The 102,930-nt window shown below is 49.2% G+C and carries 127 protein-coding genes, 6 tRNA genes and 12 pseudogenes; 44 read left to right on the top strand and 101 right to left on the bottom strand.

What is annotated here, in order from left to right; translation table 11 throughout:
• From ACWWJF_RS00725 to ACWWJF_RS00550, 36 genes and pseudogenes are all read right to left on the bottom strand, one after another.
• A pseudogene (locus ACWWJF_RS00725) lies at positions 1-835 on the bottom strand (hypothetical protein); the annotation flags it as partial.
• A 10-nt stretch (positions 836-845) separates the two neighbouring features.
• Positions 846-1,418: a hypothetical protein gene (locus ACWWJF_RS00720; protein WP_455868360.1), complete on the bottom strand. Its 573-nt coding sequence runs from the start codon at positions 1,416-1,418 to the stop codon at positions 846-848.
• Positions 1,391-1,567, bottom strand: a complete 177-nt coding sequence (locus ACWWJF_RS00715) for a hypothetical protein (RefSeq protein WP_455868370.1) — start codon at positions 1,565-1,567, stop codon at positions 1,391-1,393. Before ACWWJF_RS00715 ends, ACWWJF_RS00720 begins: the two co-directional genes overlap by 28 nt.
• 229 nt (positions 1,568-1,796) lie before the next feature.
• Positions 1,797-4,445: a hypothetical protein gene (locus ACWWJF_RS00710; RefSeq protein WP_455868358.1), complete on the bottom strand. Its 2,649-nt coding sequence runs from the start codon at positions 4,443-4,445 to the stop codon at positions 1,797-1,799.
• Positions 4,446-4,501: 56 nt separating this feature from the next.
• A complete protein-coding gene (locus tag ACWWJF_RS00705) occupies positions 4,502-5,116 on the bottom strand; it encodes a hypothetical protein (RefSeq protein WP_455868357.1) in 615 nt (204 codons plus the stop codon).
• A gap of 1 nt (position 5,117) precedes the next feature.
• Positions 5,118-5,540, bottom strand: coding sequence for a hypothetical protein (locus ACWWJF_RS00700; protein WP_455868356.1), 423 nt, complete (start codon positions 5,538-5,540; stop codon positions 5,118-5,120).
• Between the two features lie 31 nt (positions 5,541-5,571).
• Complete coding sequence (locus ACWWJF_RS00695; RefSeq protein WP_455868355.1) at positions 5,572-5,829, bottom strand: hypothetical protein; 258 nt, start codon at positions 5,827-5,829, stop codon at positions 5,572-5,574.
• Positions 5,830-5,839: 10 nt separating this feature from the next.
• Positions 5,840-6,673 carry a phage capsid protein gene (locus ACWWJF_RS00690; protein WP_455868354.1) on the bottom strand — a complete coding sequence of 278 codons (834 nt, stop codon included), beginning with the start codon at positions 6,671-6,673 and terminating at the stop codon, positions 5,840-5,842.
• A 130-nt stretch (positions 6,674-6,803) separates the two neighbouring features.
• Positions 6,804-7,757 carry a hypothetical protein gene (locus ACWWJF_RS00685; protein ID WP_455868353.1) on the bottom strand — a complete coding sequence of 318 codons (954 nt, stop codon included), beginning with the start codon at positions 7,755-7,757 and terminating at the stop codon, positions 6,804-6,806.
• Positions 7,758-7,783: 26 nt separating this feature from the next.
• Positions 7,784-8,092: a hypothetical protein gene (locus ACWWJF_RS00680; protein WP_455868352.1), complete on the bottom strand. Its 309-nt coding sequence runs from the start codon at positions 8,090-8,092 to the stop codon at positions 7,784-7,786.
• Complete coding sequence (locus ACWWJF_RS00675; RefSeq protein ID WP_455868351.1) at positions 8,089-9,717, bottom strand: portal protein; 1,629 nt, start codon at positions 9,715-9,717, stop codon at positions 8,089-8,091. Before ACWWJF_RS00675 ends, ACWWJF_RS00680 begins: the two co-directional genes overlap by 4 nt.
• Positions 9,717-9,941, bottom strand: a complete 225-nt coding sequence (locus ACWWJF_RS00670) for a hypothetical protein (protein WP_195316236.1) — start codon at positions 9,939-9,941, stop codon at positions 9,717-9,719. The genes ACWWJF_RS00675 and ACWWJF_RS00670 overlap by 1 nt, the downstream gene beginning before the upstream one ends.
• A 2-nt stretch (positions 9,942-9,943) precedes the next feature.
• Entirely contained in the window at positions 9,944-11,548 is a 1,605-nt protein-coding gene (locus ACWWJF_RS00665) for a terminase (RefSeq protein ID WP_455868350.1), read from the bottom strand.
• Positions 11,541-12,194, bottom strand: coding sequence for a hypothetical protein (locus ACWWJF_RS00660; protein WP_455868349.1), 654 nt, complete (start codon positions 12,192-12,194; stop codon positions 11,541-11,543). Before ACWWJF_RS00660 ends, ACWWJF_RS00665 begins: the two co-directional genes overlap by 8 nt.
• A 177-nt stretch (positions 12,195-12,371) precedes the next feature.
• Positions 12,372-12,578 carry a hypothetical protein gene (locus tag ACWWJF_RS00655; RefSeq protein WP_455868348.1) on the bottom strand — a complete coding sequence of 69 codons (207 nt, stop codon included), beginning with the start codon at positions 12,576-12,578 and terminating at the stop codon, positions 12,372-12,374.
• Positions 12,579-12,592: 14 nt separating this feature from the next.
• Entirely contained in the window at positions 12,593-13,015 is a 423-nt protein-coding gene (locus ACWWJF_RS00650; RefSeq protein ID WP_455868347.1) for a hypothetical protein, read from the bottom strand.
• Positions 13,016-13,025: 10 nt separating this feature from the next.
• The gene (locus ACWWJF_RS00645) at positions 13,026-13,553 is read right to left on the bottom strand and encodes a phage antirepressor N-terminal domain-containing protein (protein ID WP_455868346.1); all 528 of its coding nucleotides are present in this window, start codon (positions 13,551-13,553) and stop codon (positions 13,026-13,028) included.
• A 192-nt stretch (positions 13,554-13,745) separates the two neighbouring features.
• A complete protein-coding gene (locus ACWWJF_RS00640) occupies positions 13,746-14,423 on the bottom strand; it encodes a Rha family transcriptional regulator (RefSeq protein WP_455868345.1) in 678 nt (225 codons plus the stop codon).
• 433 nt (positions 14,424-14,856) lie between these two features.
• Positions 14,857-15,861, bottom strand: coding sequence for an IS110 family RNA-guided transposase (locus tag ACWWJF_RS00635; protein WP_455868344.1), 1,005 nt, complete (start codon positions 15,859-15,861; stop codon positions 14,857-14,859).
• Positions 15,862-15,962: 101 nt separating this feature from the next.
• Positions 15,963-16,178, bottom strand: coding sequence for a KilA-N domain-containing protein (locus ACWWJF_RS00630; protein WP_455868343.1), 216 nt, complete (start codon positions 16,176-16,178; stop codon positions 15,963-15,965).
• 31 nt (positions 16,179-16,209) lie between these two features.
• Positions 16,210-16,416, bottom strand: a complete 207-nt coding sequence (locus ACWWJF_RS00625) for a hypothetical protein (protein ID WP_455868342.1) — start codon at positions 16,414-16,416, stop codon at positions 16,210-16,212.
• A gap of 213 nt (positions 16,417-16,629) precedes the next feature.
• Positions 16,630-16,821, bottom strand: coding sequence for an Rz1-like lysis system protein LysC (gene lysC, locus ACWWJF_RS00620; RefSeq protein ID WP_455868341.1), 192 nt, complete (start codon positions 16,819-16,821; stop codon positions 16,630-16,632).
• On the bottom strand, positions 16,793-17,167 hold the full coding sequence (locus tag ACWWJF_RS00615) for a hypothetical protein (protein WP_455868340.1): 375 nt from the start codon (positions 17,165-17,167) through the stop codon (positions 16,793-16,795). Before ACWWJF_RS00615 ends, lysC (ACWWJF_RS00620) begins: the two co-directional genes overlap by 29 nt.
• On the bottom strand, positions 17,146-17,670 hold the full coding sequence (locus ACWWJF_RS00610; protein ID WP_455868339.1) for a lysozyme: 525 nt from the start codon (positions 17,668-17,670) through the stop codon (positions 17,146-17,148). The genes ACWWJF_RS00615 and ACWWJF_RS00610 overlap by 22 nt, the downstream gene beginning before the upstream one ends.
• Positions 17,667-17,921, bottom strand: a complete 255-nt coding sequence (locus tag ACWWJF_RS00605) for a phage holin (RefSeq protein WP_455868338.1) — start codon at positions 17,919-17,921, stop codon at positions 17,667-17,669. The genes ACWWJF_RS00610 and ACWWJF_RS00605 overlap by 4 nt, the downstream gene beginning before the upstream one ends.
• Before the next feature lie 81 nt (positions 17,922-18,002).
• Positions 18,003-18,078, bottom strand: a tRNA-Phe gene (locus ACWWJF_RS00600).
• Between the two features lie 268 nt (positions 18,079-18,346).
• The gene (locus tag ACWWJF_RS00595; protein ID WP_455868373.1) at positions 18,347-18,838 is read right to left on the bottom strand and encodes an antiterminator Q family protein; all 492 of its coding nucleotides are present in this window, start codon (positions 18,836-18,838) and stop codon (positions 18,347-18,349) included.
• A 97-nt stretch (positions 18,839-18,935) separates the two neighbouring features.
• A complete protein-coding gene (locus ACWWJF_RS00590; RefSeq protein ID WP_455868337.1) occupies positions 18,936-19,154 on the bottom strand; it encodes a hypothetical protein in 219 nt (72 codons plus the stop codon).
• Positions 19,154-19,516, bottom strand: coding sequence for a RusA family crossover junction endodeoxyribonuclease (locus ACWWJF_RS00585; protein ID WP_455868336.1), 363 nt, complete (start codon positions 19,514-19,516; stop codon positions 19,154-19,156). The genes ACWWJF_RS00590 and ACWWJF_RS00585 overlap by 1 nt, the downstream gene beginning before the upstream one ends.
• Positions 19,513-19,803 carry a DUF1364 domain-containing protein gene (locus ACWWJF_RS00580; protein WP_455868335.1) on the bottom strand — a complete coding sequence of 97 codons (291 nt, stop codon included), beginning with the start codon at positions 19,801-19,803 and terminating at the stop codon, positions 19,513-19,515. The genes ACWWJF_RS00585 and ACWWJF_RS00580 overlap by 4 nt, the downstream gene beginning before the upstream one ends.
• Before the next feature lie 199 nt (positions 19,804-20,002).
• The gene (locus tag ACWWJF_RS00575; protein WP_455868334.1) at positions 20,003-20,440 is read right to left on the bottom strand and encodes a recombination protein NinB; all 438 of its coding nucleotides are present in this window, start codon (positions 20,438-20,440) and stop codon (positions 20,003-20,005) included.
• 109 nt (positions 20,441-20,549) lie between these two features.
• The gene (locus tag ACWWJF_RS00570) at positions 20,550-22,424 is read right to left on the bottom strand and encodes a toprim domain-containing protein (protein ID WP_455868333.1); all 1,875 of its coding nucleotides are present in this window, start codon (positions 22,422-22,424) and stop codon (positions 20,550-20,552) included.
• Positions 22,425-22,524: 100 nt separating this feature from the next.
• Positions 22,525-23,295: a helix-turn-helix domain-containing protein gene (locus ACWWJF_RS00565; RefSeq protein WP_455868332.1), complete on the bottom strand. Its 771-nt coding sequence runs from the start codon at positions 23,293-23,295 to the stop codon at positions 22,525-22,527.
• On the bottom strand, positions 23,292-23,456 hold the full coding sequence (locus ACWWJF_RS00560) for a hypothetical protein (protein ID WP_455868331.1): 165 nt from the start codon (positions 23,454-23,456) through the stop codon (positions 23,292-23,294). The genes ACWWJF_RS00565 and ACWWJF_RS00560 overlap by 4 nt, the downstream gene beginning before the upstream one ends.
• A gap of 34 nt (positions 23,457-23,490) precedes the next feature.
• The gene (locus tag ACWWJF_RS00555) at positions 23,491-23,769 is read right to left on the bottom strand and encodes a CII family transcriptional regulator (RefSeq protein ID WP_455868330.1); all 279 of its coding nucleotides are present in this window, start codon (positions 23,767-23,769) and stop codon (positions 23,491-23,493) included.
• 194 nt (positions 23,770-23,963) lie between these two features.
• A complete protein-coding gene (locus tag ACWWJF_RS00550) occupies positions 23,964-24,212 on the bottom strand; it encodes a transcriptional regulator (protein WP_455868329.1) in 249 nt (82 codons plus the stop codon).
• An 89-nt stretch (positions 24,213-24,301) separates the two neighbouring features.
• Between ACWWJF_RS00550 and ACWWJF_RS00545 the strand changes: the two genes are divergently transcribed.
• The 8 genes from ACWWJF_RS00545 (at position 24,302) to ACWWJF_RS00510 (ending at position 28,118) form a co-directional block, all read left to right on the top strand.
• Positions 24,302-24,970 (top strand): LexA family protein, encoded by a 669-nt coding sequence (locus ACWWJF_RS00545; protein ID WP_455868328.1) that lies wholly within the window; start codon positions 24,302-24,304, stop codon positions 24,968-24,970.
• Between the two features lie 333 nt (positions 24,971-25,303).
• Positions 25,304-25,804, top strand: coding sequence for a hypothetical protein (locus ACWWJF_RS00540; RefSeq protein WP_455868327.1), 501 nt, complete (start codon positions 25,304-25,306; stop codon positions 25,802-25,804).
• A 119-nt stretch (positions 25,805-25,923) separates the two neighbouring features.
• Positions 25,924-26,160 carry a hypothetical protein gene (locus tag ACWWJF_RS00535; protein WP_455868326.1) on the top strand — a complete coding sequence of 79 codons (237 nt, stop codon included), beginning with the start codon at positions 25,924-25,926 and terminating at the stop codon, positions 26,158-26,160.
• 142 nt (positions 26,161-26,302) lie between these two features.
• Positions 26,303-26,494: a hypothetical protein gene (locus ACWWJF_RS00530; RefSeq protein ID WP_455868325.1), complete on the top strand. Its 192-nt coding sequence runs from the start codon at positions 26,303-26,305 to the stop codon at positions 26,492-26,494.
• The gene (locus ACWWJF_RS00525) at positions 26,491-26,673 is read left to right on the top strand and encodes a hypothetical protein (RefSeq protein WP_455868324.1); all 183 of its coding nucleotides are present in this window, start codon (positions 26,491-26,493) and stop codon (positions 26,671-26,673) included. Before ACWWJF_RS00530 ends, ACWWJF_RS00525 begins: the two co-directional genes overlap by 4 nt.
• 8 nt (positions 26,674-26,681) lie before the next feature.
• Positions 26,682-27,308, top strand: coding sequence for an ERF family protein (locus ACWWJF_RS00520; RefSeq protein WP_455868323.1), 627 nt, complete (start codon positions 26,682-26,684; stop codon positions 27,306-27,308).
• Positions 27,309-27,722 carry a single-stranded DNA-binding protein gene (locus ACWWJF_RS00515; RefSeq protein ID WP_455868322.1) on the top strand — a complete coding sequence of 138 codons (414 nt, stop codon included), beginning with the start codon at positions 27,309-27,311 and terminating at the stop codon, positions 27,720-27,722. It begins immediately after the preceding gene.
• Positions 27,723-27,794: 72 nt separating this feature from the next.
• Entirely contained in the window at positions 27,795-28,118 is a 324-nt protein-coding gene (locus ACWWJF_RS00510) for a hypothetical protein (protein ID WP_455868321.1), read from the top strand.
• A gap of 73 nt (positions 28,119-28,191) precedes the next feature.
• Here the strand turns inward: ACWWJF_RS00510 and ACWWJF_RS00505 are convergent.
• Together ACWWJF_RS00505 and ACWWJF_RS00500 are read right to left on the bottom strand one after the other, a co-directional pair.
• Positions 28,192-28,267 (bottom strand) — tRNA-Lys (locus ACWWJF_RS00505).
• Positions 28,268-28,280: 13 nt separating this feature from the next.
• Positions 28,281-28,634: a hypothetical protein gene (locus ACWWJF_RS00500; protein WP_455868320.1), complete on the bottom strand. Its 354-nt coding sequence runs from the start codon at positions 28,632-28,634 to the stop codon at positions 28,281-28,283.
• A 228-nt stretch (positions 28,635-28,862) separates the two neighbouring features.
• Here ACWWJF_RS00500 and ACWWJF_RS00495 point away from each other — a divergent pair, with 228 nt between their 5' ends.
• On the top strand, positions 28,863-29,138 hold the full coding sequence (locus tag ACWWJF_RS00495; protein WP_455868319.1) for a helix-turn-helix transcriptional regulator: 276 nt from the start codon (positions 28,863-28,865) through the stop codon (positions 29,136-29,138).
• Between the two features lie 42 nt (positions 29,139-29,180).
• Here ACWWJF_RS00495 and ACWWJF_RS00490 read toward each other — a convergent pair whose 3' ends face one another.
• Positions 29,181-29,327, bottom strand: coding sequence for a hypothetical protein (locus ACWWJF_RS00490; protein WP_455868318.1), 147 nt, complete (start codon positions 29,325-29,327; stop codon positions 29,181-29,183).
• Positions 29,328-29,587: 260 nt separating this feature from the next.
• On the opposite strand from ACWWJF_RS00490, the gene ACWWJF_RS00485 reads away from it, so the two are divergent.
• The 8 genes from ACWWJF_RS00485 (at position 29,588) to ACWWJF_RS00450 (ending at position 35,770) form a co-directional block, all read left to right on the top strand.
• On the top strand, positions 29,588-30,187 hold the full coding sequence (locus ACWWJF_RS00485) for a Rha family transcriptional regulator (protein WP_455868317.1): 600 nt from the start codon (positions 29,588-29,590) through the stop codon (positions 30,185-30,187).
• Positions 30,188-30,255: 68 nt separating this feature from the next.
• Positions 30,256-31,041: an antA/AntB antirepressor family protein gene (locus ACWWJF_RS00480; protein WP_455868316.1), complete on the top strand. Its 786-nt coding sequence runs from the start codon at positions 30,256-30,258 to the stop codon at positions 31,039-31,041.
• Between the two features lie 9 nt (positions 31,042-31,050).
• Complete coding sequence (locus tag ACWWJF_RS00475; protein ID WP_455868315.1) at positions 31,051-31,260, top strand: ParE family toxin-like protein; 210 nt, start codon at positions 31,051-31,053, stop codon at positions 31,258-31,260.
• Between the two features lie 14 nt (positions 31,261-31,274).
• Positions 31,275-31,436: a protease FtsH-inhibitory lysogeny factor CIII gene (locus ACWWJF_RS00470; RefSeq protein WP_455868314.1), complete on the top strand. Its 162-nt coding sequence runs from the start codon at positions 31,275-31,277 to the stop codon at positions 31,434-31,436.
• 187 nt (positions 31,437-31,623) lie between these two features.
• On the top strand, positions 31,624-31,851 hold the full coding sequence (locus tag ACWWJF_RS00465) for a DUF4224 domain-containing protein (protein ID WP_455868313.1): 228 nt from the start codon (positions 31,624-31,626) through the stop codon (positions 31,849-31,851).
• Positions 31,851-32,885: a tyrosine-type recombinase/integrase gene (locus ACWWJF_RS00460; RefSeq protein WP_455868312.1), complete on the top strand. Its 1,035-nt coding sequence runs from the start codon at positions 31,851-31,853 to the stop codon at positions 32,883-32,885. Before ACWWJF_RS00465 ends, ACWWJF_RS00460 begins: the two co-directional genes overlap by 1 nt.
• A gap of 656 nt (positions 32,886-33,541) precedes the next feature.
• The gene (locus tag ACWWJF_RS00455) at positions 33,542-34,555 is read left to right on the top strand and encodes an acyltransferase family protein (RefSeq protein WP_455868369.1); all 1,014 of its coding nucleotides are present in this window, start codon (positions 33,542-33,544) and stop codon (positions 34,553-34,555) included.
• 108 nt (positions 34,556-34,663) lie between these two features.
• Positions 34,664-35,770, top strand: coding sequence for an O-antigen polymerase (locus tag ACWWJF_RS00450; protein ID WP_455868368.1), 1,107 nt, complete (start codon positions 34,664-34,666; stop codon positions 35,768-35,770).
• A 94-nt stretch (positions 35,771-35,864) separates the two neighbouring features.
• On the opposite strand, the gene ACWWJF_RS00445 is transcribed toward ACWWJF_RS00450, so the two are convergent.
• From ACWWJF_RS00445 to ACWWJF_RS00435, 3 genes are all read right to left on the bottom strand, one after another.
• Positions 35,865-37,892, bottom strand: a complete 2,028-nt coding sequence (locus ACWWJF_RS00445; RefSeq protein ID WP_455868367.1) for a right-handed parallel beta-helix repeat-containing protein — start codon at positions 37,890-37,892, stop codon at positions 35,865-35,867.
• A gap of 97 nt (positions 37,893-37,989) precedes the next feature.
• A complete protein-coding gene (locus ACWWJF_RS00440; RefSeq protein ID WP_455868366.1) occupies positions 37,990-38,982 on the bottom strand; it encodes a phage antirepressor N-terminal domain-containing protein in 993 nt (330 codons plus the stop codon).
• A gap of 68 nt (positions 38,983-39,050) precedes the next feature.
• Entirely contained in the window at positions 39,051-39,197 is a 147-nt protein-coding gene (locus tag ACWWJF_RS00435; protein ID WP_455868365.1) for an Arc family DNA-binding protein, read from the bottom strand.
• Positions 39,198-39,298: 101 nt separating this feature from the next.
• Here ACWWJF_RS00435 and ACWWJF_RS00430 point away from each other — a divergent pair, with 101 nt between their 5' ends.
• Entirely contained in the window at positions 39,299-39,547 is a 249-nt protein-coding gene (locus tag ACWWJF_RS00430; protein ID WP_455868364.1) for an Arc family DNA-binding protein, read from the top strand.
• A gap of 539 nt (positions 39,548-40,086) precedes the next feature.
• Here ACWWJF_RS00430 and ACWWJF_RS00425 read toward each other — a convergent pair.
• The 38 genes from ACWWJF_RS00425 to ACWWJF_RS00240 form a co-directional block, all read right to left on the bottom strand.
• Positions 40,087-42,636: a hypothetical protein gene (locus ACWWJF_RS00425; RefSeq protein ID WP_455868363.1), complete on the bottom strand. Its 2,550-nt coding sequence runs from the start codon at positions 42,634-42,636 to the stop codon at positions 40,087-40,089.
• The gene (locus tag ACWWJF_RS00420) at positions 42,636-44,333 is read right to left on the bottom strand and encodes a hypothetical protein (RefSeq protein WP_455868362.1); all 1,698 of its coding nucleotides are present in this window, start codon (positions 44,331-44,333) and stop codon (positions 42,636-42,638) included. Before ACWWJF_RS00420 ends, ACWWJF_RS00425 begins: the two co-directional genes overlap by 1 nt.
• Positions 44,334-44,413: 80 nt before the next feature.
• Positions 44,414-47,059 carry a transglycosylase SLT domain-containing protein gene (locus tag ACWWJF_RS00415; protein WP_455868361.1) on the bottom strand — a complete coding sequence of 882 codons (2,646 nt, stop codon included), beginning with the start codon at positions 47,057-47,059 and terminating at the stop codon, positions 44,414-44,416.
• A gap of 10 nt (positions 47,060-47,069) precedes the next feature.
• Positions 47,070-47,642, bottom strand: coding sequence for a hypothetical protein (locus tag ACWWJF_RS00410; protein WP_455868360.1), 573 nt, complete (start codon positions 47,640-47,642; stop codon positions 47,070-47,072).
• On the bottom strand, positions 47,615-47,986 hold the full coding sequence (locus ACWWJF_RS00405; protein ID WP_455868359.1) for a hypothetical protein: 372 nt from the start codon (positions 47,984-47,986) through the stop codon (positions 47,615-47,617). The genes ACWWJF_RS00410 and ACWWJF_RS00405 overlap by 28 nt, the downstream gene beginning before the upstream one ends.
• Positions 47,987-48,021: 35 nt before the next feature.
• Entirely contained in the window at positions 48,022-50,670 is a 2,649-nt protein-coding gene (locus tag ACWWJF_RS00400; protein WP_455868358.1) for a hypothetical protein, read from the bottom strand.
• Positions 50,671-50,726: 56 nt separating this feature from the next.
• Complete coding sequence (locus tag ACWWJF_RS00395) at positions 50,727-51,341, bottom strand: hypothetical protein (protein WP_455868357.1); 615 nt, start codon at positions 51,339-51,341, stop codon at positions 50,727-50,729.
• 1 nt (position 51,342) lies between these two features.
• Positions 51,343-51,765 (bottom strand): hypothetical protein, encoded by a 423-nt coding sequence (locus ACWWJF_RS00390; protein ID WP_455868356.1) that lies wholly within the window; start codon positions 51,763-51,765, stop codon positions 51,343-51,345.
• Positions 51,766-51,796: 31 nt separating this feature from the next.
• The gene (locus ACWWJF_RS00385; protein WP_455868355.1) at positions 51,797-52,054 is read right to left on the bottom strand and encodes a hypothetical protein; all 258 of its coding nucleotides are present in this window, start codon (positions 52,052-52,054) and stop codon (positions 51,797-51,799) included.
• A 10-nt stretch (positions 52,055-52,064) separates the two neighbouring features.
• Positions 52,065-52,898, bottom strand: coding sequence for a phage capsid protein (locus tag ACWWJF_RS00380; protein ID WP_455868354.1), 834 nt, complete (start codon positions 52,896-52,898; stop codon positions 52,065-52,067).
• Between the two features lie 130 nt (positions 52,899-53,028).
• Positions 53,029-53,982, bottom strand: coding sequence for a hypothetical protein (locus ACWWJF_RS00375; protein ID WP_455868353.1), 954 nt, complete (start codon positions 53,980-53,982; stop codon positions 53,029-53,031).
• A gap of 26 nt (positions 53,983-54,008) precedes the next feature.
• Positions 54,009-54,317 carry a hypothetical protein gene (locus tag ACWWJF_RS00370; protein ID WP_455868352.1) on the bottom strand — a complete coding sequence of 103 codons (309 nt, stop codon included), beginning with the start codon at positions 54,315-54,317 and terminating at the stop codon, positions 54,009-54,011.
• Positions 54,314-55,942 carry a portal protein gene (locus ACWWJF_RS00365; RefSeq protein ID WP_455868351.1) on the bottom strand — a complete coding sequence of 543 codons (1,629 nt, stop codon included), beginning with the start codon at positions 55,940-55,942 and terminating at the stop codon, positions 54,314-54,316. Before ACWWJF_RS00365 ends, ACWWJF_RS00370 begins: the two co-directional genes overlap by 4 nt.
• Positions 55,942-56,166: a hypothetical protein gene (locus ACWWJF_RS00360; RefSeq protein ID WP_195316236.1), complete on the bottom strand. Its 225-nt coding sequence runs from the start codon at positions 56,164-56,166 to the stop codon at positions 55,942-55,944. The genes ACWWJF_RS00365 and ACWWJF_RS00360 overlap by 1 nt, the downstream gene beginning before the upstream one ends.
• A 2-nt stretch (positions 56,167-56,168) precedes the next feature.
• A complete protein-coding gene (locus ACWWJF_RS00355; protein ID WP_455868350.1) occupies positions 56,169-57,773 on the bottom strand; it encodes a terminase in 1,605 nt (534 codons plus the stop codon).
• Complete coding sequence (locus ACWWJF_RS00350) at positions 57,766-58,419, bottom strand: hypothetical protein (RefSeq protein ID WP_455868349.1); 654 nt, start codon at positions 58,417-58,419, stop codon at positions 57,766-57,768. The genes ACWWJF_RS00355 and ACWWJF_RS00350 overlap by 8 nt, the downstream gene beginning before the upstream one ends.
• Before the next feature lie 177 nt (positions 58,420-58,596).
• Entirely contained in the window at positions 58,597-58,803 is a 207-nt protein-coding gene (locus ACWWJF_RS00345; RefSeq protein WP_455868348.1) for a hypothetical protein, read from the bottom strand.
• A 14-nt stretch (positions 58,804-58,817) separates the two neighbouring features.
• On the bottom strand, positions 58,818-59,240 hold the full coding sequence (locus ACWWJF_RS00340; protein WP_455868347.1) for a hypothetical protein: 423 nt from the start codon (positions 59,238-59,240) through the stop codon (positions 58,818-58,820).
• A 10-nt stretch (positions 59,241-59,250) separates the two neighbouring features.
• Positions 59,251-59,778 (bottom strand): phage antirepressor N-terminal domain-containing protein, encoded by a 528-nt coding sequence (locus ACWWJF_RS00335; RefSeq protein ID WP_455868346.1) that lies wholly within the window; start codon positions 59,776-59,778, stop codon positions 59,251-59,253.
• Positions 59,779-59,970: 192 nt separating this feature from the next.
• On the bottom strand, positions 59,971-60,648 hold the full coding sequence (locus ACWWJF_RS00330) for a Rha family transcriptional regulator (RefSeq protein ID WP_455868345.1): 678 nt from the start codon (positions 60,646-60,648) through the stop codon (positions 59,971-59,973).
• A gap of 433 nt (positions 60,649-61,081) precedes the next feature.
• Positions 61,082-62,086 carry an IS110 family RNA-guided transposase gene (locus ACWWJF_RS00325; RefSeq protein WP_455868344.1) on the bottom strand — a complete coding sequence of 335 codons (1,005 nt, stop codon included), beginning with the start codon at positions 62,084-62,086 and terminating at the stop codon, positions 61,082-61,084.
• A gap of 101 nt (positions 62,087-62,187) precedes the next feature.
• A complete protein-coding gene (locus ACWWJF_RS00320) occupies positions 62,188-62,403 on the bottom strand; it encodes a KilA-N domain-containing protein (protein ID WP_455868343.1) in 216 nt (71 codons plus the stop codon).
• A 31-nt stretch (positions 62,404-62,434) separates the two neighbouring features.
• Positions 62,435-62,641: a hypothetical protein gene (locus tag ACWWJF_RS00315; RefSeq protein ID WP_455868342.1), complete on the bottom strand. Its 207-nt coding sequence runs from the start codon at positions 62,639-62,641 to the stop codon at positions 62,435-62,437.
• A 213-nt stretch (positions 62,642-62,854) separates the two neighbouring features.
• Positions 62,855-63,046, bottom strand: a complete 192-nt coding sequence (lysC, locus tag ACWWJF_RS00310) for an Rz1-like lysis system protein LysC (RefSeq protein WP_455868341.1) — start codon at positions 63,044-63,046, stop codon at positions 62,855-62,857.
• Entirely contained in the window at positions 63,018-63,392 is a 375-nt protein-coding gene (locus ACWWJF_RS00305; protein WP_455868340.1) for a hypothetical protein, read from the bottom strand. The genes lysC (ACWWJF_RS00310) and ACWWJF_RS00305 overlap by 29 nt, the downstream gene beginning before the upstream one ends.
• On the bottom strand, positions 63,371-63,895 hold the full coding sequence (locus tag ACWWJF_RS00300; RefSeq protein WP_455868339.1) for a lysozyme: 525 nt from the start codon (positions 63,893-63,895) through the stop codon (positions 63,371-63,373). The genes ACWWJF_RS00305 and ACWWJF_RS00300 overlap by 22 nt, the downstream gene beginning before the upstream one ends.
• A complete protein-coding gene (locus ACWWJF_RS00295) occupies positions 63,892-64,146 on the bottom strand; it encodes a phage holin (protein ID WP_455868338.1) in 255 nt (84 codons plus the stop codon). The genes ACWWJF_RS00300 and ACWWJF_RS00295 overlap by 4 nt, the downstream gene beginning before the upstream one ends.
• 81 nt (positions 64,147-64,227) lie before the next feature.
• Positions 64,228-64,303 (bottom strand) — tRNA-Phe (locus tag ACWWJF_RS00290).
• 268 nt (positions 64,304-64,571) lie between these two features.
• The gene (locus ACWWJF_RS00285) at positions 64,572-65,063 is read right to left on the bottom strand and encodes an antiterminator Q family protein (protein ID WP_455868373.1); all 492 of its coding nucleotides are present in this window, start codon (positions 65,061-65,063) and stop codon (positions 64,572-64,574) included.
• Positions 65,064-65,160: 97 nt separating this feature from the next.
• Complete coding sequence (locus ACWWJF_RS00280; RefSeq protein WP_455868337.1) at positions 65,161-65,379, bottom strand: hypothetical protein; 219 nt, start codon at positions 65,377-65,379, stop codon at positions 65,161-65,163.
• Complete coding sequence (locus tag ACWWJF_RS00275; RefSeq protein ID WP_455868336.1) at positions 65,379-65,741, bottom strand: RusA family crossover junction endodeoxyribonuclease; 363 nt, start codon at positions 65,739-65,741, stop codon at positions 65,379-65,381. The genes ACWWJF_RS00280 and ACWWJF_RS00275 overlap by 1 nt, the downstream gene beginning before the upstream one ends.
• Positions 65,738-66,028, bottom strand: a complete 291-nt coding sequence (locus ACWWJF_RS00270) for a DUF1364 domain-containing protein (protein ID WP_455868335.1) — start codon at positions 66,026-66,028, stop codon at positions 65,738-65,740. The genes ACWWJF_RS00275 and ACWWJF_RS00270 overlap by 4 nt, the downstream gene beginning before the upstream one ends.
• A 199-nt stretch (positions 66,029-66,227) precedes the next feature.
• Complete coding sequence (locus tag ACWWJF_RS00265; RefSeq protein WP_455868334.1) at positions 66,228-66,665, bottom strand: recombination protein NinB; 438 nt, start codon at positions 66,663-66,665, stop codon at positions 66,228-66,230.
• A gap of 109 nt (positions 66,666-66,774) precedes the next feature.
• Positions 66,775-68,649, bottom strand: coding sequence for a toprim domain-containing protein (locus ACWWJF_RS00260; protein WP_455868333.1), 1,875 nt, complete (start codon positions 68,647-68,649; stop codon positions 66,775-66,777).
• A gap of 100 nt (positions 68,650-68,749) precedes the next feature.
• Complete coding sequence (locus ACWWJF_RS00255; RefSeq protein ID WP_455868332.1) at positions 68,750-69,520, bottom strand: helix-turn-helix domain-containing protein; 771 nt, start codon at positions 69,518-69,520, stop codon at positions 68,750-68,752.
• Entirely contained in the window at positions 69,517-69,681 is a 165-nt protein-coding gene (locus tag ACWWJF_RS00250; protein WP_455868331.1) for a hypothetical protein, read from the bottom strand. The genes ACWWJF_RS00255 and ACWWJF_RS00250 overlap by 4 nt, the downstream gene beginning before the upstream one ends.
• Before the next feature lie 34 nt (positions 69,682-69,715).
• The gene (locus ACWWJF_RS00245) at positions 69,716-69,994 is read right to left on the bottom strand and encodes a CII family transcriptional regulator (protein WP_455868330.1); all 279 of its coding nucleotides are present in this window, start codon (positions 69,992-69,994) and stop codon (positions 69,716-69,718) included.
• A 194-nt stretch (positions 69,995-70,188) separates the two neighbouring features.
• On the bottom strand, positions 70,189-70,437 hold the full coding sequence (locus ACWWJF_RS00240) for a transcriptional regulator (protein ID WP_455868329.1): 249 nt from the start codon (positions 70,435-70,437) through the stop codon (positions 70,189-70,191).
• An 89-nt stretch (positions 70,438-70,526) separates the two neighbouring features.
• On the opposite strand from ACWWJF_RS00240, the gene ACWWJF_RS00235 reads away from it, so the two are divergent.
• The 8 genes from ACWWJF_RS00235 (at position 70,527) to ACWWJF_RS00200 (ending at position 74,343) form a co-directional block, all read left to right on the top strand.
• Positions 70,527-71,195 carry a LexA family protein gene (locus ACWWJF_RS00235; protein WP_455868328.1) on the top strand — a complete coding sequence of 223 codons (669 nt, stop codon included), beginning with the start codon at positions 70,527-70,529 and terminating at the stop codon, positions 71,193-71,195.
• Between the two features lie 333 nt (positions 71,196-71,528).
• Positions 71,529-72,029 (top strand): hypothetical protein, encoded by a 501-nt coding sequence (locus tag ACWWJF_RS00230; protein WP_455868327.1) that lies wholly within the window; start codon positions 71,529-71,531, stop codon positions 72,027-72,029.
• 119 nt (positions 72,030-72,148) lie between these two features.
• Complete coding sequence (locus tag ACWWJF_RS00225; RefSeq protein WP_455868326.1) at positions 72,149-72,385, top strand: hypothetical protein; 237 nt, start codon at positions 72,149-72,151, stop codon at positions 72,383-72,385.
• 142 nt (positions 72,386-72,527) lie between these two features.
• Positions 72,528-72,719 carry a hypothetical protein gene (locus ACWWJF_RS00220; RefSeq protein WP_455868325.1) on the top strand — a complete coding sequence of 64 codons (192 nt, stop codon included), beginning with the start codon at positions 72,528-72,530 and terminating at the stop codon, positions 72,717-72,719.
• A complete protein-coding gene (locus ACWWJF_RS00215; RefSeq protein WP_455868324.1) occupies positions 72,716-72,898 on the top strand; it encodes a hypothetical protein in 183 nt (60 codons plus the stop codon). The genes ACWWJF_RS00220 and ACWWJF_RS00215 overlap by 4 nt, the downstream gene beginning before the upstream one ends.
• 8 nt (positions 72,899-72,906) lie before the next feature.
• A complete protein-coding gene (locus ACWWJF_RS00210; RefSeq protein WP_455868323.1) occupies positions 72,907-73,533 on the top strand; it encodes an ERF family protein in 627 nt (208 codons plus the stop codon).
• The gene (locus tag ACWWJF_RS00205; protein ID WP_455868322.1) at positions 73,534-73,947 is read left to right on the top strand and encodes a single-stranded DNA-binding protein; all 414 of its coding nucleotides are present in this window, start codon (positions 73,534-73,536) and stop codon (positions 73,945-73,947) included.
• A gap of 72 nt (positions 73,948-74,019) precedes the next feature.
• Positions 74,020-74,343 (top strand): hypothetical protein, encoded by a 324-nt coding sequence (locus ACWWJF_RS00200; protein ID WP_455868321.1) that lies wholly within the window; start codon positions 74,020-74,022, stop codon positions 74,341-74,343.
• A 73-nt stretch (positions 74,344-74,416) separates the two neighbouring features.
• On the opposite strand, the gene ACWWJF_RS00195 is transcribed toward ACWWJF_RS00200, so the two are convergent.
• Positions 74,417-74,492: transfer RNA gene (locus ACWWJF_RS00195), tRNA-Lys, on the bottom strand.
• Positions 74,493-74,505: 13 nt separating this feature from the next.
• A complete protein-coding gene (locus ACWWJF_RS00190) occupies positions 74,506-74,859 on the bottom strand; it encodes a hypothetical protein (RefSeq protein ID WP_455868320.1) in 354 nt (117 codons plus the stop codon).
• 228 nt (positions 74,860-75,087) lie between these two features.
• Between ACWWJF_RS00190 and ACWWJF_RS00185 the strand changes: the two genes are divergently transcribed.
• On the top strand, positions 75,088-75,363 hold the full coding sequence (locus ACWWJF_RS00185; protein ID WP_455868319.1) for a helix-turn-helix transcriptional regulator: 276 nt from the start codon (positions 75,088-75,090) through the stop codon (positions 75,361-75,363).
• Between the two features lie 42 nt (positions 75,364-75,405).
• On the opposite strand, the gene ACWWJF_RS00180 is transcribed toward ACWWJF_RS00185, so the two are convergent.
• On the bottom strand, positions 75,406-75,552 hold the full coding sequence (locus ACWWJF_RS00180; RefSeq protein ID WP_455868318.1) for a hypothetical protein: 147 nt from the start codon (positions 75,550-75,552) through the stop codon (positions 75,406-75,408).
• Positions 75,553-75,812: 260 nt separating this feature from the next.
• Between ACWWJF_RS00180 and ACWWJF_RS00175 the strand changes: the two genes are divergently transcribed.
• From ACWWJF_RS00175 to ACWWJF_RS00150, 6 genes are all read left to right on the top strand, one after another.
• The gene (locus tag ACWWJF_RS00175; protein WP_455868317.1) at positions 75,813-76,412 is read left to right on the top strand and encodes a Rha family transcriptional regulator; all 600 of its coding nucleotides are present in this window, start codon (positions 75,813-75,815) and stop codon (positions 76,410-76,412) included.
• A gap of 68 nt (positions 76,413-76,480) precedes the next feature.
• The gene (locus tag ACWWJF_RS00170; RefSeq protein ID WP_455868316.1) at positions 76,481-77,266 is read left to right on the top strand and encodes an antA/AntB antirepressor family protein; all 786 of its coding nucleotides are present in this window, start codon (positions 76,481-76,483) and stop codon (positions 77,264-77,266) included.
• A gap of 9 nt (positions 77,267-77,275) precedes the next feature.
• Positions 77,276-77,485 carry a ParE family toxin-like protein gene (locus tag ACWWJF_RS00165; protein WP_455868315.1) on the top strand — a complete coding sequence of 70 codons (210 nt, stop codon included), beginning with the start codon at positions 77,276-77,278 and terminating at the stop codon, positions 77,483-77,485.
• Positions 77,486-77,499: 14 nt separating this feature from the next.
• A complete protein-coding gene (locus ACWWJF_RS00160; protein WP_455868314.1) occupies positions 77,500-77,661 on the top strand; it encodes a protease FtsH-inhibitory lysogeny factor CIII in 162 nt (53 codons plus the stop codon).
• A 187-nt stretch (positions 77,662-77,848) separates the two neighbouring features.
• Entirely contained in the window at positions 77,849-78,076 is a 228-nt protein-coding gene (locus ACWWJF_RS00155; protein WP_455868313.1) for a DUF4224 domain-containing protein, read from the top strand.
• Entirely contained in the window at positions 78,076-79,110 is a 1,035-nt protein-coding gene (locus ACWWJF_RS00150) for a tyrosine-type recombinase/integrase (RefSeq protein ID WP_455868312.1), read from the top strand. Before ACWWJF_RS00155 ends, ACWWJF_RS00150 begins: the two co-directional genes overlap by 1 nt.
• A gap of 91 nt (positions 79,111-79,201) precedes the next feature.
• On the opposite strand, the gene ACWWJF_RS00145 is transcribed toward ACWWJF_RS00150, so the two are convergent.
• Both ACWWJF_RS00145 and ACWWJF_RS00140 read right to left on the bottom strand, forming a co-directional pair.
• Positions 79,202-79,288: transfer RNA gene (locus ACWWJF_RS00145), tRNA-Leu, on the bottom strand.
• A gap of 6 nt (positions 79,289-79,294) precedes the next feature.
• Positions 79,295-79,368 (bottom strand) — tRNA-Cys (locus ACWWJF_RS00140).
• A 109-nt stretch (positions 79,369-79,477) separates the two neighbouring features.
• Here ACWWJF_RS00140 and ACWWJF_RS00135 point away from each other — a divergent pair.
• The 3 genes from ACWWJF_RS00135 (at position 79,478) to ACWWJF_RS00125 (ending at position 81,329) form a co-directional block, all read left to right on the top strand.
• Positions 79,478-79,717 (top strand): hypothetical protein, encoded by a 240-nt coding sequence (locus tag ACWWJF_RS00135; RefSeq protein ID WP_455868311.1) that lies wholly within the window; start codon positions 79,478-79,480, stop codon positions 79,715-79,717.
• Between the two features lie 539 nt (positions 79,718-80,256).
• The gene (locus ACWWJF_RS00130; RefSeq protein ID WP_455868310.1) at positions 80,257-80,439 is read left to right on the top strand and encodes an Aca2/YdiL-like domain-containing protein; all 183 of its coding nucleotides are present in this window, start codon (positions 80,257-80,259) and stop codon (positions 80,437-80,439) included.
• A 45-nt stretch (positions 80,440-80,484) separates the two neighbouring features.
• A protein-coding gene (locus ACWWJF_RS00125; RefSeq protein WP_455868309.1) for an IS5 family transposase occupies positions 80,485-81,329 on the top strand; the annotation gives its coding sequence in 2 pieces (ribosomal slippage) (positions 80,485-80,830 and positions 80,830-81,329; 846 coding nt in all).
• A gap of 77 nt (positions 81,330-81,406) precedes the next feature.
• Here the strand turns inward: ACWWJF_RS00125 and rimK are convergent.
• Positions 81,407-82,285 (bottom strand): 30S ribosomal protein S6--L-glutamate ligase, encoded by an 879-nt coding sequence (gene rimK / locus ACWWJF_RS00120; protein ID WP_455868308.1) that lies wholly within the window; start codon positions 82,283-82,285, stop codon positions 81,407-81,409.
• An 18-nt stretch (positions 82,286-82,303) separates the two neighbouring features.
• The gene (gene nfsA, locus ACWWJF_RS00115) at positions 82,304-83,026 is read right to left on the bottom strand and encodes an oxygen-insensitive NADPH nitroreductase (protein ID WP_455868307.1); all 723 of its coding nucleotides are present in this window, start codon (positions 83,024-83,026) and stop codon (positions 82,304-82,306) included.
• A gap of 263 nt (positions 83,027-83,289) precedes the next feature.
• Here nfsA and ACWWJF_RS00110 point away from each other — a divergent pair, with 263 nt between their 5' ends.
• The gene (locus ACWWJF_RS00110) at positions 83,290-83,553 is read left to right on the top strand and encodes a GrxA family glutaredoxin (protein ID WP_455868306.1); all 264 of its coding nucleotides are present in this window, start codon (positions 83,290-83,292) and stop codon (positions 83,551-83,553) included.
• Positions 83,554-83,616: 63 nt separating this feature from the next.
• Here the strand turns inward: ACWWJF_RS00110 and ACWWJF_RS00105 are convergent.
• A pseudogene (locus ACWWJF_RS00105) lies at positions 83,617-83,986 on the bottom strand (inner membrane protein YbjM).
• Between the two features lie 360 nt (positions 83,987-84,346).
• Here ACWWJF_RS00105 and ACWWJF_RS00100 point away from each other — a divergent pair.
• Positions 84,347-86,035 (top strand): aspartate:alanine antiporter, encoded by a 1,689-nt coding sequence (locus tag ACWWJF_RS00100; protein WP_455868372.1) that lies wholly within the window; start codon positions 84,347-84,349, stop codon positions 86,033-86,035.
• A gap of 28 nt (positions 86,036-86,063) precedes the next feature.
• Here ACWWJF_RS00100 and ACWWJF_RS00095 read toward each other — a convergent pair.
• The 4 genes and pseudogenes from ACWWJF_RS00095 to ACWWJF_RS00080 form a co-directional block, all read right to left on the bottom strand.
• Positions 86,064-86,303 (bottom strand): annotated as a pseudogene (locus ACWWJF_RS00095) (transposase); the annotation flags it as partial.
• Between the two features lie 13 nt (positions 86,304-86,316).
• A protein-coding gene (locus ACWWJF_RS00090) for an IS3 family transposase (RefSeq protein WP_455868305.1) occupies positions 86,317-87,485 on the bottom strand; the annotation gives its coding sequence in 2 pieces (ribosomal slippage) (positions 86,317-87,230 and positions 87,230-87,485; 1,170 coding nt in all).
• 74 nt (positions 87,486-87,559) lie between these two features.
• A pseudogene (locus ACWWJF_RS00085) lies at positions 87,560-88,090 on the bottom strand (helix-turn-helix domain-containing protein); the annotation flags it as partial.
• Positions 88,087-89,237: pseudogene (locus ACWWJF_RS00080) on the bottom strand (IS256 family transposase). The pseudogenes ACWWJF_RS00080 and ACWWJF_RS00085, both read right to left, overlap by 4 nt.
• Positions 89,238-89,521: 284 nt before the next feature.
• On the opposite strand from ACWWJF_RS00080, the gene deoR reads away from it, so the two are divergent.
• On the top strand, positions 89,522-90,295 hold the full coding sequence (gene deoR / locus ACWWJF_RS00075) for a DNA-binding transcriptional repressor DeoR (protein WP_455868304.1): 774 nt from the start codon (positions 89,522-89,524) through the stop codon (positions 90,293-90,295).
• Here the strand turns inward: deoR and ACWWJF_RS00070 are convergent.
• The 7 genes and pseudogenes from ACWWJF_RS00070 to ACWWJF_RS00040 all read right to left on the bottom strand — a co-directional run.
• The gene (locus ACWWJF_RS00070; protein ID WP_455868371.1) at positions 90,292-91,461 is read right to left on the bottom strand and encodes a serine hydrolase; all 1,170 of its coding nucleotides are present in this window, start codon (positions 91,459-91,461) and stop codon (positions 90,292-90,294) included. The genes deoR and ACWWJF_RS00070 overlap by 4 nt on opposite strands.
• A gap of 306 nt (positions 91,462-91,767) precedes the next feature.
• Positions 91,768-92,427 (bottom strand): methionine ABC transporter permease, encoded by a 660-nt coding sequence (locus ACWWJF_RS00065; RefSeq protein WP_455868303.1) that lies wholly within the window; start codon positions 92,425-92,427, stop codon positions 91,768-91,770.
• Positions 92,420-93,436 (bottom strand): methionine ABC transporter ATP-binding protein, encoded by a 1,017-nt coding sequence (locus ACWWJF_RS00060; protein ID WP_455868302.1) that lies wholly within the window; start codon positions 93,434-93,436, stop codon positions 92,420-92,422. The genes ACWWJF_RS00065 and ACWWJF_RS00060 overlap by 8 nt, the downstream gene beginning before the upstream one ends.
• A gap of 84 nt (positions 93,437-93,520) precedes the next feature.
• Positions 93,521-94,372: pseudogene (locus tag ACWWJF_RS00055) on the bottom strand (MetQ/NlpA family ABC transporter substrate-binding protein).
• A gap of 573 nt (positions 94,373-94,945) precedes the next feature.
• Positions 94,946-95,334: pseudogene (locus ACWWJF_RS00050) on the bottom strand (transposase); the annotation flags it as partial.
• Positions 95,333-96,501, bottom strand: a protein-coding gene (locus ACWWJF_RS00045; protein ID WP_455868301.1) for an IS3 family transposase whose coding sequence is annotated in 2 segments (ribosomal slippage) — positions 95,333-96,246 and positions 96,246-96,501 — 1,170 coding nt in all. Because the reading frame shifts where the segments join, the coding sequence is not laid out codon by codon here. The gene ACWWJF_RS00045 and the pseudogene ACWWJF_RS00050, both read right to left, overlap by 2 nt.
• 77 nt (positions 96,502-96,578) lie before the next feature.
• Positions 96,579-97,202: pseudogene (locus ACWWJF_RS00040) on the bottom strand (IS110 family RNA-guided transposase); the annotation flags it as partial.
• A 71-nt stretch (positions 97,203-97,273) separates the two neighbouring features.
• Between ACWWJF_RS00040 and ACWWJF_RS00035 the strand changes: the two are divergent.
• A pseudogene (locus ACWWJF_RS00035) lies at positions 97,274-97,846 on the top strand (glutathione S-transferase N-terminal domain-containing protein); the annotation flags it as partial.
• A gap of 40 nt (positions 97,847-97,886) precedes the next feature.
• Here ACWWJF_RS00035 and ACWWJF_RS00030 read toward each other — a convergent pair.
• Positions 97,887-99,020, bottom strand: a complete 1,134-nt coding sequence (locus tag ACWWJF_RS00030) for a PQQ-dependent sugar dehydrogenase (RefSeq protein ID WP_455868300.1) — start codon at positions 99,018-99,020, stop codon at positions 97,887-97,889.
• Positions 99,021-99,251: 231 nt separating this feature from the next.
• Here ACWWJF_RS00030 and rimO (ACWWJF_RS00025) point away from each other — a divergent pair.
• From rimO (ACWWJF_RS00025) to rimO (ACWWJF_RS00015), 3 genes and pseudogenes are all read left to right on the top strand, one after another.
• Positions 99,252-99,812, top strand: a pseudogene (rimO, locus tag ACWWJF_RS00025) (30S ribosomal protein S12 methylthiotransferase RimO); the annotation flags it as partial.
• Between the two features lie 124 nt (positions 99,813-99,936).
• On the top strand, positions 99,937-101,268 hold the full coding sequence (locus tag ACWWJF_RS00020; RefSeq protein WP_455868299.1) for an IS4 family transposase: 1,332 nt from the start codon (positions 99,937-99,939) through the stop codon (positions 101,266-101,268).
• Positions 101,269-101,270: 2 nt separating this feature from the next.
• Positions 101,271-101,402 (top strand): annotated as a pseudogene (gene rimO, locus ACWWJF_RS00015) (30S ribosomal protein S12 methylthiotransferase RimO); the annotation flags it as partial.
• Positions 101,403-101,459: 57 nt separating this feature from the next.
• Here the strand turns inward: rimO (ACWWJF_RS00015) and ACWWJF_RS00010 are convergent.
• Positions 101,460-102,494, bottom strand: coding sequence for an IS481 family transposase (locus ACWWJF_RS00010; protein ID WP_455868298.1), 1,035 nt, complete (start codon positions 102,492-102,494; stop codon positions 101,460-101,462).
• A 101-nt stretch (positions 102,495-102,595) separates the two neighbouring features.
• Between ACWWJF_RS00010 and ACWWJF_RS00005 the strand changes: the two are divergent.
• Positions 102,596-102,930, top strand: a pseudogene (locus ACWWJF_RS00005) (radical SAM protein); the annotation flags it as partial.

Genomic DNA, 102,930 nt, shown 5'->3' with positions numbered 1-102,930 from the left:
TCATTGCAGCGTGTAGTACGTTAGGATCAATCGCACTATTTGCATTTGACGCCCAACCTGGAGCAAGCAAGTCAGTCATCATTCGGCCTTCTAGCCCTGACACTTCTTCTTTCGCTGCGGCATAAAGAATCTTTTTCTTGTCGTCTGGTGGAATGAATGAGGTCAGCCCGCCGCCGTTCTGAATGGCGCTAATACGCTGCTGCGGCGTCAGCATGGATAGAGAGCCTTTGGCTGTATCTGTCACCCAATTGCGACTAACCTGCTGACCCTGAGTGGCAGTGATGTAATTTTTTGCCGTAGCTCCGTTGATCAGATTGTTTGTTGATAGTGCAATCTGCTCTCTGACATTCTCGTCAGTAGTGTTCATGTAAGCGTTAGAGTTATCCTGCAACGACTGCGTGAGGCTTGCTACATTGCTGTCTTTCTCTTTCCCCCACGCCATACTACGAATTTGCTGCTGCCCTCTGGCATTCTGAACCCCAGCCCAATTGTTGAACTCTTCACGCAAGCGGGGGCTGCTGATTTGATTTCCGAGTTCGCCGGAAAGCTTGCCGATTTTTTCTTCGTAGCGTTGCTGCATTGTCCCGTAATCATTATCGTGCTCAAAGTCAGACTGCAACTGCAACTGCCCCTTGATTAATTCTGATTGCGCGCGGCCTAACGCCAGGCGATCTTCTTCTTGAGCGGCCTGTGCAAACGCGCCGCCTACACGACCAATTGCATCTGCCACCTGCTGATTGCCGCGAGCAATGGGAGAAATATCTACGCTGGAAACACCAGTTGCAGGGCGAGCAACTACGCGCCCAAGGTCATTAGCGGTTGGGATTCGAGCCATAATTTATCCATCACTTATAAATCGAGAAGAGAGATGCGCCGGTGCCGAGAATTGAAGCCAATCCGCTAGAGCGAGCAGATTTTTTGGCGATTTTCGCCTGAGTATCTAGGACGTTAGCCTGATTCTTTAACTGGATTGCCTGCTGTTCACCGTTCCACAGCGTGGTCATGTTATTCAATTGCCCCTGAGCGGCAATATCAGAGATGTTATTAACCACCCCAACATCACTTGCACCACCACCAGAAGCAGCAGCGTTGGCTAATGCGGTAGACTCGGCCTGCCTAGCCTTATCAATCTCCTGACCAGCCTGGACCTGAGCAGAGGCATTGACGTTGTTCGCCTGGCTTCTCAGCGTTGCCGCCTGCTGCCCGTATAAGGCTGCTTGCTGCTTTGCCTGACTGGAGGCGTTGGATGCTCCGAGTAGACCGCCAAGAAGAGTCGCGCCGCCAGCAGCATTTTGTAGCGTAGCGCCCTTAGATAACATAGAACCAATCCCCGAAAGAAAACCGCCGCCTGCTGCGGCAGTTCCTCCGCCGAGGATTGAGCTAATCCCTGCTATTCCTGCTGAGAACGGATCTGCCATATCATTACCTTTTCATTGTTTTCTATTGGTACAAAGCCGAGTCTTTTCAGGAAAGATGGCGCAGTCTTCAACTCGTCACTCACGCGCGCATAAACGGGGATTTGCTTGTACTTATTATCTCTTTTACAGCCTTCAGTGATCCCTTCCATAAAGAAAATGGAATAGAACTAGCTGATTCCCTCATGTCCATGAACGCGACATGGACTCCATTTCGCCGCATCATCCCCCCCAGAGCTACAGCCTCCCCATCGGTCTCAATGATTACCGCTCTCATGGTGAAAGGGATTGTTGCATACCACTGCCGGATATCTTCAGCGGTCGCGATTCTTAGATTGGTTTTCATGGTGTCACGCCAAAAAAATCCCCGGCGAACCGGGGCTATTTATCATGAGTGGCTATGCCAATTATGGCTGCAAGCACTGTTGCCGGCCGTGGGGCATTGGCAACCAGACAAATGCGAGAGTCGGTATTCCATTCTCCGCCAAACTCCATTGCATCCATGTCGTATGACTCCCATATGTAACCAGGCTGAACCGGCGCACCCTCTTCCTCTCCTGGCATATCATCCAGTCGTTCGAAGTCAGGGCCATACATCAAGCCCTGGGCGTGCGTGTTTCTGAGGATGAAACCGAGCTTGTCTACTCGCTTGCGTTGAGTGAGTGCCGTCCCCATCCCAGCGGCATAGGCCAACTTTGTGCTCTTGTACTTTGACTGATACCCAATTCCAGCAACAACGTTGCTGTATGACGCATTCAGAGTGATAACTCCAGATGCAACAGTGTGGGTACCTATGTCCTTGCCATCAGCCCAAACAACAACATCTTTACCTTCAAGATGTCCCAGTCCGGTTAGTGATGTAATTGGCGCTCCAGAGTGAAAAACATGCGAATCAGCCAGTTTACATAGTTGACCGCCGAAACATTCAGCCTCTTTAGCCCACCGTTCTAGGCAACGCTTACCACCTCTGTTGACGAGATAGTACACCATGTCCTCTACTTGCCCTTCCTCACCAGGCAGGGTCACGACATCTTCGATAACACCGTCTGTTTCCACCTCAACCCAACAGCGCATATCTTCAACCGGGTCTGAAATGTAGATAGCCACAGTCCCATCAGAGCGGACACAGTGGATCCGGTCATCTGGCAGTCGCTGAATATCGACTTTCCTGACGCCAGGTTGCAGAATTTCAGGAGCGAGAGAGGTTAAATCTGAACTCGTATAGTCATAGTAATCACTGGTATATGCCAGCTCATACAGTCGTGTTCCGCTTCGGTGGATGAATATGCCGCGTGAATCGATGACCACCGCACCAGCGATATTACTGCCCCTGGTCGATGGGTATTTAATGTGAAAATTGTCAGGGGTTAAGACCTCACCATATGAAGAAGACTGCACTGATGCTTCGCAACCATCGGTGCCAATCATCAACCTAAGTAAAGGTAGCATCCAGTTGATTGTTGCCACTGGACCTGAGCCGATGCTGCGGTTAATCCCGCTCGCATCCCCGTAAACCAAGTCCTCAGTGTTGTTACCATCATCGAACGAATCATAGGCATCAGAATAGCTGCCAAAAATCCTATCCGCTCCGGCCCACCACAGCCGCCCCTCATATATGGCGACGGCGCTAGGATAGCCTCTGTATGGAGACCATGCGCCTTCATACCAATCAGCGGTGGCATCAGTGTTACCCATGTCAGTGAGCACGATCGCATTTGCGACCGTTGCAGATGTTACTGATATAACCCTTGCTGTACCGGTGTGAGAACCACCAGAGTATTCTAGCGTTAGGCTTATTGAGCCAGAATTATCCACCCAATCACCTGAAGCAATGCCAATTCGGTAATAAATGGTATTGTTGTCAAGGCCGTCATCATAGGTTTCAGAAGTGGTTGTGGTGAATGACTTAACATCTGTCCACGCACCTGGATCACTAACGGATCGCTGTAAAGTGATCTTTCCCGGCGTCCACGGAGTGCCCGGTGAAACGTTTGTTATTTGAATCGTGAACTTTCTGGAGTCATCAATCCCAGTGACCTTGATGTAATCACTCCATTGACCTTCTCCGTTGCCAATGATGGAAACGGTTTGACCTGACGACTCAAGACGGAATAGCGCGCCTACATGATCATCACGGAACAATGGTGATGATGCGGTTAAAGTTATTTGCCCGCTTGTGGCGCTTGGCTTCAGCGTAGTGCCAGTAACGTTAAGTACGTTGTACGGACCGTCATTGGCCTGGTATTTAACTACAGACCACGAGTTACCATCACGCCGCTCTATCCTACGCTGCTGGTAATCGTTACACCCCATGAACAGAACGTCACCACTCTGCGTGTATTGGATGTTAAATAAGTCTGCCTCAATCCATGGTGTCGCGACTTCCATTACACCAGACGCTTCTATAACCACAGAACCAACGAGCACGGGGTACGTAGTCGCGCTTGAAAACTGAATGTAGAAATTACCGGATGGGGTTAGCGTCAGTGAGTTAGCCCCCTCCATAAGGGTGGCGCTAATATAATCATCATCACCTTGAGTCGATCCAACTTTAAGTGTAACCGGACCACGACGGATGTTTATCAAGAGTGAGTGTTGCTTGTTTATGTCACCAGCGGACACAATGACTTGCTGATATCTTATTGCTGATGTTGCCCTATTTCCTGTTAGTTTCATTCCATCAGCCGACCATACAGATTCGGTGTCTGGCTGATCTGCGTCAGTCCATCCGGTTAAGTCGGTTAGAAATGATCCATTGATGATGGTTGTTGAGACAGCGGGGCGAGTTACCAATTCCTCACCTACCCACACCCGCATAACCCCGTCAGTTAATTCAATGAGAGCAGTATCATCTGTGGCGAATACAAACTTGATAAAGCGCGCCAGTTTGTCTCCTTTGGTTCTGCCAATAAACTCGGTTCCAGGGCGCAGCATCATTGAACCAAGGGTGCGCGGCATCCAGTTGCGCTGTATCTCAGCGGATAGCGCGATTTTCTCGATATCAGTACGGGCCAGTGCCAGCGGTGACACAATGCCTCGGTTGAACGCCTGTAATGGAACATTAGCGCGTGGCATAAAAACTCCTACTATCGGAATCGGCGACTGGACAAAAACCTACCGCGTGAACTGACCCACTCACCAGGAGGAATGCGCTTTGACGGCTCCTGAATTGCATCCTTGGTTAGCGCGTCTGCCTTGCACATTTTGTACTCTCTCTTAAGCACATCGAGGTCATTGGCATTTTTTATTCTTGGGGCGATCTCTACTGCGAGATAAGCAGCAATGAACTTCCCGAATGTCTCAGGCCAAAGCGACGTATCAAGACCGAACGCCTTATCGTTAGATACATAACGCAGGTAAATATCCTGTTCATCACAGAACCAGAATCCAACTTCATCCGTATAATTCAATATTGCACTGGTGAAATACTCATCAGAGCAAAAAGACACCGTGCGAACGTAGTCATCTGGCTTATTGAATGCATACCGATAGCCGAATGGAGGCTCTACTGATGGGGAATATGAAAGGCGCTGAGACCGAATGGCAAAATTCCACTGCCCTTGCTCCAGGCAGTATTTTTGCGCATTTACCCATGCGGCATCTAGCAGCCTTCGCGGCTCTCTGTTTTCGGAAAGTGATACAAGCTGGCGTTCTCCAACCAGCCGCAAGGCGTCATTGTACACATTGAGCTGGCTAGGCATGTTATTCCCCTTGAGCTAACAACTTCTCTGCCGCCTCTAGCGCAGCCTCTCGAGAATCGAAGCCATGCTGAATGATTTCTTCATCAGACTTACGGACAATTCGCCACTTATGTTTTCCGGCAAATCCGATTTCATAGGGCGACTCTTTGCTTTTCACTTCACTGCCGGAAAGAGTCACATGTAGATAAAAATGAACCTTCACTGAAGTTTTTGTCAGCCCAGTAACAATACCCTCTGCATAAAACGAGCCATCTTCAGGCAGCAATTCAACTTTGTCGTGGATCTTCAACTCATTTGAAATATGAGCCCATGCTTCTGGATTTTTGAATTCCTCAAAGTCCTGTCCGTGCTTAACAGCAATAGTGAAAGTCGTGCGTACATACTCTGAGGGTTTGATAGTCGAAGGTAAGATTTTCATATCCATCCTATAAAGGGGCCTTCCGGCCCCCATTAAGTTACGCAAGTGCAGTAACCGTCACTGCACCAGTTGATGCGTTAACGGCGGTGACGGATGCCACAGTCAATACCCCACTGGTATCGACAACAGCATTCACAACGTCACCAAGTTTCATGCCGAGCGATTTGCCATTACTGAAATACCCAGCACCAACCACAGTTGCACGAGCATCGGCGGAGATGTAGGACCACACAGCGCCACCGCCCATAATGCGGTCTTGCAACAATGCAGGTGGGTTACTTGTTGAATAGGCCATTTATTCCCCCTTATGCGAATGCAGAGCCATCGTGAATGATTTTGACAACGCCCTTGTTTTGCAGGAGCTTGCCGCCCATGAATGCCGAAGCACGCGCCCAGGAGTAATCCTGCTCTTCGTCATAACCAACCGGCGTTTGCAGTCCCTTGATGTCCATAGCATGGCCGATGGAATTGCGGTGATACATGAAGCAGGTTTCGGCGTTGGTGCCTTTGCCAGGCAGGTTAGGATGCACGATCCAATTCACCCCGGCCCATGTGAACGACTTAAGCGAGCTGTCAGTGGTGGTAAACGGCTTGTTGTTGACGTAATCGACAGAACCGAATTCCTTCGTCTGCATCAAGTACGCTTCTGCTGCCGGGGTGATCAGCGCAAACAGTTGGTTATCTGCCGGGACTTCGTTGTTCCCCAGGATGACCTTTGCTTTCATCGCCAGCGCCAGAGACATAGTTGCGGTAGCGCCCGTGGTCTGAGTAGCGGCCACCAGTTCGCCGATAATGTCCTGGTCAATTTTGCGATTGAGCACGGCCATTGTTGTGCCTTGCATAATGGCGCGTTGGTCGCCCTGGCTGGCAAAGACGTTGTAATTTGTCTTGCGCACCAGATCGTGCCACTCAACCAGCGTTACTGTGTATTGGTTAAGGTTGTCTGCGCGCGCCGGGATCATGCCGTTAACGCCACGCGTCACCGCAGTAGCGCCACCAGAGTCGGCCACCAGGAATACAAACTGGTTTCCCTTTGGAATGCCGTCAGTAATGGTAGTTTGTCGAACCAGTGATTGGTTCTGTTCGAAACCGGCAATGAATTCATTGCGGTATAGTGTTTGAAACGCGGTACTAGCCATTTGTTTGTTTCCTCATCGGTTAAATGTCGCACCGAAGGGGTGTCCTTTCTTCAAGCAATAGAGGGGTGTCCTCAATAAAGAGGGGCCTTTGCCTGTAAAACGGGGCCGTGTGTGCGGTGTTTACTGCTTATTAGGAGTTGAAGCGTTCTTTTGCTTCGAGAAGTTGCATATAGCGATCTTGCATTTTCGAATCTTTGTTGTAGGCAGATCGGTTCTCTTTCATTACTTTCTCTATCTGCTCAATCTCGGTATCAATTGCCGATATGTTGCTTGCCCCAGGAACAACCGTGCCCACAGGGTTAACTTGGCGAGCGAGATCAACGAAGAATTTAGCGACGCCAGGGTTGTTGAATATGGATACGCCGTCAGCGGTTTGCGCGCCCAGGAATAGCTCTTTAGCATCCTGCGGCAAACCTTCCAACATGCCGTTAATCAGATTGATGTTGCGCCGGTACTCAGGGCCCCACTCTTGCCGCAATTCATCTTCCGTGCTTTGCTGGGCGGCAAGGTTACGCTCATGGCGCTCAACCATTTCCTGCTCAATCTGGCGCTGATTCCACTCGATAGCAGCTTGCACATGTTCTTTAGAAACGTTCTTGCTGTGCATCTCAGCCAGGAACGAACCAACGCGCGCCCTGTCCGCATCATCAAACACGATGCCAGATGGCAGCCCATCAAGATAATCATCCGATTTATCCGGAACATCGTTCTCTTTGCGCCAGTTTGCCAACTCTTCATCAGTCGGCTTTTCTGGCAACTTGGCCGCTTTTAATTCTCCAGAACTAAGCTTGGCCTGCAATTCACGATGAGCTTTCGCCAACGCCTCCGGTGATGAGTAGCGCTCCAACTGCTTGCGGTATTTTGCATCATCACCAGCAAGCTGATCGCGCCAGTTGTCAGGGAACTTTTGCGGCGCTTGGACAGGTTCTTTTTCTGGCACATTTAGCACATTGGTTGCCGCATCAGCAGCAGACTGTTGCGCGGGCTCCTGAGCAGGATTTGCACTCACGGCAGGTGCGCCACCAGCGTCACCTTGATCACCGGCTTCGGCGTAGTATTTCAGGAACATGTTTCTAAAAAGCATGGTGTTTCCTCAATAAAAAATCCGCACTAGGCGGATCGTTTAGTAGTTGATTGTTTCTTTCGCTGCTTGGATTGCTCTATCATAGCACCGGGCAGGTTGACCATCTTCACCAACTGAGCGCCAATAAAGCGCTTACCCTCGGCAAATGCTGTGTCTCGCTCACTATCGGGGCGATAGCTAAGGTCGTAATAGCCGGTAATATCCATCAGCGACTTCATGATTAGCTTTTGCTGTTCTTCGCTTGCTGTTCCTGCATTTAATGCCTTGAACGCATACACAACATTCAGGTTGTCAGCCCATAGATAAGGCTCATATGGTGCTGGTGCTTTCGTCATGCCGCCCCCGCGAGTGATTGAACTGACTGAGCGGCGTTTGCCACATCGCTTACCGTTTGAGCACCCTGCTGCAATTGTGCAACCTCTGCTGCTTGCTGTTGCATTGCTTGATTCTGCTGCTGAATCTGTGCCACTTCATCTTCACTGCGTAGCCATTTGGCCGGAGCGCCAGAGCCAGAGATTGCATCGCGGATCATGCCGTTGACATCGACATTTACAGAGCCGGGAGCCTGCTCAAGTTGCGCAGCACCCAGCAGAATCTGTGCAACAGCCTGAGCCTGTCCTTGCTTCTCTTGGCCCAGCGCAGTCTGTAGCGGGCTTTCAAACGTAAACTGAACATCTTCACCCTGTAGCGATTCCGGTATGTCATAGACCGAACCGAACGCCCCGGCCCGCATCAGTTTATTAAACGTCATATCGCACAGGTCGCCGTTGTATTCCGGCTCCATCGGAGAGAATAGTGGCGTTGCCTGCCGAATGTACTCTTGGACACGCTGACTAACTTCATAAGCTGTCATACCGCTGGTATCCGGCAAAGTCAGGCTGTTCAGGTAAAACGCCTGGTGAATCATCGAACGAACATCGTCGCGGATGTTAATACCGGTCGGCAGTGATGTGCTCTTACCAAACTCGGCGATCACGTTACGGATGTCAGTATCCAGCTCGATATCGGCCCACGTAATACCACCTGCCATTAGGTTGAAATCATCGCGGAACACCTCACGACTTGCCACCATTGGCGGATCAACAGCCTTTTCACCAGCCTCAAGCAGCACTCGAGTAATCGATTGAATCAGGCGCGCATCTGGAAGTGCAACGATAGTTGCAGGGGAGTATGCATATTGAGAACCAGACACCGTTTGCCAGCGCGGCAGGCAGTAAATCCTGTCAAATGATGGCGTCTCTTCCATCACGTGTTGATTATCCACGTCGATGTAGATGGAGACGAAAGGCGCATTGAATTTCTTTCCTGTCTGATAGTACTCAGACGGAACAACAATGTGACGACACTTAATCTTCTGGTACGGGTCTTTCTCCAACGCACCATTTACTTTCTGCGCCACGTTATTGCCAAACAGATGTTTTAAATCACGCGCTGTTGGCTCCCACTTGCGATGAATAGTATCAATCGCACTGTCTGCATTTTCACACCAAGCCAAATCTCGAAGGTGCCAGCAACGATATAAAAGTCCATCGGCGTTTCTGTTTAGCTCAACGCTGATGGCACACTGCCCGAATGCCGCGTAATCGTGATCACCTTGTTTTGTGGCTTTCACAAACTGTGTGCGTTTGTCATACATGGCGCGATATTGAATATCTCTTGCCCATTCGAGCCAGACTTTAGCTGACTGATTCGGTGAGTTTTCACCAACGGAGAGATTGAACCATTTCCCCCGGCGCAACATCGTAGAGAATGCATCGCCCAACTCGCGGCGGGCCAGCGTCGGATAAGAAGTCATTAGGTGATCGGCGAACTCAGACCCAAGAGATCGGCACAGCGTAAAATCAGCGCGTTCCGGGTAGAAGTTTTCTGCGATTTCTTGCCAGAGCGACAGCAAAGTCGTTTTCTTTCCGAACAGGAAATCGCCCTGTTTTATCAACTCACTCGCTCTGCTATCCATCATCAGCCACCTAATCGATTACTTCCACCGGTTAAAATTGTGCTTTCCCGTCCGCCACGCTGTTGCTGGGCGATAATGCTCTTTCTCCTGGCCGCTCTTACCGCTTCAGTATCTGCGGTCGGCATCTCAGTTTCAGGCTCGGATGCCACTGTGACATTAGTAGAACCGCTATTGGTACCCAGGATTGAACCAACAACATTGCCCACAGCCTTGGCTACACCACCCATAATCATTTCCTCTTCATTTTCGAATGCCCTAGATTTACTACGGGCGTACTATTTCTGGAGCGGACTTTGTATCCGCCCCTTACGTTTGATTGTTTTTCGCCATCGAACCACGACATAACCACTGCGTCGCCGTCATCAGTAGATCTACCCAGGCGAGCCTTTAGTTTTTCTTTCGACTCAAGTTGGATTACCCCACCATCGTGAGAGCGCTTAACTTCATACGTTGGCGCCGTCAGGTCTGAAAGGAGCGTTTGATCGTTTGGGAGCGCAACTTGAGAGCCGCCAGGCTGATCAGGATTGAGAGCGTCTCGTAGAGACCAGTAAGCCTCTGTTCGAATATTATAAAACTTGAGCTTTTTATCTTGTGTGCGCCTAACTGATGGCTTGATACCCATGTATGAGACGGCATCGACGCCATTCTCGCGTAGATGAGCGTATGCATCACCGCCCCACCCACCACCAATATCGATAATTACCTTTGCACCATCGCGTCGCTTAGATATCACAAGGCCCGCGACATCTGTTCCGCCAGGCGTTTCCTTGCCTGGAACCTTGACCAATGAGGCAAACCAAGAATCATGCCTAATTGCCAGTACTGTGTTGTCTGCTCCACCTTGAGCTACATCGACGCCGATAGCGGACATAGGAACTCCTAGTGGTGGCTGTGATGTCCACCTAGCCATCGCTGCCTGAACCCATGCTGTAGGTATGCATTGGTATGGGTCATCTTCCAAGGAAGCCTGGAACCGCCCATCGCGGTATGCGTCACGCAACTCCTTTGGTAGAAGGTTAAGCGTTCTGGAATACTCGCCATCGGCAGACAGGTCCGGGTTGTCACTCAGCCTGGCCGGAATGAAGGTGCGGGACTTGGCTTCAATTGGCGAACCGTCAGGAGCATATCCATGCGGACCCCTTCCATCCACTTCAACCTCTTCACCCTGTTCGTTACGAATGTACCAGCGCAACTCCCCAGGGTTAGCTGGATTAGGATGATTTGGATCAAGCCATGCACCCCATCTGCGTATAACCCACAGCCCTGTAGCGCTTGTTGGAGGGTTGCCTGTTGCTACAACTCGGCAACGCTGCCCCTTTGTTGCTGAGCGGTTCCAGATGGTAATAAATTCGAACTGCGTTTCACTAAAGTCGGTGACCTCGTCAAAACAAATAAGGTCATGCGGGTCGCCCTTATAGCGCTGCTTATCAACTTCCATCTCGCAGCCGCCATACTGAATCAGCTTTTTTCCATCACGCCATACCAGATCTGAACCGTTCCAACCATCTCGTGAGCCATTAAATAATCGCCCAATTAGCTCAGCCTCCGCGAGTTTCTTAGCATCCTCACGAATGCGGCGCAGTATCAACGAACGCTCATGAGACGTAACAGCCAGGCCATTAATCAGCGCCGACTTACCTCCGCCAGCCTGACCACCGTAGAACAATTCATCAGCCTCGCAGTAATACGCTTCTGTCTGCGGACCAGGATTTGGCACCCACAACATACTCCCTGTCGCCGACATCACTTCTTTCTCGACCTCTGCCAGTTGCGCAGGGTTAAGCCCTGAAAGCCGATTTAGCACTTCGTCAAAGGAGACGAGAATGTTAGCCATTCTGGTTTTCCTTCATTGATTTTGTGAACACGAAAGCAACCCGGCGAGCCAGATCATTGATATTTGCAGTCTTGCCGTCATCAGGGTTAGTTGGTGCGACTTCGGTATCAAGTCCGTAAGCCTGTCTTTCAAGTGTTACAAGCGTCTTGAGTGAGTCAGCAAGATCTTTCATGGTCTTGGTTCGACCAGCCATGCTGATGACCTTTTGGTATAGGGCGTTGAGTCTATTCTGACCCTTGTCATCTTCGTCACGAAGCATTTCGCCAAGTTGCTCAAATAGCTCGATGTTGTCAGTTGACGCCTCCAGCTCTCCGAGTAGCTTCATCACGACATTACGGGAGCGAGATATATCCTTACGGTGTGACAACCGAATGTTGGCGATAACCTCAGCATTAGCCTCGACTATCTCCCTTTCGGTCTTTTTGGTTTCCACGGTAACTTCGCTGGTAATCTCCCGAGTGGTAACCAGCGCTTCGGCCTTGGCTTTAATCTTTGCAGATAAATCTCGCGACCAATCGTCACGCTTTGCCCGCTTCATGATTGCTACATGGCTTATGCCGTGTGTTGCTGCGATTTCACGGACAGAGAAGAGCCCAGCCCGGTAATCACGCTCTATCGATTCCCAGTCAGTTTTTTTCTTTGCCATATTGCGCCTATGTGATGATGAAATTCATTTGCTGAACGTCTGTTAATTCGGTGATTTAGAATAATTCTCTGAAAAATGGTTATCCAACCCGTGACGGCACATAGACTTCATGCTGAAATATCGAGCACTCTCGGGAGAATGCCCTGGATTTCTTCATTTCTTCATTTCTTCATTTCTTCATTTCTTCTTGGGCTGGTACTTCATCGCCCATGCCTTGGCTATGCGCAAGCAATCGTCAAACATCTTCCCCTTCCCTGATGCTGAGCTTGAACAGCGGTAGTGGTCTAGCGCCCTGTCTGCCCCCTTCAGGGCGACCGATGGCTCATAGCCCTGCTTCACCAGTTCAGCGACCACATGCTTTTCAATGAATGCGATATGATTCACGATGGCGATCTCCTTTATTCAAACAAGACATCGCTGAATTTCAGGCTTGCCCATTCGCTTTCTGGTGGCAAAACAAGCATGCCTCGCTCATCTTTAACGCCGACATCCATTAGGGTATCGCCGTATTGGTGCATTAATGCATTCATGTACCGGACACCTCGACGATTCAACATAGGGGCTTTACCCCCACAGATGATGGCGCGAGGATCAGGTGTCAAAGTAAACGGCTCAAGCAAACGAAGACAAAATGCCGCCCTTTTCGGCGGCGATATTTTCGATAAGTGGTCATCAAGGAAACCACAAAGAAAATAGCGGCAGACTTCGATATCACCAGCCTGATAGCGGTATACCGGGCGACGGTTAGTTGCCATCAGGTGGTACATGTAGGCATCCGCGACGCGCCAGCAAAAGCATTCGGGAGCAGGAATATTGCTCATGGTCTCCCCCTTAAAATGTCAGTAACAATTGAGCTTCTTCAATCAGCACTTTGATTTTCTTCGCATGTGCCGCCTTAATGCCTTTCCACTCGTTCAATCCCGTGCCAAACACGCTGGCAACGGCTTTGTCACTTTTTAATTCAGCGCAAGCTGCATTGAGTTCTTGCATAACGCTACGCTTACGGGGATTAATGACTTGTCCTTTTGTCCAGTATTCATAGAGAACGTCATCGCATTCCTCTTGATACTGAACAACTTTGTCGCGGATTTCGGACTTGACCTTGTTCGGGTTAATTGTTTGAAGCCAACCAGCTAGTTTACGCAGCGGAAGACAAAGCATTTTTCGTGTTCTACCGTCTTCTGCAACCATTGTGATTTCCGCAATAGTTGTATTAAATCGTTGTTTTAACTTTGTAAATTGAGATGCCCAATCCATCTCCATACCCTCAACAATAGGTTTCATCGGGGTATAGGGTTCGCCGTTACAGTTGACGACATACAGAGCATTTCCATGAAACGGAACGGTGATTGTTTGCACAGTGCTTATCCTTACTTAGTAATGAACCTTTGGCGCATAGGAAATCAGCCCGTCGAAGGCAGCACTAGCCAGCTGCTTCCTCAAAGGCTCATTCCTAAACAAGGTCCGACGTGTGATGGGTGCATGCACTGCACCGATGAAAAAGGCCCGGATTAACCGAGCCTCAACGCTTCTCTTTCGCTTTTTGTCATACTAAGCCGCCAGTCGGTGTTGTTCTTCAATCAATGGCTGGCGATGGTTTTTGTTGAATATTCCCATCAGCGTGGCCTTGCGTTGTTCAAAGTCCCAAGCCATGCTGATGAACACCGTGTTTGCGCGCTGTAATTCGGTAATGCAGTGAATCTGCTCAGGGGTCAGGTAGTCGCGGATACTCTCCTGCTTACCTATTTCATGGTGGACTCGAAATTTTGCAGATGTCATACCAAGTGCAATGCAGTTTATTAAATCTGCTTCGTTGCTGAAATGGTGTGGGGCAATCTGCTTTCCCTGAGCCTCGCGCTCATGCTTGATAGCGTCAGTCATTGGCTTGTACTCAAGCCTGGCAGTATTGCGATCCACCTTTTTGCTGGCAAGCGCGGAGCGCATGCGGAAGAACTCGAACACTAACCGCTTCTTGAACGATCTGACGACGTTGTTATTTCTCATGTACGTAATTAACAGCGTCGTTTGCTGCTCGTTCAATAGTGCCACACGAACCTTGGCGTTGTTGTAACCAGCCCGGATTTCAAATCCGACCTTTCCGAACTCTTCAAGGTCTGCCTTATTGCGGTCTACCAGCTTAATGATGGTATCGTGATCGCGCCCAACTCCATCAGCAATAGCGATAGTGTTGGTTACAAGGTCGAGTTTCTTGATTTCAACTAATTGCATGGTGATCACCTTTCAAAAAAGAGACCTCTGCTCACCAGAACGGCCATACCCGAGCGCACCATGCTGCGATGGCGTTCTCAGAGGTCGCTTTTGTGAATGGTCTCGGGGTTGGGATGCGCGGTGAGTGCGCCAGAGATATTACGGACACAAAAATCTATGGTCACCCCCATTTTTGCAACACTGATTTTTGACTAATGGTGGGCTTGCTTCAATCTATCCGGCGTCTCTGTGGGCGAGATGCCCGCGCCTCGATGAGTTCCGCGCCTGGTGAACCTGAAAAAGCCCTCGGCTTCAGTGAGCCATTTTTGTCGTCAGGTTTTTCAGCAGGCCGATATGCCGTTCATGTCATCAATAATCAGTCTTCGCAAAACCAGATAGGTAACTGCTGTTTAATTACTTAATAATCAGTCTGTTGATTTAGTTCTACATAACATCAGGCCTGATATTCATTGTGATTAGTTGTGATTGACCAGGCTATTCGCGCCAGTTTGTTTGCCAGAGCACAGGCGACAATATTTGAATGTTTGTTATCGAGTTGCCCCCGAACCCATTCAGCAAGCCTGCCCTGCTGATATTCAAGTCGCATCATGAACGAGCGGGCACATTGAACCAGAAGTTTGCGTAAATTTTTATCACCTCGTTTGCTTATCCCCAGCAGAGTCGGTTTGCCTCCTGTGCTGTATTGTCGCGGTACAAGCCCTGTGGAAGCCGCAAAATCCCTGCTACATGAAAATTGTTTTCCATCGCCGAACTGTGATGAAAGTAAGCTGGCAGTAATCGGGCCGACGCCTGGAATTGTCATAATTCGCTGTGCAGTATCATCAGCTTTGATTGACTGATTTAATTCTGATTCCAGCGCTGTTATTTGCTCGACAAGGTAAAGATAGTGGGCATGTAACTTCATCAGCAGACGGCTCATGTATGCGGGGATTTCGTGCTCAGCCAGCACCAGAGACAGTCGCTTTATTACCGCCTCGCCGATTGGCAGGCTTATCCCAAACTCCAGCAGAAAACCGTGGATCTGGTTAGTGGTTTTTACTTTATCTCTGATAAGAGATTCCCTGACCCGATGCAGTGCTCGCATCGCCTGCTGAACCTCCGTTTTCGGCTGAACAAAACGCATTGACGGCCGGGATGCGGCTTCACATATCGCCTCTGCATCAACAAAATCATTTTTATTGCCCTTGACAAACGGGCGCACAAATTGCGGAGAGATAAGTTTTGCTTCATGGCCGCTATCATTGATACGCCGCGCCATAAAGTGTGCACCGGCACAAGCTTCCATAACAACAACCGAGGGCGGGCACGTCGCCAAAAACTGCATTAGCTTTGTGCGCGTAAACTTCTTACGCAGAAGCGCTTTACCTGACTTATCCTGGCAATGAATATGAAAAGAATGTTTACCGAGATCGATACCAATAAGAGTAACGTTTTGCATGATGGCCTCTCCTGAAAGAAAAACACCCTGCCAGCGTACCGCTCACAGAGTGGGGGTGACCATCTCATTAAGCCCGGATTAACCGAGGCTCATTGTTTGGTTTATACGAATGTTCCTTGATTTTTACCACCCTTTATGGTCGTTACGGGAATTCCCGTATCGCTCAATAAATTGATGAGGTCCTTGGTTTGTTTAAGACGCATCCAATCATGCGGATCATTACGGCGTTCCGAGCCAGCAGCCTTATGTAAATCATTCAGGCAATAGCGACCATCCTTGTCTTGCTTAACGGCAACATCAGAAATTACTAATTGCATATCGATATTTCCTATAGAAAACGAGCCTGTCTCACAGAAAAGCCGCCCGAGAGAGGTTGCCACCACCTTGACTTCTTTCAACCATACGGATTTCAAATCCGAGTGGCCCGAACTCTTCCAGATCGGCTTTATTGTGGTCAACAAGCTTGATGATGGTGTCATGATCTTTCTTAACACCTTCAGCAATCGCCATAGTATTCGCTACAAGATCAAGTTTCTTTATTTCAACTAATTGCATCGCTTATTTCCTTTTGGTGATAGAGCCTGCCTCGTAGACATGAGTGGCCCAAGAGTGGTTAGCGATGAAACCGCCACTCTGTCTCAGGCTCATATCCCGAAAGACTCTTGGTTTTATGCGCACGAGGATGCGCAGGCGAAAAAAAGCCCCGGACGATGCCGAGGCTCATTGTTTGGTTTCGCAGCCTTGCCACTTCTTCACAGAGTTGCACAGCTACTTGGCAGGTAAATTCTTCCGGGATCCTTCGATTTCACGAATGCTTCGCTTGTCGGCGTTACACTTCTCAATAACGGTCAGCAGTTCTTCATTCAGCGCTACACTCTTGCCGTAGTTCATTTGATACGGAATTTTTGGTGCTGGACAGTCCTGTAAAAGTTCAGCGGGGATGGGGACTACTGGAGCCATTACGAATTCTGTCCGCGTGCTCTCGCAGCTTGCTAACGACATCATCAGGAACAGGCCGACTAGCACACTCATCAGTCGATAACTTTTCACGAATGTAAACCACGGTAGTTTCAGACCGCCGCTGTATCTGCTGTTTTTCATCGTGATTGGCCCGCGTGATGGCGTTGAAGATACGCATTGACTGGATCACATTTCCAGCGATAGTTTCGGCCTGCTGTTGTTTCCGCTCTGCTGCTTCGAGTTCTTTCGCTTTATCACTGTATTTGTCGTGGTAGTAGTAGACGCCGAATGACAGTGCGGTAATGAGAGCAACGAGAACGGCGATCACTGTAGCCCTGATAGACATAGTTCGCGCTCCTTCTCGCGCCGAGCAACGAGGCCAGGAAGAACTTTACCGCCGCTATATACCCAACGCGGGAACTGCTCACACGCTGCCTGAATTTTTCCTGCACGGAATAACTGGAACATGGTTGAAGCCTGAATCTTTGGACAGCCAGCATTAAAAGCAATGCTCACTGCTGCGCTGAATGCGTTATCTGGCAACTTTTTCCCACCGGCGTATTTATCAACACACCTTTCAGCCTCAAGGATGTTTTTCTGCCAGTCCGCTGCGATTTGCCCGTCCGTCTTACGGGTGCCATCGACAACGCCATGCGTATTGCCAATGCCATCAGTCAAAATACCGGCTGGGCATAGGTAAGGGTCACGGCGACATGATTCGGCATTGCCGATAAGCTCCAGGCCAGCTTTGTTGGTTCGCACTTGGCCGTTGTTCATCACTATTCCTATGATCACTCCGACAGAGCACACTACACCGGCTGCAATTTCTCTTTTACTCCTACGCCTCATACCCCGCCTTTTTCCCTCAACTGGTATTCCTTCCTACGGTAGTACCAGTTGATAGCAAAGGTGCCGATTGTGCAGACCATGCCGACGATGATCGCCCAATCACCGAGCGTTAACCCGGCCATTTTGTTTGCAAGCAACCATACGCTCTCTTTAGTTGATGCGGCGTAGGCTCTGGCAGATGCACCAAGGCCCATTAAGCCCGTCCCGGTTCCGTATGAAAGCCTGCTGTAGATAGTGCTCATTCGTGTCATAGCCTCACCTCCCAACAGGGATGGCGCTGTGTATTATTGAAAGGGGAAAAAAAGGCCGAGCAATTAGCTCAGCCTTGAATGTGGTGGAACCCGATAGAATCGAACTATTTCCTGATGCTCTTCAGACATCCGCGCGAACTATCTACGCCAGAGTTCCAGATGCAAAAAGCCCCAGCTGTTAGGCTGGGGCCTGAATTGGCACCGCCCCTTTCAGGCGGTTTGACGGAGTATTGTCCGTTAACAAGACCTCTCAGCCTATGCGGCGGGAGTAGCATAGCCATCGGCTGAACATACCCGCTTGGCGGTTCAATGGTGAGCGCCGCCTCGTTTATCTCACCACCTAAATACTGCCGCCGAAACTTAAGAGTCACGAACGGCAGCTTAGGTTTAATTATGGGTAAATGGGTAAAAGCTGTCAAGTGCTTTCAAGCAACATGCTTAACTTTAGCTACACGTTTACGACTTTTAAACGCATTTCGCAGTGGAGTGTAGAGAATATACAGCGTAGCCTCCAGTATCTGTGAAATCTCTTTCCTCAGCGCTTCCTCTGACGGCTTACGCCACCCCTCACCCAATCTCCCCCTGTCGATTTTGCGTGGCCTTGCGGCTTTGTGATAGTACGATGCAATTGCTCGCTTAGATGATCCGTGAGCGTAGTAGCTGAGAAGAATACCGAGCGCCCTTGTGTCAATGCGCATTACGGAATCTACGACCTGAGAAATCAACATCCCGTCATCATCGTTGCACATGGGCCTACTCATCACCCTGCTTGGCTCTACTCTCTCCATGAACTGCGCAATTACGCTGCTTTGCCGCTTCTCTAGCCTCCCTGAATAAACCCACGCGCCCCATAATTCCAACCACCCTTCAATCCATCGATGCTGGTCATCCGTGAGCTTAAGTTCAGCTATTGGCATTTCTTCCTCCGAGGACTGGCATCCCAGCACTGATAATGCGTTGGCTGGATAGTTGGGGTGATTGGGGTGAAGAGTGAGAAAATGTAGGTAAGGAGTTTCATGCATCCCCCTCAGTATTTACCGTGCCGAACCTGTCCTGACGTGTGCTGTAAGTAACCTCTCCTTTTGCTTTATCTTCACGCAGCACATGCAGCCGGTGGCGGAATTGCGTAACGACAAAGTGAGAGGGCCAGCGCTTTCCGTTAATGTGTTTTTGAATTGCTGCATCATGCCGTTCTCTGGCGTGATTTATCGCTGCGTTGATATTGGTAAACATCAGGCTGCCTCCAATTCAGTGATGACGACATCCAGACTGCCTCCACGCTCTTGCTGCCCGCGCCTCACTCTAAAATCGTCTATCTGTTCGTCATCCAGCATGAACCTAGCGTGAGTGAGCGAATCGAAAACCGCCTTTTGCAGGTTGTCGAGGTCACGGCGTCGTTTGTCTGGAGCGTTGGCGATGATGGAAATTTTCAGTCTTGCGGGAGTGTTGATATCAAGGTGTTGCTGCTGGATTATCTGGATGATGCTTTGTCGGTATGCTGTGCCTTTCTTGCTGATGTAGTGCCGATGTCGTGCGTGTCGCCAGTAGGTGTTTAACGATGGTGGCCACGGCAGTTTCAGGTGATATTCGGTCATCGCTTAATCTTCCCCTCCTCTAGCAAAACGGCCTGCGTCCTGATAATGCCCTCAAGATGATGCAGTCGGGCATATTCAGCATCGGTGATACGCGTACGGCGGTCTATTTCGTCGTGACAGGCAGAACAGGCCCATGCGCCAAAAAGGTCGTCAGGCTTCATTCCCGTTCCACACAATCCCGCCATGCGAAAATGCGCCAGCACTACAGTTTCAGCGTTGCCGTTACAGATACCCGGGAGCCTCACCTGACACTCTCGACCTCTGGCCTCTTTTCCAAGATTCGCCATATCTACCTCCACATTTTGTTAACCATTGAGCGTGGCGTTGGTTTGAGGTACTGCTGTTCGGGAAGGGTGACAACGACATCCCAATATTTCGGGTCGCTGCTCAGTGACCTGACAGCGCGATAACCCTTGTCTTCGTAGTGCTTGATTAGATGTTCCGCTTCTTCAGGGGTTAACCCGTCGTACTTGAAAGGCATGTTCTTCATCCCACTCTCCCAAAATAATCCCCTGAATAACGCACCTCGCGCAGCCTGACGCCGTTGCCGACCGACCAGGCCTGGGCGTACTCAATCAAACTGTTCATGCGCTTTACGCCCATCTGAGCCGTGCTCTCGCGGAGGCTGCAAAACTCCCCCTCCAGCCCCGTAACCACTTCTCCCGGCCTGCCGGTAGCGATGGCATGTCCCGAGACAAACAGCGCCTTCCAGTCCAGCAGCGGGCGCAGTTTATCTGCCCACACCACCTGACGCGAAACATCGGTGCATAACGCATGGAACAGGTCGTTCTGCGGTAATGTCCGTTTAGCATCGTTGATGGTGATTTCGAGGGGGCGGTGTGGGTCGGTGGGCAAGGAATCAATAAACGCTTTCAGGTTTTGGCGTATTCGCTCATCACGCAGCAGGAAGCGTGTTTTATCCATCACCCACCTCTGAATTTACACACCCAAACAAAAAGGGCTGCCATTGCCAGCAGCCCCACGATGCATTCTGTTAGATATGCGGTCATGCCTATTTCCCTCGCTGTTTTCGTTAAACCGCCATACGGCGCATTTCAGATATCACCGCACTTTGCGACTCCCACCGTGCGTAGTTAAACGGAATACTCTTTTTGTCGGCCAGAAACTGATTACTCAGCAGGTTGAACACCAGGGGAATTTTTCCCATCCAGCCTTCGCCATTACGCTGCTTGTCGAGCAATAACAGCGTCCCGGGGGCCTCCAGTAACTTTTGCTCTTTCTCCGATAACGCTTCGTTACCAAATTTCCTCGCTTTCTCTACCACGGCTTCACGCGCCTTGTTGCGCCAAACGGTGAGCAGGTTGTCGGTCAAATCCGTGATAGCGCCGCTTCCCTTGACATCCATCTTGCCGACCGGCTTTTCTTCGTTTTCGCCTTTTCGGGGATGAGTGACCAACAGCACATGCACCGGGTAAGTCAGCTTGAACTCGCATAACGCTTCCATAAACGCCTTCTGGCCGTTGTAATCATCCTCATTGAGTCCGCACATCATCAGCGAGTCCACGACAAACAGCTTGACGCCATAGCGCTTGTGCGCATATTTGAACACGGACAAAATCCGCTCCCCCTTGGCTTTACCTGTCACGTTGAACAGCCACATCCGGGCATCGAGCAAGTCCATCATCCGGTCTACATCCTCCGGTGAGGTATCCCCCGTACATACGGCTTGTCGAATCATCCGTTTCAGCAGGATGGCGGGCCGTAGCTCCATGGAGGCGATGCAGGCAGACACCCCCTGGTACGTCGCCTCAAGCGCCAGATGCCCCACAAACTGCGATTTGCCGTGACCGTTAACGCCGTTGACCAGGGTCAGTTCGTGCGTCCTGAATCTGAAATTCTGCTCCAGCGTGGGCCATGGACTGGTGAACAGACCGGGAGCGGGTGAAAAAAAAGCCGCATGGACTTCCTGACGGAATTCGCCCGCCCGTTTGAGTTCTGTGGGGTCGAACGTCTCAGCGTCCATGAAGAGCCGTTGAAACTGCTCCACTGAAATATTGTTGACCAGGCATTCGTTAGCGTCTTTGTGAGGGAGCTTCACAAAGCTGCAACGATGGATCCCCAGCCGGGTAGCAATTTCCTTGGCGGCGGATTGCCCGGCAGCGTCCATGTCCATGCACAGGAATATCTCTGCGAAACGTGACAGATTTTCGTACTCATGCTCAATCCACTGCTGCTTGGCCCCCGTTCCGCCACCGAAGGGAACCGAGAGTGCCGGGAGGCCGTACTGGTGGATGCTCATCGCGTCAATTTCGCCTTCACAAATCACCACCACATTGCGCTCTTTGGGGTTGATGGCCTGCCAGCCAAACAGACAGGGTTCACAATCGGACTCCGCCATGATGATTTTTTTACCGTCATGACGCTCAACCCCCAACCGCTTGATTTGTTTCAGCTCACCGTCGCGCAGGTAGGGGAAGGCGATGGCGGGGACTTCCTGCTTGGTCTCGTGGTTGAATATCACCGCGTCGGTCACTTTGAACGTTTGTGCCGTCTCGTGGGAGATCCCCCTTGAGGCCAGATACGCGAAACAGTCGCGGGAGCCTTTGACGCCCTTGCGCTCAGGTTTCTTGAAGATTTTTGCCGGTTTAGGCAGAAAGGCGCTGTCCTCGTCCTTGACACCCAGAAACGCTTTGGCCTCCTGCATGGCTTGATGGAGTTGGGTATGCCGTACCGATACCCACAAGTCCAGCAAATCCCCACCCTGTCCGCCGTTGAACTCACACCAGACCTGCTTGCCGGTGAGATTGACCTTGAGCGATTGCCCCTTGTTGCCGTCCAAATCACCGACAACCCACTCCCCATTGACGCGCCGACCGTTGGGGAGCAAGTGAGCCACCACCTGCTCAACCCGCTGCCACAACAGGCCGGATAATTCCTGGATAGTCATACCGCCTCCAATCGAAAAATCTTAAAGCCCAGCGTCACTGCCGATATCGGCATAACCCCGTGGCAGTAACCGGCAATCAAAACCCGTTTCAGCCATGATTTCATCGCCCCTCCAGAAGTTCATACAAGGCCAGTTCACGCCGCTGCTCCTCGGTCAACCGGGAAACATCGAACGCGGGCGTGGTTTTAGCTGGCTCAGTGATTTTTTCCGGGAATAACCCTTGCCAACCCCGTTCGATGGACAGGTTAATCACCGCATCGGGGTTGACATGGTTTTCCAGCATCGACCTGATGCGCTTGCAGGTGGTCGGGGTCAACGGGTGACGAATTTCTTTGCGGTGGCTCACCCAATCGGCCCAAACCTCTGCCGACACGTTCGACGGTTTTTCGGTTAGCGGGTCAAATTTGGTTTTCGTGTCGGTAAGGGGTAAGGGGATATTCTTTTCTGGTTCTATGTTGGGTTCTAATGACTGATTCTGTGTCCCAATTTTGGGATCATTCAAAATCCCGTTTTTGGGATCATTCAAAGTCCCAATTTTGGGATCATTTAACGTTCCGTTTTTGGTAACATTACCATTTTCGGTATCATTCCGTTTTGGGGTACATTTATTGCCGATATTTAGCTGTAATACCCGAACCCGTTTTGTAGGGCCTTTTCTCTCGCCGGTGTCGCGAATCAGACCCTCTTCGATCATCTGATTGATGCCTTTACCGATGGTTTTTCTTTCCAACCCGGTGTCACTGACAAGCCTTTGTATGCTGGGGTAACAGCAGTGTTTTTCATCGGCCCGGTCAGCAAGAGACAGGAGCAACAGTTTTTGTGATGAGGGTAAATTCAGACTCCAGGCCCAGTCAGTGGCTATTCTGCTCATTTGCGTTTCTCCTCTGACTCATACCGAGCCAGGTAAAGTTGTTGTTGCAGGCGAAAGAGTTCGGCGAATTTCTTCGCCGCATCCTCCGGCATCAATGTTTGGGGTTCAGGATGAGGGCGATAAATGCCTTTTTGCTTGAAATTCCGGCTATTTAGTGCCATAATTCCTCCTGAAATTAATTAGTTATTTGCGTTTCTAAGCCGGAAAAGTGCTTCCCCACTGACCGGCTTTTTCTTTGGTCAAATACCCCGCCAGCCGTTTGGCTAGCTCAGCCATTTCATCATCGGCAATGCCGTAGTTCAGCACGGCCAGCATCAGGCTCACCTGTTGAAACAGACCGTTCTTCCAGCGACTAACCTGGTACTCCGGTACGTTCATGGCGGCGGCAAAGGCTTTCTGTCCCATCAGAGCTAACTTGTTGAGTAGCGCCGACTCGATGTGAGCGGCTTTCTTGCTTTGTGTTGCGTGGTTCATGTGTGATACTTTCCTTGTTGAAAAAATAGGTTATCGGATGCACGTGTAGAAACACGGCACCTGTGTTTTGGTGATCAACAGACGTGACGAAGCCGTGAGGCAGTCACAGTGAGTTTGTTACTGTGGGATGTTGAGTTCGCCACGTTGTCGGTGGCTTCCGTAGGACGAGTGTCCGTTGTAAAGAGCGGTACTGCTTATGAAGCAGATAAATATTGATAATATTTAGCTTTCTGTGGTGCCCCCACTGGGTTTTCATAAATATCAGGACGTAATTGAGCTTTGGTTACAGCACCATCGGTTGCCTCTTCCAAACTTCTGGCAAGAGAAAAACCCACTTTTTTGTAACCATTAAATATTAGTCGTAAGTATCCACGGCTACTGCCAACTTTATGAGCAAGCTTATGTTGCTCTGCGATTGTTAACTTATCCCAAAATTCTTTCATTGGTACCTCCTAGATACATTATACAGAATAAAAATGAACACGCAAGATACTTGTACCTGATTGATACATGTCGATAGAGTATTGGCAATATGAAAACTAATGATGAAATCAGGCGAGATAACGCCAGAAAGCTTCGTGATAGTGTTGGGGGAAATAATTCCTTCGCTACTTTTATTGACCGTGAATCAACTCAAGTTAGTCGTATCATCGGGAAAAATCCGACAAAAAAAATAGGTGATGACTTAGCTCGTCATATTGAAAAATGTTTCTCTTTAGGTGTGGGCTGGCTAGACAGCGAACATCAGGTAAGCGCTCATGTTGCTGTTAATAATATCTCTGAAACCAATCTTGCAATACGAATGGTTCCTCTCATCTCGTGGGTACAAGCGGGATCGTGGAGTTCTATTCAAGATACCGAAGAGGATGATAACTTTTTGCAACAGTATCCATGTCCTGTTCCTTGTAGTGAAATGACGTACATTTTAAGAGTTGTCGGTGACTCGATGATAGAAGAATACTCGCCAGGCGATATGATTTTTGTTGATCCAGAAGTTGAAGCCATTCATGGTGATGATGTAATAGCTTTATTGCTTGACTCGGGTGAAGCTACATTTAAGAGACTTATTGAAGATAGTGGCAAAAAATATTTGAAGGCACTAAATAAAAACTGGCCAGAGCAGTACATACAAGTAAATGGTTGTTGCTCAATAATAGGTACTGTGATTTTTTCTGGAAAAGCAAGACGTTATCTTAAATAAGAAAGGTTCTTGATAAAAGCCCGCAAGTGCGGGTTTTTTTATGCTTGACAAATGTACCTTACAGATACATTATATTCCTCGAAGACCCACAATCGGACGCCAGACGGTGGACCACCAACCCGCAACGGCAATACCCCGGCAGGCAAGACCTCGAGTTACCCGCCGATTGCCTGAGCGTAAGTAGCCAGCCCGAGGCGCAGGAACATGACGGCGGTTGGGGAAAATTTCAAATACATGCTCTTTCAAAACGAGCCTCGCGCTCTACGGAAGGCACCGACAACGTGCCGAACCTTTACCCAGATGTTTTTGGGGTGTGGTGAATTGTGCAGGCAGATGCGCAGCTACGGTCTCCGTATCTGTATGAGGGCTTCAGGGATGCCTGAGCAGGTCGCACCGCGTTTACTGAAAGCCGGAGATCAGCACTGGCCACCACACCACCAAAACCATCTATTGGAGGGGAGCATGGCTACTATCATTTACCGTAAATCCGTTAATCCTGTTAACAAAACCAACGCCGCTATTCGACGTCATGCCAGACGCAAGGCAGAAGCCATCCGCCGTGAACTGGTGTCATCCCGTATCGATAGGGCATTGGGGCTGAAGCCAGAAAAACGCAAGGCGCTTACCCGAATCGAATTGGCCTTCAAGCGCAAACGTGCACCACGGATTAATTTCGGCTTACTGGACAAGTTCAGAGAGCAAATTAACCGTTTCGCTGAAAAGTACGATATTACCAGACGTCTTAACCATCGCATCTGGTACAGCAAACCGAAAACGGAGTATGGCATTACCGCCAGAGCAAGACAGACGTATACATCGCGGCTCGTTCATTGAATTTGAAGCTGGGTCGTGCTGCTTGGAAAATATGGCGTTATTTCAAACACAGCTAACGGACAATACCCGGAAATTATTAAATGGAAACGAAAATATTTTGATAGCTAACGGAGGATTGAATGATGCAACTTAATAAACCTCATATCACGACCTTCAATCACCCTGATTTCGGTGACATGGTCGCTGTCACCAACGGCAGCAATAATATTAATGATTCACGTTATTTGATGAGCATAAATACTCACCCATGTGACGACCATGAGACAAGAATATACAAATCAACCATCGCATTTCTGGTGGAGGAAAATAAGTGGCTCAAAAAGCAGGTGAAAAAATTAACGCCAGTGTCTGACTGAAACACTTTCAGCATTCCCATCATCCGCTTATCGCTGTAATCAGCATCACACTAATAATAGATAACACTGAACTGCCTCTTTATACCCGCGCCGATATTCCTCGGCATCATTAATACATCAGTCAAAATCAAGGAAAGCCACGATGGAACTTGCTATCGCGGGCGCACCCATCGTGCGTCCTGAAATTAAATTTGACCCGATTCGGTCAATCGAACATCACCGCTCAAATATCGTCACGGGCCAGAGCTTCAAAAACAAAAGCTGGCTGCAACGGTTATTCGAACAGCTTATTGCAACGGTTAATCAGAAAGGAAATCCGGAGGTGTTCAGATGATTTACAGCGGCACTCAAAAGACGCCAGAGTTAAGCCGATTAGCCAGATTGAATTATCTCACTGAAGCGCTCTACTGGCGCAAGGCGGGCAACCGTAAATACAAAAGGTCTGCGCTTGAGTTTGCTCACTGGGAGCGACTTAACGAGCGCTATTTCCTCGATAAAGACATGCCATTCTGAGGTGATAAATGGAGACAAAAAAGGTATATGCCGCCATCAGCGCAGTCGCTGCTGAATTAGCTGAACGAGGCATTAGCAAAGAAAAAAAACAGGGAAGCCAGGTGACATACGCATTTCGGGGGATTGATGATGTGTATAACGCACTGGCTCCGGCCCTGGTAAGGAATAAATTGCTTATCCTGCCGCGCTGCACAGAACGCACTTCATGTGAGCGAACCAGTAAAAACGGCGGTGCATTGTTTTACATCACTGTTCGCGCTGAGTTTGATTTTGTCAGCACCGAAGACGGCAGCATTCACACTGTGGTTACCTATGGTGAGGCAATGGATACCAGCGACAAAGCCACTAACAAAGCCATGTCAATAGCCTACAAATACGCCGCGTTTCAGGCGTTCTGCATTCCAACGGAAGAAACCGCAATCGACCCTGATGCTGAGTGTCACAACGTTGCACCACGAAGCCCTGATGAAATACTGAAAGACTTCACAGCGCAGGCTGGCGATTGCCAGACGATGGCAGAACTCAACGGCATCTATAAGCCAGCATGGAACGCTTTAAGCGCCAGTAAACAGCATCAGGATGAATGCGTGAAGGTTTACCGGCTTCGTCAAACTGAACTAAAACAGGCGGCATAAATGGCAATTAACCTCATCGTAGCATCAGGGAATATCGGCAAGGATGCCGAACAGCGATGGACGCCAAACGGAAAGTGTATCGCGTCATTCTCGCTACCCGTGAAGCAAGGCTATGGAGAGCATGAGAAAACATCGTGGGTGCAATGCCGCTTGTTTGGACCCAAGGCTGAAAAGCTTCCTCAGTACCTGACTAAAGGAACAAAGGTTACGGTAACTGGAGAGTTTGTTCTGGACGAATGGAAAGACCAGCAAGGGAATAAGCGCACGGCACCTGTGATTATCGTCAACGATATTGATTTTGGCTCATCAGGACAGAAGCAGGATGCACAGAATAACGGTAGCAATCGGCAACGCAATGCCCCACAACAAGAGCCGCCAATGAATTTCGACGACGAAGACTCTATCCCCTTCTGATTTAACCCCAATCTCACCGCAGCACGACAGCCATAGGGACGGCGTTGTGCTGCCTGAATTTCAGGTGACGTTATGACCTATGAAGAATTAACGCCTGACGAAAGACAATATTACAACCGACTGGATGCGTCGGGAAAGGAACGCTACCTAAAGACTATTCCTATAGTCAGGGGAGCAATGGAAGCTGTAGACGCTGGAGAAAAAGGATTGCATCACCCACGGTTAATTAACTGGGAAGAAAAACGGGTGGCATGGGAAAATCGCGTGATATTAGCCGAAGAGAAGCGGATCGCAGCGGAAGTCAATAGAGTTTATGCCAAAGTAGAAATTGACCCATCTAAAGACGAACGCTTTAAAGATTACAGAGGGCGTTACGGTGCTGTCAGAAGCGACTAATCCGGGATAGGGGCGTCACCACCTGTCAACAGGCGGTTATGCAATCGGGTTCCCCCTGACGCAAGGGGTAGCATGGTGGGTTGTGCAGGATTCGAACCTGCGACCGATGGATTAAGAGTCCACTGCTCTACCAACTGAGCTAACAACCCTGAGACAAATTAATTAAAGGGCTGTAACGAGAAAAGCTTTCACAACCAGAGAGAGAATACCCAAAATTCCAGCGCTCAGCATCCAGCGCATTAACTTCTGCTCAGCGCGAATACCAGCCATTTCAAGCTGTAAATCCTTGCGGACTAATTGCATATCCTTACGGACATCGGCTATCTGCGCTTCAGTTTTCTCGAAGCGGGCAATCACCTCTTTCCGCACGTCTTCGAGGTCACGTTTGGTGGCCACATCTGCCACCTCATGAGACTTGCGTACGACGAGCGAAATCGCCCTAGCCTGTTCTCTAGAGATGCCAGCAGTTTCAAGCTCTTCTGATGCTTGTAATGTATCAAATGCAACCTGACCCATAATGTTATTCTCCTTTTTGGGAAGTATAACACAACCATTTTCATTGTGAACTCAGTGAGAAATCGTCACTGACTGAAGGGATCTTGATATCCCAACAGCCAGCTAACCCTAAACCTACTCCTAATAAATAGGGATAAGGCTAATGAAAAAGTCTAGCTTTCTTGTGCCCATTTGTGAAGCACAATCGTTAATGTCACGTTTCATCTCTCAAGATACTAGGGCGAAGAAATGAGAATATTCGATTCAAAAAAATTCGCGCAGTTAAATCATATTTTTCCTGAATTAACGCCAGCACAATTTGAAACCGCAATGTTATTTGCTCTGGGAATGACCAAAAAAGAGATTGCCTGGGCACGTAATGTTTCCTATCCAGCGGTAAGAGATACATTGCAAGAAATAAAAAATAAACTTGAATTTTATTCTTTAAGTCATCTTGTTTCGACGATTCATATACGTTTGGTTTTGTTTACATTGTGCCAATGTACTTTGACAAACAAAGAATAAGCACAAAACACCCTACATTTTGTAGGGTACAATCGCTTTCTTTTATTCGGGATACTCATTAAAAATAAAGACATCATACTGCAAATCAAAAATTTTTGAACTTTTTAGCCCAACACCAGGGAAATCTACGCCAGCCACTAGAGCTGGCTTTTTGTTTCCAAAATATCCATTGACGGAAGAAGAAATCATGCGCTATAGTCAACCTGCACCTGCAAATTCAGGTGCCGGGATTAGCGTTCCGACAGATACAACCGCGACAACATGACACGCCGCGAGCGTGTTTTTTTACGTCGCAATCCAGCTACATCTCTATGGTGGACTGGATGGGGCAGCCGAAAGGCTGGCCGGTTGGTTGTATCCGGTAACGCTAACTCCATTCAGTTCACCACCAATCAGAGGTTAGCGTCTCTTGGTGGTGAGTAGTTCAAATACAACCATCGGAGGCTATCATGGCCCTTCCAGCATTAGCAGAAAACTTGCACATTGAAGAACCTCGCGTATTTATCAACAATGGTAAAGCTCTAACCACGTCTAGAGACGTTGCTGATTACTTTGGCAAGCGTCACGAAAGGGTTTTAGATAAAATCAAAAACCTTGATTGTTCAGCGATTTTTAACCAGCACAATTTTGTGCTCGTTGATTACGTCGATGCAAAAGGCGAAAAACGCCCGATGTTTGAAATGACAAAAGACGGCTTTGTCTTCCTAGTCATGGGCTTTACGGGAAAAAAGGCAGCAGCGTTCAAGGAAGCTTACATTGCGGAGTTTAACCGCATGGAAGAGCGGCTTCATGGCCAACGCCAAACAAAGCAACCAAGCACTGTCACACAAGAAGAGATCGACGCACATTATGCCGAATGCGTAGCCTTCCATCTTAATACCATCAAGAAAATCTGGTTTTCAGAACTGGAAAGCGCCTTACTTCAATTAAGCTATCCCAAAGCAGGATTCGTTAGCGAGCATCTAAGAGATGTTTCCTTTTGCCTTGCACCACTGATTAGCCAATTAAAATCGCGGCTACAGCCCGGACAGACTCCAAGACTTCACTAACCCAGTAATCCCGCCCCGGTATCGTGCCGGGGTTTCATTAATCACATTCACTTGTGAGGAGATTGATCATGTCTAAAGAACACCAACTGATTGCCATCGAAACTAATAGCATCAATGGCGAAACCGTCCAGACAGTGAACGCCCGTGACCTGCACGAGTTCCTTAAGGTCGGCAAGGATTTCACCACCTGGATTAAAGACCGCATCAAGCAGTACGGATTTGTTGAAAATATCGACTATTTAGTTTTCCCCGAAATTGGGGAAAACCCCAAAGGTGGCCGCCCTTCCATGGAATACGCCATCAGCATCGACATGGCGAAAGAGCTTTCGATGGTTGAGCGCAACGAGAAAGGCAAAGAGGCGCGCCAGTACTTCATCCAGTGCGAGAAACAAGCCAAGGCTGCTGTTGCCCTACCGCAACTCAATGACCCGTCATGGTTACGCGGAATGCTGCTGAACTATACCGAACAGGTGGAAGCGCTTAAGCAAACCGTGGACAGCCTGGAAAACCTCTTTCAGGTCGGCATGACGCCCGTCCAGTTCTGCAAGCAACTTAACGGGGTGAATGTGATGGGGGTAAATCTGTTTCTGGCAGAGCGTAATTTCCTCTACGACGGACAGAAAGAGGAAAACAAACCTTATGAGTGGCGTGTAAAGGCTTATGCGCGCTATAAATATTTCACCGAAAAAACGGTCACCGTTAACACCGAAAAGGGCAAGAAGCAATTTTATGAAGTCATTATTTTAAAAGAAGGCGCTAAATGGCTGTATCGCCACTATCTGAAAGGCGAACTTCCGATGAAGAAAGACTGGAACGGTGAATTTACCCACGATAAATATCTTCAGGTGGCATAAGGAAAAATAATGAAACCTAAAATACCTAACAGGATAAGAGAGCGTGAGAAGTTATTTAAGCGCTTATACCGTGAAGGACTTATCCATGCAAGACGCATCCAACGAACCGGTTATTTATCAATACGACTCTCCCTCTACTGGCGCATGTTATCCAAAGATAACGGCCAGAGCTGGAAGACTATGAGCCACGCCAAATACGACACCCAAATAGCAATCTAAAAATAGGAGCCCCCATGAATTATGCATTCGCGGGTCATGCTGCCCTCATGGGGAGCTATCACCCGGAAGAAACCCAACTGGATAAATGGGTTCAATGGCTGAGAAACGGATACCGAAAGTTTATCGATATCCTCGGGCAGCAAGGCAAACGTATACGACCAGCATCAGTACTTTAACCAAGGCTGTTACAGCCTGAAATCACCTTCATCACTGCATACCCTGTGTGCAACCTTCACTGTACCGTTTCTGAGATTCACAAATCCCCCCTGCCACCATGACAAATGGCGCAGCGGCGCGATTCAAAACGCGAAATGCAGGACATCCTGCTTGAAGCCATGAAGAAGCGAGGTTTGAAATAATGCCATGAAAAGTGAAAACGACATTATTACCGACGATGAACTTGAAAAAATAACAGGGTACAAAATACCATCGAAGCAATGTGAAATTTTGCAAGCTGCGGGGATTTTCTTCATAACTCGTAGAGATGGGAGGCCCCGCACAACTTGGGCACATTTTAACTCTCCTTATACTCAAAGAACCGTAGCTGAAGAATCTAAATATGTTGAACCGAACTATGGAGCGTTAGACTGATGGGGCGAAAAAGGAAGAACATTGCTGATAACTGGCTACCGCCGCGTGTTAGTCGAGGTAAATCTGCATTTGAGTTCAGACCTAGATCAGGGGGAACTGTTAGACTCTGCGGTTTTAATGCTACTCCAGCCCAAGTTTGGTCAGCATATGAAGCATTTAATAATAATTGTAGCGATTCATCCATATTCGAAGGGCTTGTGGAAAGATTTTTTACATCAGGTGACTTTACTGAATTAGCTTCCGAAACACAGAAGGATTATCGAAAATATGCTCAAAAAGTTGTTGCTGTCTTTGGAAAGTTAAACCCGGACCATATCAAACCGGAACATATTAGACGGTATATGGATAAGCGAGGCCTGAAAAGTCGGACTCAAGCTAATCGAGAAAAAGCCTTTATATCGAGAGTTTTTAGATTCGCCTATGAGCGAGGTATGGTAAAAGGAAATCCATGCAAGGGAGTACGTCAGTTTAAAGAATCCGCGCGTACACGATATATAACCCATGCTGAATATGAAGCCGTCTATAAGATGGCGCCTACTTTAGTGAAAGTCGCCATGGAATTAGCATATCTTTGTTGCGCTCGCCAAGCTGATATCCTTTCATTAAAGAACAGCCAGTTAATCCGCGAAGGAATATTAATTCAGCAAAGTAAAACAGGAGTAGCGCAAATCAAAGCATGGTCCCCAAGACTTGAACAAGCCATAGCGATGTCCAAAGCTCTACCCTTAAACGAAGGTATGAGCAGCATATACGTACTACATCAACCATCAGGTACACGATATACTCGGGATGGCTTCAATACACGATGGTTGAAAACAAAACAAGAAGCCAAAAAGCAGTTCCCTGAGCTTGATTTAGACTTTACATTTCACGATCTAAAAGCGAAAGGAGTCTCTGATTTAGACGGGGGCCTGTACGAAAAGCAGTCTATATCCGGGCATAAAAATGTGGATCAAACGGCACGATATGACAGGAAAATCCGGATTGTTCCAGTAGTGGGTGCCCAGCAAGACAGCAAAAATATTACGAAATGATATTACGAAAGACATTTCTGTGCATAAAAAAACCGCCTTAACAGCGGCGATCAATAGGAAACAAAATACTGATTATTATAGTTTTTATTCGTGGTGCCCGGGGCGGGACTTGAACCCGCACAGCGCGTACGCCGAGGGATTTTAAATCGCGCTTGTAAAGCTTAAGTATCAATAAGTTAACGAGATTTTTCGTAATATAAATGGAGTTTTTTTCCTATAAATATCAAAAGGTTACTTTAATGTACATGGGGATTTTACGAAAGTTTTTCAACAAAAAACCTCTAAATACGTTAAGTTAGTGGCCGTGAAGCGACATCTCCGCCAGGTCCATAGTGTGATGTTGCGAAACCCATGCTAAGCCAGCCAGAATAAAGCCTTCAGGCTCACCGATACGCTGACCCGCTGGCACAAGTCCGAACCAGAGCTGTTCGCGCAGAGACACTGACAAACGCCCCGGCTCGTTAAAGGGCCGGGGATTTCGATGGCATACCGTAACCTGAGTAAGGTATACTGCGCCGATGACAACATCCTCACACCACAACACGCAACAACCAAGCATAGTAGACGCGAGACGGCACAAGGCTTCCAGTGAAGGAATGACTGGAGATGATTGATGAACTACAATCCAGCGATAATCAGCACAAAATGGAAGCAATATGATCAGCGTGCAGGTACTAAGAGCCATAGCGGCGATGCTTGTTGTGATTGTGCATACAACATTGAAAGCGCAGTCGTTAGGCATGTCAGAAAATGTGTTTAATCTAGGCCACTCTGGCGTAGATCTATTCTTTATTATCTCTGGATTCATCATGATGCTAATCTCATCTAGAGAAACTAACTTTAAAATATTCATGATAAAGAGATTTAATAGGTTAATCCCTTTTTATTATATAATAACAACTGCCGCTCTGGTAATCTATTTGATTAATCCGTCAATGATAAAAGGAAACCAAGACGGCATATCAATAATTAATTCATACCTATTAGTGCCTGCTGAAAATAAATCCTTCTTGCTATCAGTAGGATGGACCCTTAGCTATGAGATGTTTTTCTACATAGTATTTGCATCATTTCTTTTTATTAAAGCAGAAATAAAGGGACTATTTGTAGCGTCAGCCATATCAATTATTGTTATATATGGACATTCTGTAAATAGCATTTTATTTTCTCCAATTTTAATTGAATTTTGCTTAGGAATACTATGTTATTATATATATAGATACGCACTTCCAAATATTAATAAAAATCATAAGGTTATTATCTCGTGCATTTTTATGATATTAGGTTTTTTATTTCTTTTGATTAGGGAAAATGCAATCACAGGTTTATTCACCAATAGAGTTATTGAACTAGCAATTCCAATGTCTTTTATTTTTATGTCTTTTATAATTATGGAAGATAAAATTAATGAGATAAAAAACAGAAAAATAATAATCGCTATGAAGTCCATTGGTGATGCATCCTACTCGCTTTATTTGACACATCTTTTTGTAATAGGCCTATCTTCAAAAATATTCATGATGCTTGGGGTTGGCTCATGTGCACTATTTGTTATATTTGCTTTTTTATCTTCTTTGTTAGTAAGTATTTTTGTACACAAAACTGTAGAGAGAAAAGTGATAAATTTATTTAATGAAATGAGTAAAGCCAATCCTCTTATTTTCAAGTAATAAAAGCAATAGCAATAGCAATAACTCGTTGACAAATGGTGAAAAATAATGGCGTTTTTATTATTCTCAATTCTATCATTTTTTTATGTGTTTTTTGGTATGTTATATATGGCATATCCAGAGATGACCCCTCTTGGGTCCATGAGCATAAGCGGAGTTCCTGAAAATCTAATGTTTGTTTTTTTCATTGGATACATTTCAGTAGCCGCAGGCTATTACATAAACTCGCGCAGAAAGCCACCAAAACTGAAAACAATATCAAAGCCATACTTTCAGCACTTCTCATCAATACTATACATGATAACGTCAGTTGTTATGTTTTCTTGGGGAGTCAGTTTTTATGGTGGGTATGTTGATTTTTTAAACACCCCTTATTCGGCAATAATAGATTTAAGTGATAATGAATTGAAGGACGTTTTAATTTCAACATCTGGTTTGTTATCAATATTTTCTATATTGTCATCTTTATCAGGTAACGGAAGTAGGGTAAAAAAATATTTAATAATTACAATTTGCTTAATAATTTTATCTTCAATTTTTTTCCAAGGAAGAAGGGAGCCTTTGCTTTTACTACTGGTTTGCATGTTTGCTCATAAGCTAATGGTGAAAGGGATTAGTTTTAAAAGTATAATGAAGTCATTAATGGTAGCTTTTGTCGTATCATTGGCTGCTGGAATTGGCTTGTATTTAAGAGAGAGCACGTCTACATCAGGAGGAAATATACTTTATGCTATGGGTTATGCTATTCTATACGAAACACATTTCACAATAGCAACTCTTGCTAATGAGATTAGAACTCACCTGTTTGATGGTTTTGAGTATAGTGGATTAGGTAGTCTATTTCAGCCAATTCTTTTTGTAATACCAAGTTTTATTTTCTCACTCTTCGAGCTAAATAAAACTGAGGCGCTAGGATTAAACGCAGCAGAGCCAAAGTTATATGATGATAAAGGAGGGGCTTTCATTTTTTCTCATGGAGTTCACTCCTTAGGGTATGCTGGAGTTATTTTAGACGGGATAATAATAGGGACTCTTCTCTCATACTTTTACAAAATAGCTAAAGAGAAAGGGATGATATGTTTTTACTTCCCTATAGTATCACTAGTACTTGTTACAATCCGGAAAGATGTCACATATGGAATAAAATATATATCATTACAGTTTTTACTTATGTTTTTGTTTTATTTGATGTATAAGGTCCTGCCGAAGAAGTAATTTACACTCACTTCATGGAAGTTACCACAAGATATGTTAATATAAGTAATTTACACTTCTTGTGGTAACAAAATTACCACTTAAAATAAAATGATTACACCACTGTTATTTCCCCAACAATACTTATTGTCGCTCCATTTGACACATGCGTAGCTGCGTCAAAAACCCTATTTCCCCCCACTTGCTGGTAAACAACAATCTGATCAGTAACGTTTGAGTTTTGATATGCTCTCAATACACCAGTTAACCCTGTCCATCCGTTGTACGTCGCCACGTTTATGTTGGATGTTTGAATATCGTCAGCGGTCAGTCCAGACATGCCAGGGATATAGCCGATACTCAAGCTTCCGCTAGAAGAAGATGAGGATAAGGTTAGGTCGATTTGGAAAATTAATTTCTTACCAGCGATTCTATATTTACCTGTGCCGGAAGAGATAGATACCCCAGCACCTTCAGTGATTGCAGGAGTAAACACACCATCATAGTTATCAACAATGTTTTCTATCAGCCTGTCATGGTCAAATCCCCAAATGTAAGATATTTGGCCGGAAACATCGTTATACCCGTAGTAGCATCCCTTGCCATTCATAACCACAGCATACAACGCGGTTGTTGTGACACTGGCGGTGTTGTCATCAACATAAATTCCTGTCACTCCTGTACCGCCAACGCTAATCCCCGCGCGCGAGTCACCATAAAACCCGGCAAAAACAGTATCGTAATCAGCAGTCATTTTTACGGTATTACCTAGAACCTTCGCTTTAGTTACATCAAAAAGCCATATTTGCGGCTGGCAATTATTGATAAAGGTATTTCCTGTAATGATGATGTCTTTGACCGCGTTAGCGGCACTAATTCCACCAGACACGCCACAATCAATGCCACGGTTAAAGTTTTCCTCAACAATATTGCCATGAATGAGTACATCGCTTGATAAATGCCCATTGCCGCCGATATAAATCCCTGACTGTCCATTCCTGACACAGCGGTTATAGGTGATAGTTCCCTTTTTTATCCCTTCGCAGATTATCCCGTCCCAGCAAGGAGATACGGCAGTCCACGGGGATGTTATGGAATCAACAAAGTGGTTATTGCAATAGTTGTGGGATATTTCTAAGCTTTCCGCGTTAGTTGAAGCGATGCCAACAGTGCAGTACTCAACATTGTTATTAATGATTTTGTTATTTTTCCCTTCATCATAGATACCAATAGAAAATCCCATTGGGTTAGATGTAGGCTTTCCATTAATAACAAGCTTATCGGCTATATTATTAGATGATGTGCTCTTAAAAAAAACACCATAGGCTCGAATATTATCAATTGCGCCTAGCCCATTGGTGTTGATATCAATTGCAAAGTCGCTGAATTTTACGCCAGAGCCTGCAACACTGAAAACCTCATGCTTTGGCGAAGTTGGCGCGGTTAAAAGAGATACACCCGTTTTCGGCCCACCACCAAAAATACAAACGTTAGACGGAACGTTGATGATTGTGTCGGTGATGGGAAGTTTAGGGCCAAGACGAACAGCGCCAATATTCATTACGCTGGCTGTATTAATGGCCTGAATGATTGCAGCTGTGTTTACAGTCGGCGTTTTATCCGGTCCTGCACCAAACATTTCTGGAGTTACGTAATTGATGGCATCCTGTACCGTTCCGCCTTGCAACAACGGCAGGAAATCAGCGCCCTCCCCACTCCCGATTGTCGATAATGTACTACGCAGCGTCAGGTCTGGTATGTTTACAGGATAAAATGACAACTCATCGTAACCAATACGAATCTCACCAGCGTCCTTACCACCTTTAACGAGCCACTGTTCACCATAGACGGTATAGACAATGGTGCCATTGATAGCATCTCGCGCCCCGTCAAAGTCTGCTGCCCTGCGCCATGTTGCAGGTCCAGCAATCCAGATTCCATTATCGACCGCATTAGCCTGGCCCATAACGAGAATACGCATGCCGTTAGCAGTAGTTACTGTGTGTGTTCCGGTCGTTGTAGTTGTGGTGATCGTCTGCTCACCAAAAAGCGTAATGTTAGTGTCAGCAGAAATTGCCACTGCTGGTTTTACTGCAACGGAAGTGGTGATCCCAAACAGGCGATCTTCAGGAGTTGAAGGCATTTACAATTCTCCAGGTGTGAGTAGTCCCCACATGCGAGGCATGAGGTAATAAAAAACCCGCCGAAGCAGGTTGGGTTTGGTGATAGTTACTTGGCGTTTAGCCGATTACGAAATCAGCATTTCCACCTCGGAAAATGATTTTCTTATTACTTGCTCTGGTGCAGGCATCAGCAATAGAGCGCATCCCATATTCAACGTTAGACAGATGTTTACGCATTCCTACAATTTCAGCTTTTGGCGCAGAAACGTTAAATCCTGCCGCTTCCAGTATGTTGATAAGCTGAATGGCTGGTGACGTGTCGTTACCACCAGTAAACATATCCATAGTTACATCCAAAGTCGGCGTGTAACCTTTCAGATTCTGCTTGCTCTCGACTATATTCACACTATTCCCGTATTTAACGGCTGGATTATTGTCTATCCACCATTGAAGAGGAAAGTTTATCTCCAGTTTCGGCGCGGGCAACGCCTCTTGCTTTCCTAAATACTCACCATCCAACGGCACCCGCGCAGCCAGAGACAACGCTTCCGTAAACTGGTCACTATCGATTTCCTTATACGTCACGCCAAAGTGAGTTTTTAACGCTGACCACATCGTTATCATCGCTTTGGCTTGCCGTTCCTTCGGTAATGCCTTGCCACGCGTCAGAACCAGTTGCTTGAGAGCCTCTTGCTGGTCGGCGGTGATTTTACCGGGAAGTGCTTTCTTGAGCTTGCGCGGGTTAACGGCTTCGCCTTTAGTCCAGTAGTCATAAAGAACATCGTCACATTCTTCCTGATACTGAATGACTCGCTCACGGATCTCAGGCCTTACTTTGTTGGGTTGGATACTCGCAAGCCAAGCGGCGAACTTACGGAAAGCAAGGCAAGTCATCGCCTGCTTACCACCAGCGGAAGGCATCACGATTTCCGTGATACCTTTGCTAAAGCGTTGCTTTAACTTTTCGTGCTGGGATTGCCAAGTTAAACCCATGCCTTCAACGATCGGCTTCATGGGAACGAATGGTTCAGCACCATTACTCACCATAAAGAGATTGGCACCGTGAAACGGTACATTGATAGTGCGATCAGCGATTGCTATACTATTCATGTTGGTTATCCCGAAAGATTTCTGACAAACCGAAGCCCTGGCTGTTCGTGCAGTTGGGGCTTCACCATTTATGAAAACTTCACGCCTTCCCTTGCAGCCGATTCCTTTAACCTACGCAACACTTCATTGCTGAATGAGCGATCATCTTTCTTCGCGCACTCTTCAATGTACTTTTCCAGCCATTCAGGCATTCGCAGTGTTTTAACCTTGCTCATGCTGTCTCCTTTTGTATGTGGTACGTATACATAGTATTTAGGTATGCATTGATAGTCAATAGTTCCCCACTTACTCTATGTAAATTAAAAAAGGAGTGAGTATGGCTGAGCGTGCTTATAGGCACCCACAGGTCAATCTGCGGTTGCCTGACGAGTTAAAGGACAAGATAACCGAACTTGCTGATATTAACGGACGCTCCGCTAATGCGGAAATGGTTGCCGCTATTGACGCATGGGTGAACAAAAGCGCCCACATTAAAGCGCTAGATCTCGCTACGGTTGCCGAACGTCTGATAAAACTGGAAGAAGAAGTCGAAACCCTCAAAGCTATGTATGGGAAGGATAAGTAATTAGCGAAAAGTTATCCGCAAGAATCGACGCGATCGAGATAGCCGTTAGAGCGCTAGTTATTGACATCCTCCCCGCCCTAAAGGACGGGTATTCCTACAGCGTTCAGACCGAAGCCTGAATCGCTAATGAATTTATCGTAAAAAAGAACTGCGCCTGAAATCAATGCAATAAAAATAAACTGCCTCATACCCACCTCGTTAGGCGTCAGGTCCAGCGCGTATTAAAAGTTAACTCAGGTAGCTATAACTCTGATAAATCACGCACTTTCTTCTTTTCTTCCAAGGTTTTCCTTTTTAACCACAGGTATACTAGGTTTTCTTTATACCATTTACCATCACCACCTAATGACGTTGGAGGTAGGACTAATGCCACTAGGCAAAAAACTGCAGTTGGAAGAGATGCCCATAGAACAAAAATAAGGTTGTCAGTTCTGTAGCGATACCCTTCAATGAAAGCAATTGAACAGAGTAATATTGTCACAAGACACAGAATTATGCTTATCTTCCTTATTATAGCCATACCAATACCTCGCAATTGATTATCTCCCAAGTATAAACTGCGATGGTGGCAAAATGAATGTGTTGCCCTGCTCTTTTTCGACTCGGCGCTGATAACGTTCTAGAGAACCAGGATCAAGCGCATCCTGTATCCGATTGAGTATCAGTCCATTCATCGCGGTACGCAGCCAAAACACGTTAAGGAACGGCGTATTATCCAACGCAGTGCGATACCAATCGCCAAGCCTAGCGTCGCCTCGGGTGGTGTTTTGAACCAATGCGACAATAGAGTCAGCATTAGACGCCGCTGGCCCCATAAGTGACGTTACCGCCCCAGCGCCAAATCTACTTACCTCGCCAAACATGAAGTCTCCCATGATCCCAAGCCCACCACCTTGTGCAGCAGCAGCAAGGAATGTTTTGTGATCTGCTGGTCGTGGTGACTGCCCTTTCAGTAATAGTTTTGACTGGAGAGATAAGTAACCAAACAGCGTTGACCATACAAAAAGGTTTGCCGCACCAACGAAAGCGCCAGAACCATTACGGAGTAAGGCATTGGTCATTGATTGCATCTTCGACCCGCCAAGTGGCGCAGGGGTATATCCCCTGCCAAATACTTCACGCCCGAGGATGTTTTGCATAAAGGACGCAGTGAATGATTTGTATTGCCCCGCAAAGCGTAATGCCTCGCCTTCTGGCGTGCCAGGCTGAGTGCCTTGCTTCATCAATGCCTGAACTCTATCCGTTGGCTCTGACATCGCGATATTCACACGGTCAAGCACATAACCTCGCAATTGCCCCTCAAGCTGATCTCTAGCCTCTGCAATGGCTCTTTCTGTGGGATTGATGCCTTTGCTGCTAACATAATCAGCGATCACATCATCAGAAACGCCACGTACACCATTGGCGGTCATGAACTTGCGCCCTTCGCTTTCGTCCATGTCCATTCTGCGGAATATGTTCCACTCGCGATCACCTATGCCGTGCAGATCAAGTACTCTGCGGAAGTCATCAGGTAGTGCTGAGTAAGCATGGTCAGCATTCTTTGCCATCCAGTTAGTGATCATCATGGCATTGGAGTTTCTGCCAGCTTCCGTCCAGAAGTTCATCAGATTGTATTTGAAAAAAATCTGCTGCGCTCTCCCCATCTTACCGGTCAACGTCTCGTCACCAGATACACGCCTGATGATCTCCTGAGTCATCGAGTCAGAGTAGATGCCAATGGAGTTAAGAATTTCTTTTTGTTCGGAGGAATTATACCGGCGCAACCGGCCTTTAATCCCTTCGGTAAGCGCCCCCATGAAGTTGCGCCCTTGGTAACGCATTTCAGTTGCAGCAATGGGTACATCGTTGAATGACGATATAACCGCGCCGCCAAGTTGCGTCATGCGTAACCAGCCACGTACAAAAGCTGAAGCATTAGCAATACCAACATTGCCTGGGATGTTTACCGCTCCATTGATCTGCGGAATCGTGTTTTTGTTAATCCGCTTAACTTCATTTTTGAATGCAGCTAGCGCTGATGGGTTATTGGTTCTCTGCACATCTTCAGCGATGGTGTCTGATAGATATTTGAACATGTTTTCAGGGTTTGTTCCAAGGATGCGCATCATACCAGTACTACGGGCAGATCCAGTTAGGCCGCCGAAAACAGCTTCTCGTAGGCTTCCAGTGCCAAATTGCTGATTGTATTCAAACCATGACACGCCATCCTTAAAATGCAGGGTTCTTTCCTGACTTGCTCTCTTGGCAACATTCTGACTTCCTTTAAACCCGTTCATCCAATCAGGCTTATCTGCTGATAGATGAACACCAGATGCAAGGCCGTTATAGGCATTTTGCAAGAAGTCATTAATATTGGTGACGCCGTCAAATGTAGCTTCGTCAAGTTTGGGGAGTATTGCATCTCGCCACGCCTCAAAACCTGCTGCACGAACTTTCAAAATATCGTGCGATTGGCGAACGATATAGCCGGGGAGTTGGCGGATCCATGCCCCGGCGCGGTTAGCATCAAGACGCGCATTTTCCTGCCATTTGGCAATGATCTTCGCAGCCTCAACAGATTGCCTCGTCATCCCTTCCGTGGATTCTCCGCGACCAACACGCCATAGTGCATCTGCAATTTCACGGTCATTGCTACCACTGGCAATAAACTTAACCAGCCCGGCATTATCAAAATCGTAATTTATGCCTGAATGGTACTTGCCGCGAAGCTGAGCCACCTCTGACGATACTGACCTACGAGCACCAGTGCGTGCATCATTGCGCCCGACTAGCATGGCTTCAAGTCCAATATCGGGGCGATCTGCCCAAGTATTGCGCAGTTCCGACAACCGTTGCGCTGCAATACGGGTATTCAGTGCTTTATTCCTGGCTTCAATGACTTTCGCTAGCTTCTCCTGATTACCCAACTCACTGGCGGCACGCAATGCCGCCTCTTCGAGAGAAAGAGCCTCATTACCGGCCATAATGCGATCTACCGTGGTACGCATATTCTTGACGAGAGATTCCATCTCTTGCTCGCTCAGTTCTCTTCCTGCCGCCGTGTTTACAGCGACCTCACATTGAGTCAGAAAATCATTACGGGCCATTAAATACCTCGGTTAATCATGCATGCTGCAAACGCTTGGTAAGCGTTGGTTATCGAGTCATCGTTAGCTTCACGGCGGATGGCTTCTAGTGACTCCCGGATGCTTTTCGCCGCTGCCGGGTCTGCTACGTCCATATCTCGCAATATCGCATCGCTAAGGCCCACTTCATGCTCAAAATCAGCCACGGCTGAATTTAGTTCATGATCTGCCTGTTTTTTTGCTTGATATCTTTCTTCCGCCGCTATACTGACGCTTTTATCGCTGGTATCGATATTCTGACGAGGATTGCGCAGGACATTGATTGCCTCTTCTCGCAAGGCTGGTTTATCCAGGTTATAGAAAGGTTCAACATCAGGTGCTTTGCCACTCAACATGTTTGATAACGCAGCACGGTACGCTTGCTGATTGACAGACCAATGGGCATTGTTTATCTGTTGTGCTGCGGTTCTTACTCCTCCGGCCACAGGTGACATACTCATCGCCTGTCTAATTTCAGTGGCGCGACTATCTATTCGCATAGCAACATCATCAGGAATGTCACCTCTGGATATAGCAGACTCACGCCCTCGCGCCTGTTCCGCGGATGCATTGCGCTCTATTGCTGAGTTGATCTCTTCGTTTCGCGCCGAGTACTGATTTATCTCACTTTGGATATCCTTCTGCGCCCGAGAACGTGCTTGCCTAAACGTCATACGTTCTTGCTGATATTGCGTTATGCGATCGTTAAGCGTATCCCCCAGGAGAGATGCCTGGTATTGGTTGTCCGCCAGCTCAGCACGTAATTGCGGGATGTTATCGACAAATCCTCCTTGTAACTCTTGTTGCTGAGCAATGTAATCAGGCATTACGTCATTGTATGCGCGACTATAGGCGTAACTGTCAGCATCGCGAGCAATGGCGCTGGCTAATTCTGATTGTGTACCACGCTGTGGAATATCAATTCCGACAGGTAAATTATCGGGTGGATTTACCGCTGGCGTTGGCTGCGCTTCCCCGGGTGGAATCACGCTATCTGTCACTGCCGAAGTGGCGCGCCTGGAGCGAACCAGATCCGCAATCACGCCACCTCCAGCATGTAGAGCACCACCAGCAATCGTACCGAAAAACATGTTTTCCAGTGCGTTACCTGCTGTGTAATCCTCGCCTTCTGCCGCTGCTGCCGCTGCTGTAAATGGAAGCGTCACGCCGGTTTGCACCGCGCCAATCCTTGCCCCTTGAACAAACCGCTCACCGGCACGCCCAAGAAGCGACGCTGCCTTAACCTCTCCAGCAAATGGCACAAGTGAGATAGCCAAGTTTGCAGGATCAGCCATAGCTCCAGCGAGATTAGCCATAAAGTTGAGCGGCGTCTGCCACCAACCAGTGGGTGCGGCTGTGGCGATCTGTTGTCGTGCAAGTGACTCTCTGCGGCTGTCAATAACATGATCGAGGAATGATTTTGTCACTCCTGTATCAGGTACGTTGATGCTTTTTACGCCGTATTCCTTTAGACGAGCATCCGCATCCTGCTTATTGATGATTTCAGAGTTTGGATCGTTTGCGTTCATGTTGGCTTCGGCAAACCGCAAGCCAGTCATAAACGGGCCTTCCCTGAACCCTAGAGAAAATGAAGATGAAAGTGACTCACCCAGGCCGGAAGGAGCGTTACTAATCGGCTGGTTAATACCCTGTCCGGGTTCATCAGTGTAAATTGGCATGCTCACCTTCCAGATCGTTGCCCTTGCTGGTAGATATCAATCAGATTTTCACGCTGCGACTGAATGGAGTATTGGGCTGGTTACCCTGGCGTGAACGTTGCTGGGGTTTCAATAGCCTTTCTAATCCTATTGGGTAAACTACGGTTTTCGGCACCCAACTTGCTCAAGTCAGAGAATGCTACGTTAATTGGGTTACCGTCATTACCATTGACGATCATCCCATTCAGCGTAAGCATTAGCCCTGTCTCATTGGCGTTCGTCACCCACTCGGCATTGTCCTTAATGCGAGAAAGGCTCTGCTGGCGGTTGATGTCATCACTGATTCTCGGATCGGCAATAAGCGGCATAATCTTGTCTGTTGTCAGCGCGTTGAGATAAGCATCAGCGCCATCGGACACGTCGCTAACATCAAGGCTCAGTGAATTAGGTAAGCGCCATGTCCCCTTAGTCTGATACTGAGATCCGAGGATGTCAGAATAGGCTTGCTTCGCTGCCTCTGACGCACTCATACCTCGCTGCATGTTGATGTAGGTTAGCCGACGACCTTGCTCGTTGAAGTTGTTCCAGATACCAACGCCGCCTCGCTGCACGATCATCGTCGCCGCAAAATCCTTTGACGCATCGTTCCACGATGAATCAGCAGTATCAGCAGATCCTTTGTTTGTGGTGTTAATGGAATCCTTCAATTCTGACGTTTTCACATCGCGGTTTTGCCACAGCGCGTTAGCGGCGCGTGGGTTGCCTGTTGCCATGACAACCTGTAACACAGGATCGGCCTTCTTTTGAACCTGGCGCATTACCTGGTCGGCATATGGGCCAAACTGTTGCGCGGTTTGCTGAATGGCGGTAACGCTGCTCTCTTTGCTGGATTCAATTTGCTGCAATAGAGAGTTAGCCATCGTCTCGGGGATCACATCCTTGCTCTTGATGCCAAGGCGCTGTTTTTGCATTTCAACTGTACGAATAAAATCAGCACCAGAAACATTGCCCTGTCCGAACTGCCGGTAAGCTTCCCGCACATCAGGGTTGTATTGCACCAACCACTGACCAGGATCGGCTTCTCGTGCCGTCATGGTCTGCTTGTACTTCTGCTGAATGGCAGTATACTTTTGCATTTTGAACGCAAAATCAGAATCATTTGTGTTTGGACGCATCGCATTTACCGTAGCAAGACCAACATCTGACGGGCTGCTGATAATCGTCTGAAATGCTGGCTGTAATGCCAATGCCTGCTGATACTGCCCGAACTGTTGCCACATCTTGGCGCGTTCCGCTGGGGTGCTGTTCAGTGGCATAGTTGCAGAGAAAGCGCCGACACTGATTGGATTTTCCACCTGCTGCCCCGCGTTTACTCGCGCAATGTCATTCTGCATTTGTTGGCCAATATTGAATCGTTGTGCAGATGTCGCTGTGTCGATGATGTTATATAACTTAGTGATCGTATTTGCTTTATCGGCGTCATTAAGCAGGGAGAACGCCAGCGAGCCCACAACTGACTTAACCATCCCTGCGCGCGTAGCATTTGCCAGCACAGTCGATACGTAATTCTTTGTTTCTGCAATAGGAATGTTATTAACGAAGGCCTCGTTGGATATCTGACCTTTTGCCGGATCTCCAAATTGCTTTATCCAGTCGTCAACGCGGCCCGGACCGGCATTGTATGCAGCAAGCATAAGCACAGGGTTTCCACTATAGCGTTTGGTCATTGCGTCAGCGAATTGACGACTGACACGCATATGCTCTTCGACGCTATCATTTTGCAGTGGTTTGATGCCAAATCCGGGGTTTTCTCCAGTTTTTGGCATGATTTGCCCGATACCGCGAGCGCCAGCAGATGAAGTGATGAGGTTCCCGTTATTGTCGAAATGCCGCCCTCCGCTTTCCTGCTGGATCATTGCAGCGTGTAGTACGTTAGGATCAATCGCACTATTTGCATTTGACGCCCAACCTGGAGCAAGCAAGTCAGTCATCATTCGGCCTTCTAGCCCTGACACTTCTTCTTTCGCTGCGGCATAAAGAATCTTTTTCTTGTCGTCTGGTGGAATGAATGAGGTCAGCCCGCCGCCGTTCTGAATGGCGCTAATACGCTGCTGCGGCGTCAGCATGGATAGAGAGCCTTTGGCTGTATCTGTCACCCAATTGCGACTAACCTGCTGACCCTGAGTGGCAGTGATGTAATTTTTTGCCGTAGCTCCGTTGATCAGATTGTTTGTTGATAGTGCAATCTGCTCTCTGACATTCTCGTCAGTAGTGTTCATGTAAGCGTTAGAGTTATCCTGCAACGACTGCGTGAGGCTTGCTACATTGCTGTCTTTCTCTTTCCCCCACGCCATACTACGAATTTGCTGCTGCCCTCTGGCATTCTGAACCCCAGCCCAATTGTTGAACTCTTCACGCAAGCGGGGGCTGCTGATTTGATTTCCGAGTTCGCCGGAAAGCTTGCCGATTTTTTCTTCGTAGCGTTGCTGCATTGTCCCGTAATCATTATCGTGCTCAAAGTCAGACTGCAACTGCAACTGCCCCTTGATTAATTCTGATTGCGCGCGGCCTAACGCCAGGCGATCTTCTTCTTGAGCGGCCTGTGCAAACGCGCCGCCTACACGACCAATTGCATCTGCCACCTGCTGATTGCCGCGAGCAATGGGAGAAATATCTACGCTGGAAACACCAGTTGCAGGGCGAGCAACTACGCGCCCAAGGTCATTAGCGGTTGGGATTCGAGCCATAATTTATCCATCACTTATAAATCGAGAAGAGAGATGCGCCGGTGCCGAGAATTGAAGCCAATCCGCTAGAGCGAGCAGATTTTTTGGCGATTTTCGCCTGAGTATCTAGGACGTTAGCCTGATTCTTTAACTGGATTGCCTGCTGTTCACCGTTCCACAGCGTGGTCATGTTATTCAATTGCCCCTGAGCGGCAATATCAGAGATGTTATTAACCACCCCAACATCACTTGCACCACCACCAGAAGCAGCAGCGTTGGCTAATGCGGTAGACTCGGCCTGCCTAGCCTTATCAATCTCCTGACCAGCCTGGACCTGAGCAGAGGCATTGACGTTGTTCGCCTGGCTTCTCAGCGTTGCCGCCTGCTGCCCGTATAAGGCTGCTTGCTGCTTTGCCTGACTGGAGGCGTTGGATGCTCCGAGTAGACCGCCAAGAAGAGTCGCGCCGCCAGCAGCATTTTGTAGCGTAGCGCCCTTAGATAACATAGAACCAATCCCCGAAAGAAAACCGCCGCCTGCTGCGGCAGTTCCTCCGCCGAGGATTGAGCTAATCCCTGCTATTCCTGCTGAGAACGGATCTGCCATATCATTACCTTTTCATTGTTTTCTATTGGTACAAAGCCGAGTCTTTTCAGGAAAGATGGCGCAGTCTTCAACTCGTCACTCACGCGCGCATAAACGGGGGATTTGCTTGTACTTATTATCTCTTTTACAGCCTTCAGTGATCCCTTCCATAAAGAAAATGGAATAGAACTAGCTGATTCCCTCATGTCCATGAACGCGACATGGACTCCATTTCGCCGCATCATCCCCCCCAGAGCTACAGCCTCCCCATCGGTCTCAATGATTACCGCTCTCATGGTGAAAGGGATTGTTGCATACCACTGCCGGATATCTTCAGCGGTCGCGATTCTTAGATTGGTTTTCATGGTGTCACGCCAAAAAAATCCCCGGCGAACCGGGGCTATTTATCATGAGTGGCTATGCCAATTATGGCTGCAAGCACTGTTGCCGGCCGTGGGGCATTGGCAACCAGACAAATGCGAGAGTCGGTATTCCATTCTCCGCCAAACTCCATTGCATCCATGTCGTATGACTCCCATATGTAACCAGGCTGAACCGGCGCACCCTCTTCCTCTCCTGGCATATCATCCAGTCGTTCGAAGTCAGGGCCATACATCAAGCCCTGGGCGTGCGTGTTTCTGAGGATGAAACCGAGCTTGTCTACTCGCTTGCGTTGAGTGAGTGCCGTCCCCATCCCAGCGGCATAGGCCAACTTTGTGCTCTTGTACTTTGACTGATACCCAATTCCAGCAACAACGTTGCTGTATGACGCATTCAGAGTGATAACTCCAGATGCAACAGTGTGGGTACCTATGTCCTTGCCATCAGCCCAAACAACAACATCTTTACCTTCAAGATGTCCCAGTCCGGTTAGTGATGTAATTGGCGCTCCAGAGTGAAAAACATGCGAATCAGCCAGTTTACATAGTTGACCGCCGAAACATTCAGCCTCTTTAGCCCACCGTTCTAGGCAACGCTTACCACCTCTGTTGACGAGATAGTACACCATGTCCTCTACTTGCCCTTCCTCACCAGGCAGGGTCACGACATCTTCGATAACACCGTCTGTTTCCACCTCAACCCAACAGCGCATATCTTCAACCGGGTCTGAAATGTAGATAGCCACAGTCCCATCAGAGCGGACACAGTGGATCCGGTCATCTGGCAGTCGCTGAATATCGACTTTCCTGACGCCAGGTTGCAGAATTTCAGGAGCGAGAGAGGTTAAATCTGAACTCGTATAGTCATAGTAATCACTGGTATATGCCAGCTCATACAGTCGTGTTCCGCTTCGGTGGATGAATATGCCGCGTGAATCGATGACCACCGCACCAGCGATATTACTGCCCCTGGTCGATGGGTATTTAATGTGAAAATTGTCAGGGGTTAAGACCTCACCATATGAAGAAGACTGCACTGATGCTTCGCAACCATCGGTGCCAATCATCAACCTAAGTAAAGGTAGCATCCAGTTGATTGTTGCCACTGGACCTGAGCCGATGCTGCGGTTAATCCCGCTCGCATCCCCGTAAACCAAGTCCTCAGTGTTGTTACCATCATCGAACGAATCATAGGCATCAGAATAGCTGCCAAAAATCCTATCCGCTCCGGCCCACCACAGCCGCCCCTCATATATGGCGACGGCGCTAGGATAGCCTCTGTATGGAGACCATGCGCCTTCATACCAATCAGCGGTGGCATCAGTGTTACCCATGTCAGTGAGCACGATCGCATTTGCGACCGTTGCAGATGTTACTGATATAACCCTTGCTGTACCGGTGTGAGAACCACCAGAGTATTCTAGCGTTAGGCTTATTGAGCCAGAATTATCCACCCAATCACCTGAAGCAATGCCAATTCGGTAATAAATGGTATTGTTGTCAAGGCCGTCATCATAGGTTTCAGAAGTGGTTGTGGTGAATGACTTAACATCTGTCCACGCACCTGGATCACTAACGGATCGCTGTAAAGTGATCTTTCCCGGCGTCCACGGAGTGCCCGGTGAAACGTTTGTTATTTGAATCGTGAACTTTCTGGAGTCATCAATCCCAGTGACCTTGATGTAATCACTCCATTGACCTTCTCCGTTGCCAATGATGGAAACGGTTTGACCTGACGACTCAAGACGGAATAGCGCGCCTACATGATCATCACGGAACAATGGTGATGATGCGGTTAAAGTTATTTGCCCGCTTGTGGCGCTTGGCTTCAGCGTAGTGCCAGTAACGTTAAGTACGTTGTACGGACCGTCATTGGCCTGGTATTTAACTACAGACCACGAGTTACCATCACGCCGCTCTATCCTACGCTGCTGGTAATCGTTACACCCCATGAACAGAACGTCACCACTCTGCGTGTATTGGATGTTAAATAAGTCTGCCTCAATCCATGGTGTCGCGACTTCCATTACACCAGACGCTTCTATAACCACAGAACCAACGAGCACGGGGTACGTAGTCGCGCTTGAAAACTGAATGTAGAAATTACCGGATGGGGTTAGCGTCAGTGAGTTAGCCCCCTCCATAAGGGTGGCGCTAATATAATCATCATCACCTTGAGTCGATCCAACTTTAAGTGTAACCGGACCACGACGGATGTTTATCAAGAGTGAGTGTTGCTTGTTTATGTCACCAGCGGACACAATGACTTGCTGATATCTTATTGCTGATGTTGCCCTATTTCCTGTTAGTTTCATTCCATCAGCCGACCATACAGATTCGGTGTCTGGCTGATCTGCGTCAGTCCATCCGGTTAAGTCGGTTAGAAATGATCCATTGATGATGGTTGTTGAGACAGCGGGGCGAGTTACCAATTCCTCACCTACCCACACCCGCATAACCCCGTCAGTTAATTCAATGAGAGCAGTATCATCTGTGGCGAATACAAACTTGATAAAGCGCGCCAGTTTGTCTCCTTTGGTTCTGCCAATAAACTCGGTTCCAGGGCGCAGCATCATTGAACCAAGGGTGCGCGGCATCCAGTTGCGCTGTATCTCAGCGGATAGCGCGATTTTCTCGATATCAGTACGGGCCAGTGCCAGCGGTGACACAATGCCTCGGTTGAACGCCTGTAATGGAACATTAGCGCGTGGCATAAAAACTCCTACTATCGGAATCGGCGACTGGACAAAAACCTACCGCGTGAACTGACCCACTCACCAGGAGGAATGCGCTTTGACGGCTCCTGAATTGCATCCTTGGTTAGCGCGTCTGCCTTGCACATTTTGTACTCTCTCTTAAGCACATCGAGGTCATTGGCATTTTTTATTCTTGGGGCGATCTCTACTGCGAGATAAGCAGCAATGAACTTCCCGAATGTCTCAGGCCAAAGCGACGTATCAAGACCGAACGCCTTATCGTTAGATACATAACGCAGGTAAATATCCTGTTCATCACAGAACCAGAATCCAACTTCATCCGTATAATTCAATATTGCACTGGTGAAATACTCATCAGAGCAAAAAGACACCGTGCGAACGTAGTCATCTGGCTTATTGAATGCATACCGATAGCCGAATGGAGGCTCTACTGATGGGGAATATGAAAGGCGCTGAGACCGAATGGCAAAATTCCACTGCCCTTGCTCCAGGCAGTATTTTTGCGCATTTACCCATGCGGCATCTAGCAGCCTTCGCGGCTCTCTGTTTTCGGAAAGTGATACAAGCTGGCGTTCTCCAACCAGCCGCAAGGCGTCATTGTACACATTGAGCTGGCTAGGCATGTTATTCCCCTTGAGCTAACAACTTCTCTGCCGCCTCTAGCGCAGCCTCTCGAGAATCGAAGCCATGCTGAATGATTTCTTCATCAGACTTACGGACAATTCGCCACTTATGTTTTCCGGCAAATCCGATTTCATAGGGCGACTCTTTGCTTTTCACTTCACTGCCGGAAAGAGTCACATGTAGATAAAAATGAACCTTCACTGAAGTTTTTGTCAGCCCAGTAACAATACCCTCTGCATAAAACGAGCCATCTTCAGGCAGCAATTCAACTTTGTCGTGGATCTTCAACTCATTTGAAATATGAGCCCATGCTTCTGGATTTTTGAATTCCTCAAAGTCCTGTCCGTGCTTAACAGCAATAGTGAAAGTCGTGCGTACATACTCTGAGGGTTTGATAGTCGAAGGTAAGATTTTCATATCCATCCTATAAAGGGGCCTTCCGGCCCCCATTAAGTTACGCAAGTGCAGTAACCGTCACTGCACCAGTTGATGCGTTAACGGCGGTGACGGATGCCACAGTCAATACCCCACTGGTATCGACAACAGCATTCACAACGTCACCAAGTTTCATGCCGAGCGATTTGCCATTACTGAAATACCCAGCACCAACCACAGTTGCACGAGCATCGGCGGAGATGTAGGACCACACAGCGCCACCGCCCATAATGCGGTCTTGCAACAATGCAGGTGGGTTACTTGTTGAATAGGCCATTTATTCCCCCTTATGCGAATGCAGAGCCATCGTGAATGATTTTGACAACGCCCTTGTTTTGCAGGAGCTTGCCGCCCATGAATGCCGAAGCACGCGCCCAGGAGTAATCCTGCTCTTCGTCATAACCAACCGGCGTTTGCAGTCCCTTGATGTCCATAGCATGGCCGATGGAATTGCGGTGATACATGAAGCAGGTTTCGGCGTTGGTGCCTTTGCCAGGCAGGTTAGGATGCACGATCCAATTCACCCCGGCCCATGTGAACGACTTAAGCGAGCTGTCAGTGGTGGTAAACGGCTTGTTGTTGACGTAATCGACAGAACCGAATTCCTTCGTCTGCATCAAGTACGCTTCTGCTGCCGGGGTGATCAGCGCAAACAGTTGGTTATCTGCCGGGACTTCGTTGTTCCCCAGGATGACCTTTGCTTTCATCGCCAGCGCCAGAGACATAGTTGCGGTAGCGCCCGTGGTCTGAGTAGCGGCCACCAGTTCGCCGATAATGTCCTGGTCAATTTTGCGATTGAGCACGGCCATTGTTGTGCCTTGCATAATGGCGCGTTGGTCGCCCTGGCTGGCAAAGACGTTGTAATTTGTCTTGCGCACCAGATCGTGCCACTCAACCAGCGTTACTGTGTATTGGTTAAGGTTGTCTGCGCGCGCCGGGATCATGCCGTTAACGCCACGCGTCACCGCAGTAGCGCCACCAGAGTCGGCCACCAGGAATACAAACTGGTTTCCCTTTGGAATGCCGTCAGTAATGGTAGTTTGTCGAACCAGTGATTGGTTCTGTTCGAAACCGGCAATGAATTCATTGCGGTATAGTGTTTGAAACGCGGTACTAGCCATTTGTTTGTTTCCTCATCGGTTAAATGTCGCACCGAAGGGGTGTCCTTTCTTCAAGCAATAGAGGGGTGTCCTCAATAAAGAGGGGCCTTTGCCTGTAAAACGGGGCCGTGTGTGCGGTGTTTACTGCTTATTAGGAGTTGAAGCGTTCTTTTGCTTCGAGAAGTTGCATATAGCGATCTTGCATTTTCGAATCTTTGTTGTAGGCAGATCGGTTCTCTTTCATTACTTTCTCTATCTGCTCAATCTCGGTATCAATTGCCGATATGTTGCTTGCCCCAGGAACAACCGTGCCCACAGGGTTAACTTGGCGAGCGAGATCAACGAAGAATTTAGCGACGCCAGGGTTGTTGAATATGGATACGCCGTCAGCGGTTTGCGCGCCCAGGAATAGCTCTTTAGCATCCTGCGGCAAACCTTCCAACATGCCGTTAATCAGATTGATGTTGCGCCGGTACTCAGGGCCCCACTCTTGCCGCAATTCATCTTCCGTGCTTTGCTGGGCGGCAAGGTTACGCTCATGGCGCTCAACCATTTCCTGCTCAATCTGGCGCTGATTCCACTCGATAGCAGCTTGCACATGTTCTTTAGAAACGTTCTTGCTGTGCATCTCAGCCAGGAACGAACCAACGCGCGCCCTGTCCGCATCATCAAACACGATGCCAGATGGCAGCCCATCAAGATAATCATCCGATTTATCCGGAACATCGTTCTCTTTGCGCCAGTTTGCCAACTCTTCATCAGTCGGCTTTTCTGGCAACTTGGCCGCTTTTAATTCTCCAGAACTAAGCTTGGCCTGCAATTCACGATGAGCTTTCGCCAACGCCTCCGGTGATGAGTAGCGCTCCAACTGCTTGCGGTATTTTGCATCATCACCAGCAAGCTGATCGCGCCAGTTGTCAGGGAACTTTTGCGGCGCTTGGACAGGTTCTTTTTCTGGCACATTTAGCACATTGGTTGCCGCATCAGCAGCAGACTGTTGCGCGGGCTCCTGAGCAGGATTTGCACTCACGGCAGGTGCGCCACCAGCGTCACCTTGATCACCGGCTTCGGCGTAGTATTTCAGGAACATGTTTCTAAAAAGCATGGTGTTTCCTCAATAAAAAATCCGCACTAGGCGGATCGTTTAGTAGTTGATTGTTTCTTTCGCTGCTTGGATTGCTCTATCATAGCACCGGGCAGGTTGACCATCTTCACCAACTGAGCGCCAATAAAGCGCTTACCCTCGGCAAATGCTGTGTCTCGCTCACTATCGGGGCGATAGCTAAGGTCGTAATAGCCGGTAATATCCATCAGCGACTTCATGATTAGCTTTTGCTGTTCTTCGCTTGCTGTTCCTGCATTTAATGCCTTGAACGCATACACAACATTCAGGTTGTCAGCCCATAGATAAGGCTCATATGGTGCTGGTGCTTTCGTCATGCCGCCCCCGCGAGTGATTGAACTGACTGAGCGGCGTTTGCCACATCGCTTACCGTTTGAGCACCCTGCTGCAATTGTGCAACCTCTGCTGCTTGCTGTTGCATTGCTTGATTCTGCTGCTGAATCTGTGCCACTTCATCTTCACTGCGTAGCCATTTGGCCGGAGCGCCAGAGCCAGAGATTGCATCGCGGATCATGCCGTTGACATCGACATTTACAGAGCCGGGAGCCTGCTCAAGTTGCGCAGCACCCAGCAGAATCTGTGCAACAGCCTGAGCCTGTCCTTGCTTCTCTTGGCCCAGCGCAGTCTGTAGCGGGCTTTCAAACGTAAACTGAACATCTTCACCCTGTAGCGATTCCGGTATGTCATAGACCGAACCGAACGCCCCGGCCCGCATCAGTTTATTAAACGTCATATCGCACAGGTCGCCGTTGTATTCCGGCTCCATCGGAGAGAATAGTGGCGTTGCCTGCCGAATGTACTCTTGGACACGCTGACTAACTTCATAAGCTGTCATACCGCTGGTATCCGGCAAAGTCAGGCTGTTCAGGTAAAACGCCTGGTGAATCATCGAACGAACATCGTCGCGGATGTTAATACCGGTCGGCAGTGATGTGCTCTTACCAAACTCGGCGATCACGTTACGGATGTCAGTATCCAGCTCGATATCGGCCCACGTAATACCACCTGCCATTAGGTTGAAATCATCGCGGAACACCTCACGACTTGCCACCATTGGCGGATCAACAGCCTTTTCACCAGCCTCAAGCAGCACTCGAGTAATCGATTGAATCAGGCGCGCATCTGGAAGTGCAACGATAGTTGCAGGGGAGTATGCATATTGAGAACCAGACACCGTTTGCCAGCGCGGCAGGCAGTAAATCCTGTCAAATGATGGCGTCTCTTCCATCACGTGTTGATTATCCACGTCGATGTAGATGGAGACGAAAGGCGCATTGAATTTCTTTCCTGTCTGATAGTACTCAGACGGAACAACAATGTGACGACACTTAATCTTCTGGTACGGGTCTTTCTCCAACGCACCATTTACTTTCTGCGCCACGTTATTGCCAAACAGATGTTTTAAATCACGCGCTGTTGGCTCCCACTTGCGATGAATAGTATCAATCGCACTGTCTGCATTTTCACACCAAGCCAAATCTCGAAGGTGCCAGCAACGATATAAAAGTCCATCGGCGTTTCTGTTTAGCTCAACGCTGATGGCACACTGCCCGAATGCCGCGTAATCGTGATCACCTTGTTTTGTGGCTTTCACAAACTGTGTGCGTTTGTCATACATGGCGCGATATTGAATATCTCTTGCCCATTCGAGCCAGACTTTAGCTGACTGATTCGGTGAGTTTTCACCAACGGAGAGATTGAACCATTTCCCCCGGCGCAACATCGTAGAGAATGCATCGCCCAACTCGCGGCGGGCCAGCGTCGGATAAGAAGTCATTAGGTGATCGGCGAACTCAGACCCAAGAGATCGGCACAGCGTAAAATCAGCGCGTTCCGGGTAGAAGTTTTCTGCGATTTCTTGCCAGAGCGACAGCAAAGTCGTTTTCTTTCCGAACAGGAAATCGCCCTGTTTTATCAACTCACTCGCTCTGCTATCCATCATCAGCCACCTAATCGATTACTTCCACCGGTTAAAATTGTGCTTTCCCGTCCGCCACGCTGTTGCTGGGCGATAATGCTCTTTCTCCTGGCCGCTCTTACCGCTTCAGTATCTGCGGTCGGCATCTCAGTTTCAGGCTCGGATGCCACTGTGACATTAGTAGAACCGCTATTGGTACCCAGGATTGAACCAACAACATTGCCCACAGCCTTGGCTACACCACCCATAATCATTTCCTCTTCATTTTCGAATGCCCTAGATTTACTACGGGCGTACTATTTCTGGAGCGGACTTTGTATCCGCCCCTTACGTTTGATTGTTTTTCGCCATCGAACCACGACATAACCACTGCGTCGCCGTCATCAGTAGATCTACCCAGGCGAGCCTTTAGTTTTTCTTTCGACTCAAGTTGGATTACCCCACCATCGTGAGAGCGCTTAACTTCATACGTTGGCGCCGTCAGGTCTGAAAGGAGCGTTTGATCGTTTGGGAGCGCAACTTGAGAGCCGCCAGGCTGATCAGGATTGAGAGCGTCTCGTAGAGACCAGTAAGCCTCTGTTCGAATATTATAAAACTTGAGCTTTTTATCTTGTGTGCGCCTAACTGATGGCTTGATACCCATGTATGAGACGGCATCGACGCCATTCTCGCGTAGATGAGCGTATGCATCACCGCCCCACCCACCACCAATATCGATAATTACCTTTGCACCATCGCGTCGCTTAGATATCACAAGGCCCGCGACATCTGTTCCGCCAGGCGTTTCCTTGCCTGGAACCTTGACCAATGAGGCAAACCAAGAATCATGCCTAATTGCCAGTACTGTGTTGTCTGCTCCACCTTGAGCTACATCGACGCCGATAGCGGACATAGGAACTCCTAGTGGTGGCTGTGATGTCCACCTAGCCATCGCTGCCTGAACCCATGCTGTAGGTATGCATTGGTATGGGTCATCTTCCAAGGAAGCCTGGAACCGCCCATCGCGGTATGCGTCACGCAACTCCTTTGGTAGAAGGTTAAGCGTTCTGGAATACTCGCCATCGGCAGACAGGTCCGGGTTGTCACTCAGCCTGGCCGGAATGAAGGTGCGGGACTTGGCTTCAATTGGCGAACCGTCAGGAGCATATCCATGCGGACCCCTTCCATCCACTTCAACCTCTTCACCCTGTTCGTTACGAATGTACCAGCGCAACTCCCCAGGGTTAGCTGGATTAGGATGATTTGGATCAAGCCATGCACCCCATCTGCGTATAACCCACAGCCCTGTAGCGCTTGTTGGAGGGTTGCCTGTTGCTACAACTCGGCAACGCTGCCCCTTTGTTGCTGAGCGGTTCCAGATGGTAATAAATTCGAACTGCGTTTCACTAAAGTCGGTGACCTCGTCAAAACAAATAAGGTCATGCGGGTCGCCCTTATAGCGCTGCTTATCAACTTCCATCTCGCAGCCGCCATACTGAATCAGCTTTTTTCCATCACGCCATACCAGATCTGAACCGTTCCAACCATCTCGTGAGCCATTAAATAATCGCCCAATTAGCTCAGCCTCCGCGAGTTTCTTAGCATCCTCACGAATGCGGCGCAGTATCAACGAACGCTCATGAGACGTAACAGCCAGGCCATTAATCAGCGCCGACTTACCTCCGCCAGCCTGACCACCGTAGAACAATTCATCAGCCTCGCAGTAATACGCTTCTGTCTGCGGACCAGGATTTGGCACCCACAACATACTCCCTGTCGCCGACATCACTTCTTTCTCGACCTCTGCCAGTTGCGCAGGGTTAAGCCCTGAAAGCCGATTTAGCACTTCGTCAAAGGAGACGAGAATGTTAGCCATTCTGGTTTTCCTTCATTGATTTTGTGAACACGAAAGCAACCCGGCGAGCCAGATCATTGATATTTGCAGTCTTGCCGTCATCAGGGTTAGTTGGTGCGACTTCGGTATCAAGTCCGTAAGCCTGTCTTTCAAGTGTTACAAGCGTCTTGAGTGAGTCAGCAAGATCTTTCATGGTCTTGGTTCGACCAGCCATGCTGATGACCTTTTGGTATAGGGCGTTGAGTCTATTCTGACCCTTGTCATCTTCGTCACGAAGCATTTCGCCAAGTTGCTCAAATAGCTCGATGTTGTCAGTTGACGCCTCCAGCTCTCCGAGTAGCTTCATCACGACATTACGGGAGCGAGATATATCCTTACGGTGTGACAACCGAATGTTGGCGATAACCTCAGCATTAGCCTCGACTATCTCCCTTTCGGTCTTTTTGGTTTCCACGGTAACTTCGCTGGTAATCTCCCGAGTGGTAACCAGCGCTTCGGCCTTGGCTTTAATCTTTGCAGATAAATCTCGCGACCAATCGTCACGCTTTGCCCGCTTCATGATTGCTACATGGCTTATGCCGTGTGTTGCTGCGATTTCACGGACAGAGAAGAGCCCAGCCCGGTAATCACGCTCTATCGATTCCCAGTCAGTTTTTTTCTTTGCCATATTGCGCCTATGTGATGATGAAATTCATTTGCTGAACGTCTGTTAATTCGGTGATTTAGAATAATTCTCTGAAAAATGGTTATCCAACCCGTGACGGCACATAGACTTCATGCTGAAATATCGAGCACTCTCGGGAGAATGCCCTGGATTTCTTCATTTCTTCATTTCTTCATTTCTTCATTTCTTCTTGGGCTGGTACTTCATCGCCCATGCCTTGGCTATGCGCAAGCAATCGTCAAACATCTTCCCCTTCCCTGATGCTGAGCTTGAACAGCGGTAGTGGTCTAGCGCCCTGTCTGCCCCCTTCAGGGCGACCGATGGCTCATAGCCCTGCTTCACCAGTTCAGCGACCACATGCTTTTCAATGAATGCGATATGATTCACGATGGCGATCTCCTTTATTCAAACAAGACATCGCTGAATTTCAGGCTTGCCCATTCGCTTTCTGGTGGCAAAACAAGCATGCCTCGCTCATCTTTAACGCCGACATCCATTAGGGTATCGCCGTATTGGTGCATTAATGCATTCATGTACCGGACACCTCGACGATTCAACATAGGGGCTTTACCCCCACAGATGATGGCGCGAGGATCAGGTGTCAAAGTAAACGGCTCAAGCAAACGAAGACAAAATGCCGCCCTTTTCGGCGGCGATATTTTCGATAAGTGGTCATCAAGGAAACCACAAAGAAAATAGCGGCAGACTTCGATATCACCAGCCTGATAGCGGTATACCGGGCGACGGTTAGTTGCCATCAGGTGGTACATGTAGGCATCCGCGACGCGCCAGCAAAAGCATTCGGGAGCAGGAATATTGCTCATGGTCTCCCCCTTAAAATGTCAGTAACAATTGAGCTTCTTCAATCAGCACTTTGATTTTCTTCGCATGTGCCGCCTTAATGCCTTTCCACTCGTTCAATCCCGTGCCAAACACGCTGGCAACGGCTTTGTCACTTTTTAATTCAGCGCAAGCTGCATTGAGTTCTTGCATAACGCTACGCTTACGGGGATTAATGACTTGTCCTTTTGTCCAGTATTCATAGAGAACGTCATCGCATTCCTCTTGATACTGAACAACTTTGTCGCGGATTTCGGACTTGACCTTGTTCGGGTTAATTGTTTGAAGCCAACCAGCTAGTTTACGCAGCGGAAGACAAAGCATTTTTCGTGTTCTACCGTCTTCTGCAACCATTGTGATTTCCGCAATAGTTGTATTAAATCGTTGTTTTAACTTTGTAAATTGAGATGCCCAATCCATCTCCATACCCTCAACAATAGGTTTCATCGGGGTATAGGGTTCGCCGTTACAGTTGACGACATACAGAGCATTTCCATGAAACGGAACGGTGATTGTTTGCACAGTGCTTATCCTTACTTAGTAATGAACCTTTGGCGCATAGGAAATCAGCCCGTCGAAGGCAGCACTAGCCAGCTGCTTCCTCAAAGGCTCATTCCTAAACAAGGTCCGACGTGTGATGGGTGCATGCACTGCACCGATGAAAAAGGCCCGGATTAACCGAGCCTCAACGCTTCTCTTTCGCTTTTTGTCATACTAAGCCGCCAGTCGGTGTTGTTCTTCAATCAATGGCTGGCGATGGTTTTTGTTGAATATTCCCATCAGCGTGGCCTTGCGTTGTTCAAAGTCCCAAGCCATGCTGATGAACACCGTGTTTGCGCGCTGTAATTCGGTAATGCAGTGAATCTGCTCAGGGGTCAGGTAGTCGCGGATACTCTCCTGCTTACCTATTTCATGGTGGACTCGAAATTTTGCAGATGTCATACCAAGTGCAATGCAGTTTATTAAATCTGCTTCGTTGCTGAAATGGTGTGGGGCAATCTGCTTTCCCTGAGCCTCGCGCTCATGCTTGATAGCGTCAGTCATTGGCTTGTACTCAAGCCTGGCAGTATTGCGATCCACCTTTTTGCTGGCAAGCGCGGAGCGCATGCGGAAGAACTCGAACACTAACCGCTTCTTGAACGATCTGACGACGTTGTTATTTCTCATGTACGTAATTAACAGCGTCGTTTGCTGCTCGTTCAATAGTGCCACACGAACCTTGGCGTTGTTGTAACCAGCCCGGATTTCAAATCCGACCTTTCCGAACTCTTCAAGGTCTGCCTTATTGCGGTCTACCAGCTTAATGATGGTATCGTGATCGCGCCCAACTCCATCAGCAATAGCGATAGTGTTGGTTACAAGGTCGAGTTTCTTGATTTCAACTAATTGCATGGTGATCACCTTTCAAAAAAGAGACCTCTGCTCACCAGAACGGCCATACCCGAGCGCACCATGCTGCGATGGCGTTCTCAGAGGTCGCTTTTGTGAATGGTCTCGGGGTTGGGATGCGCGGTGAGTGCGCCAGAGATATTACGGACACAAAAATCTATGGTCACCCCCATTTTTGCAACACTGATTTTTGACTAATGGTGGGCTTGCTTCAATCTATCCGGCGTCTCTGTGGGCGAGATGCCCGCGCCTCGATGAGTTCCGCGCCTGGTGAACCTGAAAAAGCCCTCGGCTTCAGTGAGCCATTTTTGTCGTCAGGTTTTTCAGCAGGCCGATATGCCGTTCATGTCATCAATAATCAGTCTTCGCAAAACCAGATAGGTAACTGCTGTTTAATTACTTAATAATCAGTCTGTTGATTTAGTTCTACATAACATCAGGCCTGATATTCATTGTGATTAGTTGTGATTGACCAGGCTATTCGCGCCAGTTTGTTTGCCAGAGCACAGGCGACAATATTTGAATGTTTGTTATCGAGTTGCCCCCGAACCCATTCAGCAAGCCTGCCCTGCTGATATTCAAGTCGCATCATGAACGAGCGGGCACATTGAACCAGAAGTTTGCGTAAATTTTTATCACCTCGTTTGCTTATCCCCAGCAGAGTCGGTTTGCCTCCTGTGCTGTATTGTCGCGGTACAAGCCCTGTGGAAGCCGCAAAATCCCTGCTACATGAAAATTGTTTTCCATCGCCGAACTGTGATGAAAGTAAGCTGGCAGTAATCGGGCCGACGCCTGGAATTGTCATAATTCGCTGTGCAGTATCATCAGCTTTGATTGACTGATTTAATTCTGATTCCAGCGCTGTTATTTGCTCGACAAGGTAAAGATAGTGGGCATGTAACTTCATCAGCAGACGGCTCATGTATGCGGGGATTTCGTGCTCAGCCAGCACCAGAGACAGTCGCTTTATTACCGCCTCGCCGATTGGCAGGCTTATCCCAAACTCCAGCAGAAAACCGTGGATCTGGTTAGTGGTTTTTACTTTATCTCTGATAAGAGATTCCCTGACCCGATGCAGTGCTCGCATCGCCTGCTGAACCTCCGTTTTCGGCTGAACAAAACGCATTGACGGCCGGGATGCGGCTTCACATATCGCCTCTGCATCAACAAAATCATTTTTATTGCCCTTGACAAACGGGCGCACAAATTGCGGAGAGATAAGTTTTGCTTCATGGCCGCTATCATTGATACGCCGCGCCATAAAGTGTGCACCGGCACAAGCTTCCATAACAACAACCGAGGGCGGGCACGTCGCCAAAAACTGCATTAGCTTTGTGCGCGTAAACTTCTTACGCAGAAGCGCTTTACCTGACTTATCCTGGCAATGAATATGAAAAGAATGTTTACCGAGATCGATACCAATAAGAGTAACGTTTTGCATGATGGCCTCTCCTGAAAGAAAAACACCCTGCCAGCGTACCGCTCACAGAGTGGGGGTGACCATCTCATTAAGCCCGGATTAACCGAGGCTCATTGTTTGGTTTATACGAATGTTCCTTGATTTTTACCACCCTTTATGGTCGTTACGGGAATTCCCGTATCGCTCAATAAATTGATGAGGTCCTTGGTTTGTTTAAGACGCATCCAATCATGCGGATCATTACGGCGTTCCGAGCCAGCAGCCTTATGTAAATCATTCAGGCAATAGCGACCATCCTTGTCTTGCTTAACGGCAACATCAGAAATTACTAATTGCATATCGATATTTCCTATAGAAAACGAGCCTGTCTCACAGAAAAGCCGCCCGAGAGAGGTTGCCACCACCTTGACTTCTTTCAACCATACGGATTTCAAATCCGAGTGGCCCGAACTCTTCCAGATCGGCTTTATTGTGGTCAACAAGCTTGATGATGGTGTCATGATCTTTCTTAACACCTTCAGCAATCGCCATAGTATTCGCTACAAGATCAAGTTTCTTTATTTCAACTAATTGCATCGCTTATTTCCTTTTGGTGATAGAGCCTGCCTCGTAGACATGAGTGGCCCAAGAGTGGTTAGCGATGAAACCGCCACTCTGTCTCAGGCTCATATCCCGAAAGACTCTTGGTTTTATGCGCACGAGGATGCGCAGGCGAAAAAAAGCCCCGGACGATGCCGAGGCTCATTGTTTGGTTTCGCAGCCTTGCCACTTCTTCACAGAGTTGCACAGCTACTTGGCAGGTAAATTCTTCCGGGATCCTTCGATTTCACGAATGCTTCGCTTGTCGGCGTTACACTTCTCAATAACGGTCAGCAGTTCTTCATTCAGCGCTACACTCTTGCCGTAGTTCATTTGATACGGAATTTTTGGTGCTGGACAGTCCTGTAAAAGTTCAGCGGGGATGGGGACTACTGGAGCCATTACGAATTCTGTCCGCGTGCTCTCGCAGCTTGCTAACGACATCATCAGGAACAGGCCGACTAGCACACTCATCAGTCGATAACTTTTCACGAATGTAAACCACGGTAGTTTCAGACCGCCGCTGTATCTGCTGTTTTTCATCGTGATTGGCCCGCGTGATGGCGTTGAAGATACGCATTGACTGGATCACATTTCCAGCGATAGTTTCGGCCTGCTGTTGTTTCCGCTCTGCTGCTTCGAGTTCTTTCGCTTTATCACTGTATTTGTCGTGGTAGTAGTAGACGCCGAATGACAGTGCGGTAATGAGAGCAACGAGAACGGCGATCACTGTAGCCCTGATAGACATAGTTCGCGCTCCTTCTCGCGCCGAGCAACGAGGCCAGGAAGAACTTTACCGCCGCTATATACCCAACGCGGGAACTGCTCACACGCTGCCTGAATTTTTCCTGCACGGAATAACTGGAACATGGTTGAAGCCTGAATCTTTGGACAGCCAGCATTAAAAGCAATGCTCACTGCTGCGCTGAATGCGTTATCTGGCAACTTTTTCCCACCGGCGTATTTATCAACACACCTTTCAGCCTCAAGGATGTTTTTCTGCCAGTCCGCTGCGATTTGCCCGTCCGTCTTACGGGTGCCATCGACAACGCCATGCGTATTGCCAATGCCATCAGTCAAAATACCGGCTGGGCATAGGTAAGGGTCACGGCGACATGATTCGGCATTGCCGATAAGCTCCAGGCCAGCTTTGTTGGTTCGCACTTGGCCGTTGTTCATCACTATTCCTATGATCACTCCGACAGAGCACACTACACCGGCTGCAATTTCTCTTTTACTCCTACGCCTCATACCCCGCCTTTTTCCCTCAACTGGTATTCCTTCCTACGGTAGTACCAGTTGATAGCAAAGGTGCCGATTGTGCAGACCATGCCGACGATGATCGCCCAATCACCGAGCGTTAACCCGGCCATTTTGTTTGCAAGCAACCATACGCTCTCTTTAGTTGATGCGGCGTAGGCTCTGGCAGATGCACCAAGGCCCATTAAGCCCGTCCCGGTTCCGTATGAAAGCCTGCTGTAGATAGTGCTCATTCGTGTCATAGCCTCACCTCCCAACAGGGATGGCGCTGTGTATTATTGAAAGGGGAAAAAAAGGCCGAGCAATTAGCTCAGCCTTGAATGTGGTGGAACCCGATAGAATCGAACTATTTCCTGATGCTCTTCAGACATCCGCGCGAACTATCTACGCCAGAGTTCCAGATGCAAAAAGCCCCAGCTGTTAGGCTGGGGCCTGAATTGGCACCGCCCCTTTCAGGCGGTTTGACGGAGTATTGTCCGTTAACAAGACCTCTCAGCCTATGCGGCGGGAGTAGCATAGCCATCGGCTGAACATACCCGCTTGGCGGTTCAATGGTGAGCGCCGCCTCGTTTATCTCACCACCTAAATACTGCCGCCGAAACTTAAGAGTCACGAACGGCAGCTTAGGTTTAATTATGGGTAAATGGGTAAAAGCTGTCAAGTGCTTTCAAGCAACATGCTTAACTTTAGCTACACGTTTACGACTTTTAAACGCATTTCGCAGTGGAGTGTAGAGAATATACAGCGTAGCCTCCAGTATCTGTGAAATCTCTTTCCTCAGCGCTTCCTCTGACGGCTTACGCCACCCCTCACCCAATCTCCCCCTGTCGATTTTGCGTGGCCTTGCGGCTTTGTGATAGTACGATGCAATTGCTCGCTTAGATGATCCGTGAGCGTAGTAGCTGAGAAGAATACCGAGCGCCCTTGTGTCAATGCGCATTACGGAATCTACGACCTGAGAAATCAACATCCCGTCATCATCGTTGCACATGGGCCTACTCATCACCCTGCTTGGCTCTACTCTCTCCATGAACTGCGCAATTACGCTGCTTTGCCGCTTCTCTAGCCTCCCTGAATAAACCCACGCGCCCCATAATTCCAACCACCCTTCAATCCATCGATGCTGGTCATCCGTGAGCTTAAGTTCAGCTATTGGCATTTCTTCCTCCGAGGACTGGCATCCCAGCACTGATAATGCGTTGGCTGGATAGTTGGGGTGATTGGGGTGAAGAGTGAGAAAATGTAGGTAAGGAGTTTCATGCATCCCCCTCAGTATTTACCGTGCCGAACCTGTCCTGACGTGTGCTGTAAGTAACCTCTCCTTTTGCTTTATCTTCACGCAGCACATGCAGCCGGTGGCGGAATTGCGTAACGACAAAGTGAGAGGGCCAGCGCTTTCCGTTAATGTGTTTTTGAATTGCTGCATCATGCCGTTCTCTGGCGTGATTTATCGCTGCGTTGATATTGGTAAACATCAGGCTGCCTCCAATTCAGTGATGACGACATCCAGACTGCCTCCACGCTCTTGCTGCCCGCGCCTCACTCTAAAATCGTCTATCTGTTCGTCATCCAGCATGAACCTAGCGTGAGTGAGCGAATCGAAAACCGCCTTTTGCAGGTTGTCGAGGTCACGGCGTCGTTTGTCTGGAGCGTTGGCGATGATGGAAATTTTCAGTCTTGCGGGAGTGTTGATATCAAGGTGTTGCTGCTGGATTATCTGGATGATGCTTTGTCGGTATGCTGTGCCTTTCTTGCTGATGTAGTGCCGATGTCGTGCGTGTCGCCAGTAGGTGTTTAACGATGGTGGCCACGGCAGTTTCAGGTGATATTCGGTCATCGCTTAATCTTCCCCTCCTCTAGCAAAACGGCCTGCGTCCTGATAATGCCCTCAAGATGATGCAGTCGGGCATATTCAGCATCGGTGATACGCGTACGGCGGTCTATTTCGTCGTGACAGGCAGAACAGGCCCATGCGCCAAAAAGGTCGTCAGGCTTCATTCCCGTTCCACACAATCCCGCCATGCGAAAATGCGCCAGCACTACAGTTTCAGCGTTGCCGTTACAGATACCCGGGAGCCTCACCTGACACTCTCGACCTCTGGCCTCTTTTCCAAGATTCGCCATATCTACCTCCACATTTTGTTAACCATTGAGCGTGGCGTTGGTTTGAGGTACTGCTGTTCGGGAAGGGTGACAACGACATCCCAATATTTCGGGTCGCTGCTCAGTGACCTGACAGCGCGATAACCCTTGTCTTCGTAGTGCTTGATTAGATGTTCCGCTTCTTCAGGGGTTAACCCGTCGTACTTGAAAGGCATGTTCTTCATCCCACTCTCCCAAAATAATCCCCTGAATAACGCACCTCGCGCAGCCTGACGCCGTTGCCGACCGACCAGGCCTGGGCGTACTCAATCAAACTGTTCATGCGCTTTACGCCCATCTGAGCCGTGCTCTCGCGGAGGCTGCAAAACTCCCCCTCCAGCCCCGTAACCACTTCTCCCGGCCTGCCGGTAGCGATGGCATGTCCCGAGACAAACAGCGCCTTCCAGTCCAGCAGCGGGCGCAGTTTATCTGCCCACACCACCTGACGCGAAACATCGGTGCATAACGCATGGAACAGGTCGTTCTGCGGTAATGTCCGTTTAGCATCGTTGATGGTGATTTCGAGGGGGCGGTGTGGGTCGGTGGGCAAGGAATCAATAAACGCTTTCAGGTTTTGGCGTATTCGCTCATCACGCAGCAGGAAGCGTGTTTTATCCATCACCCACCTCTGAATTTACACACCCAAACAAAAAGGGCTGCCATTGCCAGCAGCCCCACGATGCATTCTGTTAGATATGCGGTCATGCCTATTTCCCTCGCTGTTTTCGTTAAACCGCCATACGGCGCATTTCAGATATCACCGCACTTTGCGACTCCCACCGTGCGTAGTTAAACGGAATACTCTTTTTGTCGGCCAGAAACTGATTACTCAGCAGGTTGAACACCAGGGGAATTTTTCCCATCCAGCCTTCGCCATTACGCTGCTTGTCGAGCAATAACAGCGTCCCGGGGGCCTCCAGTAACTTTTGCTCTTTCTCCGATAACGCTTCGTTACCAAATTTCCTCGCTTTCTCTACCACGGCTTCACGCGCCTTGTTGCGCCAAACGGTGAGCAGGTTGTCGGTCAAATCCGTGATAGCGCCGCTTCCCTTGACATCCATCTTGCCGACCGGCTTTTCTTCGTTTTCGCCTTTTCGGGGATGAGTGACCAACAGCACATGCACCGGGTAAGTCAGCTTGAACTCGCATAACGCTTCCATAAACGCCTTCTGGCCGTTGTAATCATCCTCATTGAGTCCGCACATCATCAGCGAGTCCACGACAAACAGCTTGACGCCATAGCGCTTGTGCGCATATTTGAACACGGACAAAATCCGCTCCCCCTTGGCTTTACCTGTCACGTTGAACAGCCACATCCGGGCATCGAGCAAGTCCATCATCCGGTCTACATCCTCCGGTGAGGTATCCCCCGTACATACGGCTTGTCGAATCATCCGTTTCAGCAGGATGGCGGGCCGTAGCTCCATGGAGGCGATGCAGGCAGACACCCCCTGGTACGTCGCCTCAAGCGCCAGATGCCCCACAAACTGCGATTTGCCGTGACCGTTAACGCCGTTGACCAGGGTCAGTTCGTGCGTCCTGAATCTGAAATTCTGCTCCAGCGTGGGCCATGGACTGGTGAACAGACCGGGAGCGGGTGAAAAAAAAGCCGCATGGACTTCCTGACGGAATTCGCCCGCCCGTTTGAGTTCTGTGGGGTCGAACGTCTCAGCGTCCATGAAGAGCCGTTGAAACTGCTCCACTGAAATATTGTTGACCAGGCATTCGTTAGCGTCTTTGTGAGGGAGCTTCACAAAGCTGCAACGATGGATCCCCAGCCGGGTAGCAATTTCCTTGGCGGCGGATTGCCCGGCAGCGTCCATGTCCATGCACAGGAATATCTCTGCGAAACGTGACAGATTTTCGTACTCATGCTCAATCCACTGCTGCTTGGCCCCCGTTCCGCCACCGAAGGGAACCGAGAGTGCCGGGAGGCCGTACTGGTGGATGCTCATCGCGTCAATTTCGCCTTCACAAATCACCACCACATTGCGCTCTTTGGGGTTGATGGCCTGCCAGCCAAACAGACAGGGTTCACAATCGGACTCCGCCATGATGATTTTTTTACCGTCATGACGCTCAACCCCCAACCGCTTGATTTGTTTCAGCTCACCGTCGCGCAGGTAGGGGAAGGCGATGGCGGGGACTTCCTGCTTGGTCTCGTGGTTGAATATCACCGCGTCGGTCACTTTGAACGTTTGTGCCGTCTCGTGGGAGATCCCCCTTGAGGCCAGATACGCGAAACAGTCGCGGGAGCCTTTGACGCCCTTGCGCTCAGGTTTCTTGAAGATTTTTGCCGGTTTAGGCAGAAAGGCGCTGTCCTCGTCCTTGACACCCAGAAACGCTTTGGCCTCCTGCATGGCTTGATGGAGTTGGGTATGCCGTACCGATACCCACAAGTCCAGCAAATCCCCACCCTGTCCGCCGTTGAACTCACACCAGACCTGCTTGCCGGTGAGATTGACCTTGAGCGATTGCCCCTTGTTGCCGTCCAAATCACCGACAACCCACTCCCCATTGACGCGCCGACCGTTGGGGAGCAAGTGAGCCACCACCTGCTCAACCCGCTGCCACAACAGGCCGGATAATTCCTGGATAGTCATACCGCCTCCAATCGAAAAATCTTAAAGCCCAGCGTCACTGCCGATATCGGCATAACCCCGTGGCAGTAACCGGCAATCAAAACCCGTTTCAGCCATGATTTCATCGCCCCTCCAGAAGTTCATACAAGGCCAGTTCACGCCGCTGCTCCTCGGTCAACCGGGAAACATCGAACGCGGGCGTGGTTTTAGCTGGCTCAGTGATTTTTTCCGGGAATAACCCTTGCCAACCCCGTTCGATGGACAGGTTAATCACCGCATCGGGGTTGACATGGTTTTCCAGCATCGACCTGATGCGCTTGCAGGTGGTCGGGGTCAACGGGTGACGAATTTCTTTGCGGTGGCTCACCCAATCGGCCCAAACCTCTGCCGACACGTTCGACGGTTTTTCGGTTAGCGGGTCAAATTTGGTTTTCGTGTCGGTAAGGGGTAAGGGGATATTCTTTTCTGGTTCTATGTTGGGTTCTAATGACTGATTCTGTGTCCCAATTTTGGGATCATTCAAAATCCCGTTTTTGGGATCATTCAAAGTCCCAATTTTGGGATCATTTAACGTTCCGTTTTTGGTAACATTACCATTTTCGGTATCATTCCGTTTTGGGGTACATTTATTGCCGATATTTAGCTGTAATACCCGAACCCGTTTTGTAGGGCCTTTTCTCTCGCCGGTGTCGCGAATCAGACCCTCTTCGATCATCTGATTGATGCCTTTACCGATGGTTTTTCTTTCCAACCCGGTGTCACTGACAAGCCTTTGTATGCTGGGGTAACAGCAGTGTTTTTCATCGGCCCGGTCAGCAAGAGACAGGAGCAACAGTTTTTGTGATGAGGGTAAATTCAGACTCCAGGCCCAGTCAGTGGCTATTCTGCTCATTTGCGTTTCTCCTCTGACTCATACCGAGCCAGGTAAAGTTGTTGTTGCAGGCGAAAGAGTTCGGCGAATTTCTTCGCCGCATCCTCCGGCATCAATGTTTGGGGTTCAGGATGAGGGCGATAAATGCCTTTTTGCTTGAAATTCCGGCTATTTAGTGCCATAATTCCTCCTGAAATTAATTAGTTATTTGCGTTTCTAAGCCGGAAAAGTGCTTCCCCACTGACCGGCTTTTTCTTTGGTCAAATACCCCGCCAGCCGTTTGGCTAGCTCAGCCATTTCATCATCGGCAATGCCGTAGTTCAGCACGGCCAGCATCAGGCTCACCTGTTGAAACAGACCGTTCTTCCAGCGACTAACCTGGTACTCCGGTACGTTCATGGCGGCGGCAAAGGCTTTCTGTCCCATCAGAGCTAACTTGTTGAGTAGCGCCGACTCGATGTGAGCGGCTTTCTTGCTTTGTGTTGCGTGGTTCATGTGTGATACTTTCCTTGTTGAAAAAATAGGTTATCGGATGCACGTGTAGAAACACGGCACCTGTGTTTTGGTGATCAACAGACGTGACGAAGCCGTGAGGCAGTCACAGTGAGTTTGTTACTGTGGGATGTTGAGTTCGCCACGTTGTCGGTGGCTTCCGTAGGACGAGTGTCCGTTGTAAAGAGCGGTACTGCTTATGAAGCAGATAAATATTGATAATATTTAGCTTTCTGTGGTGCCCCCACTGGGTTTTCATAAATATCAGGACGTAATTGAGCTTTGGTTACAGCACCATCGGTTGCCTCTTCCAAACTTCTGGCAAGAGAAAAACCCACTTTTTTGTAACCATTAAATATTAGTCGTAAGTATCCACGGCTACTGCCAACTTTATGAGCAAGCTTATGTTGCTCTGCGATTGTTAACTTATCCCAAAATTCTTTCATTGGTACCTCCTAGATACATTATACAGAATAAAAATGAACACGCAAGATACTTGTACCTGATTGATACATGTCGATAGAGTATTGGCAATATGAAAACTAATGATGAAATCAGGCGAGATAACGCCAGAAAGCTTCGTGATAGTGTTGGGGGAAATAATTCCTTCGCTACTTTTATTGACCGTGAATCAACTCAAGTTAGTCGTATCATCGGGAAAAATCCGACAAAAAAAATAGGTGATGACTTAGCTCGTCATATTGAAAAATGTTTCTCTTTAGGTGTGGGCTGGCTAGACAGCGAACATCAGGTAAGCGCTCATGTTGCTGTTAATAATATCTCTGAAACCAATCTTGCAATACGAATGGTTCCTCTCATCTCGTGGGTACAAGCGGGATCGTGGAGTTCTATTCAAGATACCGAAGAGGATGATAACTTTTTGCAACAGTATCCATGTCCTGTTCCTTGTAGTGAAATGACGTACATTTTAAGAGTTGTCGGTGACTCGATGATAGAAGAATACTCGCCAGGCGATATGATTTTTGTTGATCCAGAAGTTGAAGCCATTCATGGTGATGATGTAATAGCTTTATTGCTTGACTCGGGTGAAGCTACATTTAAGAGACTTATTGAAGATAGTGGCAAAAAATATTTGAAGGCACTAAATAAAAACTGGCCAGAGCAGTACATACAAGTAAATGGTTGTTGCTCAATAATAGGTACTGTGATTTTTTCTGGAAAAGCAAGACGTTATCTTAAATAAGAAAGGTTCTTGATAAAAGCCCGCAAGTGCGGGTTTTTTTATGCTTGACAAATGTACCTTACAGATACATTATATTCCTCGAAGACCCACAATCGGACGCCAGACGGTGGACCACCAACCCGCAACGGCAATACCCCGGCAGGCAAGACCTCGAGTTACCCGCCGATTGCCTGAGCGTAAGTAGCCAGCCCGAGGCGCAGGAACATGACGGCGGTTGGGGAAAATTTCAAATACATGCTCTTTCAAAACGAGCCTCGCGCTCTACGGAAGGCACCGACAACGTGCCGAACCTTTACCCAGATGTTTTTGGGGTGTGGTGAATTGTGCAGGCAGATGCGCAGCTACGGTCTCCGTATCTGTATGAGGGCTTCAGGGATGCCTGAGCAGGTCGCACCGCGTTTACTGAAAGCCGGAGATCAGCACTGGCCACCACACCACCAAAACCATCTATTGGAGGGGAGCATGGCTACTATCATTTACCGTAAATCCGTTAATCCTGTTAACAAAACCAACGCCGCTATTCGACGTCATGCCAGACGCAAGGCAGAAGCCATCCGCCGTGAACTGGTGTCATCCCGTATCGATAGGGCATTGGGGCTGAAGCCAGAAAAACGCAAGGCGCTTACCCGAATCGAATTGGCCTTCAAGCGCAAACGTGCACCACGGATTAATTTCGGCTTACTGGACAAGTTCAGAGAGCAAATTAACCGTTTCGCTGAAAAGTACGATATTACCAGACGTCTTAACCATCGCATCTGGTACAGCAAACCGAAAACGGAGTATGGCATTACCGCCAGAGCAAGACAGACGTATACATCGCGGCTCGTTCATTGAATTTGAAGCTGGGTCGTGCTGCTTGGAAAATATGGCGTTATTTCAAACACAGCTAACGGACAATACCCGGAAATTATTAAATGGAAACGAAAATATTTTGATAGCTAACGGAGGATTGAATGATGCAACTTAATAAACCTCATATCACGACCTTCAATCACCCTGATTTCGGTGACATGGTCGCTGTCACCAACGGCAGCAATAATATTAATGATTCACGTTATTTGATGAGCATAAATACTCACCCATGTGACGACCATGAGACAAGAATATACAAATCAACCATCGCATTTCTGGTGGAGGAAAATAAGTGGCTCAAAAAGCAGGTGAAAAAATTAACGCCAGTGTCTGACTGAAACACTTTCAGCATTCCCATCATCCGCTTATCGCTGTAATCAGCATCACACTAATAATAGATAACACTGAACTGCCTCTTTATACCCGCGCCGATATTCCTCGGCATCATTAATACATCAGTCAAAATCAAGGAAAGCCACGATGGAACTTGCTATCGCGGGCGCACCCATCGTGCGTCCTGAAATTAAATTTGACCCGATTCGGTCAATCGAACATCACCGCTCAAATATCGTCACGGGCCAGAGCTTCAAAAACAAAAGCTGGCTGCAACGGTTATTCGAACAGCTTATTGCAACGGTTAATCAGAAAGGAAATCCGGAGGTGTTCAGATGATTTACAGCGGCACTCAAAAGACGCCAGAGTTAAGCCGATTAGCCAGATTGAATTATCTCACTGAAGCGCTCTACTGGCGCAAGGCGGGCAACCGTAAATACAAAAGGTCTGCGCTTGAGTTTGCTCACTGGGAGCGACTTAACGAGCGCTATTTCCTCGATAAAGACATGCCATTCTGAGGTGATAAATGGAGACAAAAAAGGTATATGCCGCCATCAGCGCAGTCGCTGCTGAATTAGCTGAACGAGGCATTAGCAAAGAAAAAAAACAGGGAAGCCAGGTGACATACGCATTTCGGGGGATTGATGATGTGTATAACGCACTGGCTCCGGCCCTGGTAAGGAATAAATTGCTTATCCTGCCGCGCTGCACAGAACGCACTTCATGTGAGCGAACCAGTAAAAACGGCGGTGCATTGTTTTACATCACTGTTCGCGCTGAGTTTGATTTTGTCAGCACCGAAGACGGCAGCATTCACACTGTGGTTACCTATGGTGAGGCAATGGATACCAGCGACAAAGCCACTAACAAAGCCATGTCAATAGCCTACAAATACGCCGCGTTTCAGGCGTTCTGCATTCCAACGGAAGAAACCGCAATCGACCCTGATGCTGAGTGTCACAACGTTGCACCACGAAGCCCTGATGAAATACTGAAAGACTTCACAGCGCAGGCTGGCGATTGCCAGACGATGGCAGAACTCAACGGCATCTATAAGCCAGCATGGAACGCTTTAAGCGCCAGTAAACAGCATCAGGATGAATGCGTGAAGGTTTACCGGCTTCGTCAAACTGAACTAAAACAGGCGGCATAAATGGCAATTAACCTCATCGTAGCATCAGGGAATATCGGCAAGGATGCCGAACAGCGATGGACGCCAAACGGAAAGTGTATCGCGTCATTCTCGCTACCCGTGAAGCAAGGCTATGGAGAGCATGAGAAAACATCGTGGGTGCAATGCCGCTTGTTTGGACCCAAGGCTGAAAAGCTTCCTCAGTACCTGACTAAAGGAACAAAGGTTACGGTAACTGGAGAGTTTGTTCTGGACGAATGGAAAGACCAGCAAGGGAATAAGCGCACGGCACCTGTGATTATCGTCAACGATATTGATTTTGGCTCATCAGGACAGAAGCAGGATGCACAGAATAACGGTAGCAATCGGCAACGCAATGCCCCACAACAAGAGCCGCCAATGAATTTCGACGACGAAGACTCTATCCCCTTCTGATTTAACCCCAATCTCACCGCAGCACGACAGCCATAGGGACGGCGTTGTGCTGCCTGAATTTCAGGTGACGTTATGACCTATGAAGAATTAACGCCTGACGAAAGACAATATTACAACCGACTGGATGCGTCGGGAAAGGAACGCTACCTAAAGACTATTCCTATAGTCAGGGGAGCAATGGAAGCTGTAGACGCTGGAGAAAAAGGATTGCATCACCCACGGTTAATTAACTGGGAAGAAAAACGGGTGGCATGGGAAAATCGCGTGATATTAGCCGAAGAGAAGCGGATCGCAGCGGAAGTCAATAGAGTTTATGCCAAAGTAGAAATTGACCCATCTAAAGACGAACGCTTTAAAGATTACAGAGGGCGTTACGGTGCTGTCAGAAGCGACTAATCCGGGATAGGGGCGTCACCACCTGTCAACAGGCGGTTATGCAATCGGGTTCCCCCTGACGCAAGGGGTAGCATGGTGGGTTGTGCAGGATTCGAACCTGCGACCGATGGATTAAGAGTCCACTGCTCTACCAACTGAGCTAACAACCCTGAGACAAATTAATTAAAGGGCTGTAACGAGAAAAGCTTTCACAACCAGAGAGAGAATACCCAAAATTCCAGCGCTCAGCATCCAGCGCATTAACTTCTGCTCAGCGCGAATACCAGCCATTTCAAGCTGTAAATCCTTGCGGACTAATTGCATATCCTTACGGACATCGGCTATCTGCGCTTCAGTTTTCTCGAAGCGGGCAATCACCTCTTTCCGCACGTCTTCGAGGTCACGTTTGGTGGCCACATCTGCCACCTCATGAGACTTGCGTACGACGAGCGAAATCGCCCTAGCCTGTTCTCTAGAGATGCCAGCAGTTTCAAGCTCTTCTGATGCTTGTAATGTATCAAATGCAACCTGACCCATAATGTTATTCTCCTTTTTGGGAAGTATAACACAACCATTTTCATTGTGAACTCAGTGAGAAATCGTCACTGACTGAAGGGATCTTGATATCCCAACAGCCAGCTAACCCTAAACCTACTCCTAATAAATAGGGATAAGGCTAATGAAAAAGTCTAGCTTTCTTGTGCCCATTTGTGAAGCACAATCGTTAATGTCACGTTTCATCTCTCAAGATACTAGGGCGAAGAAATGAGAATATTCGATTCAAAAAAATTCGCGCAGTTAAATCATATTTTTCCTGAATTAACGCCAGCACAATTTGAAACCGCAATGTTATTTGCTCTGGGAATGACCAAAAAAGAGATTGCCTGGGCACGTAATGTTTCCTATCCAGCGGTAAGAGATACATTGCAAGAAATAAAAAATAAACTTGAATTTTATTCTTTAAGTCATCTTGTTTCGACGATTCATATACGTTTGGTTTTGTTTACATTGTGCCAATGTACTTTGACAAACAAAGAATAAGCACAAAACACCCTACATTTTGTAGGGTACAATCGCTTTCTTTTATTCGGGATACTCATTAAAAATAAAGACATCATACTGCAAATCAAAAATTTTTGAACTTTTTAGCCCAACACCAGGGAAATCTACGCCAGCCACTAGAGCTGGCTTTTTGTTTCCAAAATATCCATTGACGGAAGAAGAAATCATGCGCTATAGTCAACCTGCACCTGCAAATTCAGGTGCCGGGATTAGCGTTCCGACAGATACAACCGCGACAACATGACACGCCGCGAGCGTGTTTTTTTACGTCGCAATCCAGCTACATCTCTATGGTGGACTGGATGGGGCAGCCGAAAGGCTGGCCGGTTGGTTGTATCCGGTAACGCTAACTCCATTCAGTTCACCACCAATCAGAGGTTAGCGTCTCTTGGTGGTGAGTAGTTCAAATACAACCATCGGAGGCTATCATGGCCCTTCCAGCATTAGCAGAAAACTTGCACATTGAAGAACCTCGCGTATTTATCAACAATGGTAAAGCTCTAACCACGTCTAGAGACGTTGCTGATTACTTTGGCAAGCGTCACGAAAGGGTTTTAGATAAAATCAAAAACCTTGATTGTTCAGCGATTTTTAACCAGCACAATTTTGTGCTCGTTGATTACGTCGATGCAAAAGGCGAAAAACGCCCGATGTTTGAAATGACAAAAGACGGCTTTGTCTTCCTAGTCATGGGCTTTACGGGAAAAAAGGCAGCAGCGTTCAAGGAAGCTTACATTGCGGAGTTTAACCGCATGGAAGAGCGGCTTCATGGCCAACGCCAAACAAAGCAACCAAGCACTGTCACACAAGAAGAGATCGACGCACATTATGCCGAATGCGTAGCCTTCCATCTTAATACCATCAAGAAAATCTGGTTTTCAGAACTGGAAAGCGCCTTACTTCAATTAAGCTATCCCAAAGCAGGATTCGTTAGCGAGCATCTAAGAGATGTTTCCTTTTGCCTTGCACCACTGATTAGCCAATTAAAATCGCGGCTACAGCCCGGACAGACTCCAAGACTTCACTAACCCAGTAATCCCGCCCCGGTATCGTGCCGGGGTTTCATTAATCACATTCACTTGTGAGGAGATTGATCATGTCTAAAGAACACCAACTGATTGCCATCGAAACTAATAGCATCAATGGCGAAACCGTCCAGACAGTGAACGCCCGTGACCTGCACGAGTTCCTTAAGGTCGGCAAGGATTTCACCACCTGGATTAAAGACCGCATCAAGCAGTACGGATTTGTTGAAAATATCGACTATTTAGTTTTCCCCGAAATTGGGGAAAACCCCAAAGGTGGCCGCCCTTCCATGGAATACGCCATCAGCATCGACATGGCGAAAGAGCTTTCGATGGTTGAGCGCAACGAGAAAGGCAAAGAGGCGCGCCAGTACTTCATCCAGTGCGAGAAACAAGCCAAGGCTGCTGTTGCCCTACCGCAACTCAATGACCCGTCATGGTTACGCGGAATGCTGCTGAACTATACCGAACAGGTGGAAGCGCTTAAGCAAACCGTGGACAGCCTGGAAAACCTCTTTCAGGTCGGCATGACGCCCGTCCAGTTCTGCAAGCAACTTAACGGGGTGAATGTGATGGGGGTAAATCTGTTTCTGGCAGAGCGTAATTTCCTCTACGACGGACAGAAAGAGGAAAACAAACCTTATGAGTGGCGTGTAAAGGCTTATGCGCGCTATAAATATTTCACCGAAAAAACGGTCACCGTTAACACCGAAAAGGGCAAGAAGCAATTTTATGAAGTCATTATTTTAAAAGAAGGCGCTAAATGGCTGTATCGCCACTATCTGAAAGGCGAACTTCCGATGAAGAAAGACTGGAACGGTGAATTTACCCACGATAAATATCTTCAGGTGGCATAAGGAAAAATAATGAAACCTAAAATACCTAACAGGATAAGAGAGCGTGAGAAGTTATTTAAGCGCTTATACCGTGAAGGACTTATCCATGCAAGACGCATCCAACGAACCGGTTATTTATCAATACGACTCTCCCTCTACTGGCGCATGTTATCCAAAGATAACGGCCAGAGCTGGAAGACTATGAGCCACGCCAAATACGACACCCAAATAGCAATCTAAAAATAGGAGCCCCCATGAATTATGCATTCGCGGGTCATGCTGCCCTCATGGGGAGCTATCACCCGGAAGAAACCCAACTGGATAAATGGGTTCAATGGCTGAGAAACGGATACCGAAAGTTTATCGATATCCTCGGGCAGCAAGGCAAACGTATACGACCAGCATCAGTACTTTAACCAAGGCTGTTACAGCCTGAAATCACCTTCATCACTGCATACCCTGTGTGCAACCTTCACTGTACCGTTTCTGAGATTCACAAATCCCCCCTGCCACCATGACAAATGGCGCAGCGGCGCGATTCAAAACGCGAAATGCAGGACATCCTGCTTGAAGCCATGAAGAAGCGAGGTTTGAAATAATGCCATGAAAAGTGAAAACGACATTATTACCGACGATGAACTTGAAAAAATAACAGGGTACAAAATACCATCGAAGCAATGTGAAATTTTGCAAGCTGCGGGGATTTTCTTCATAACTCGTAGAGATGGGAGGCCCCGCACAACTTGGGCACATTTTAACTCTCCTTATACTCAAAGAACCGTAGCTGAAGAATCTAAATATGTTGAACCGAACTATGGAGCGTTAGACTGATGGGGCGAAAAAGGAAGAACATTGCTGATAACTGGCTACCGCCGCGTGTTAGTCGAGGTAAATCTGCATTTGAGTTCAGACCTAGATCAGGGGGAACTGTTAGACTCTGCGGTTTTAATGCTACTCCAGCCCAAGTTTGGTCAGCATATGAAGCATTTAATAATAATTGTAGCGATTCATCCATATTCGAAGGGCTTGTGGAAAGATTTTTTACATCAGGTGACTTTACTGAATTAGCTTCCGAAACACAGAAGGATTATCGAAAATATGCTCAAAAAGTTGTTGCTGTCTTTGGAAAGTTAAACCCGGACCATATCAAACCGGAACATATTAGACGGTATATGGATAAGCGAGGCCTGAAAAGTCGGACTCAAGCTAATCGAGAAAAAGCCTTTATATCGAGAGTTTTTAGATTCGCCTATGAGCGAGGTATGGTAAAAGGAAATCCATGCAAGGGAGTACGTCAGTTTAAAGAATCCGCGCGTACACGATATATAACCCATGCTGAATATGAAGCCGTCTATAAGATGGCGCCTACTTTAGTGAAAGTCGCCATGGAATTAGCATATCTTTGTTGCGCTCGCCAAGCTGATATCCTTTCATTAAAGAACAGCCAGTTAATCCGCGAAGGAATATTAATTCAGCAAAGTAAAACAGGAGTAGCGCAAATCAAAGCATGGTCCCCAAGACTTGAACAAGCCATAGCGATGTCCAAAGCTCTACCCTTAAACGAAGGTATGAGCAGCATATACGTACTACATCAACCATCAGGTACACGATATACTCGGGATGGCTTCAATACACGATGGTTGAAAACAAAACAAGAAGCCAAAAAGCAGTTCCCTGAGCTTGATTTAGACTTTACATTTCACGATCTAAAAGCGAAAGGAGTCTCTGATTTAGACGGGGGCCTGTACGAAAAGCAGTCTATATCCGGGCATAAAAATGTGGATCAAACGGCACGATATGACAGGAAAATCCGGATTGTTCCAGTAGTGGGTGCCCAGCAAGACAGCAAAAATATTACGAAATGATATTACGAAAGACATTTCTGTGCATAAAAAAACCGCCTTAACAGCGGCGATCAATAGGAAACAAAATACTGATTATTATAGTTTTTATTCGTGGTGCCCGGGGCGGGACTTGAACCCGCACAGCGCGTACGCCGAGGGATTTTAAATCCCTTGTGTCTACCGATTTCACCACCCGGGCGAAAATTGGAGGCGCGTCCCGGAGTCGAACCGAGGTAGGCGGATTTGCAATCCGCTGCATGGCCACTCTGCCAACGCGCCTTTATTCTGCCTACTAACTCAAGACTTCAGGTCATATCAATAAGTTTTTACCTATAACTTATTGATTAAATAAGATTTTTTCATTTCCATTTCAGAAATGGACGCTATTATGGACTGGTTACGTGCTGATGGCAAGCCCTTTGTCGCTGGGATAAAACCAAACGCTCAAAAGCTCACCACGGCAACTCATTATTTACAACTCTCGCTGCATTTATCAGCAAAATGGCTGTTTAGTCGACAAATATTCACCCGCCCAGACCGCAGTAACATAATTATCCAGGCTCAGCGTAAATGCCGGACAGCGACAAAAACGTACAATATCCACCACCACCACCACCACCACCAGTAAACCTGGCGACTGGAGGTTGATACTGCACAAGCAATTTCAATGATGTCGAGGTTTTGTTGAATAATAGGGAATCGTGCTGTTTTACTATGCCCATTTTGGTAGAAAATGCTTATCACCTCAGGCATTCCGTTTTCTCATAATGCTTAACTGCATGATTTTACGTTGCTGGAAACAATCGTTTTACTGGGTTGGTAGCATAAAATCTGTTTATTCAACAAAGCCTGATGTCGACCAGGTAGCCGCCAGTAATCGTTGCTGTGGTTAAGTAACACGTTCAATCATCGCGTAACGAAAGTTGTTAAGAAAGTCGTCTATGCCATATTGAACACCTGTGGCTGTTCACCCCTCGCCAGAATTGATCAGTCAAGCACCGGTTCTCCCTCTTTGCTGTGTCCAGCTATCACGCGCTGATACAACGCAAAGATCACGCCAACCTGGATACCACTGCAAATAAACAATGTTGCACAAAATAGTGTGACAATAATCAAGCCGGTAAATAAGCAATAATGTTATTTACTAGCAGCATAATTCGTTGCGTTGTGGAGTCGCATTATGATGAATTATTTAGAGCTACAAGCCTTACGTCAACTTTTTTTATGAGTGTTGATGAAGCAGCCACCTATATTGCTAACGGTACTGAAAGCGAAACCTGGCGTTTATGGGAAAGTGGCTCGCAGCCAATACCTTCAGAGGTTATTGACACACTAGGCTGTGTCCCTTAATCCCATGAGTTATACTAACTGTTTGTTTATAAATCATTTTTAACTATGGCTCGCTACGACCTTCCCGATGAAGCATGGGCTATCATCCAGCCCTTACTCCCTGCTGAACCAGCAACACCACAGGCCGGACGCCCATGGGCTGAGCATCGCATGATTATCAATGGCATGTTCTGGGGGCTGTGCTCTGGTGCCCCATGGCGTGATTTACCTGAGCGATACGGCCCATGGAAAACCGTTTATAACCGCTTTAACCGATGGTCAAAATCGGGAGTCATTAACATTATTTTCAATAAGTTACTTTCATCACTTGATGCCCATGGCCTCGTGGACTGGTCAGCGACTGCGCTGGATGGTAGCAATATCCGGGCGCTGAAATGTGCTGCCGGTGCTCAAAAAAACATCCCGATATCACCGGAGATAATGGTCTGGGTCGCTCTCGAGGTGGTTTTGGCACCAAAATCCATATGGCTACAGACGGAAGTGGTCTTCCGTTAAACATCGTGTTGAGCCCCGGTCAGGCTCATGAAAGTCAGTTTGCACTACGTCTTTTGGACGGTATTGGTGTTCAACGCCAGAACGGCAGTATGAAACGCCGTGGTCATGCGGTACTCGCTGACAAGGCGTACTCCGGGCATGTATTACGTAACGAGCTGAAAAACAGAGGTATAAAAACTGTCATCCCCCGAAAATCCACTGAAAAAATGGCGGTGGATGGTCGTTCAAAGCTCGATCGTGACGCCTACCGCAATCGGAACGTTGTTGAGCGGTGCTTTGGCCGTCTGAAAGAATACCGTCGCATTGCGACACGTTACGACAAAACGGCGAGGAATTATCTGGCAATGTTGAAACTGGGCTGCATCCGCCTGTTTTACCAGAGGTTATGTAATTAAGGGACACAGCCTAGCTTACGTAAAATTTGCGTACGATACCAATAGAAAAGCGGGATTGCCTATCATGCTGGCGACATTCAATCGCGCGCATGCTGCTCAATGAAATCCATCATCATGTCGGCAATATCCAGTTGGGTAGTGCGTTCTATCCCTTCCAGACCGGGAGAAGCGTTTACCTCCATCACCAGCGGTCCACGCGTAGCGCGCAAAATATCCACGCCCGCCACGCTCAAGCCCAGCGTTTGCGTTGCTTTCACTGCAATGGCACGCTCACGCTCCGTGATAATGACCGGGCGCGCGGTGCCGCCACGGTACAAATTGGAACGAAAATCCTCTTCTTTGGCCTGACGTTCGATGGCCGCGACGACTTCATTGCCAATCACCAGACAGCGTATGTGCCTACCCTGCGCCTCGCGCACATACTCCTGAACCAGAATGTGCGCATTCATGCAGCGAAATGCATCAATCACGCTTTCGGCCGCCTGACGCGTTTCCGCCAACACCACACCAATCCCCTGAGTGCCCTCCACCAGTTTAACCACCAGCGGTGCTCCGCCCACCATATCGATCAGATCGCTGGTATCGTCCGGTGAATGCGCAAAACCGGTGATTGGCAAATCGATGCCCTCGCGCGCCAGCAGTTGTAGCGAATGCAACTTATCCCGTGCACGAGTGATTGAGAGCGCGTTGTTCAACGCAAAGCTTCCCAGCATTTCAAACTGGCGCAACACTGCGGTGCCGTAAAAGGTAATTTGCGAGCCGATGCGAGGAATTACCGCATCGTATTTTACCAACTGGCGACCGCGATAATGCACAGTGGATGCAGCAGAGTTGATGTTCATATAGCACAAGAGCGGATCAATAATATCAACAACGTGCTTGCGTGCTTCTGCGGCCTCACGCAGACGCTTGCAGGAGTACAGACTGCCGTCCCGTGATAAAATGGCGATCGTCATCAGTTCCTCACCCACGTTTTAGCGGATTGCCCAGCCTTGCTGATGCAAGTAATCCAGAATAAAGGGCCTCAGCTCTTTTTGCAGAGTGCGCTGCACGTGCTCACTCCAGGTGTCGCGACGACGATTACTGCCACGCTGCTGGTAGTAATACCCTAATTGCTGGTCATACTGTGCCAACGCCGCTTTATTTAACGGTTGATAACCATTCTCATGTACCACCAGCGAGGCGGGCAAGCGCGGTTTGAGGTCTGGCGTCGCGGCAGGGTAGCCCAGACAGAGGCCAAATAGCGGCAAGACTTGCTGTGGCAACGCCAACAGCGAGGTGACATCGGCAATGTGATTGCGAATACCGCCGATGAATACTCCGCCCAGCCCCAGAGATTCAGCCGCGACCAGTGCGTTCTGCCCCATCAGAGCTGTATCTACACATCCCAGCAGCAGTTGCTCTGCCATCCCGGTTTGCGCCTGCGGAAAAATGTCCAGGTGGCGATGGAAATCGGCACAAAACACCCAAAACTCGGCGGCGGCGGCTACATGCTGCTGATCGCCACAATAATGGGTCAACGTTTGGCGCAGCGTAGGATCGGTAATGCGAATAATGGAGCTGCATTGTAAAAAACTCGAACTGGACGCGCTCTGGGCAGCAGCAATAATGGCGTCGCGCGCATCTGGCGCAATGGGCAGTGTGCTAAAAGCACGAATAGATCGATGGTTTAGCAGCAGATCGATAGTTGGCGTCACGCTTCGTGTCCTTATGATGGTGTGTCCTGAAGATCGCTGGTTCGGCTTAGTGAACCGGATAGCCAGGCGCTTAACAGGCAGTATAAGTCAGCCGTCGCAACTGACCAATGCTGCTCAGCGTATGTTATGTGGTTTGATAGCCATCACATATTAATGTAACAGGGATTTACTACTTTTTTTTCAGCGCAGATGGGGGCATAGTAGCCCCACAGAAAGACGAGGATAATATCGTTTACAGCCTTTTGTTTTGATAAGGAGTTAACATGTTTGCTGTTATTTTTGGCCGCCCTGGCTGCCCTTACTGTGTTCGCGCCAAAGCGCTGGCAGAAAAACTGACCGAACAACGTGACAACTTCAGTTTCCGCTACGTTGATATTCACGCAGAAGGAATCACCAAAGACGACTTGTCTAAAACCGTGGGTAAGCCGGTTGAGACGGTTCCGCAGATCTTTTTGGACGAAAAACACATCGGCGGTTGCACCGATTTCGAAGCCTATGCCAAAGCGAACCTGAACCTGTTTCAGTAAAACGGTAACGCATCGACAACATACTGACCAAAGGCGCACCCTGCGCCTTTGGTGTTTTTATCTTCAGCGGAAATACCGCTGGCACGAGACGTAGACGAACAAAAACCCCAGCGCGCCCATCAGACTCCAGAACACGGCGCTCATCACATAGGCCAATTCCTGCCAGAACGCGTTCATCGGTGCGCGCCAAAAATGCAGGATAATCAGGCACAGCGGCATGGCCATCAGTGCGCCGAGAAAGGTATAACGCAAGCGGCCGCGTGCCGATAAACCGCTGGATACAATGCCGGGCAGCAAAAACAACAGCATTCCAGGCTCTCCCCGAAATCCCGTTTCCGTTGTGGAAAAGACATCCATTTTTTGACTCAAAAACACCACGGTAAACAACAAAAAAACAGCAGGTTGAACCCACCCACCCCTTATTGCTTCCCATATTCGCCTCTCTTTGCCCCACGCCGACATCGCAAGACGAGGTCGAGCAAGGTGTATTTAATCGGAACAACATCGGAATATTCCTAATATAACAACAAGCAAGGCGGCATCACTTTTATAAAATAAAGGCTGGCTGTAACACAAACACCCAACTAAAATGGCAGCACTCTTGCTACGCTTCAGGCAATTTATTTTCAGGAAACGGATGGTACCTGTGCCGAATCACGCGCTTTCGCTGCCGGATTATTCACGACCTGTTCCGCCATTGCCCTAAAGTGAGTATTCTGAGTGAATGGCAATAAATTTAGCCCTTACCTTCATTAATATCAATAACTTACTAGTAAACAACACGTTACAGGCCATGAGTATAAACGTCGCTGAGTTGTTAAACGGGAATTACATACTGCTGTTATTTGTGGTGCTCTCATTGGGGCTGTGCCTGGGTAAAATACGGCTAGGCAGCGTTCAACTGGTTAATTCCATTGGTGTTTTAGTGGTGTCGTTATTATTAGGGCAGCAACATTTTGCCATAAATACCGATGCGCTGAATCTTGGTTTTATGCTGTTTATTTTTTGCGTCGGTATCGAAGCGGGCCCTAATTTTTTCTCCATTTTTTTTCGTGACGGTAAAAACTATTTCGCCCTGGCCTTAGTGTTAGTCAGCTCAGCGCTGGTGCTGGCACTGCTGTCGGGCAAGCTCTTCGGTTGGGATATCGGCCTGACAGCAGGCATGCTGGCGGGTGCAATGACGTCAACGCCCGTGCTGGTCGGAGCCGGAGATGCGCTGCGCAATGCTAACAGTGTCGACCCGCAGCTCAGCGTCGAGTTGGATCACCTGAGCCTTGGCTATGCGCTTACCTATCTGATCGGGCTGGTCAGCCTGATTTTTGGCGCGCGCTATCTGCCAAAACTGCAACATCAGGATCTGCCGACCAGCGCGCAACAAATCGCGCGCGAACGCGGTCTCGATCCCGACAGCCAACGTAAAGTGTATCTCCCCATTATCCGTGCTTATCGCGTCGGACCGGAACTGGTCGCCTGGGCTGACGGAAAAAATCTGCGCGAGTTGGGCATTTACCGGCAAACCGGCTGCTCCATTGAGCGTCTGCGCCGTAACGGCATTCTCGCCACGCCTGATGGGGATGCCACCTTGCAACTGGGTGATGAAATTGCGCTGGTGGGCTACCCGGATGCCCATGCTCGCCTCAATTCCAATTTCCGTGACGGCAAGGAAGTGTTCGATCGCGACCTGCTCGATATGCGCATCGTCACCGAAGAGATAGTGGTCAAAAATAACAACGGCGTCGGCAAACGTCTCAGCCAGCTAAAACTGACCGACCACGGCTGCTTTTTAAACCGAATCGTACGCAACCAGATCGAAATGCCCATTGATGATGGTGTGGTGCTGAACAAAGGGGATGTACTACAGGTGAGCGGCGATGCCCGGCGGGTGAAAAGCATCGCCGATCGCATCGGGTTTATTTCCATCCACAGTCAGGTTACCGATCTGCTCGCGTTCTGCGCCTTCTTTATCATCGGCATCATGGTCGGGCTTATCACCTTCCAGTTCCGTAACTTCAATTTTGCAATTGGCAGTGCAGCCGGGTTGCTGTTTGCCGGGATCATGCTGGGCTTCCTACGCGCTAACCACCCGACCTTTGGCTATATCCCGCAGGGTGCGCTGAATATGGTAAAAGAGTTTGGTCTCATGGTGTTTATGGCGGGCGTTGGCCTGAGCGCTGGCAGCACCATCGGCACCAGTTTTGGCTCCGTGGGCGTACAAATGTTGTTTGCAGGACTGGCGATCAGCCTGATCCCAGTGGTGATCTGTTTCCTGTTTGGTGCCTATGTGCTACGCATGAATCAGGCGCTGCTGTTTGGCGCCATTATGGGTGCGCGTACCTGTGCGCCCGCCATGGATATCATCAGTGATACCGCACGCAGTAATATCCCGGCGCTCGGCTATGCGGGCACTTATGCCATCGCCAACGTGTTGCTGACATTAGCCGGTTCGCTGATTGTCATTATCTGGCCTGAACTGCCGTTTTAAGGGTCTTCCCCGATCATGGTGGGAAGGCTCAGAACGCCATATCCAGCTTCCCGTAGTGGAACATCACTCCCAGCTTAAAGCGCTCCCGGTTTCGGTATCCCCTGGCTTTTATCCTCAGCAGCCTGATCTTGCTGTTCAGTGCCTCCGCATTTCCGTTTGAGACTCTGTGTCGCATGGCATTCAGGATCCCGTACAGCCTTTTTCCTATCGTTTTCGCCGCGTTTTTCATCATGGGAACGTCACTGTTGGCCGCCAGCGCCAGCCATCTCTGCCTGTAGTGGTCAACTAATATTGGCCACCGCATTAGACTGTATGTAGAACAGTCGCTCAGATTCGTTTGGAGTTAAGCCGCCGTTATACCAGTGAGGCCGGATAGCGCTGTAATACCCCGTGATGTAGCGGATAATCGCGTCCTGGGCTTCGCTGAAGCTGTTGTAACCCTTTGTCGGCACCCATTCTGTCTTCAGGCTGCGGAAGAACCGCTCCATTGGCGCATTATCCCAGCAGTTACCCCGCCGACTCATACTCTGCTTTATCCGGCAGCGCCACAGGGCTTGCCGGTATTGACGGCTGGTATAGTGGCTGCCCTGGTCGCTGTGGAACATGACTCCTGTTGGTTGTCCCCGGAGTTCCCAGGCCATCTGCAACGCTTTAACTGTCAGCGCCGAGTCCGGCGACGTCGACATGGCCCAGCCCACCGGTTTGCGGGCGAACAGATCTAGCACCACCGCAAGGTAAGCCCAGCATTTGCCCGTCCAGATGTAGGTCACATCGCCGCACCAGACCTGATCCGGCGCGGTAACCGCGAACTGGCGGTTGAGATAGTTCGGTATTTCAACGTGTTCATTGCCGCCGCGTTTGTATTTGTGAGCCGGTCGCTGGCAGCTGGCGATACCCAGCTCCTTCATCAGCTTGCCAGCCAGCCAGCGCCCCATTTTGACACCAGAGCTGCCGGTGACGATGGTCGCGATACTTCGAGCGCCGGCAGAGCCGCCGCTGGCGTTCCAGGCTTCCATGACGCGACTACACTTAACCACGCGCTCACCGTCGGGTTCATTAGCGGAAGCCTGCCAGTGCCTGTAGCTGCTGCGATGTACCTCAAAAGTTTGGCACAACACCGTGACCGGGTATCGCGCCCTCAGCCTGTCGACTACCGTGAACCGTTGAGTGAGTCCGACATTAAGAGCGCCGTAGCCTTTTTTAGGATTTCGTTCTCCATTTCAAGGCATTGGACTTTTTTCTTCATCTCACGCAGCTCGAGCTGTTCAGGGGTAAGAGGAAGTCCCGTTGGCGTTTTTCCCTGTCGTTCAAGGCGAAGCTTATTGACCCAGCGACTAATGGCAGAATGGCTGACATTAACCGCCTCTGCGGCCTTAACGTATGTGTAGCCGTGGTCGACAACCAGCTTTGCGGCTTCGAGCTTAAATTCCGCCGTAAAATGTTTACCCATGAGGTCACCTGTCGTGTTGATGAGGTGAGCATATCACCTCCGATCAGGTGGCCAGTATCAGTGTGCCACTACAGTCCATTGCGATCGGAGATCACCGTTATGTAACGATGCCCTTTTCTAAAGGCGACCTCATCCACATTCATATGACGGGAGGATAATGGCTTTTTTATCCGGGCAAGACCTCGCTTAACGGCCCGGATCATAATGCCGTCAACCGCATTCCAGCTGAGCTTAAGTTGTTTCCTGACAGCATCAACGGTGCTGATTTTCAGCCATGAGAGCACGAACGATTCGAACAGCAGCGTATACCGGCTGCCAGGCCCTGCCCACGGAACAGGCAACGTCTGGCAGCCATGCTCCGGACACATAATGCGGGGAACCTCTGCTTCAACCAGCGTGGTGAACTGGCAGGTATCGAGGTGCCGCCATTTACGATGACGGTGATCGTGAACAGAACAGGATTTACCGCAGGTCGGACAGGCTAACCGGGTGTTTTCAGCGATTCCCAAAGTGACAGAAACAGAACCGGCATTTTCATCGAGAGAAAGGGACCTTACCTGCCACGGAAGACCCTGTACATGATTCTGTGTAAATGCCTTTCTCAGTAGTGACCGTCCAGGCGGTCACCGAACTCGATAATAAAACGGCTCATTGCCATACGCCAGTCCCGCAGTGGCATCGTCCATTTCTGTTAGGCCGACTGAATTGCCAGCCACACCACCTTTTTCACTGCGTCGTCAGTCGGGAACACCTTGCGTTTTTTAATCGCATGCCGGATCACACTGTTCAGCGACTCGATGGCGTTGGTTGTGTAGATGACTTTGCGGATATCTGCCGGGTAAGCGAAGAACGTTGCCAGATTGCTCCAGTTCGTCTGCCAGCTCCGGCTTATCTGTGGATAGCGGCTGTCCCATGCGCTGGCGAATGCTTCCAGCGCCTGCTGGCCTGCTTCTTCCGTAGCGGCCTGATAGATGGCTTTCAGGTCGCGTGTGACGGCTTTGTAGTCCTTCCAAGAGACGAACCTCAGGCTGTTGCGTACCATGTGCACGATGCACCGCTGGATGCGGGCTTCCGGAGACACCGCGTTGATGGCGTCCTGGAAGCCTTTCAGACCGTCGACACAGGCGATGAGGATATCGTTCAGGCCGCGGTTTTTTAGTTCTGTCAGCACATTGAGCCAGAACTTCGCGCCCTCGTTTTCGGCCAGCCACATACCCAGCAGTTCTTTCTGGCCCTCGATGTTGATACCCAGTGCCAGGAACACGGATTTATTGATGACGCGACTGTCCTGTAGGACCTTCAGGATGATACAGTCAAGGTAAACAATGGGATAGACTGCATCCAGTGGACGATTTTGCCATTCAGTAACCTGTTCCATCACGGCGTCGGTGACCTTCGAGACCAGCGCCGGTGAGACATCCGCGTCATACAGCTCGTTGAACGCAGACGCTATCTCGCGGGTGGTCATCCCTCTGGCGTACAGGGACAGGATTTGGTTATCCATCCCGGTGATCCGGGTCTGGTTTTTCTTCACCAGTTGTGGTTCGAAGGAGCCATCACGATCGCGCGGAGTACGCAGTTCCAGCGGGCCATCGCCGGTGGTCACGGTGTTTGTGGAATAGCCGTTGCGGGAGTTGGCCCCCGGTTTGGGCTGATTTTCTTCAGCAGGCGATCGAATTGGCTGAGATCGCCAGGGGTTTTGAGATTTTTGGCCAGTTCGTTAGCCAGAGCCTGCAACTGTTTTTCGTCCATAAATTAACCTGTTTTTGATGTTGGATTGAACATATCAAAATCAGGCAATTACACAAATTTATGTACAGGGTCTATTCTTTAAATAAAACCGAACTTTTTCGCATGCAGGGCGTCTGAATAAGTGCCGCTGCTTTTCTTTGAAATCCCCTTATTGAGGAGCCCGTCGTTCCCGCCTTTTCAGGTTCAAGAATGATGGGCCTTTTCTTACCCACCAGACTTCTCTTTGCGACCCGATTCTATTGGATGATACTATTTAAGCCGAACTCACAAGGGATAACCACACGATGGAAACTCGGCGCGCAGCACGGATCAACAAACTGACTCAGGCATTGAAGAATGGCGATCGGCTGCACTTGAAACAAGCGGCAGAATTGTTGGGCGTATCCGAAATGACCGTGCGTCGCGACCTGAACGCCACGCCAGCCAGCGTGATTCTCTTGGGCGGCTACGTGGTTAACGATCCGCAGAGCAGCGCCATGGGTCACTACTTCGTGTCCGATCAGCAGAACCAGCAGGTGCCGGAGAAACGTGTGGCGGGCCGCCTGGCGGCACAACTGGTCGAGGCGGGCGACACCGTTTTTTTTGACTGCGGCACCACCCTGCCCTTTGTTATCGATGCCATCGATGAAGATCTGCCGTTTACCGCTGTCAGCTACTCCCTGAACACCTTTCTGGCGCTGCAAGCCAAACCCACTGCCAAAGTCATTTTGTGCGGCGGGGAATTCCACCCCGATAATGCGATTTTCACGCCGCTGACCCGACAGAGTGAACTGGACCCGATCTGCACCAACAAAGCGTTCATCTCGGCGGCAGGGGTCGATCTCAAGCAGGGAGCAACCTGTTTTAATTTTGCAGAGCTGGATATAAAACACCGGGCGATGGCGCTATCTCAGCGCACTATTCTGGTGGCCGACAGCAGCAAGTTTGGCCGGATACAGCCTGCCGCTATCGGCGCATTGACGCAGTTCGATACGCTGGTGACCGACTGCGCCCCGCAGGGCACCTATCAGGATTTCGCGCTCGACAACGGCATCATGCTGATCTATCCCGGCAGTTAAAACCAGCCGCCAAACCATTTGGTCAGGGTTAGCCATATCGCATCCCACAGTCGCCCGAACAGACCGGCTTCAGGAACGTCATCCAGCACCACCAGCGGTCGTTGGGCAATAACTTTGCCATCCAACTGGAAATCTACGGTACCGACTGCCTGGTTTTTCGCCAACGGAGCCTGTAGATGTGTCGACGTCAGAGTAAAACTGGCTTTCAGGTTGCGCATTTGCCCTTTAGGCACCGTCAGTGCGACATCGTCAGCAACCCCTAACCGTGCTTCACTCTGCGCACCGTACCAGACACGCTGTGTGGTAAACGTGGTATTGGCCTGAACTGGCGTGACTGTTTCGAAGAAGCGGAAACCCCATGTCAGCAGCTTTTCGCTATCGCGAAAACGAATGGCATCCGTTGGTGCGCCCAGGACCACAGAAATTAACCGCATGTTACCTTCCGTCGCGGATGCCACCAGATTGTGTCCAGCACCACTGGTATGCCCGGTTTTGATGCCGTCAACATTCAGGTTGCTGCTCCACAACAAACGGTTGCGGTTGGGCTGCTTAATGTTATTGAAGGTGAATTCTTTTTCTTTATGCAGGGCATACTCTTCCGGCACATCGCGAATCAACACCTGCCCCAGCAGCGCCATATCACTCGCCGTGCTGTACTGGCCAGCAGCATCCAGTCCGTGCACGGTGAGGAAGTGGGTATTGGTGAGGTTGAGTGATTTGACATAGGTGTTCATCAGGCTGACAAACGCATCCTGACTGCCCGCCACATAGTCGGCCAACGCAATGCTGGCATCATTGCCCGATTGGATAACGATGCCTTTATTCAGTTCCAAAACCGGAATTTTATCGCCGAGTTTCAAAAACATCAGCGACGATCCCCGCAGCACCGGATTACCCGTTGCCCAAGCATCTTTACCGACGGTAACCAGATCGTCTGGTTTAATTTTTTCCGTTTTTATCGTCTGACCGATAACGTAGCTTGCCATCATTTTCGTCAGGCTGGCGGGATCTAGTCGCTCATCCGCTCGCTGTTCCGCAAGAACCACGCCGCTGTGGTAATCCATGAGAATAAAGGCTTTAGCTTCGATCTGCGGCGCGGCAGGTGCCTGTTCGGCGTATACGTGTGGGGTTAGTGCCAGCCACAGCAGCGTTGCGCTGCATAGCATCAAGCGGGAGCACGCGGCCTTGGAAAATCGCGCCTGGGGGAAATGGGCCGTGGTGTTCATGCGTCCTCCATGTCGTAAGTCGTGCAGTTAATCTGATCAGATTTCGATATTCTTTGCAACGAATGGCAATAAGCTGTAAACGTTACCGCCCGCCGCCCGACAATGAAACGACCTACTCTGTAAAGATACTCAAAGAAATGAAAACGTCTAGAAAATACGCTGATTTATAAATACGTTATGAGAGTTTTCTCATGGAAGGAAGGGATAACCGGCAAGCGGCATGGACCGCTCGCCGGTAACAGAACGTTAGCGACGATCGCGTTTATCCGCACGCTTGGCAAACCAGTCACCCAGCATCTGCACCACTTGCACCAGAATAACCAGCGCTACCACGGTCACCACCATCACCTGCGTTTCATAGCGGTAATAACCAAAGCGGATCGCTAAATCACCGACGCCACCACCGCCCACAATACCCGCCATCGCGGAGTAGCCAATCAAGCTGACCAGGGTGATGGTCAGACCGCGCAACAAACCCGCCTTGGCTTCCGGCAGCAGTACGGTCGCAATAATACGCATTGGGCTGGCGCCGAACGCTTCGGCCGCTTCGACAATGCCGGGGTCGACTTCGCGCAGGGCGCTGTCCACCAGACGTGCATAAAACGCCATCGCCGCTACCGACATCGGCACCGATGCCGCCACCGGACCGATGGTGTTACCCAGCAAAATCTGGGTAAGCGGCAACAGCAACACCAGCAGGATGACAAACGGGATAGAGCGGATAATGTTGACCAAAATCGTGCTGCATAAATACACCGCACGGTTTTGCCAAAACAGGTTTCTGTCGGTGACAAAGATCAACAGACCCAAAGGTAGGCCTCCGACAATGGCGCACAGCGTCGCGATGCTGACCATCTGAAAGGTTTCGCCAAACGCAACGGTCAGGTCAAGCCAAAAATCACCCATGTAACACCTCCACACGCGCCGTGCGGGTCTGAACATAATGGATAGCGGCAGCCAGTTGCTCGCTATCCGTCGGGTGGGTCAATAACACCACCAGAATACCGAACGCACGGTTGCCAATATATTCAATCTTGCCGTGCAAGATGTTGACCGAAACGCCATAGCGCACTGCCACATCAGATAACACCGGCTGCTCGGCGGAATCGCCGATAAACAGGATTTTCAGCAACGTGCCTTGCAGCTCTTCTTTCAGGCGAGCGGGCAATTCCAGATTCAGCGTGTGGGAGACCAACTGTTGCGTGAACGGATGTTGCGGTGCAGCAAACACATCGGACACCTCACCTTCTTCCACTACGCGGCCTTGCGTCATTACCGCCATGCGATCGCACACCGTCTTGATGACGCTCATTTCATGAGAAATCAGCACAATGGTGATCCCCAGGCGCTGATTAATCTCTTTGAGCAGCAACAGGATGGCGGCAGAGGTTTCCAGATCGAGGGCCGAGGTCGGCTCATCGCACAGCAGCACTTCGGGATGGTTGGCAATCGCGCGTGCGATGCCGACGCGCTGTTTCTGCCCACCACTCAAACGGGAAGGATAGACATCCGCCTTATCGGACAATCCGACAAGGCTCAGCATTTCAGGCACGCGCTGGGCAATTTCCTGTGGAGATTTGCCCGCTGCTTTCAAACTGAACGCGACGTTTTCCGCCACGGTACGCGTCTGCATCAGATTGAAATGCTGAAAAATCATGCCAATGCCCTGACGAGCCCGGCGCAGCTCACTGCCGCTTAAATCACTGATCGTGACGCCATTCACCGTGACACTGCCGCTTGTCGGGCGTTGCAACAGGTTAATTGTACGCAACAGGGTACTTTTCCCCGCACCGCTGGTGCCCACAATCCCAAAAATTTCGCCCTGCTGGATACGCAAGCTGACGTTATCTACCGCCGCCGTTGCGCCCACTTTCCCCTGCGAAAAATTCACGCTAATCGCGTTGAGTTCTATCATCACCGATTATCTGTTTTATCCCGGCCAAAAACATTATCCCGGCCAAAGGCCGGGATAATAACACGCTATCGGACTTATACTGACTTACTGTGCGGCACGCGCCTTCATCCATTCTGGCTTCTGGAATTCACTGAACACGCTGCCCGGTGCGTTGATCGCAGCAGCATACTCCTCGGATTCCACTGCGGCTTTGATATCTTTGGCGAACGGCTTATCAATATCGTCCCCGCGCACGGCAATCACGTTTTTCAGGTTTTAGTCCAACGTTTCCAGCTTGAGCGCGGTGGACAGTTTCAGCCCAGCAGCAAACGCAAAGTTACCGTTAACCAGCGATGCGGTGACGCTATCCAGCGTGCGCGGCAGTTGGGCTGCTTCCAGCGGTTTGAATACCAGACCGCGTGGGTTATCAACAATATCTTTTTCTGATGCTTTAGTGGCATCAAGTTCCGGCTTGATGGTGATCAACCCGAGCGATTGCAAAAAACGCAGTCCGCGAGCCAGATTGGTCGCATCGTTGGACAACGTAATCACATCGCCTTTTTTCAACTCGTCCAGCGAGTGGATTTTTTTGGAGTAGAACCCCATGCTCGCCGTCGGCACGATGATCAACGTCTCCAGTTTCAAGCCCTTGTCAGCCGCAAACTTTTCCAGATAGAGCGAATGCTGGAACAGGTTGGCATCAATGCTGCCGTTTGCCAACGCCAAATTGGGCTGCACGTAGTCACTAAACTCACGTACCACCACTTTGTAGCCCTTTTTCTCAAGCTGCGGTTTGATGGTCAGATTTACCATGTCGCCATAAGGACCGGGTGCCACACCAAAGGTCAACGTCTGCGGATCGGTGCTGGCGAATGCCGTGGAAGTGCCCGCCACAAACGGCAGTGCCGAAAGAAGCGCTGCGCCCAGCAAAGCGCGAAAACGATGGGTCAAAGTCATTGTGGTTTCCCTGTTTTATATTGTGTACTGCATTATGAAAAATCCGCTTTGGGATGATAAAGATTAAATTGGCATATCTTTATGTCGGCGACACGTTAGCACAGGCAAGCCGGGATCAAAACAGCATGCTATTCAGGATGATAATTCCCTTTTCTTATCCCCCGCGCCGTTGAAAACCCGGTATAGTGGTTGGTGCTGTTGCTGCCGGGGCGTCAACGCGCGTCCTCCCATTCGCCATCAGAGGGTTATCATGCTTACTTTATGGGGCCGAGAGAATTCGAGTAATGTCAAAATCTATGGTCACCCCCATTTTTGCAACACTGATTTTTGACTAATGGTGGGCTTGCTTCAATCTATCCGGCGTCTCTGTGGGCGAGATGCCCGCGCCTCGATGAGTTCCGCGCCTGGTGAACCTGAAAAAGCCCTCGGCTTCAGTGAGCCATTTTTGTCGTCAGGTTTTTCAGCAGGCCGATATGCCTTTCATGTCATCAATAATCAGTCTTCGCAAAACCAGATAGGTAACTGCTGTTTAATTACTTAATAATCAGTCTGTTGATTTAGTTCTACATAACATCAGGCCTGATATTCATTGTGATTAGTTGTGATTGACCAGGCTATTCGCGCCAGTTTGTTTGCCAGAGCACAGGCGACAATATTTGAATGTTTGTTATCAAGTTGCCCCCGAACCCATTCAGCAAGCCTGCCCTGCTGATATTCAAGTCGCATCATGAACGAGCGGGCACATTGAACCAGAAGTTTGCGTAAATTTTTATCACCTCGTTTGCTTATCCCCAGCAGAGCGGTTTGCCTCCTGTGCTGTATTGTCGCGGTACAAGCCCTGTGGAAGCCGCAAAATCCCTGCTACATGAAAATTGTTTTCCATCGCCGAACTGTGATGAAAGTAAGCTGGCAGTAATCGGACCGACGCCTGGAATTGTCATAATTCGCTGTGTGTAGTGGTCAACTAATATTGGCCACCGCATTAGACTGTATGTAGAACAGTCGCTCAGATTCGTTTGGAGTTAAGCCGCCGTTATACCAGTGAGGCCGGATAGCGCTGTAATACCCCGTGATGTAGCGGATAATCGCGTCCTGGGCTTCGCTGAAGCTGTTGTAACCCTTTGTCGGCACCCATTCTGTCTTCAGGCTGCGGAAGAACCGCTCCATTGGCGCATTATCCCAGCAGTTACCCCGCCGACTCATACTCTGCTTTATCCGGCAGCGCCACAGGGCTTGCCGGTATTGACGGCTGGTATAGTGGCTGCCCTGGTCGCTGTGGAACATGACTCCTGTTGGTTGTCCCCGGAGTTCCCAGGCCATCTGCAACGCTTTAACTGTCAGCGCCGAGTCCGGCGACGTCGACATGGCCCAGCCCACCGGTTTGCGGGCGAACAGATCTAGCACCACCGCAAGGTAAGCCCAGCATTTGCCCGTCCAGATGTAGGTCACATCGCCGCACCAGACCTGATCCGGCGCGGTAACCGCGAACTGGCGGTTGAGATAGTTCGGTATTTCAACGTGTTCATTGCCGCCGCGTTTGTATTTGTGAGCCGGTCGCTGGCAGCTGGCGATACCCAGCTCCTTCATCAGCTTGCCAGCCAGCCAGCGCCCCATTTTGACACCGGAGCTGCCGGTGACGATGGTCGCGATACTTCGAGCGCCGGCAGAGCCGCCGCTGGCGTTCCAGGCTTCCATGACGCGGCTACACTTAACCACGCGCTCACCGTCGGGTTCATTAGCGGAAGCCTGCCAGTGCCTGTAGCTGCTGCGATGTACCTCAAAAGTTTGGCACAACGCCGTGACCAGGTATCGCGCCCTCAGCCTGTCGACTACCGTGAACCGTTGAGTGAGTCCGACATTAAGAGCGCCGTAGCCTTTTTTAGGATTTCGTTCTCCATTTCAAGGTATTGGACTTTTTTCTTCATCTCACGCAGCTCGAGCTGTTCAGGGGTAAGAGGAAGTCCCGTTGGCGTTTTTCCCTGTCGTTCAAGGCGAAGCTTATTGACCCAGCGACTAATGGCAGAATGGCTGACATTAACCGCCTCTGCGGCCTTAACGTATGTGTAGCCGTGGTCGACAACCAGCTTTGCGGCTTCGAGCTTAAATTCCGCCGTAAAATGTTTACCCATGAGGTCACCTGTCGTGTTGATGAGGTGAGCATATCACCTCCGCTCAGGTGGCTAGTATCAGTGTGCCACTACAGTGCAGTATCATCAGCTTTGATTGACTGATTTAATTCTGATTCCAGCGCTGTTATTTGCTCGACAAGGTAAAGATAGTGGGCATGTAACTTCATCAGCAGACGGCTCAGGTATGCGGGGATTTCGTGCTCAGCCAGCACCAGAGACAGTCGCTTTATTACCGCCTCGCCGATTGGCAGGCTTATCCCAAACTCCAGCAGAAAACCGTGGATCTGGTTAGTGGTTTTTACTTTATCTCTGATAAGAGATTCCCTGACCCGATGCAGTGCTCGCATCGCCTGCTGAACTTCCGTTTTCGGCTGAACAAAACGCATTGACGGCCGGGATGCGGCTTCACATATCGCCTCTGCATCAACAAAATCATTTTTATTGCCCTTGACAAACGGGCGCACAAATTGCGGAGAGATAAGTTTTGCTTCATGGCCGCTATCATTGATACGCCGCGCCATAAAGTGTGCACCGGCACAAGCTTCCATAACAACAACCGAGGGCGGGCACGTCGCCAAAAACTGCATTAGCTTTGTGCGCGTAAACTTCTTACGCAGAAGCGCTTTACCTGACTTATCCTGGCAATGAATATGAAAAGAATGTTTACCGAGATCGATACCAATAAGAGTAACGTTTTCCATGATGGCCTCTCCTGAAAGAAAAACACCCTGCCAGCGTACCGCTCACAGAGTGGGGGTGACCATCTCATTAAGTCCGCTGGCTCGCCGCAGAATTGGGGTTGAGTTATCAGCACATTCCAGCTGGCGGTCAGTTTGGCCGTAATCGCGAGGCGGATTATCTGGCGATGAACCCAAACGGGCTAATCCCCTGCCTGCAAGACTACGATCTGGTGTTGTGGGAATCCAATACCATCGTTCGTTATCTGGCCGCCAAATACGGTCAGCAGAGCCTGTATCTGGCCGATCACGGTCAGCGTGCCAATGCAGAAAAGTGGATGGACTGGGCAATATCGTTGGCCGTGCCGTTTGGCACCGTATTTATTGGCCTAGTGCGCACTGCGCCTGAACAGCGTGATGTTGCCCTGATTGCCAAACAGAAAGCAGAGTGCGAACGCCTGCTGGCTATCGCTGACGATGCACTCTCCCGTCAACCCTGGCTGCCCGGGCCGCCATTCGGTATTGGCGATATTCCTCTGGGATGTATCGCGTATGGCTGGTTTAACATGGACATCGAGCGCCCGTCATTGCCACATCTGGAACGCTGGTATCAGCAGTTGACCGCACGCCCCGCTTTCCGCGACACGGTCATGTTGCCGCTAACCTGATGCGACTTATCCGGCGCCATTCTCTAACGAAGTGCGCCGGTTATTTCAGCCCGACACGCAGCAATTTGCCATTGCTGTCATCGGTGAGCAGGTACAGGTAGCCATCCGGTCCCACCCTGACTTCGCGAATTCGTTCATTGCGATCCGCCAGCAAGCGCTCCTCAAACAGGATTCGATCACCCTCCAGCGTTAGGCGTATAAGGTTGCGCTCGGCCAACGTGCCGATAGACACCGAATTTTTCCACTGCGGGAAGCGCTCGTCCTGATAAAATGCCATACCGCTTATCCCTGGCGACTTTTCCCACACGTGCGCAGGATCGGCCATGCCCGGCACACAGGCTCCCTTCGCTTCCGGAATTTTCAGCCCAGAGTAGTTGATACCGTGCGTCGCCAATGGCCAACCGTAGTTTTTCCCGGCGGCGGGAAAGTTGATTTCATCGCCACCACGCGGACCATGCTCGTGCTCCCACAGGGTTCCGGTAAGCGGGTTAAAGGCCAGCCCCTGCGGATTACGATGGCCGTACGACCATATTTCGGGTCGCGCCCCGGCCTTGTTCACAAAGGGATTATCGACAGGGACTTTGCCTTCAGCCGTCAGTCGTACGATCTTCCCTTGCAGCTTATCCAGCGCCTGCGCGGTGGGTCGTTGGTTATTTTCACCGAGCGAGATAAACAGCATGTCGTTTTTATCGAAAGCCAACTTACCGCCAAAGTGATTACCGCTGGAGAGTTTGGGCTGTTGGCGGAAGAATACGGTGAACTGCTCCAAATGGCGATAATCCTCAGATAAACGCCCATAGCCCACGGCTGTACCCGCGTTGCCATCATCGCCCACTTCGGCAAAGCTCAGGTAAATACGACGGCTTTGTGCAAAATCCGGGGCTAAAGCGACTTCCAGCAAGCCTCTCTGAGATTTGGCAAATACCGCCGGTACGCCTTCAATCGGTGCAGAAAGCCCCTTTCCCTCCTGCCAGTGCCGCAATTGCCCGGCACGTTCAGTGATCAACATGCCATTATTTCCCGGCAAGAAGGCCAGTGACCAGGGGTGGTCCAGTTTATCTTGCAACTCGGTCACCGTAGGCTGTGCCGCCAGCAACGGCGTGGCCACAGTAAGCGCAAACAACAACAAACCGCGAGCAAGGGCAGTAACGATGCGGGTCAATGGAAACAGCATGGTAGGGCTCCTTGGCAAGGCATTTCACTAACTGTAGGCAGCGCGACCACGGCACGCAAAAAAAGCAGCGACGTTTTACTTTTCTTGACGTTAGCTCGTCCAGAACACGTAAATCGCGCACCTGATAGCACATGTCGCCACGTTCTCGCATTACCCCCACACTTAGCTGTATAATGTTTGCCGTAATGCCATTAAAATCCCGCGCTATTGATGCAAAGTGAGTAACGTTGAATGTCCCACACAAAAACACCTGCCGCCGCGCCGAAAGTCGGTTTTGTCAGTCTCGGTTGCCCGAAAAACCTGGTCGATTCCGAGCGTATCATGACCGAATTACGCAATGAGGGCTATCAGGTTGTGCCAACCTACGATGACGCCGAAGTGGTTATCGTCAATACCTGCGGTTTCATCGACAGCGCGGTGCAAGAGTCGCTGGAAGCCATTGGCGAAGCACTGAACGAAAACGGCAAAGTGATCGTTACCGGTTGCCTCGGTGCCAAAGAGAACCAAATCCGTGAAGTGCACCCGAAAGTGTTGGAAATCTCTGGGCCGCACAGCTATGAGCAGGTGATCTCGCATGTGCATCACTATGTTCCCAAACCGGCGCACGATCCCTTTACCAGTCTGGTCCCGGCGCAGGGCGTCAAGCTGACCCCCAAGCATTATGCCTATCTGAAAATTTCTGAAGGCTGCAACCATCGCTGCACCTTCTGCATCATTCCGTCGATGCGCGGAGATTTGGATAGCCGCCCCATTGGCAGCGTGCTGGATGAAGCCAAACGCCTGGTTGAAGCAACCTCGTTATACACAAGTCCGCAACGCCTTATATGCCAAGGGTTAGCGGGCTGAAATAGGCAGCCGGTGGGGTTGTAAATGAAGTGAAACCGACGTGTACTATCGCCATTTACGGCGCTGAAAAATGACACGGGATTCAGATGGCTGGGTACACCAAGAACTGGAAGGGGTAAATCTTGGTGACACGAGGCTAAATAAGCGTGCCAAAGGGCTTTTGATACGGCTGGCTGAGAATCCGCAAGCCAGCATTCCGCATGCGTGCCTCGGATGGTCTGAGACGCTGGGTGCTTACCGCTTCATGGAGAACCAAGCATTCGAATGGCGAGACATTCTGCAACCTCACTGGCAGCGTACGCAGGAAAGGATCCGAGAACACGAGGTTGTGCTGTGTATCCAAGACACTACCGAGCTTGACTTCAACGGGCAGCAAATCCAAGGCTTGGGTCCCTTGAACTACGAAGCCAGGCGTGGTCTGTACCTGCATCCGACCTACGCGGTCAGTCCGGATCGCGTGGGGTTGGGCGTACTGGATGCGTGGATGTGGGCAAGAGAGCCGAAGGATGCAGACGGAAAACGCGATGGGATCAAGGAGAGTACGCGCTGGCTCGAGGGATACGAGCGAGTTGCTGAACTCGCCTCGGAGTTGCCAAACACACGTCTGGTGTACTTAGCCGATCGCGAAGCGGATATCAAGGCGTTGATGCAGCTCGCTGATGACCTTGGCACTCCGGCTGACTGGTTGATCCGCTCGACTCATAATCGCAGTCTGGACTGTAATGAGAAGCTTTGGCAGAAGGTTGGAAAGACCGTGCCGGTGGGAGAAATCCAATTCGTTATGGCGGCTCGCGCGGGGCAGAAGGCGCGTACGGTGAAACAGGCGCTGCGCGTGAAGCGAGTGTCGCTGCGTTGCGGGTTGGCAGTGACTTGTGTGATAGCCAAGGAAATTGAGCCGCCAGCAGGCGTGAAGCCGGTCGAGTGGCGGTTGCTGAGCAATCGCGTACCTGAAGGACGAGAAGATATCGTGGAGCTGATCGACTGGTATCGGGCTAGATGGGAAATCGAGATGTTCTTCAATATGCTGAAGAACGGCTGCTGTGTCGAAGCGTTACAGTTATCGACCGTGGATCGCATTGAGCGGGCATTGGCGCTGTTCATGATCGTGGCATGGCGCATCGCCTATTTAATGCGTATGGGACGAACCTGTCCAGAGCTAGACGCAATGTTGTTCTTTGATTCCGACGAGACTCATGGAGCTTACCTACTGATGAACAAGCGTATGCCCAAGGGCCGCCCTAAGCTAAACGAAGTATTGCGCTTAGTTGCGCAACTCGGAGGCTTTCTTGCTCGAAAAGGCGACGGTGAACCAGGCGCAAAAACTATCTGGAAAGGCTTGCAGAAAGTAATGACGGCCGCCGAAACGCTACGCGCGCTCAGGCACGAACAGAGATGTGTATAACGAGGTGGGTTGAAGCGGGTGTGAAAGAGCTGCTGGTGATTTCTCAGGATACCTCGGCCTACGGTGCCGATGTGAAACAGCGCACTGGCTTCTGGAACGGACAACCGGTAAAAACCAGCATGGTCAGCTTATGTGTATTAGCTCAGACCTGATCTGACAGTTACCGGTTATTTATACAGGTGTCTGTCAGATTAAATCTGGTTCAGATTTTTTTCTGCCCAGACTCGTTTACCATCAAGTAACGTGGCCATTGGCGTACGCCCGCAGCACATTTTACCCTGATGAGTTCGCTCATTATTGTAATGCCACAACCAGTTGTCCAGATCCTTTTGTAGACTTTCTAGGTCCTCGTATAACGTCTTACGGAACGCAACCTGATAAAAATCCTGCAAAATAGTTTTATGGAAGCGCTCGCAGATACCGTTTGTCTGCGGAGACATCGTTTTCGTATGGTCTATATCGTTGATAGCCAAGTACAGCTGATAGTCATGTTGTTCCACTTTACCGCAGTACTCCGTCCCCCTGTCCGTCAGTATTCTTAGCATTGGCAGCCCCTGAGCTTCGTAGAACGGCAGCACGCGATCATTGAGCAGGTCGGCGGCAGAGATCGGTGCTTTACTCGTGTAAAGCTTGCAGTGCGCCACTTTCGAGTACGTATCCACGAACGTCTGCTGGTAGATACGGCCAACACCTTTCAGATTACCCACGTAGAAGGTGTCCTGCGACCCCAGATAACCCGGGTGAGCAGTCTCTATTTCACCACAGGCTTCGTCGTCGTGCGCCTTCTTCTCCAGTGCAGCGATTTGAGCATCAGTAAGTACGATGCCTTCTCTGGCAACTTTTTCCTCAAGTGCCTTCAGGCGCTTACGAAAGTTTTCCAGATCGTGTCGTTGCCAGATGGAGCGCACACCGCTGCCAGAAATGAAGACGCCTTTTTTACGCAGCTCATTACTGGTCCGGTGCTGGCCATGAGCCGGGAACTCAATGGCGTAATCAACAACCGCACGTTCAGTGGCTTCATCAGCACGGTTTTTCAGGTTGGGAACCCTGCGGTTTTGGTTAACCAGAGCGTCAATGCCGCCTTCTGCCGCCAGTTCCTGATAGCGATAAAACGTGTCGCGTGACACCCCCATGATTTTACAGGCTTTTGATACGTTACCGAGTTCTTCGGCGAGATTGAGCAGGCCGGCTTTGTGTTTGATGATGGGATTGTTAGTATGAAGCATGAGAGTTACCTCGTGTTTTGTATAAGGATTCGACACCCATATCAAAACCGGTAACTCTCAACCTTTCAAGGTCCAGTGTCAGATCAAGTCGCGACTAATACAGCTTATGTGAACAGCTTGCCTCACTGGGCGTGTGGGTGCGGTTGCACTATGTTTACCCCTATCCACACGTGGATGACGTGATCCCGTTGATGGCCGCAGGCAAGATCCTGCCCTATCTGGATATTCCATTGCAGCATGCCAGCCCGAAAATTCTCAAGCTGATGAAACGTCCCGGCGCGGTAGAACGCACGCTGGAGCGAATAAAACAGTGGCGCGCGATGTGTCCCGAGCTGACGCTGCGCTCCACCTTTATTGTCGTTTTTCCCGGTGAAACCGAAGAAGATTTCCAAATGCTGCTCGATTTTCTGAGCGAGGCACGGCTGGATCGCGTAGG

This window comes from Symbiopectobacterium sp. Eva_TO (assembly GCF_053848865.1).
Note: the sequence above shows the minus strand (reverse complement) of the source record. Positions and strands in the feature narration are given on the sequence as shown.

What these genes read in the sequence shown, in the direction of transcription:
- ACWWJF_RS00720 (WP_455868360.1), bottom strand. Translation starts at nt 1,418, where the DNA reads ATGGCAGATCCGTTCTCAGCAGGAATAGCAGGGATTAGCTCAATCCTC.
- ACWWJF_RS00715 (WP_455868370.1), bottom strand. Translation starts at nt 1,567, where the DNA reads ATGGAAGGGATCACTGAAGGCTGTAAAAGAGATAATAAGTACAAGCAA.
- ACWWJF_RS00705 (WP_455868357.1), bottom strand. Translation starts at nt 5,116, where the DNA reads ATGCCTAGCCAGCTCAATGTGTACAATGACGCCTTGCGGCTGGTTGGA.
- ACWWJF_RS00700 (WP_455868356.1), bottom strand. Translation starts at nt 5,540, where the DNA reads ATGGATATGAAAATCTTACCTTCGACTATCAAACCCTCAGAGTATGTA.
- ACWWJF_RS00695 (WP_455868355.1), bottom strand. Translation starts at nt 5,829, where the DNA reads ATGGCCTATTCAACAAGTAACCCACCTGCATTGTTGCAAGACCGCATT.
- ACWWJF_RS00690 (WP_455868354.1), bottom strand. Translation starts at nt 6,673, where the DNA reads ATGGCTAGTACCGCGTTTCAAACACTATACCGCAATGAATTCATTGCC.
- ACWWJF_RS00685 (WP_455868353.1), bottom strand. Translation starts at nt 7,757, where the DNA reads ATGCTTTTTAGAAACATGTTCCTGAAATACTACGCCGAAGCCGGTGAT.
- ACWWJF_RS00680 (WP_455868352.1), bottom strand. Translation starts at nt 8,092, where the DNA reads ATGACGAAAGCACCAGCACCATATGAGCCTTATCTATGGGCTGACAAC.
- ACWWJF_RS00675 (WP_455868351.1), bottom strand. Translation starts at nt 9,717, where the DNA reads ATGATGGATAGCAGAGCGAGTGAGTTGATAAAACAGGGCGATTTCCTG.
- ACWWJF_RS00670 (WP_195316236.1), bottom strand. Translation starts at nt 9,941, where the DNA reads ATGGGTGGTGTAGCCAAGGCTGTGGGCAATGTTGTTGGTTCAATCCTG.
- ACWWJF_RS00665 (WP_455868350.1), bottom strand. Translation starts at nt 11,548, where the DNA reads ATGGCTAACATTCTCGTCTCCTTTGACGAAGTGCTAAATCGGCTTTCA.
- ACWWJF_RS00660 (WP_455868349.1), bottom strand. Translation starts at nt 12,194, where the DNA reads ATGGCAAAGAAAAAAACTGACTGGGAATCGATAGAGCGTGATTACCGG.
- ACWWJF_RS00650 (WP_455868347.1), bottom strand. Translation starts at nt 13,015, where the DNA reads ATGAGCAATATTCCTGCTCCCGAATGCTTTTGCTGGCGCGTCGCGGAT.
- ACWWJF_RS00640 (WP_455868345.1), bottom strand. Translation starts at nt 14,423, where the DNA reads ATGCAATTAGTTGAAATCAAGAAACTCGACCTTGTAACCAACACTATC.
- ACWWJF_RS00635 (WP_455868344.1), bottom strand. Translation starts at nt 15,861, where the DNA reads ATGCAAAACGTTACTCTTATTGGTATCGATCTCGGTAAACATTCTTTT.
- ACWWJF_RS00630 (WP_455868343.1), bottom strand. Translation starts at nt 16,178, where the DNA reads ATGCAATTAGTAATTTCTGATGTTGCCGTTAAGCAAGACAAGGATGGT.
- ACWWJF_RS00625 (WP_455868342.1), bottom strand. Translation starts at nt 16,416, where the DNA reads ATGCAATTAGTTGAAATAAAGAAACTTGATCTTGTAGCGAATACTATG.
- lysC (WP_455868341.1), bottom strand. Translation starts at nt 16,821, where the DNA reads ATGGCTCCAGTAGTCCCCATCCCCGCTGAACTTTTACAGGACTGTCCA.
- ACWWJF_RS00615 (WP_455868340.1), bottom strand. Translation starts at nt 17,167, where the DNA reads ATGTCTATCAGGGCTACAGTGATCGCCGTTCTCGTTGCTCTCATTACC.
- ACWWJF_RS00610 (WP_455868339.1), bottom strand. Translation starts at nt 17,670, where the DNA reads ATGAGGCGTAGGAGTAAAAGAGAAATTGCAGCCGGTGTAGTGTGCTCT.
- ACWWJF_RS00605 (WP_455868338.1), bottom strand. Translation starts at nt 17,921, where the DNA reads ATGACACGAATGAGCACTATCTACAGCAGGCTTTCATACGGAACCGGG.
- ACWWJF_RS00595 (WP_455868373.1), bottom strand. Translation starts at nt 18,838, where the DNA reads ATGCCAATAGCTGAACTTAAGCTCACGGATGACCAGCATCGATGGATT.
- ACWWJF_RS00590 (WP_455868337.1), bottom strand. Translation starts at nt 19,154, where the DNA reads ATGTTTACCAATATCAACGCAGCGATAAATCACGCCAGAGAACGGCAT.
- ACWWJF_RS00585 (WP_455868336.1), bottom strand. Translation starts at nt 19,516, where the DNA reads ATGACCGAATATCACCTGAAACTGCCGTGGCCACCATCGTTAAACACC.
- ACWWJF_RS00580 (WP_455868335.1), bottom strand. Translation starts at nt 19,803, where the DNA reads ATGGCGAATCTTGGAAAAGAGGCCAGAGGTCGAGAGTGTCAGGTGAGG.
- ACWWJF_RS00575 (WP_455868334.1), bottom strand. Translation starts at nt 20,440, where the DNA reads ATGGATAAAACACGCTTCCTGCTGCGTGATGAGCGAATACGCCAAAAC.
- ACWWJF_RS00570 (WP_455868333.1), bottom strand. Translation starts at nt 22,424, where the DNA reads ATGACTATCCAGGAATTATCCGGCCTGTTGTGGCAGCGGGTTGAGCAG.
- ACWWJF_RS00565 (WP_455868332.1), bottom strand. Translation starts at nt 23,295, where the DNA reads ATGAGCAGAATAGCCACTGACTGGGCCTGGAGTCTGAATTTACCCTCA.
- ACWWJF_RS00560 (WP_455868331.1), bottom strand. Translation starts at nt 23,456, where the DNA reads ATGGCACTAAATAGCCGGAATTTCAAGCAAAAAGGCATTTATCGCCCT.
- ACWWJF_RS00555 (WP_455868330.1), bottom strand. Translation starts at nt 23,769, where the DNA reads ATGAACCACGCAACACAAAGCAAGAAAGCCGCTCACATCGAGTCGGCG.
- ACWWJF_RS00550 (WP_455868329.1), bottom strand. Translation starts at nt 24,212, where the DNA reads ATGAAAGAATTTTGGGATAAGTTAACAATCGCAGAGCAACATAAGCTT.
- ACWWJF_RS00545 (WP_455868328.1), top strand. Translation starts at nt 24,302, where the DNA reads ATGAAAACTAATGATGAAATCAGGCGAGATAACGCCAGAAAGCTTCGT.
- ACWWJF_RS00540 (WP_455868327.1), top strand. Translation starts at nt 25,304, where the DNA reads ATGCGCAGCTACGGTCTCCGTATCTGTATGAGGGCTTCAGGGATGCCT.
- ACWWJF_RS00535 (WP_455868326.1), top strand. Translation starts at nt 25,924, where the DNA reads ATGATGCAACTTAATAAACCTCATATCACGACCTTCAATCACCCTGAT.
- ACWWJF_RS00530 (WP_455868325.1), top strand. Translation starts at nt 26,303, where the DNA reads ATGGAACTTGCTATCGCGGGCGCACCCATCGTGCGTCCTGAAATTAAA.
- ACWWJF_RS00525 (WP_455868324.1), top strand. Translation starts at nt 26,491, where the DNA reads ATGATTTACAGCGGCACTCAAAAGACGCCAGAGTTAAGCCGATTAGCC.
- ACWWJF_RS00520 (WP_455868323.1), top strand. Translation starts at nt 26,682, where the DNA reads ATGGAGACAAAAAAGGTATATGCCGCCATCAGCGCAGTCGCTGCTGAA.
- ACWWJF_RS00515 (WP_455868322.1), top strand. Translation starts at nt 27,309, where the DNA reads ATGGCAATTAACCTCATCGTAGCATCAGGGAATATCGGCAAGGATGCC.
- ACWWJF_RS00510 (WP_455868321.1), top strand. Translation starts at nt 27,795, where the DNA reads ATGACCTATGAAGAATTAACGCCTGACGAAAGACAATATTACAACCGA.
- ACWWJF_RS00500 (WP_455868320.1), bottom strand. Translation starts at nt 28,634, where the DNA reads ATGGGTCAGGTTGCATTTGATACATTACAAGCATCAGAAGAGCTTGAA.
- ACWWJF_RS00495 (WP_455868319.1), top strand. Translation starts at nt 28,863, where the DNA reads ATGAGAATATTCGATTCAAAAAAATTCGCGCAGTTAAATCATATTTTT.
- ACWWJF_RS00490 (WP_455868318.1), bottom strand. Translation starts at nt 29,327, where the DNA reads ATGATTTCTTCTTCCGTCAATGGATATTTTGGAAACAAAAAGCCAGCT.
- ACWWJF_RS00485 (WP_455868317.1), top strand. Translation starts at nt 29,588, where the DNA reads ATGGCCCTTCCAGCATTAGCAGAAAACTTGCACATTGAAGAACCTCGC.
- ACWWJF_RS00480 (WP_455868316.1), top strand. Translation starts at nt 30,256, where the DNA reads ATGTCTAAAGAACACCAACTGATTGCCATCGAAACTAATAGCATCAAT.
- ACWWJF_RS00475 (WP_455868315.1), top strand. Translation starts at nt 31,051, where the DNA reads ATGAAACCTAAAATACCTAACAGGATAAGAGAGCGTGAGAAGTTATTT.
- ACWWJF_RS00470 (WP_455868314.1), top strand. Translation starts at nt 31,275, where the DNA reads ATGAATTATGCATTCGCGGGTCATGCTGCCCTCATGGGGAGCTATCAC.
- ACWWJF_RS00465 (WP_455868313.1), top strand. Translation starts at nt 31,624, where the DNA reads ATGAAAAGTGAAAACGACATTATTACCGACGATGAACTTGAAAAAATA.
- ACWWJF_RS00460 (WP_455868312.1), top strand. Translation starts at nt 31,851, where the DNA reads ATGGGGCGAAAAAGGAAGAACATTGCTGATAACTGGCTACCGCCGCGT.
- ACWWJF_RS00455 (WP_455868369.1), top strand. Translation starts at nt 33,542, where the DNA reads ATGATCAGCGTGCAGGTACTAAGAGCCATAGCGGCGATGCTTGTTGTG.
- ACWWJF_RS00450 (WP_455868368.1), top strand. Translation starts at nt 34,664, where the DNA reads ATGGCATATCCAGAGATGACCCCTCTTGGGTCCATGAGCATAAGCGGA.
- ACWWJF_RS00445 (WP_455868367.1), bottom strand. Translation starts at nt 37,892, where the DNA reads ATGCCTTCAACTCCTGAAGATCGCCTGTTTGGGATCACCACTTCCGTT.
- ACWWJF_RS00440 (WP_455868366.1), bottom strand. Translation starts at nt 38,982, where the DNA reads ATGAATAGTATAGCAATCGCTGATCGCACTATCAATGTACCGTTTCAC.
- ACWWJF_RS00435 (WP_455868365.1), bottom strand. Translation starts at nt 39,197, where the DNA reads ATGAGCAAGGTTAAAACACTGCGAATGCCTGAATGGCTGGAAAAGTAC.
- ACWWJF_RS00430 (WP_455868364.1), top strand. Translation starts at nt 39,299, where the DNA reads ATGGCTGAGCGTGCTTATAGGCACCCACAGGTCAATCTGCGGTTGCCT.
- ACWWJF_RS00425 (WP_455868363.1), bottom strand. Translation starts at nt 42,636, where the DNA reads ATGGCCCGTAATGATTTTCTGACTCAATGTGAGGTCGCTGTAAACACG.
- ACWWJF_RS00420 (WP_455868362.1), bottom strand. Translation starts at nt 44,333, where the DNA reads ATGCCAATTTACACTGATGAACCCGGACAGGGTATTAACCAGCCGATT.
- ACWWJF_RS00415 (WP_455868361.1), bottom strand. Translation starts at nt 47,059, where the DNA reads ATGGCTCGAATCCCAACCGCTAATGACCTTGGGCGCGTAGTTGCTCGC.
- ACWWJF_RS00410 (WP_455868360.1), bottom strand. Translation starts at nt 47,642, where the DNA reads ATGGCAGATCCGTTCTCAGCAGGAATAGCAGGGATTAGCTCAATCCTC.
- ACWWJF_RS00405 (WP_455868359.1), bottom strand. Translation starts at nt 47,986, where the DNA reads ATGAAAACCAATCTAAGAATCGCGACCGCTGAAGATATCCGGCAGTGG.
- ACWWJF_RS00395 (WP_455868357.1), bottom strand. Translation starts at nt 51,341, where the DNA reads ATGCCTAGCCAGCTCAATGTGTACAATGACGCCTTGCGGCTGGTTGGA.
- ACWWJF_RS00390 (WP_455868356.1), bottom strand. Translation starts at nt 51,765, where the DNA reads ATGGATATGAAAATCTTACCTTCGACTATCAAACCCTCAGAGTATGTA.
- ACWWJF_RS00385 (WP_455868355.1), bottom strand. Translation starts at nt 52,054, where the DNA reads ATGGCCTATTCAACAAGTAACCCACCTGCATTGTTGCAAGACCGCATT.
- ACWWJF_RS00380 (WP_455868354.1), bottom strand. Translation starts at nt 52,898, where the DNA reads ATGGCTAGTACCGCGTTTCAAACACTATACCGCAATGAATTCATTGCC.
- ACWWJF_RS00375 (WP_455868353.1), bottom strand. Translation starts at nt 53,982, where the DNA reads ATGCTTTTTAGAAACATGTTCCTGAAATACTACGCCGAAGCCGGTGAT.
- ACWWJF_RS00370 (WP_455868352.1), bottom strand. Translation starts at nt 54,317, where the DNA reads ATGACGAAAGCACCAGCACCATATGAGCCTTATCTATGGGCTGACAAC.
- ACWWJF_RS00365 (WP_455868351.1), bottom strand. Translation starts at nt 55,942, where the DNA reads ATGATGGATAGCAGAGCGAGTGAGTTGATAAAACAGGGCGATTTCCTG.
- ACWWJF_RS00360 (WP_195316236.1), bottom strand. Translation starts at nt 56,166, where the DNA reads ATGGGTGGTGTAGCCAAGGCTGTGGGCAATGTTGTTGGTTCAATCCTG.
- ACWWJF_RS00355 (WP_455868350.1), bottom strand. Translation starts at nt 57,773, where the DNA reads ATGGCTAACATTCTCGTCTCCTTTGACGAAGTGCTAAATCGGCTTTCA.
- ACWWJF_RS00350 (WP_455868349.1), bottom strand. Translation starts at nt 58,419, where the DNA reads ATGGCAAAGAAAAAAACTGACTGGGAATCGATAGAGCGTGATTACCGG.
- ACWWJF_RS00340 (WP_455868347.1), bottom strand. Translation starts at nt 59,240, where the DNA reads ATGAGCAATATTCCTGCTCCCGAATGCTTTTGCTGGCGCGTCGCGGAT.
- ACWWJF_RS00330 (WP_455868345.1), bottom strand. Translation starts at nt 60,648, where the DNA reads ATGCAATTAGTTGAAATCAAGAAACTCGACCTTGTAACCAACACTATC.
- ACWWJF_RS00325 (WP_455868344.1), bottom strand. Translation starts at nt 62,086, where the DNA reads ATGCAAAACGTTACTCTTATTGGTATCGATCTCGGTAAACATTCTTTT.
- ACWWJF_RS00320 (WP_455868343.1), bottom strand. Translation starts at nt 62,403, where the DNA reads ATGCAATTAGTAATTTCTGATGTTGCCGTTAAGCAAGACAAGGATGGT.
- ACWWJF_RS00315 (WP_455868342.1), bottom strand. Translation starts at nt 62,641, where the DNA reads ATGCAATTAGTTGAAATAAAGAAACTTGATCTTGTAGCGAATACTATG.
- lysC (WP_455868341.1), bottom strand. Translation starts at nt 63,046, where the DNA reads ATGGCTCCAGTAGTCCCCATCCCCGCTGAACTTTTACAGGACTGTCCA.
- ACWWJF_RS00305 (WP_455868340.1), bottom strand. Translation starts at nt 63,392, where the DNA reads ATGTCTATCAGGGCTACAGTGATCGCCGTTCTCGTTGCTCTCATTACC.
- ACWWJF_RS00300 (WP_455868339.1), bottom strand. Translation starts at nt 63,895, where the DNA reads ATGAGGCGTAGGAGTAAAAGAGAAATTGCAGCCGGTGTAGTGTGCTCT.
- ACWWJF_RS00295 (WP_455868338.1), bottom strand. Translation starts at nt 64,146, where the DNA reads ATGACACGAATGAGCACTATCTACAGCAGGCTTTCATACGGAACCGGG.
- ACWWJF_RS00285 (WP_455868373.1), bottom strand. Translation starts at nt 65,063, where the DNA reads ATGCCAATAGCTGAACTTAAGCTCACGGATGACCAGCATCGATGGATT.
- ACWWJF_RS00280 (WP_455868337.1), bottom strand. Translation starts at nt 65,379, where the DNA reads ATGTTTACCAATATCAACGCAGCGATAAATCACGCCAGAGAACGGCAT.
- ACWWJF_RS00275 (WP_455868336.1), bottom strand. Translation starts at nt 65,741, where the DNA reads ATGACCGAATATCACCTGAAACTGCCGTGGCCACCATCGTTAAACACC.
- ACWWJF_RS00270 (WP_455868335.1), bottom strand. Translation starts at nt 66,028, where the DNA reads ATGGCGAATCTTGGAAAAGAGGCCAGAGGTCGAGAGTGTCAGGTGAGG.
- ACWWJF_RS00265 (WP_455868334.1), bottom strand. Translation starts at nt 66,665, where the DNA reads ATGGATAAAACACGCTTCCTGCTGCGTGATGAGCGAATACGCCAAAAC.
- ACWWJF_RS00260 (WP_455868333.1), bottom strand. Translation starts at nt 68,649, where the DNA reads ATGACTATCCAGGAATTATCCGGCCTGTTGTGGCAGCGGGTTGAGCAG.
- ACWWJF_RS00255 (WP_455868332.1), bottom strand. Translation starts at nt 69,520, where the DNA reads ATGAGCAGAATAGCCACTGACTGGGCCTGGAGTCTGAATTTACCCTCA.
- ACWWJF_RS00250 (WP_455868331.1), bottom strand. Translation starts at nt 69,681, where the DNA reads ATGGCACTAAATAGCCGGAATTTCAAGCAAAAAGGCATTTATCGCCCT.
- ACWWJF_RS00245 (WP_455868330.1), bottom strand. Translation starts at nt 69,994, where the DNA reads ATGAACCACGCAACACAAAGCAAGAAAGCCGCTCACATCGAGTCGGCG.
- ACWWJF_RS00240 (WP_455868329.1), bottom strand. Translation starts at nt 70,437, where the DNA reads ATGAAAGAATTTTGGGATAAGTTAACAATCGCAGAGCAACATAAGCTT.
- ACWWJF_RS00235 (WP_455868328.1), top strand. Translation starts at nt 70,527, where the DNA reads ATGAAAACTAATGATGAAATCAGGCGAGATAACGCCAGAAAGCTTCGT.
- ACWWJF_RS00230 (WP_455868327.1), top strand. Translation starts at nt 71,529, where the DNA reads ATGCGCAGCTACGGTCTCCGTATCTGTATGAGGGCTTCAGGGATGCCT.
- ACWWJF_RS00225 (WP_455868326.1), top strand. Translation starts at nt 72,149, where the DNA reads ATGATGCAACTTAATAAACCTCATATCACGACCTTCAATCACCCTGAT.
- ACWWJF_RS00220 (WP_455868325.1), top strand. Translation starts at nt 72,528, where the DNA reads ATGGAACTTGCTATCGCGGGCGCACCCATCGTGCGTCCTGAAATTAAA.
- ACWWJF_RS00215 (WP_455868324.1), top strand. Translation starts at nt 72,716, where the DNA reads ATGATTTACAGCGGCACTCAAAAGACGCCAGAGTTAAGCCGATTAGCC.
- ACWWJF_RS00210 (WP_455868323.1), top strand. Translation starts at nt 72,907, where the DNA reads ATGGAGACAAAAAAGGTATATGCCGCCATCAGCGCAGTCGCTGCTGAA.
- ACWWJF_RS00205 (WP_455868322.1), top strand. Translation starts at nt 73,534, where the DNA reads ATGGCAATTAACCTCATCGTAGCATCAGGGAATATCGGCAAGGATGCC.
- ACWWJF_RS00200 (WP_455868321.1), top strand. Translation starts at nt 74,020, where the DNA reads ATGACCTATGAAGAATTAACGCCTGACGAAAGACAATATTACAACCGA.
- ACWWJF_RS00190 (WP_455868320.1), bottom strand. Translation starts at nt 74,859, where the DNA reads ATGGGTCAGGTTGCATTTGATACATTACAAGCATCAGAAGAGCTTGAA.
- ACWWJF_RS00185 (WP_455868319.1), top strand. Translation starts at nt 75,088, where the DNA reads ATGAGAATATTCGATTCAAAAAAATTCGCGCAGTTAAATCATATTTTT.
- ACWWJF_RS00180 (WP_455868318.1), bottom strand. Translation starts at nt 75,552, where the DNA reads ATGATTTCTTCTTCCGTCAATGGATATTTTGGAAACAAAAAGCCAGCT.
- ACWWJF_RS00175 (WP_455868317.1), top strand. Translation starts at nt 75,813, where the DNA reads ATGGCCCTTCCAGCATTAGCAGAAAACTTGCACATTGAAGAACCTCGC.
- ACWWJF_RS00170 (WP_455868316.1), top strand. Translation starts at nt 76,481, where the DNA reads ATGTCTAAAGAACACCAACTGATTGCCATCGAAACTAATAGCATCAAT.
- ACWWJF_RS00165 (WP_455868315.1), top strand. Translation starts at nt 77,276, where the DNA reads ATGAAACCTAAAATACCTAACAGGATAAGAGAGCGTGAGAAGTTATTT.
- ACWWJF_RS00160 (WP_455868314.1), top strand. Translation starts at nt 77,500, where the DNA reads ATGAATTATGCATTCGCGGGTCATGCTGCCCTCATGGGGAGCTATCAC.
- ACWWJF_RS00155 (WP_455868313.1), top strand. Translation starts at nt 77,849, where the DNA reads ATGAAAAGTGAAAACGACATTATTACCGACGATGAACTTGAAAAAATA.
- ACWWJF_RS00150 (WP_455868312.1), top strand. Translation starts at nt 78,076, where the DNA reads ATGGGGCGAAAAAGGAAGAACATTGCTGATAACTGGCTACCGCCGCGT.
- ACWWJF_RS00135 (WP_455868311.1), top strand. Translation starts at nt 79,478, where the DNA reads ATGGACTGGTTACGTGCTGATGGCAAGCCCTTTGTCGCTGGGATAAAA.
- rimK (WP_455868308.1), bottom strand. Translation starts at nt 82,285, where the DNA reads ATGACGATCGCCATTTTATCACGGGACGGCAGTCTGTACTCCTGCAAG.
- ACWWJF_RS00110 (WP_455868306.1), top strand. Translation starts at nt 83,290, where the DNA reads ATGTTTGCTGTTATTTTTGGCCGCCCTGGCTGCCCTTACTGTGTTCGC.
- ACWWJF_RS00100 (WP_455868372.1), top strand. Translation starts at nt 84,347, where the DNA reads ATGAGTATAAACGTCGCTGAGTTGTTAAACGGGAATTACATACTGCTG.
- deoR (WP_455868304.1), top strand. Translation starts at nt 89,522, where the DNA reads ATGGAAACTCGGCGCGCAGCACGGATCAACAAACTGACTCAGGCATTG.
- ACWWJF_RS00070 (WP_455868371.1), bottom strand. Translation starts at nt 91,461, where the DNA reads ATGCTATGCAGCGCAACGCTGCTGTGGCTGGCACTAACCCCACACGTA.
- ACWWJF_RS00065 (WP_455868303.1), bottom strand. Translation starts at nt 92,427, where the DNA reads ATGGGTGATTTTTGGCTTGACCTGACCGTTGCGTTTGGCGAAACCTTT.
- ACWWJF_RS00060 (WP_455868302.1), bottom strand. Translation starts at nt 93,436, where the DNA reads ATGATAGAACTCAACGCGATTAGCGTGAATTTTTCGCAGGGGAAAGTG.
- ACWWJF_RS00030 (WP_455868300.1), bottom strand. Translation starts at nt 99,020, where the DNA reads ATGCTGTTTCCATTGACCCGCATCGTTACTGCCCTTGCTCGCGGTTTG.
- ACWWJF_RS00020 (WP_455868299.1), top strand. Translation starts at nt 99,937, where the DNA reads ATGACACGGGATTCAGATGGCTGGGTACACCAAGAACTGGAAGGGGTA.
- ACWWJF_RS00010 (WP_455868298.1), bottom strand. Translation starts at nt 102,494, where the DNA reads ATGCTTCATACTAACAATCCCATCATCAAACACAAAGCCGGCCTGCTC.